The sequence below is a fragment of the Sphingobium sp. TomTYG72 genome (assembly GCF_055394715.1).
Genome location: NZ_AP027337.1, coordinates 752,222 through 867,564, shown reverse-complemented (window position 1 = coordinate 867,564; position 115,343 = coordinate 752,222). Strand labels below are relative to the sequence as shown.

The 115,343-nt window shown below is 60.8% G+C and carries 102 protein-coding genes and 1 riboswitch (2 of these 103 running past the window's edge); of the genes, 50 read left to right on the top strand and 52 right to left on the bottom strand.

The genetic code is table 11. From position 1 onward, the window contains the following. From ACZ5U1_RS17275 to ACZ5U1_RS17245, 7 genes are all read right to left on the bottom strand, one after another. Window positions 1-552, bottom strand: partial view of an ATP-binding cassette domain-containing protein gene (locus ACZ5U1_RS17275; protein WP_464780365.1) — the 5' portion only. Its footprint begins 84 nt before the window's first position; 552 of the gene's 636 nt are visible here — the first part of the coding sequence; the start codon lies at window positions 550-552; the stop codon falls past the left edge of the window. Further along, window positions 542-1,177 carry a molybdate ABC transporter permease subunit gene (gene modB, locus ACZ5U1_RS17270; RefSeq protein ID WP_464780832.1) on the bottom strand — a complete coding sequence of 212 codons (636 nt, stop codon included), beginning with the start codon at window positions 1,175-1,177 and terminating at the stop codon, window positions 542-544. The genes ACZ5U1_RS17275 and modB overlap by 11 nt, the downstream gene beginning before the upstream one ends. A 68-nt stretch (window positions 1,178-1,245) precedes the next feature. Next, window positions 1,246-2,010, bottom strand: a complete 765-nt coding sequence (gene modA / locus ACZ5U1_RS17265; RefSeq protein WP_464780364.1) for a molybdate ABC transporter substrate-binding protein — start codon at window positions 2,008-2,010, stop codon at window positions 1,246-1,248. Between the two features lie 66 nt (window positions 2,011-2,076). Continuing rightward, window positions 2,077-2,619: a septal ring lytic transglycosylase RlpA family protein gene (locus tag ACZ5U1_RS17260; RefSeq protein WP_464780831.1), complete on the bottom strand. Its 543-nt coding sequence runs from the start codon at window positions 2,617-2,619 to the stop codon at window positions 2,077-2,079. 335 nt (window positions 2,620-2,954) lie between these two features. Beyond that, window positions 2,955-3,128: a hypothetical protein gene (locus tag ACZ5U1_RS17255; RefSeq protein ID WP_464780363.1), complete on the bottom strand. Its 174-nt coding sequence runs from the start codon at window positions 3,126-3,128 to the stop codon at window positions 2,955-2,957. A 102-nt stretch (window positions 3,129-3,230) separates the two neighbouring features. Next, window positions 3,231-3,458 (bottom strand): hypothetical protein, encoded by a 228-nt coding sequence (locus ACZ5U1_RS17250; protein ID WP_464780362.1) that lies wholly within the window; start codon window positions 3,456-3,458, stop codon window positions 3,231-3,233. Next, a complete protein-coding gene (locus ACZ5U1_RS17245) occupies window positions 3,448-3,651 on the bottom strand; it encodes a hypothetical protein (RefSeq protein WP_464780361.1) in 204 nt (67 codons plus the stop codon). The genes ACZ5U1_RS17250 and ACZ5U1_RS17245 overlap by 11 nt, the downstream gene beginning before the upstream one ends. 140 nt (window positions 3,652-3,791) lie before the next feature. On the opposite strand from ACZ5U1_RS17245, the gene ACZ5U1_RS17240 reads away from it, so the two are divergent. After that, window positions 3,792-4,607, top strand: coding sequence for an NmrA family NAD(P)-binding protein (locus ACZ5U1_RS17240; protein WP_464780360.1), 816 nt, complete (start codon window positions 3,792-3,794; stop codon window positions 4,605-4,607). 46 nt (window positions 4,608-4,653) lie between these two features. On the opposite strand, the gene ACZ5U1_RS17235 is transcribed toward ACZ5U1_RS17240, so the two are convergent. The 6 genes from ACZ5U1_RS17235 to ACZ5U1_RS17210 form a co-directional block, all read right to left on the bottom strand. Beyond that, on the bottom strand, window positions 4,654-5,574 hold the full coding sequence (locus ACZ5U1_RS17235; protein ID WP_464780359.1) for an alpha/beta hydrolase: 921 nt from the start codon (window positions 5,572-5,574) through the stop codon (window positions 4,654-4,656). A 92-nt stretch (window positions 5,575-5,666) separates the two neighbouring features. Beyond that, complete coding sequence (locus tag ACZ5U1_RS17230) at window positions 5,667-6,749, bottom strand: enoyl-CoA hydratase/isomerase family protein (RefSeq protein WP_464780358.1); 1,083 nt, start codon at window positions 6,747-6,749, stop codon at window positions 5,667-5,669. A 218-nt stretch (window positions 6,750-6,967) separates the two neighbouring features. Then, window positions 6,968-7,045, top strand: a riboswitch (cyclic di-GMP riboswitch). Window positions 7,046-7,319: 274 nt separating this feature from the next. Next, window positions 7,320-8,807, bottom strand: a complete 1,488-nt coding sequence (gene glpD / locus ACZ5U1_RS17225) for a glycerol-3-phosphate dehydrogenase (RefSeq protein WP_464780830.1) — start codon at window positions 8,805-8,807, stop codon at window positions 7,320-7,322. 30 nt (window positions 8,808-8,837) lie between these two features. Continuing rightward, window positions 8,838-10,373, bottom strand: a complete 1,536-nt coding sequence (locus ACZ5U1_RS17220; protein WP_464780357.1) for a right-handed parallel beta-helix repeat-containing protein — start codon at window positions 10,371-10,373, stop codon at window positions 8,838-8,840. Window positions 10,374-10,523: 150 nt separating this feature from the next. Further along, entirely contained in the window at window positions 10,524-13,067 is a 2,544-nt protein-coding gene (locus ACZ5U1_RS17215) for a TonB-dependent receptor (protein ID WP_464780356.1), read from the bottom strand. 112 nt (window positions 13,068-13,179) lie between these two features. Then, window positions 13,180-13,953 carry an SDR family NAD(P)-dependent oxidoreductase gene (locus tag ACZ5U1_RS17210; RefSeq protein WP_464780355.1) on the bottom strand — a complete coding sequence of 258 codons (774 nt, stop codon included), beginning with the start codon at window positions 13,951-13,953 and terminating at the stop codon, window positions 13,180-13,182. Between the two features lie 436 nt (window positions 13,954-14,389). Between ACZ5U1_RS17210 and ACZ5U1_RS17205 the strand changes: the two genes are divergently transcribed. From ACZ5U1_RS17205 to ACZ5U1_RS17145, 13 genes are all read left to right on the top strand, one after another. After that, window positions 14,390-16,039, top strand: a complete 1,650-nt coding sequence (locus ACZ5U1_RS17205; protein WP_464780354.1) for a class I adenylate-forming enzyme family protein — start codon at window positions 14,390-14,392, stop codon at window positions 16,037-16,039. A gap of 14 nt (window positions 16,040-16,053) precedes the next feature. After that, window positions 16,054-16,920, top strand: a complete 867-nt coding sequence (locus tag ACZ5U1_RS17200; RefSeq protein ID WP_464780353.1) for an amidohydrolase family protein — start codon at window positions 16,054-16,056, stop codon at window positions 16,918-16,920. A gap of 22 nt (window positions 16,921-16,942) precedes the next feature. Beyond that, complete coding sequence (locus ACZ5U1_RS17195; protein ID WP_464780352.1) at window positions 16,943-18,046, top strand: Rieske 2Fe-2S domain-containing protein; 1,104 nt, start codon at window positions 16,943-16,945, stop codon at window positions 18,044-18,046. A 193-nt stretch (window positions 18,047-18,239) separates the two neighbouring features. After that, window positions 18,240-19,745: an amidase gene (locus ACZ5U1_RS17190; protein WP_464780351.1), complete on the top strand. Its 1,506-nt coding sequence runs from the start codon at window positions 18,240-18,242 to the stop codon at window positions 19,743-19,745. A gap of 13 nt (window positions 19,746-19,758) precedes the next feature. Then, entirely contained in the window at window positions 19,759-20,520 is a 762-nt protein-coding gene (locus ACZ5U1_RS17185) for an SDR family NAD(P)-dependent oxidoreductase (protein ID WP_464780350.1), read from the top strand. A gap of 127 nt (window positions 20,521-20,647) precedes the next feature. Continuing rightward, on the top strand, window positions 20,648-21,127 hold the full coding sequence (locus tag ACZ5U1_RS17180) for an Lrp/AsnC family transcriptional regulator (RefSeq protein ID WP_464780349.1): 480 nt from the start codon (window positions 20,648-20,650) through the stop codon (window positions 21,125-21,127). Then, a complete protein-coding gene (locus tag ACZ5U1_RS17175) occupies window positions 21,124-21,606 on the top strand; it encodes an Lrp/AsnC family transcriptional regulator (RefSeq protein WP_464780348.1) in 483 nt (160 codons plus the stop codon). The genes ACZ5U1_RS17180 and ACZ5U1_RS17175 overlap by 4 nt, the downstream gene beginning before the upstream one ends. Window positions 21,607-21,833: 227 nt before the next feature. After that, a complete protein-coding gene (locus ACZ5U1_RS17170) occupies window positions 21,834-22,892 on the top strand; it encodes an acyl-CoA dehydrogenase family protein (RefSeq protein WP_464780347.1) in 1,059 nt (352 codons plus the stop codon). Further along, window positions 22,889-24,067, top strand: coding sequence for an acyl-CoA dehydrogenase family protein (locus ACZ5U1_RS17165; protein ID WP_464780346.1), 1,179 nt, complete (start codon window positions 22,889-22,891; stop codon window positions 24,065-24,067). Before ACZ5U1_RS17170 ends, ACZ5U1_RS17165 begins: the two co-directional genes overlap by 4 nt. A 3-nt stretch (window positions 24,068-24,070) precedes the next feature. Then, window positions 24,071-24,496 carry a PaaI family thioesterase gene (locus tag ACZ5U1_RS17160; RefSeq protein ID WP_464780345.1) on the top strand — a complete coding sequence of 142 codons (426 nt, stop codon included), beginning with the start codon at window positions 24,071-24,073 and terminating at the stop codon, window positions 24,494-24,496. Further along, a complete protein-coding gene (locus ACZ5U1_RS17155; RefSeq protein WP_464780344.1) occupies window positions 24,493-24,864 on the top strand; it encodes a PaaI family thioesterase in 372 nt (123 codons plus the stop codon). Before ACZ5U1_RS17160 ends, ACZ5U1_RS17155 begins: the two co-directional genes overlap by 4 nt. Before the next feature lie 19 nt (window positions 24,865-24,883). Then, entirely contained in the window at window positions 24,884-25,714 is an 831-nt protein-coding gene (locus tag ACZ5U1_RS17150) for an SDR family NAD(P)-dependent oxidoreductase (RefSeq protein WP_464780343.1), read from the top strand. 225 nt (window positions 25,715-25,939) lie between these two features. Beyond that, window positions 25,940-26,272, top strand: a complete 333-nt coding sequence (locus ACZ5U1_RS17145; RefSeq protein ID WP_464780342.1) for an SWIB/MDM2 domain-containing protein — start codon at window positions 25,940-25,942, stop codon at window positions 26,270-26,272. 97 nt (window positions 26,273-26,369) lie between these two features. Here ACZ5U1_RS17145 and ACZ5U1_RS17140 read toward each other — a convergent pair whose 3' ends face one another. The 5 genes from ACZ5U1_RS17140 to ACZ5U1_RS17120 are packed head-to-tail and all read right to left on the bottom strand — an operon-like array spanning window position 26,370 to window position 31,813. Next, the gene (locus ACZ5U1_RS17140; protein WP_464780341.1) at window positions 26,370-27,062 is read right to left on the bottom strand and encodes a cytochrome b/b6 domain-containing protein; all 693 of its coding nucleotides are present in this window, start codon (window positions 27,060-27,062) and stop codon (window positions 26,370-26,372) included. Next, complete coding sequence (locus tag ACZ5U1_RS17135) at window positions 27,062-27,523, bottom strand: c-type cytochrome (protein ID WP_464780340.1); 462 nt, start codon at window positions 27,521-27,523, stop codon at window positions 27,062-27,064. The genes ACZ5U1_RS17140 and ACZ5U1_RS17135 overlap by 1 nt, the downstream gene beginning before the upstream one ends. Before the next feature lie 26 nt (window positions 27,524-27,549). Then, entirely contained in the window at window positions 27,550-28,905 is a 1,356-nt protein-coding gene (locus ACZ5U1_RS17130; RefSeq protein WP_464780339.1) for a DUF1552 domain-containing protein, read from the bottom strand. Further along, entirely contained in the window at window positions 28,905-30,560 is a 1,656-nt protein-coding gene (locus tag ACZ5U1_RS17125; protein ID WP_464780338.1) for a DUF1592 domain-containing protein, read from the bottom strand. The genes ACZ5U1_RS17130 and ACZ5U1_RS17125 overlap by 1 nt, the downstream gene beginning before the upstream one ends. Further along, window positions 30,557-31,813 (bottom strand): hypothetical protein, encoded by a 1,257-nt coding sequence (locus ACZ5U1_RS17120; RefSeq protein ID WP_464780337.1) that lies wholly within the window; start codon window positions 31,811-31,813, stop codon window positions 30,557-30,559. Before ACZ5U1_RS17120 ends, ACZ5U1_RS17125 begins: the two co-directional genes overlap by 4 nt. Window positions 31,814-32,004: 191 nt before the next feature. On the opposite strand from ACZ5U1_RS17120, the gene ACZ5U1_RS17115 reads away from it, so the two are divergent. After that, a complete protein-coding gene (locus ACZ5U1_RS17115; RefSeq protein ID WP_464780336.1) occupies window positions 32,005-33,102 on the top strand; it encodes an AraC family transcriptional regulator in 1,098 nt (365 codons plus the stop codon). Window positions 33,103-33,333: 231 nt separating this feature from the next. On the opposite strand, the gene ACZ5U1_RS17110 is transcribed toward ACZ5U1_RS17115, so the two are convergent. Together ACZ5U1_RS17110 and ACZ5U1_RS17105 are read right to left on the bottom strand one after the other, a co-directional pair. Then, on the bottom strand, window positions 33,334-35,733 hold the full coding sequence (locus ACZ5U1_RS17110; protein ID WP_464780335.1) for a TonB-dependent receptor: 2,400 nt from the start codon (window positions 35,731-35,733) through the stop codon (window positions 33,334-33,336). A 188-nt stretch (window positions 35,734-35,921) separates the two neighbouring features. After that, window positions 35,922-36,707 carry a TetR/AcrR family transcriptional regulator gene (locus ACZ5U1_RS17105; RefSeq protein ID WP_464780334.1) on the bottom strand — a complete coding sequence of 262 codons (786 nt, stop codon included), beginning with the start codon at window positions 36,705-36,707 and terminating at the stop codon, window positions 35,922-35,924. On the opposite strand from ACZ5U1_RS17105, the gene ACZ5U1_RS17100 reads away from it, so the two are divergent. Genes ACZ5U1_RS17100 through ACZ5U1_RS17090 form a run of 3 tightly spaced genes read left to right on the top strand, consistent with a single transcriptional unit; the run spans window position 36,629 to window position 42,296 of the window. After that, the gene (locus tag ACZ5U1_RS17100; protein ID WP_464780333.1) at window positions 36,629-38,137 is read left to right on the top strand and encodes an efflux transporter outer membrane subunit; all 1,509 of its coding nucleotides are present in this window, start codon (window positions 36,629-36,631) and stop codon (window positions 38,135-38,137) included. The genes ACZ5U1_RS17105 and ACZ5U1_RS17100 overlap by 79 nt on opposite strands. Continuing rightward, the gene (locus tag ACZ5U1_RS17095; RefSeq protein WP_464780332.1) at window positions 38,134-39,213 is read left to right on the top strand and encodes an efflux RND transporter periplasmic adaptor subunit; all 1,080 of its coding nucleotides are present in this window, start codon (window positions 38,134-38,136) and stop codon (window positions 39,211-39,213) included. Before ACZ5U1_RS17100 ends, ACZ5U1_RS17095 begins: the two co-directional genes overlap by 4 nt. 2 nt (window positions 39,214-39,215) lie before the next feature. Further along, window positions 39,216-42,296, top strand: a complete 3,081-nt coding sequence (locus ACZ5U1_RS17090; protein ID WP_464780331.1) for an efflux RND transporter permease subunit — start codon at window positions 39,216-39,218, stop codon at window positions 42,294-42,296. Window positions 42,297-42,497: 201 nt separating this feature from the next. Here ACZ5U1_RS17090 and ACZ5U1_RS17085 read toward each other — a convergent pair whose 3' ends face one another. Together ACZ5U1_RS17085 and ACZ5U1_RS17080 are read right to left on the bottom strand one after the other, a co-directional pair. Then, window positions 42,498-42,785 (bottom strand): hypothetical protein, encoded by a 288-nt coding sequence (locus tag ACZ5U1_RS17085; RefSeq protein WP_464780330.1) that lies wholly within the window; start codon window positions 42,783-42,785, stop codon window positions 42,498-42,500. Window positions 42,786-42,845: 60 nt separating this feature from the next. Continuing rightward, the gene (locus tag ACZ5U1_RS17080) at window positions 42,846-43,496 is read right to left on the bottom strand and encodes a TetR/AcrR family transcriptional regulator (protein WP_464780329.1); all 651 of its coding nucleotides are present in this window, start codon (window positions 43,494-43,496) and stop codon (window positions 42,846-42,848) included. A gap of 155 nt (window positions 43,497-43,651) precedes the next feature. On the opposite strand from ACZ5U1_RS17080, the gene ACZ5U1_RS17075 reads away from it, so the two are divergent. Genes ACZ5U1_RS17075 through ACZ5U1_RS17060 form a run of 4 tightly spaced genes read left to right on the top strand, consistent with a single transcriptional unit; the run spans window position 43,652 to window position 52,190 of the window. Beyond that, window positions 43,652-45,871, top strand: coding sequence for a glycoside hydrolase family 3 C-terminal domain-containing protein (locus tag ACZ5U1_RS17075; protein WP_464780328.1), 2,220 nt, complete (start codon window positions 43,652-43,654; stop codon window positions 45,869-45,871). 3 nt (window positions 45,872-45,874) lie between these two features. Beyond that, window positions 45,875-48,745: a glycosyl hydrolase gene (locus ACZ5U1_RS17070; protein ID WP_464780327.1), complete on the top strand. Its 2,871-nt coding sequence runs from the start codon at window positions 45,875-45,877 to the stop codon at window positions 48,743-48,745. Further along, a complete protein-coding gene (locus ACZ5U1_RS17065; protein ID WP_464780326.1) occupies window positions 48,742-49,749 on the top strand; it encodes an alpha/beta hydrolase in 1,008 nt (335 codons plus the stop codon). Before ACZ5U1_RS17070 ends, ACZ5U1_RS17065 begins: the two co-directional genes overlap by 4 nt. Then, complete coding sequence (locus tag ACZ5U1_RS17060) at window positions 49,746-52,190, top strand: alpha-L-rhamnosidase-related protein (protein WP_464780325.1); 2,445 nt, start codon at window positions 49,746-49,748, stop codon at window positions 52,188-52,190. Before ACZ5U1_RS17065 ends, ACZ5U1_RS17060 begins: the two co-directional genes overlap by 4 nt. Window positions 52,191-52,205: 15 nt before the next feature. On the opposite strand, the gene ACZ5U1_RS17055 is transcribed toward ACZ5U1_RS17060, so the two are convergent. Next, complete coding sequence (locus ACZ5U1_RS17055; RefSeq protein WP_464780324.1) at window positions 52,206-53,114, bottom strand: alpha/beta hydrolase; 909 nt, start codon at window positions 53,112-53,114, stop codon at window positions 52,206-52,208. Window positions 53,115-53,141: 27 nt separating this feature from the next. Next, complete coding sequence (locus tag ACZ5U1_RS17050) at window positions 53,142-54,563, bottom strand: NAD-dependent epimerase/dehydratase family protein (RefSeq protein WP_464780323.1); 1,422 nt, start codon at window positions 54,561-54,563, stop codon at window positions 53,142-53,144. Window positions 54,564-54,882: 319 nt separating this feature from the next. Between ACZ5U1_RS17050 and ACZ5U1_RS17045 the strand changes: the two genes are divergently transcribed. The 4 genes from ACZ5U1_RS17045 (at window position 54,883) to trxC (ending at window position 60,466) form a co-directional block, all read left to right on the top strand. Next, window positions 54,883-57,255, top strand: a complete 2,373-nt coding sequence (locus ACZ5U1_RS17045) for a TonB-dependent receptor (protein ID WP_464780322.1) — start codon at window positions 54,883-54,885, stop codon at window positions 57,253-57,255. An 88-nt stretch (window positions 57,256-57,343) separates the two neighbouring features. Beyond that, window positions 57,344-57,736, top strand: coding sequence for a VOC family protein (locus ACZ5U1_RS17040; RefSeq protein WP_464780321.1), 393 nt, complete (start codon window positions 57,344-57,346; stop codon window positions 57,734-57,736). A 238-nt stretch (window positions 57,737-57,974) separates the two neighbouring features. Beyond that, window positions 57,975-60,011 (top strand): M3 family metallopeptidase, encoded by a 2,037-nt coding sequence (locus ACZ5U1_RS17035; RefSeq protein ID WP_464780320.1) that lies wholly within the window; start codon window positions 57,975-57,977, stop codon window positions 60,009-60,011. Between the two features lie 17 nt (window positions 60,012-60,028). After that, window positions 60,029-60,466 (top strand): thioredoxin TrxC, encoded by a 438-nt coding sequence (gene trxC / locus ACZ5U1_RS17030; protein WP_464780319.1) that lies wholly within the window; start codon window positions 60,029-60,031, stop codon window positions 60,464-60,466. Here trxC and ACZ5U1_RS17025 read toward each other — a convergent pair whose 3' ends face one another. Beyond that, window positions 60,467-62,491 carry an elongation factor G gene (locus ACZ5U1_RS17025; RefSeq protein ID WP_464780318.1) on the bottom strand — a complete coding sequence of 675 codons (2,025 nt, stop codon included), beginning with the start codon at window positions 62,489-62,491 and terminating at the stop codon, window positions 60,467-60,469. It abuts the gene before it with no gap. A 232-nt stretch (window positions 62,492-62,723) separates the two neighbouring features. Between ACZ5U1_RS17025 and ACZ5U1_RS17020 the strand changes: the two genes are divergently transcribed. The 4 genes from ACZ5U1_RS17020 to ACZ5U1_RS17005 all read left to right on the top strand — a co-directional run bounded on the left by ACZ5U1_RS17020 (window position 62,724) and on the right by ACZ5U1_RS17005 (window position 64,756). Continuing rightward, on the top strand, window positions 62,724-62,936 hold the full coding sequence (locus ACZ5U1_RS17020; RefSeq protein ID WP_464780317.1) for a hypothetical protein: 213 nt from the start codon (window positions 62,724-62,726) through the stop codon (window positions 62,934-62,936). A gap of 61 nt (window positions 62,937-62,997) precedes the next feature. Beyond that, a complete protein-coding gene (locus ACZ5U1_RS17015; RefSeq protein ID WP_464780316.1) occupies window positions 62,998-63,198 on the top strand; it encodes a hypothetical protein in 201 nt (66 codons plus the stop codon). 5 nt (window positions 63,199-63,203) lie between these two features. Next, a complete protein-coding gene (locus tag ACZ5U1_RS17010; RefSeq protein WP_464780315.1) occupies window positions 63,204-64,040 on the top strand; it encodes an SAM-dependent methyltransferase in 837 nt (278 codons plus the stop codon). After that, entirely contained in the window at window positions 64,040-64,756 is a 717-nt protein-coding gene (locus tag ACZ5U1_RS17005; protein WP_464780314.1) for a methyltransferase domain-containing protein, read from the top strand. The genes ACZ5U1_RS17010 and ACZ5U1_RS17005 overlap by 1 nt, the downstream gene beginning before the upstream one ends. Here ACZ5U1_RS17005 and ACZ5U1_RS17000 read toward each other — a convergent pair. From ACZ5U1_RS17000 to ACZ5U1_RS16975, 6 genes are all read right to left on the bottom strand, one after another. Then, window positions 64,743-65,840 (bottom strand): NAD(P)/FAD-dependent oxidoreductase, encoded by a 1,098-nt coding sequence (locus ACZ5U1_RS17000; RefSeq protein WP_464780313.1) that lies wholly within the window; start codon window positions 65,838-65,840, stop codon window positions 64,743-64,745. The genes ACZ5U1_RS17005 and ACZ5U1_RS17000 overlap by 14 nt on opposite strands. Beyond that, a complete protein-coding gene (locus ACZ5U1_RS16995; RefSeq protein WP_464780312.1) occupies window positions 65,837-66,907 on the bottom strand; it encodes a type III polyketide synthase in 1,071 nt (356 codons plus the stop codon). Before ACZ5U1_RS16995 ends, ACZ5U1_RS17000 begins: the two co-directional genes overlap by 4 nt. Window positions 66,908-67,025: 118 nt before the next feature. After that, window positions 67,026-67,460, bottom strand: a complete 435-nt coding sequence (locus ACZ5U1_RS16990; RefSeq protein ID WP_464780311.1) for a nuclear transport factor 2 family protein — start codon at window positions 67,458-67,460, stop codon at window positions 67,026-67,028. Then, the gene (locus ACZ5U1_RS16985; RefSeq protein WP_464780829.1) at window positions 67,457-68,269 is read right to left on the bottom strand and encodes an SDR family NAD(P)-dependent oxidoreductase; all 813 of its coding nucleotides are present in this window, start codon (window positions 68,267-68,269) and stop codon (window positions 67,457-67,459) included. The genes ACZ5U1_RS16990 and ACZ5U1_RS16985 overlap by 4 nt, the downstream gene beginning before the upstream one ends. Before the next feature lie 30 nt (window positions 68,270-68,299). Beyond that, a complete protein-coding gene (locus ACZ5U1_RS16980) occupies window positions 68,300-69,079 on the bottom strand; it encodes an SDR family NAD(P)-dependent oxidoreductase (RefSeq protein ID WP_464780310.1) in 780 nt (259 codons plus the stop codon). 2 nt (window positions 69,080-69,081) lie between these two features. Beyond that, on the bottom strand, window positions 69,082-69,990 hold the full coding sequence (locus ACZ5U1_RS16975) for an NAD-dependent epimerase/dehydratase family protein (RefSeq protein ID WP_464780309.1): 909 nt from the start codon (window positions 69,988-69,990) through the stop codon (window positions 69,082-69,084). A 102-nt stretch (window positions 69,991-70,092) separates the two neighbouring features. Here ACZ5U1_RS16975 and ACZ5U1_RS16970 point away from each other — a divergent pair, with 102 nt between their 5' ends. Continuing rightward, window positions 70,093-70,473, top strand: a complete 381-nt coding sequence (locus ACZ5U1_RS16970) for a winged helix-turn-helix transcriptional regulator (protein ID WP_464780308.1) — start codon at window positions 70,093-70,095, stop codon at window positions 70,471-70,473. A 27-nt stretch (window positions 70,474-70,500) separates the two neighbouring features. Here ACZ5U1_RS16970 and ACZ5U1_RS16965 read toward each other — a convergent pair whose 3' ends face one another. The 3 genes from ACZ5U1_RS16965 to ACZ5U1_RS16955 are packed head-to-tail and all read right to left on the bottom strand — an operon-like array spanning window position 70,501 to window position 73,081. Beyond that, complete coding sequence (locus ACZ5U1_RS16965) at window positions 70,501-71,025, bottom strand: nuclear transport factor 2 family protein (RefSeq protein WP_464780307.1); 525 nt, start codon at window positions 71,023-71,025, stop codon at window positions 70,501-70,503. A 58-nt stretch (window positions 71,026-71,083) separates the two neighbouring features. Beyond that, complete coding sequence (locus ACZ5U1_RS16960; RefSeq protein WP_464780306.1) at window positions 71,084-72,682, bottom strand: GMC family oxidoreductase; 1,599 nt, start codon at window positions 72,680-72,682, stop codon at window positions 71,084-71,086. A 21-nt stretch (window positions 72,683-72,703) separates the two neighbouring features. Further along, complete coding sequence (locus ACZ5U1_RS16955; RefSeq protein WP_464780305.1) at window positions 72,704-73,081, bottom strand: RidA family protein; 378 nt, start codon at window positions 73,079-73,081, stop codon at window positions 72,704-72,706. A 153-nt stretch (window positions 73,082-73,234) separates the two neighbouring features. On the opposite strand from ACZ5U1_RS16955, the gene ACZ5U1_RS16950 reads away from it, so the two are divergent. Next, window positions 73,235-75,571, top strand: coding sequence for a TonB-dependent receptor (locus tag ACZ5U1_RS16950; protein WP_464780304.1), 2,337 nt, complete (start codon window positions 73,235-73,237; stop codon window positions 75,569-75,571). Between the two features lie 49 nt (window positions 75,572-75,620). On the opposite strand, the gene ACZ5U1_RS16945 is transcribed toward ACZ5U1_RS16950, so the two are convergent. Beyond that, window positions 75,621-76,205 (bottom strand): TetR/AcrR family transcriptional regulator, encoded by a 585-nt coding sequence (locus ACZ5U1_RS16945; RefSeq protein ID WP_464780303.1) that lies wholly within the window; start codon window positions 76,203-76,205, stop codon window positions 75,621-75,623. Window positions 76,206-76,268: 63 nt separating this feature from the next. On the opposite strand from ACZ5U1_RS16945, the gene ACZ5U1_RS16940 reads away from it, so the two are divergent. Continuing rightward, on the top strand, window positions 76,269-77,516 hold the full coding sequence (locus ACZ5U1_RS16940) for an MFS transporter (protein WP_464780302.1): 1,248 nt from the start codon (window positions 76,269-76,271) through the stop codon (window positions 77,514-77,516). A gap of 2 nt (window positions 77,517-77,518) precedes the next feature. Then, complete coding sequence (locus ACZ5U1_RS16935) at window positions 77,519-78,835, top strand: NAD(P)/FAD-dependent oxidoreductase (RefSeq protein WP_464780301.1); 1,317 nt, start codon at window positions 77,519-77,521, stop codon at window positions 78,833-78,835. Between the two features lie 2 nt (window positions 78,836-78,837). Here the strand turns inward: ACZ5U1_RS16935 and ACZ5U1_RS16930 are convergent, their stop codons facing one another. From ACZ5U1_RS16930 to ACZ5U1_RS16920, 3 genes are all read right to left on the bottom strand, one after another. Continuing rightward, window positions 78,838-78,972: a helix-turn-helix domain-containing protein gene (locus ACZ5U1_RS16930; RefSeq protein WP_464780300.1), complete on the bottom strand. Its 135-nt coding sequence runs from the start codon at window positions 78,970-78,972 to the stop codon at window positions 78,838-78,840. Window positions 78,973-79,137: 165 nt separating this feature from the next. Continuing rightward, window positions 79,138-80,745, bottom strand: coding sequence for a DUF5597 domain-containing protein (locus ACZ5U1_RS16925; RefSeq protein WP_464780299.1), 1,608 nt, complete (start codon window positions 80,743-80,745; stop codon window positions 79,138-79,140). A 380-nt stretch (window positions 80,746-81,125) separates the two neighbouring features. Next, window positions 81,126-81,902, bottom strand: a complete 777-nt coding sequence (locus ACZ5U1_RS16920) for an SDR family NAD(P)-dependent oxidoreductase (RefSeq protein ID WP_464780298.1) — start codon at window positions 81,900-81,902, stop codon at window positions 81,126-81,128. 552 nt (window positions 81,903-82,454) lie between these two features. On the opposite strand from ACZ5U1_RS16920, the gene ACZ5U1_RS16915 reads away from it, so the two are divergent. From ACZ5U1_RS16915 to ACZ5U1_RS16905, 3 genes are read left to right on the top strand one after another with little or no spacing between them, the layout of a single operon-like run. Continuing rightward, on the top strand, window positions 82,455-84,437 hold the full coding sequence (locus ACZ5U1_RS16915; protein WP_464780131.1) for a flavin-containing monooxygenase: 1,983 nt from the start codon (window positions 82,455-82,457) through the stop codon (window positions 84,435-84,437). A gap of 54 nt (window positions 84,438-84,491) precedes the next feature. Beyond that, a complete protein-coding gene (locus ACZ5U1_RS16910; protein WP_464780297.1) occupies window positions 84,492-85,562 on the top strand; it encodes a hypothetical protein in 1,071 nt (356 codons plus the stop codon). Continuing rightward, window positions 85,540-86,058, top strand: a complete 519-nt coding sequence (locus tag ACZ5U1_RS16905; protein WP_464780296.1) for a VOC family protein — start codon at window positions 85,540-85,542, stop codon at window positions 86,056-86,058. The genes ACZ5U1_RS16910 and ACZ5U1_RS16905 overlap by 23 nt, the downstream gene beginning before the upstream one ends. Before the next feature lie 138 nt (window positions 86,059-86,196). Here the strand turns inward: ACZ5U1_RS16905 and ACZ5U1_RS16900 are convergent, their stop codons facing one another. The 3 genes from ACZ5U1_RS16900 to ACZ5U1_RS16890 form a co-directional block, all read right to left on the bottom strand. After that, window positions 86,197-87,048, bottom strand: coding sequence for a DDE-type integrase/transposase/recombinase (locus ACZ5U1_RS16900; protein ID WP_464780295.1), 852 nt, complete (start codon window positions 87,046-87,048; stop codon window positions 86,197-86,199). Window positions 87,049-87,689: 641 nt separating this feature from the next. After that, window positions 87,690-89,171, bottom strand: a complete 1,482-nt coding sequence (locus ACZ5U1_RS16895; protein WP_464780294.1) for a hypothetical protein — start codon at window positions 89,169-89,171, stop codon at window positions 87,690-87,692. A 361-nt stretch (window positions 89,172-89,532) separates the two neighbouring features. Further along, complete coding sequence (locus ACZ5U1_RS16890) at window positions 89,533-91,182, bottom strand: family 43 glycosylhydrolase (RefSeq protein ID WP_464780293.1); 1,650 nt, start codon at window positions 91,180-91,182, stop codon at window positions 89,533-89,535. A gap of 333 nt (window positions 91,183-91,515) precedes the next feature. Between ACZ5U1_RS16890 and ACZ5U1_RS16885 the strand changes: the two genes are divergently transcribed. Further along, window positions 91,516-91,713, top strand: a complete 198-nt coding sequence (locus ACZ5U1_RS16885; RefSeq protein ID WP_464780292.1) for a hypothetical protein — start codon at window positions 91,516-91,518, stop codon at window positions 91,711-91,713. Between the two features lie 132 nt (window positions 91,714-91,845). Beyond that, window positions 91,846-92,424, top strand: coding sequence for a fibronectin type III-like domain-contianing protein (locus tag ACZ5U1_RS16880; RefSeq protein ID WP_464780828.1), 579 nt, complete (start codon window positions 91,846-91,848; stop codon window positions 92,422-92,424). 137 nt (window positions 92,425-92,561) lie between these two features. Here ACZ5U1_RS16880 and ACZ5U1_RS16875 read toward each other — a convergent pair whose 3' ends face one another. Then, on the bottom strand, window positions 92,562-93,452 hold the full coding sequence (locus tag ACZ5U1_RS16875; RefSeq protein ID WP_464780291.1) for a LysR family transcriptional regulator: 891 nt from the start codon (window positions 93,450-93,452) through the stop codon (window positions 92,562-92,564). A gap of 445 nt (window positions 93,453-93,897) precedes the next feature. Here ACZ5U1_RS16875 and ACZ5U1_RS16870 point away from each other — a divergent pair, with 445 nt between their 5' ends. Together ACZ5U1_RS16870 and araD1 are read left to right on the top strand one after the other, a co-directional pair. After that, window positions 93,898-95,466, top strand: coding sequence for an aldehyde dehydrogenase (NADP(+)) (locus tag ACZ5U1_RS16870; protein WP_464780290.1), 1,569 nt, complete (start codon window positions 93,898-93,900; stop codon window positions 95,464-95,466). Beyond that, on the top strand, window positions 95,463-96,440 hold the full coding sequence (gene araD1, locus ACZ5U1_RS16865) for an AraD1 family protein (RefSeq protein ID WP_464780289.1): 978 nt from the start codon (window positions 95,463-95,465) through the stop codon (window positions 96,438-96,440). Before ACZ5U1_RS16870 ends, araD1 begins: the two co-directional genes overlap by 4 nt. Window positions 96,441-96,497: 57 nt before the next feature. On the opposite strand, the gene ACZ5U1_RS16860 is transcribed toward araD1, so the two are convergent. The 9 genes from ACZ5U1_RS16860 to ACZ5U1_RS16820 all read right to left on the bottom strand — a co-directional run bounded on the left by ACZ5U1_RS16860 (window position 96,498) and on the right by ACZ5U1_RS16820 (window position 105,783). Next, the gene (locus ACZ5U1_RS16860) at window positions 96,498-97,562 is read right to left on the bottom strand and encodes a phosphotransferase (protein ID WP_464780288.1); all 1,065 of its coding nucleotides are present in this window, start codon (window positions 97,560-97,562) and stop codon (window positions 96,498-96,500) included. Further along, window positions 97,559-98,743 (bottom strand): acyl-CoA dehydrogenase family protein, encoded by a 1,185-nt coding sequence (locus tag ACZ5U1_RS16855; RefSeq protein WP_464780287.1) that lies wholly within the window; start codon window positions 98,741-98,743, stop codon window positions 97,559-97,561. The genes ACZ5U1_RS16860 and ACZ5U1_RS16855 overlap by 4 nt, the downstream gene beginning before the upstream one ends. Before the next feature lie 57 nt (window positions 98,744-98,800). Continuing rightward, window positions 98,801-99,970: a dihydrolipoamide acetyltransferase family protein gene (locus ACZ5U1_RS16850; protein ID WP_464780286.1), complete on the bottom strand. Its 1,170-nt coding sequence runs from the start codon at window positions 99,968-99,970 to the stop codon at window positions 98,801-98,803. 10 nt (window positions 99,971-99,980) lie between these two features. After that, window positions 99,981-100,964: an alpha-ketoacid dehydrogenase subunit beta gene (locus ACZ5U1_RS16845; protein ID WP_464780285.1), complete on the bottom strand. Its 984-nt coding sequence runs from the start codon at window positions 100,962-100,964 to the stop codon at window positions 99,981-99,983. Further along, window positions 100,954-101,901, bottom strand: coding sequence for a thiamine pyrophosphate-dependent dehydrogenase E1 component subunit alpha (locus tag ACZ5U1_RS16840; protein ID WP_464780284.1), 948 nt, complete (start codon window positions 101,899-101,901; stop codon window positions 100,954-100,956). Before ACZ5U1_RS16840 ends, ACZ5U1_RS16845 begins: the two co-directional genes overlap by 11 nt. Window positions 101,902-101,945: 44 nt before the next feature. Then, window positions 101,946-102,695, bottom strand: coding sequence for an SDR family NAD(P)-dependent oxidoreductase (locus ACZ5U1_RS16835; protein WP_464780283.1), 750 nt, complete (start codon window positions 102,693-102,695; stop codon window positions 101,946-101,948). 15 nt (window positions 102,696-102,710) lie between these two features. Continuing rightward, entirely contained in the window at window positions 102,711-103,175 is a 465-nt protein-coding gene (locus tag ACZ5U1_RS16830) for a nuclear transport factor 2 family protein (protein ID WP_464780282.1), read from the bottom strand. A gap of 111 nt (window positions 103,176-103,286) precedes the next feature. Next, complete coding sequence (locus ACZ5U1_RS16825; protein ID WP_464780281.1) at window positions 103,287-104,765, bottom strand: flavin-containing monooxygenase; 1,479 nt, start codon at window positions 104,763-104,765, stop codon at window positions 103,287-103,289. 49 nt (window positions 104,766-104,814) lie between these two features. Next, the gene (locus ACZ5U1_RS16820) at window positions 104,815-105,783 is read right to left on the bottom strand and encodes an SDR family oxidoreductase (protein ID WP_464780280.1); all 969 of its coding nucleotides are present in this window, start codon (window positions 105,781-105,783) and stop codon (window positions 104,815-104,817) included. A gap of 206 nt (window positions 105,784-105,989) precedes the next feature. On the opposite strand from ACZ5U1_RS16820, the gene ACZ5U1_RS16815 reads away from it, so the two are divergent. From ACZ5U1_RS16815 to ACZ5U1_RS16790, 6 genes are all read left to right on the top strand, one after another. After that, window positions 105,990-106,760: an SDR family NAD(P)-dependent oxidoreductase gene (locus tag ACZ5U1_RS16815; protein WP_464780279.1), complete on the top strand. Its 771-nt coding sequence runs from the start codon at window positions 105,990-105,992 to the stop codon at window positions 106,758-106,760. Between the two features lie 14 nt (window positions 106,761-106,774). Next, on the top strand, window positions 106,775-107,287 hold the full coding sequence (locus tag ACZ5U1_RS16810; RefSeq protein WP_464780278.1) for an SRPBCC domain-containing protein: 513 nt from the start codon (window positions 106,775-106,777) through the stop codon (window positions 107,285-107,287). A gap of 98 nt (window positions 107,288-107,385) precedes the next feature. Next, on the top strand, window positions 107,386-108,570 hold the full coding sequence (locus tag ACZ5U1_RS16805; protein ID WP_464780277.1) for an MFS transporter: 1,185 nt from the start codon (window positions 107,386-107,388) through the stop codon (window positions 108,568-108,570). 26 nt (window positions 108,571-108,596) lie between these two features. After that, entirely contained in the window at window positions 108,597-109,385 is a 789-nt protein-coding gene (locus ACZ5U1_RS16800; protein ID WP_464773017.1) for an SDR family NAD(P)-dependent oxidoreductase, read from the top strand. A gap of 14 nt (window positions 109,386-109,399) precedes the next feature. Further along, window positions 109,400-110,452, top strand: coding sequence for a zinc-dependent alcohol dehydrogenase (locus ACZ5U1_RS16795; protein WP_464780276.1), 1,053 nt, complete (start codon window positions 109,400-109,402; stop codon window positions 110,450-110,452). After that, window positions 110,449-112,125 carry an FAD-dependent oxidoreductase gene (locus tag ACZ5U1_RS16790; protein ID WP_464780275.1) on the top strand — a complete coding sequence of 559 codons (1,677 nt, stop codon included), beginning with the start codon at window positions 110,449-110,451 and terminating at the stop codon, window positions 112,123-112,125. Before ACZ5U1_RS16795 ends, ACZ5U1_RS16790 begins: the two co-directional genes overlap by 4 nt. A 6-nt stretch (window positions 112,126-112,131) precedes the next feature. Here the strand turns inward: ACZ5U1_RS16790 and ACZ5U1_RS16785 are convergent, their stop codons facing one another. Then, a complete protein-coding gene (locus tag ACZ5U1_RS16785; RefSeq protein WP_464780274.1) occupies window positions 112,132-112,989 on the bottom strand; it encodes an SDR family NAD(P)-dependent oxidoreductase in 858 nt (285 codons plus the stop codon). Window positions 112,990-113,103: 114 nt separating this feature from the next. Between ACZ5U1_RS16785 and ACZ5U1_RS16780 the strand changes: the two genes are divergently transcribed. From ACZ5U1_RS16780 to ACZ5U1_RS16770, 3 genes are all read left to right on the top strand, one after another. Beyond that, window positions 113,104-113,550 (top strand): nuclear transport factor 2 family protein, encoded by a 447-nt coding sequence (locus tag ACZ5U1_RS16780; protein WP_464780273.1) that lies wholly within the window; start codon window positions 113,104-113,106, stop codon window positions 113,548-113,550. Between the two features lie 71 nt (window positions 113,551-113,621). After that, a complete protein-coding gene (locus ACZ5U1_RS16775; protein WP_464780272.1) occupies window positions 113,622-114,689 on the top strand; it encodes a Rieske 2Fe-2S domain-containing protein in 1,068 nt (355 codons plus the stop codon). A gap of 21 nt (window positions 114,690-114,710) precedes the next feature. Beyond that, window positions 114,711-115,343, top strand: partial view of an SDR family NAD(P)-dependent oxidoreductase gene (locus ACZ5U1_RS16770; RefSeq protein WP_464780271.1) — the 5' portion only. 141 nt of this gene lie beyond the right edge of the window; 633 of the gene's 774 nt are visible here — the first part of the coding sequence; it begins with the start codon at window positions 114,711-114,713; its stop codon lies beyond the right edge, outside the window.

The following is a 115,343-nucleotide window of genomic DNA, read 5'->3' as shown; positions in this document are numbered from 1 at the left end:
GAGCCGAATCTCGTCCCGTATGCGCAGGACAACATCCATGATGTCTTCCCGGCGGGCGGGGTCAATGGAGGCGAGAGGTTCGTCCATGAGCAAGGCTCGCGCGCCAGACAGGAGCGCGCGGCCAATGGCAACGCGCTGTGCTTCGCCGCCCGACAGTGTGCGTGGCCAGCGGCTGAGGAGATGCTCAATCCCGAGAAAATCGACGACCGCTTGTAGAGACATCCACCTGTCCTGCGGCGTCGCAAGCCGACGGCCATAAAGCAGGTTCGCCCGCACCCGAAGATGCGGGAAAAGGCGGCCATCCTGGAAAACATATCCGATGCGACGACGATAGGAGGGCAAATCGATGGCGGCATCGGCATCGAACAATATTTCTTCATCGACGCTGATATGGCCCTGATCCGGGCGCAGCAGACCAGCGATCATGTTGAGGATAGAGGTCTTCCCTACGCCGGAAGGTCCCCAGAGTAGGGTGATGCCATCTGATGCTGCAAAGCGCGCCGTAACGAGGGTGGGGCCGAGAAGCTTGCGGACGTCGATGTCAAAGGACATGGCTGGACCTATCGGCCGATACCCGGCGGCTGAGCGCTTCTGAAAGCAAAAGTGCGCCTAGCGACAGGCAGATCGAAATCACGGCGAGCCGCCATACGACGGCGTCGGCGCCGGGGACCTGGAGGGCGCTGTAGATGGCGAGCGACAGGGTGCGGGTTTCTCCCGGAATGTTTGAGACAAAGCTGATGGTGGCGCCGAATTCGCCGAGTGATCGGGCAAAACCAAGAATGAATGCTGCAGCTAATCCGGGTAGAGATAGGGGGAGGAGGATCGTCAGGAAACACCAGGCGGGGCTGGCGCCGAGGGTTTGGGCGGCTTCTTCCAAGCGGTGATCTACGGCTTCGATCGATAGGCGGATCGCGCGCACCATCAGGGGGAGGGCCATGATGCCCGCGGCGATGGCGGCGCCGGTCCAGCGGAACATGACGGTCACACCGAACCACCGTTCCATTATGCTTCCTACAGGTCCGGCAGGTCCGAGAGTCAGGAGCAGCAGCCAACCGATCACCACCGGTGGCAGGACAAGCGGGAGGTGGACCGCCGCGTCGAGCAGCAGCTTGCCCGGAAAGCGCCACCGCGCGAGAACCCAGGCTAGGGCGAAGGCCAAGGGCAGAGTAAAGAGCATGGCCGCAAAGCTGACCTTCAGGGACAGCTGGACGATCTCCCATTCTTCCGGGCTCAAGACGGTGACCGTCACCGCGTTCCGAAACCGTAGCGGTGGAAGATCGCCTTGCCGCGTGGAGACAGGAGAAAGCGGTGGAATGCTGCCGCCTCGGGATGGGTGGAGCGGCTTAACAGCGCTAATGGATAGGTGATTTTCGGGTGACTGGCCGCCGGAAAGACGCCCACGATACGGACGGCGTTCGTAGCCCGTGCATCGGTTTCGTAGACGATGCCAAAGGGCGCCTGCTGCCGCTCCACCATCGCCAGGGCCGCCCGGACGTTTTCCGCCGCCGCCACTTTACCGGATAGTGCTGGCCAGACGCCGAGTGCCACAAGCGCCGCCTTGCCATATTTTCCGGCCGGGACGCTGTTCGGGTCCGCCATTGCGAGGCGGCCAGTGCCGATCGCACGGGCGAGGGGGAATCCACGGCGGATAGCCATTTTCGTACCGCTGCCCACCGGAGCGATCAGGACGAGGCGGTTGGTAAGCAGCGGAACACGGGTCCCCCGGCGGACGAGCCCTTTCGCGGCGATGGCATCCATCCAGGGTTCATCCGCCGACAAGAACAGGTCGGCAGGCGCCCCAGCCTCTATTTGCCGGGCGAGGGCGGAAGAAGCGGCGAAGGAAAGGACTGGCCGGTCATGCCCCTGCGCCGTCCAGGCATCGGCGGCGGCGGTCAGCGATTCCTGGAGGCTGGCGGCGGCCAATATCAAAGGCCCGCGTTCCCGCGCCTCAGCGGGTTCAAACGCAAAGCCGGTAAAGAGCAGAAGGAGCAGAACAAGGAACCGATGCATGCGACGCCTGACGCCTGAGATATATATGCCGCTATACAGCGGTTGGCCGTCAAGGCGAGGCTAAATTCAGCGCGGTGCAAGAAGGCGGCGGCGTTGCGCGGTAAGGGCTTCGCCGGTGAGCGGCGGCCGTTCGCTCGCTTCCTTGCCTTTGCGCAGGCGCTGGCGATCCTTCTCGCGGGGTTCGGCAAGCCTGACGCGCACGGCGCTTTGCCCCTGACTGCGTATCCCCAGCGCTTCCGCCGCCCCTCGGGAGAGGTCGATGATCCGCCCGCGCGTGAAGGGACCCCGATCGTTGACTCGAACCAACACGGTTCGGCCGCTGCCCAGCTCCGTCACCTCTACATAGGATGGCAGCGGCAAGGTGGGGTGAGCGGCGCTGATCCAGCCCGGCCGGAACTTCTCTCCGCGCGCTGTACGGTTGCCTGATTCATTCCCATACCAGCTGGCATAGCCGACCTCATCATAGCCCGGTTGTTGCGCGGGAACATAGGTGACGCCACGCACCGTATAGGGCGACCCAACGCGAACCGGCGTGTCCGATACGGGCTGGTACGAAGCGCATCCAGCGATGAACAAGGCAAGCAGGAGCGGCAAAAGGGAGGATCGCATGGTTGCGTCATAACGGCACAGCGGTGGCCTGCTCAAGCCCGCTGTTATCGGGATAGCCAGTTGCGATTCCATGGGGATAGCGTGGCTTTCCGTCAACTCTCCTAAAGGAGATTTGGCTTCCTCCCAAATCGCCGGACTGGCAGCATTAAGCGTCAGTGTTTGCAGAGGCGCGTCATTGTAGAATGCTGCTCAGCCGCCGGTGCTCGGGGAGCCTGCGGCTTCCGCGAGGTTCCCCCGATCTCGCGGAACCGGGTCCGGTTGCCCCGACCATGATAAGGTCGAAGATTTACAGCCGGACCCGACTTTACTTTAGCCGTAGTCCAATAGGCAGCGGATCATGGTTTTGGACGGCGGTCCTTTTCGCGGTCGGCTTCATCGATCGCCTTAATCAGATCGTCGAAGGCGCCGTCGCGCGGGAGCGGGAAGAGCCGGGAAAAACTTTCGCCAAGCCGATGAATATCGTTCTGCGTCAGCAGCCCTATCGCAACAATGTCTTCACGGGTGTCCATTCAAGACCCCTCCTGAATGACGATAACGACGCAAAGTCGATCTGGTGCCAAGCTATTGGCGGAAAGCGGCAAAAATCCTTATCTTTTTGGTGGGCTGGCGCTTCAGCCGCTGATCACTGGATAACGCATTCTAAGGTCATCCATCAGCCCTTCGATCACCGAAACTTCATGGAAGGTGCCGGTTGGTGTGATCGTCCAGTTGCAATGCGGATGGGTGGCGCGGCTGTAGAGGCGAACGGCGCCGAGTAGCTTGCGCCAGTGATGCTTGCTGCGGCCGTGGTCGCGAACAAGGCGGGCGACGAGGAGATCGGTGATCTTGTCAGACGTCATCTTCGGTTTTCTCTCCGCCGATCCAGCGGCCGGGCAATTCTATATAGGCTTCCAGTTCGCGCCAGTGGCGGTCCCAACCGGGGCCACGACGATCCTCCGGCACATAAGCTTCGACCATACGGCGGGCGCGGGCCACGACATTGTCGGGCGGCGTACGCAGGCGATCGAGAATGTGGCGGATATCCTCGCTCATGACGGGCTGATAGCCTGTCCTTGGCTAACGCGCCAGTCGCCGGGAGAGCTGCCGGTATAGGAACTCTTCATGGACAAAGCGGGCGCCAGGTTACATTCATCGTTGTAATTGATATGCTGATGGCAGCCGAGGGGATAGAAATGAGCCAGAAATCGACCATTCTCATCGTCGGCGGCACGGGGAAGACGGGTCGTCGTCTGGCCGATCGTCTGACGGCTCTTGGTCACATTGTCCGCATTGGTTCGCGTAGCGCGGCGCAGCCGTTTGCGTGGGAGGATGAGGCCAGCTGGAAACCTCTGCTGGAGGGCGCGGATGGCCTTTATATCGCGCATCATGACAATACGCATCCCGATGCTGGCGCACAGATTGGGCGGCTTGCACAGCTTGCGCTCGATTGCGGGGTTAAGCGGCAGGTGCTGCTTTCCGGGCGAGCCGATGAGGGCTTTCTGGATGCGGTTGAAGGCGGATTCAGGGCGAGCGCGGCGGACTGGACAGTCCTTCGTCCGGCATGGTTCATGCAGAATTTCTCGGAAATGTTCTTCCTCGACGCGGTGCTGGCGGGTGAGATCGTGCTGCCGGTCGGTGACGCGACCGAGCCGTTTATCGATATCGAAGATGTCGCTGCTGTCGCGGCAGAGGCGTTATTGGACGGTCGGCATAGTGGACAGATTTATGAGCTGACCGGGCCGGAATCGATAGGCTTTGAAGCAGCCGCCTATGCGTTGACGAAGGCGGCGGGACGGAAGATCAGTTTCACCCCCATCAGTTTCGACGCATTTCGGGAGTCGATCCTGTCGAACGGGTTGCCCGAGGAATATGCCTATACCTATTCTGGTATCGCTGACGGCAAGCTGGCCTATGTTACGGACGATGTTGAGCGGGTTTTGGGCCGCAAGCCGAGACGCTTTTCCGAATATGCGCGGGATGCGGCGGCTAGCGGCGTTTGGGATGTGTGACTGATTGGCGGGGCATAAAGCGGAATCCGGATCAAGGCCCGTTCGCTCATTGTGGAACCTGCTGTTTCAAAATTCCGCGCATGCGCAACCAAGCGACGAATTGTGGCAGGACGCCAGTGGAAGTGGTGTTTGGGCGACCGATGCCGAAGCCATGGTCGCCGCGTTCGTAGGCGTGAAGTTCGACCGGGCGGCGCGCATTGCGCCATGCTTCGACAATGCCGAATCCCTGCTTTTTGAAAAGGTTGTCGTCGAGAGCGATGGCATTGAACATGGGTGGCGCGTCGGCGGGTACGGTGACGGCAGTCATGGGGCCATAGATATAGCCGATGAAAGCCGGGCGTGCTTCGCCTTGTCCTTCCAGCGCGGCATTGAGAGCGGTCATGGCGCCTGCGGAAAAGCCGATCATGCCGACACGAGTCGGATCGATGCGGAATTCCTTTGCTCGGTTGCGGACCATGGCCAAGCCCGCAAGAGCATCCTGGGTGGCGCGTGGTTCCTTGATTTCCATGTTGGGGGTGCCGCGGGCGGCCTGCGCCATGCGTTGACCTATCGCGGCCATGAAGGCTTTGCTGTCCCGCGGCGTTTCGTTGAGGCGGTATTTGAGAACGAAGGCGGCGATGCCCTGCTCGGCGAGCGAGCGGGCGATGACTTCACCCTCACTGGACATTGACAGCGTCATGAAGGCGCCGCCGGGCGCGACGAGTACCGCCGCTCCAGTGGCCTTGGCAGGATCAGGCAGATAGGGCGTTATGGTGGGACGCGTGACGTTGCGGACGGTGTCATTTTCGATGACCAGTGGGCCATATCGAGCACTGGCATGCTCCCATTGCTCATTATCGGGGGTCTTGTCGTTGGGGTAGAGCGGCAACTCTCCCTTGGTGAGTGGGGCGATCGGCTTGATCTGCATTTGCGCAGCGGCGGGGGTAGCAATCGCCAGGGCCAGAGTGGTTAGGGCCAGGTGCCTCATCAAGTCGTCTCCCTTTCAAGAATACCGATTATCTGTCCGGATTTCATATTGCCATGTGCCATCGCAGTATAGGGGGAATGGGCGCCAGATATTCACTCTCCGAGTTCGGGAAGCGGCGTCCATTCCCTGTCCGGTGAGAGTGGTGCGAAGATGCTGTCGATGAGCGCATTCGTGACCTCTTCGGGGGTGGCAGGGTTCCATCTCGGCGCATTGTCTTTGTCGAAGATGACGGCACGCACGCCTTCGATGAAGTCGGGGCGGCGGATGACGTGGCAGGCGATGCGATATTCGTTGCGCATGTTGGCCGCGAAGTCCGTGAAGGCCGCGCCCTCTGCCATTTGCCGCAGGGCGACCTTGATCGTCTGGGGTGATTTGGTGGCGAGAACCGCTAGTTGCGCTTGTGCCCATTTCGATCCGTCGGTGCGCAGGGCAGCAAGGATGTCTTCGTAGCGGTTGGAGGCAAACAGCCGGTCTATGTCGGCCCGCTGTGCTTCCCAGAGGGAGGGGGGTGACGGGTCGCTCATCTCGTCGAGGATTTCGCTGATGCCATCGGGGTCTGCGATGATCCGGGCCTTGACGGCGTCGAGCTTTTCCGAGGCCATATAATGGGTGGCGATGCCGATCGCCGCGCAGTCCGCTCCATTGATGCGGGCTCCGGTGGTGGCGAGCCATGTGCCGGTGCGGCCCGGCATACGCGGGAGGAACCAGCCGCCGCCGACATCGGGGAACAGGCCGATGCCTGTTTCGGGCATGGCGTAGACGGTGCGCTCGGTCGCGATGCGGAAGCGCGCCGGATCGGAAATGCCGACGCCACCGCCCATGACTATGCCGTCGATGAAGGCGATGACCGGCTTTTCATATATGAACAGCAGATGGTTCAGCCGGTATTCGGTGTGGAAGAAGCGTTCCGCTTCCGAAAAGTCGTTCTTTGCGCTGTTGGCGATCATGGCGATGTCGCCGCCCGCGCAGAAGCCGCGCGACAATTTGGGGTCGCCATCGGGGGAGGGGGCGTGGTCGAGCATGACGGCTGACACGTCATCATCGTGACGCCAGGCGAGCAGGGCATCGATCATGGCGGCGCACATTTCGGTGGTCAGCGCATGTATTGCTCTTGGCCGGTTCAGGCGGATGCGGCCGACGCCATTTTGCACGAAGATGATCAGTTGATCCGTCATTCTTATCTCACCTGTTTCGCTGGCGTCGCATGATGCTGTTATCGGTTCAAATCATTCCGGGGAAGGGGCTGCGGCTTGTTGGGAAGAGATGAACAACTACAGATGGATCGGCAGCAAAGTTGTCAGACCGCCTCTTTTTTTAGCCACAAATATTTGACTTGAGGCGATAATTCGGTTAAATAATCCCCAAGGCAGAGAAGCGCGCTGCGGCGAGTGATCTGACGAAAAGGCAAACTGCTGGTGACGGCAGGACGCAAAGCTTCCGATCTCTTGATTGAGACAGCGGGGTTACCGAAGCAGGACATGACGCGATGAAACCGCTTATCCTTTTTTCTCCATTGCTGAAATTTGGGCCGCCTGGCCACGCGATTTGCCGTCGGGGCTGAATTAGTCATCCGTTCGGGCGGGCGCAGGATATCGATCGAGCCTGCGCGGTCCCTGTTACAGACATACCGCGATCATGTGCGGGATCGTCCTGCCATGTCGCGCTGCCTCAACTCCCTCGGGTCGCACTGTGGGAGAGAAGCACAGCGTCCCAAAGACCCATCTCCCCACCTGGGGCGCTGTGCTTCATTCATTCCGGACAGATCGGCATGAAACAGGATGGTCGAGATAGCGGACAAGCGCCTCGCTTGCCTCCGGCGTCAGGTGCAGGCCGAGCTTGCTGCGGCGGTAGAGAATGTCTTCGGCAGTCTGTGCCCATTCTTCCCTGACAAGATAATCGACTTCGGCACGGCTGAGGTCGCCGCCGAACATTTCCCCCAGATCGTCCAGCGTTTCAGCCGCGCCCAGCAGTTTCAGGGCGCATGTGCCATAAGCGCGGGCCAGGCGGTGGAGGAGCGAATGGGGCAGGGCGGGATATTGGCGTTCCAATTCTTGCAAGAAGGCACCGAAGTTCCCGTCGGGCATATCCCCACCTGGGAGCGCCGTGTTCGCGGTCCAGGCGCCCCGCGTCTCGATTCCCTGGGGCGCAAGGAGGTCGAGCGCCTGCTCGGCCAGTTTCCGGTAGGTGGTGATCTTACCGCCGAAGATGCTGAGAAGGGGAGCGCCTTCGCTGTCGAGGTCGAGGACATAGTCGCGGGTGACGGCGGAGGCATTGCCCGCTTGATCGTCATAGAGCGGGCGGATGCCTGAATAGGACCAGATTATGTCTTCGCGCGCGATTTTCCGGGCGAAGTAGCTGTTTGCGACGCCGAGCAAATAGTCGATCTCGGTCTCACTGATTTGTGGCTTGCCCGGTGGATCGTGCCACTCTTGTTCGGTGGTGCCGATCAGCGTGAAGCGATGCTCGTAGGGAATGGCGAAGATGATGCGACCGTCAATATGCTGGAGCGTGAGGGCATGGTCCCCTTCGTGGAGGCGCGGCACGACGATATGACTGCCCTTTACGAGACGGACTTTCCGGCGGCTGTCGAGGCCGGAGCGGGCGATGATGTCCGCGACCCATGGACCTGCGGCATTGACCAATATGCGTGCGCGCACATCTTTCGCGCCATGCGCATCCTCGATGGTAGCCGACCAGACTGACCCGTCCCGGCGAGCGTGGAGCAGGCGGGTGCGGGTTTCGATATGCGCGCCTTGCTTGGCCGCGTCCATCGCGTTCAGCACCACAAGGCGGCTGTCCTCGACCCAGCAATCCGAATAGAGGAAGCCGCGTCCCTTGCGGTTCGCCAGGCTGTTTCCCAGGGGCGATCGATCGAGCGCAATTGTGCGTGTGCCGGGCAATTTCTGCTGACCGCCCAGATGGTCATAGATAAAGAGGCCGAGGCGCACCAACCATGCCGGGCGCGTCGAGAGGTTTTGCGGCATCAGGAAGGCAAGCGGCCGGATGATGTGAGGCGCCATGCGCCAAAGCCGTTCCCGTTCGATCAGGGATTCACGGACCAGCCGAAACTCGCCATATTCCAGGTAACGCAGGCCGCCGTGGATCAACTTGGTCGACGCGGACGAGGTTTGGCTGGCAAGATCGTCCTGTTCCACCAGAAGGAGCCGGTAGCCGCGTCCAGCCGCATCGCGCGCGATGCCGACGCCGTTTATCCCTCCGCCGACGATCAGCATGTCATAGAGAGGTGGCGTGGCCAAGATGCTCTACCTCCGCACTTCTGAAACATGAAGGCGGCGGGGCTGCTTCAGTTTCACGAAAGTTCCGAGTTCGCGGCCCAGCATTCCCAGCATCCAGAGCCGATGGCTTGCGATATATTCGGGAAAGCCGTCCGGTTTGGCGGGGTCGAAGACGGGCACCTGCCAGTCCGCAGGCTGTTCTTCATAGCTGGTTTCGATCTGGGCGCCGCCGTCATCGGGGGCATCGACATGACTGCCCAAATAGCTGTTGCCCTTGAACCGGAAAGACTCCGCTGGATCAAAGCCCGCCTTGATCAGATAGTCAGGGCCGTTGCGCCCGATCTCGCTGCCATAGCGGGCGGTCCCCGCAACCTTGAACACATTGCTGCGAAAGCGGACGCCGCGCGCCCATCCGTCCCATTGGGTCGCGACGACCATCTGCACGTCCATCGCCTTGCCAACATGGACGACATTTTTCTCGATCAGCGCGTCCGACACATTGCCCGCGATCTGGAATATGCGCGTGCCGTCATTGCGGCTGACGTTGAAGCGGGCGACTGTCCCGTGGTTGCCGATATTGGCGCTGTCGTCCTGGCCGGGCGAACAGATGAGCAGAAAGCCGCCTGCATTGTCATGGCTGTAATTGTAGAGGAACGTCGTGCGGCGGGAGTTGAAATCGGAATCGAAGCCCTGACCATCATAGCGGGTTCGGGTATAGGCGGCCTCATTCAATTGTATCAGGCTATTGTCCGTGCTCCATTGCCAGATGCCTGCATTATAGCCGGGCGCGCGGCTGCCCGCATAACGCACGATATTATGTTCGATAAGCGCGCCATTGGTGCCGCGCGGCACGATGCCGTCGCCGCCAACATCCTCCACATAATTGTCGCGGATGACGACCTTTTCGCTGGGAAACCAGTTGGAGGATGTCACCTGATCGCTGATCCCGGCTATGCCGGATCGATCGACGCGCCAGACTATGTTGCGTTCGATGATAAGGTCGTCGAAGCGGGTAGGCAGCTTTTGCCCGGTGGCGCGGAAGACTATCCCGCCATTATCCTTTCGGTCGTTGGTCCCGCGTACATCGTGAATATACATGTCGCGAACACGAATACCGCGCGTGATGCCGCGATCCTCGGCCGATATGAGAAGGCCGGTGCGGTGGGCGGGAAGGGGGCTGTCGTTCGTGATTTCGAGGCCGCTGACCGTCACATAATCTGCATTGATGATGCCGACGGCATGGGGAGACACGCCGCCTGCATCAATACGCGCGCGCGGGCCTGTTCCGTCTGAGGTGACAGTGATAGGCGCCTTTTCACTGCCCGACCGGGTGAGGGTGAGAGGCTCTCGCCATACCGATCCCGCCATCAGCTTGACCTGATCGCCGGGTTGCAGCGGGAAAGTCGATAGGCGGGAGAGAGAGCGCCACGGCTGCGTTGGTGAGGTGCCGTTGAAGCTGTCGTCGCCCTGCGTGGAACTGACATAATAGGTTTCGGCATTGGCTGTCGCAATGAAGCCTGAAGACAGGGCAAGAAGGGATGCGGCGGCCAATGATTTCAGCAAGTTCGGCGTATCCCTTCGCGCTAGGTCGGTTTCTTGTTTTAGCGCAATGAGCCTGAATGCGAAGTGAAATGATCGCCAAGGCCAGGCAGAAAAAGGCCCCGCCTCCGGGAGGAGACGGGGCATGGAAGGGCGGGATGGCCCCGGAGAGGGTTAGAATTTGGCGCCGACGGTGATGCCGTAAGTTCGCGGCTCGGCATAATATCCGCCCGCATAGCCGAGTTGGCCGAAGTCGATGCCGCGAGCGAAATCCTTCGCATTGGTGAGGTTCTTCACCCACAGGCGGACTTCGCCTTCGCCCGTCCCCAGAGGAATGCCGTCAACACCGATCTGTGCGTCGATCAGGTCGATATTATCGCCCTTGATCTGTTCGTTGAACGGTGAACCGAGGCTGCTGCTGAAATTATATTTGCCGTCTTCATGCGTATAGCCGATCCGACCACGCAGGGTTGCATTGCCCCAGTTCAGCGGGAATTGCGCGTTCAGTGCCACATTGGCGGTCAGCGGTGATGTATAGCCGGGCGTTGCGATCGACGCGATGTTGACCGGAGGTTCCCCGGCCACGGGCGACTGTCCGGCCAGGAACTCCCTATATTTTATGTCGATATAGCCAATGCTGCCATCGATCGAGAAGTTGTCTGACAGGACTGCCTGCGCTTCCGCTTCCACGCCATTATAGATGACCTTGCCCGCGTTGATAATGCGGGTAGCAAATGTGCCTGCTGGAGCGTCGGTGACGGGGCCGATAACGGCCAGATTGTCGTAGATGTTGTGATAGGCCGCGACGTTCAGGCGCAGGCGGCGGTTGAACAATTCCGTCTTTGCGCCGATTTCGTAGGAGGTCACCTTCTCCGGTTCAAAGCTGCCCAGCTGGTTGGTGCCGGTGAGCGCGGGGTCCTGAGAATTGAAGCCACCCGAACGATAGCCCGTGGCGGCGCGCGCATAGACGTTGATGCCATCGGCGACATCATAGCCCGCCATGAGATTCCAGGTGAACTTGCTGAACTTGGCAGCACCATATTCCGGGACGGGCGGCGGGGCTGCGCCGTTCTGGAGACGGATCATCTTCTTTTCGTCCCAGGTGTAACGGCCGCCCGCAGTCAAGCGGATGCCACTGTCACGGCCACCCGGATAGAAGGTGAACTGGCCGTAGAGCGCGGTGCTCTCGCTCGACGTTGTGTAGTTCAGTCGGGCAAGCGTCTGGACGAGCCGGTAACGGGCTGGATTGTTGGCGGCGAAGTCCGGTCCAAGAGGGCCGAAGTTGGCTAGGAAGACCGAATTGGTGTCCAGGATGAAGCCGCTATTTTGACGGCCGTTTTCGGACCCCTTCTCCCAGAAGTAAAAGCCGCCGACGACCCAATCCAGCGAACTGCTGTCACCGGAAATTTCAACTTCCTGGCTGAATTGCTTGTGACGCCGCTTATTGTCGACGAAGAACAAATCCTGGCTGACTGTCGGCACTGGGGCCGCCGAGATGAACGGTATGGCGGCGGCCGGTATGGTAGGAATTTGCTGAAGCAGGAATGCAGGCATTCCATTGAACAGTGTTGCGTTGGAGAAGGCCGGGCCGCTGAACGCGCCAATCCCGTCCAGATCGGTAACGCCGTCGCTGTTCCAGAAGCGATAGCCGGTGGTCGTCTTGACCTTGAAGCCGCCAAAGTCATTCTGAACTTGCAGATTATGACCCCAGGTCTTGTCGGTGGCGCTGCTGAGGATGTTGTTGCAGACCTTATGCCGATAGGTGCGTGAGGGCGCAGCCAATGCAGCGCATTCCGGGTCCGCGAAGGTCGCCCCCGCCAGATATTGGGCTACCGGCGCCTGCTGCGTCACCAGCGCCTGTCGGCCATCGACAGTGATGGGGGCGTTGGGCGTACCATCGGCGACATGGGTCAGGATGAAGGGCAGCGGCGTGCCCTTGATACGGTTCCAGTCGAAAACATACTGGATGCTGCCGGTCCCGCCTAAGTCGATTTTGGCGCCAGCGCGAAACGCATCTGACTTTCGAGCGCCCGGATCGCGGGAGTCGCGGGGTTGCAAAATGTTGTCGATGACCCCGTCCCGTTCGCTGTGGCTGTAGGAGAAGGTGGTTGAGATACCTGCGATCTCGCCGGGATCGAGGGAAATTTTGCCGTTCCAGGCGTTGAAATTGCCGTAGCCAGCCTCCGCCTTCAGCCGGAAGGTGGATGAGGGCGCGCGGGAAATGAAGTGGATCGCGCCGCCCGTTGTATTGCGGCCGAACAGGGTGCCCTGCGGCCCGCGCAGAACCTCTACCCGTTCGATATCCATGACGCTGAGGCCCATTGCGCCGCCGCGCGCGATATATACGCCGTCCACGTAAAGGCCGTTGGCTGCATCGATGCCGAAGCTTTCGCTGCCGCCGTTTGAGATGCCGCGCATGGAAAAGACCGCCGCGCTGTTGCTTGTGGTGCCCTGCGTCACGACGACGTTTGGAGCAAGGCCGCTCAGGTCGCGGCTGTCGCGAATGCCGAGCTGTTCCACCTTTTCGGAGCTGATCGCGCTGATGGCGATGGGGACATCCTGAAGATTTTGGGCCCGCTTCTGGGCAGTGACGACGATTTCGTCGAGGCCCGGCTCCGAAGGTGTCGCGGTGGTCTGTGCCATTGATTGGCTGGCAAGAGCCAGACCGCTGACCCCGATGATCAGCTGTAGCGCTGCACATGTATATGTCTTGGCCATCAATATCTCTCCCATAGATATTATAAGGTTCGTAGTTGTGACGAATGCGCCCGCGCCGAAGTCTATTTGCGTGTGCCGGACTATTCAGTTCTGGATGTTGCTGGTTTGGGCCTCAGGTCGGCATGTAAAGTTGAGCTGCCTTCCCGCCATCGACGGGTAGAGCTGTTCCCGTGATGTAACTTGCAGCGTCGGACAGCATGAAGACGATGGCATGGGCCAGTTCTTCGGGCTGGCCCCCACGCTGCATCGGTATGGCTGCGGTGGTGCGAGCGGCAGTGTCCGCTGCGCGTGCCGAGAACAGTTCGGTTGGTGCGGTTTGCACCTGGCCGGGAATGATCGCGTTTATCCTGATGCCCAGTGGCGCAGCCTCCATCGCGGCGGCGGCCGTGAAGTGCATCAGCGCGGCCTTTGAGGCGGAATAGCTTGCCATGTTCACGGTCGCGCGGATGCCGCAGGTCGAGGCGATGTTGACGATCGATCCCTTGCCCGCCTGAGCCATTACTTTCAGGGCGGCCTTGGTGCTGACGAAGGCGGCGTCGCTGTTGACGGCGAAATCCTTGCGCCAATGTTCCAGCGTCAGTTTGCTGATCGGCGCATAATGGGTCGACATGGCGTTGTTTACCAGCATGTCGAGGCGCCCATATTTTTGCGCGGTGCCTTCGACCATCGCCGCAAGGGCATCGGTGTCAGTGACGTCGAGTTGGATTGCTTCGATCCGGCCGCCTTGTGCAGAGATGCTGTCGCGCGCGCTGTCGAGCAGCGCCTGCCTGCGGCCGCAGATGACGACCTGAGCGCCGCGCTGCGCCAACAAGGTGGCGGTCGCGAGGCCGATGCCATCGCTGCCGCCCGTGATGATGGCGACGCGGCCTTGAAAATCCTCGCTCATTCGACGTCCAGAACCTCACCTAACAGAATCGCACTCTTGCCGAGACCGGTGCGATGCGACTCAGGATCATTCAGAATTCGTAATTTGTAAATCTATAAATTCCGAATGTGGATGTTTTGGGACGTCGTAACGGATATATGACGGCATCGGAATGAGGTTGTGATCCGCTATTTCTCAGGTTGAGATTGTGCGAAAATCTTTTCGATTTCAGGGTATTTCAGCCACTTCCCCGCTTGCGGAGGCAGTATCAACGGCAGCCTGGAACGTGCGGAAAAATAATATTGTTGAATTACGCGAATGACGGAATAAAGTCGGTCTCAACAAAAGCAGGCGACGAGTCGAGGATAGAGGATGTCGGGAACGCGCGCGGGCTGCGGCTCCGGCGCAACCTCCCGTCGAGAAATTCCACGGCGGTAGAGTGATCCCCAAGGATAGCATGAGCAAGATCGACCCAATTTTCGCTACAGTCACCGCGCCAGGAACGCCTTTTGAGATTGGCGAGCAGGATGGGCTGCGCTTCTTCGTGAACGCGCCGTCGGACCTCAATCAATTGATAGAAGGCGCGCGCCGCTTCGGAGAGCAGGTCTGTATCGTTGATTTTGACGGGCCGGAGGGTGAGCGACGGCTGAGCTTTGCGGATATGTTTGCCTGGCGGGATGAGCTGGCCGCCCGGTTGGGCGTCGAGCGGGGGCAGCGGGTCGCGATCTGCATGCGCAACCGCGCGGAGTGGGTGGTGGCGTTTCTGGCGGTTGTGAAGCAGGGCGGCGTTGCGGCATTGCTCAATAGCCGCGGGTCGCCCGCCGAGCTTCACGCGATGGTCGAGGAGGTTACGCCGGACCTCGTTTTGGCGGACACCGAAAGGGCGGCTTTGCTGCGCGACGGAGGCTATGCGGGGCGTCTGATCGACGTGACGCAGCCGTGGGGTGGTGACACGTCACCGATTGCGAACAATACAGCTGCGGGACCGGGCGATCCCTGTGCCATATTGTTCACATCGGGAACGACCGGACGGGTAAAGGGCGCGGTGCTTTCCCACCGCAGCCTGATTACCGGATTGCTGGGCACGCAGCTGACCGGAATGATGGTGCTGCACAACATGGCGCTCGAATATGGGGTTCCGGTGGAAGCCATCGCAGCGCAGGTGCCGCCTCAGGCAATTCTGCTGGTTTATCCTCTCTTTCACATTTCGGGGCTGGGTGCTGGTTTCCTTGCGCCCTTCCTGTCGGGCGGCAAGATCGTCGTCATGCGCCGCTGGGAAGCGGAAGAGGCTGTCCGGCTGATCGAGCGGGAGCGGGTGACGCAGCTTTCGACCGTGCCCACGATGCTGTGGGACATGGTGCACCGCGCACGCACGAAGGATGTGGACCTGAGTTCCGTGCGGAATATCGGATCGGGCGGGCAGGCATTGCCGCTCAACCTGCTGGAAGAGGTGCGTAAGCTGTGCCCCCATGCGATGATCGGGACCGGCTATGGCATGACCGAGACATCGGGCGCGATCGCTCAGGCGGTAGGCGCGGACTTTCTGGCTCGGCGCGCGTCGGCGGGGCGGGTGCTGCCGCTGGTGGATTTGCGGATCGAGCGCGAGGACGGCGCGGTCTGTGGCCCCAATGAGACCGGCGAGATCATCGTGCGCAGCGCCATGATCATGAACGGTTATTGGAACAGGCCAGAGGATACGGCGAAGAGCCTTACGACCGATGGCTGGCTGCGCACTGGCGACATCGGGTATCAGGATGAGGACGGCTATATCTTCATCGTCGATCGCGCCAAGGACATGGTGATTTCAGGCGGCGAAAATATCTATTGCGCCGAAGTCGAGCGCGTCCTGAGCGAAATGCCGCAGATCACTGAATGCGCGACGTTCGGGATCGCGGACGAGCGACTAGGCGAGGCGCTGGTCGCGGTGGTTCAGGCGGAGGGCCTGGATGAGCGTAGCGTCATCGATTGGGTCGCGGGCAGGCTTGCGCCCTACAAGGCGCCGGTGCGTGTCGCTTTTTCGGCCAAGCCGCTGCCGCGCAACCAATCGCAGAAGATCAACAAGATCGCGCTTCGTGCGCTGTGGCCCGAGTTGGCCGAAAACAACTGAACAGGAGAGTTCCCATGGGCATGCCCAAGGACATAAAGATAATCGACTGCATGCTGGGGATTCCGGAGGCGGAAGATCGTTCCGCCTGGTTCGATCCGTTCCGTCCGCTGATCAAGGATCAGCAGACGCTCCAGCAGTTCGCGATGCCCGCGCAATATATGTTCAAGGACATTCCCCAGACCGGCAAGGTCGATGATTTCGTGTCCTGGACTGTCGAGCAGATGGACCAATTTGGCATCGACAAGGCACTGGTCGGGTGGAATGACAATGCGACGTCCTACCGTGCGAAGGAAATGTACGGCGACCGCTTCTTCTTCGACCTGCCCTGTGATCCGAACAAGGGCATGGAGGAAGTAAGGCGGATCAAGCGTATCCATGCCGAAGTCGGGCTGTCGGCGATCAGCGTCTTCCCGGCGGGCACGCTGCCGCAGGTGGCGATCAACCACAAATATATGTTCCCGCTCTATACGGTTGCCGCCGAACTCGGCCTGCCTGTGCTGCTGAATGCCGGTATTCCGGGTCCGCGTATTCCGATGGAAACGCAAAAGGTTGAGCATCTGGACGAGGTATGCTGGTTCTTCCCGGAGTTGAAGGTCGTGATGCGTCACGGCGCGGAGCCTTGGGAGGCTCTCGCCGTCAAGCTGATGCTGAAATGGCCTAACCTCTATTATTCGACCAGCGCCTTTGCGCCCAAGCACTACCCCAAGGCGATCATCGACTACGCCAATACGCGCGGCGCGGACAAGATCATCTACGCGGGCTATTTCCCGATGGGCCTCAGCCTGGAGCGGATATTCAGTGACATGCAGAATGTCCCTTTCAAGGACGAAGTCTGGCCGAAATTCCTGCGCGAGAACGCCATCAAGGTCTTTGGTCTTTAAAATAATCTGACGGAGCTTTCCCATGTCCAACGCCCAAACCAGCGCTGCCACTGATGCGCGTACCCCGCCTGTTGCCGTCTGGCAGATATTGGAAAAGCTGAAAGGGCAGGACCTGCTCGACTGGCGGCTCGCCGAGGTGAAGGATCGCGCGTCGATCGAGGAGCGTAACCTCAATATCGGCATTCCCTTTGGCTGGTATCCGATCCTGCTCTCTTCGGAATTGCAGGTCGGCGAGGTGAAGCCGCTGCGTTACTTCTCCAAGGATTTGGCGATCTGGCGCGGCGAGGATGGCAAGGTCCGCATGCTGGACGCCTATTGCAAGCATCTGGGCGCGCATATGGGCCATGGCGGCAAGGTGCATGGCAATTTGCTGGAGTGCCCTTTCCATGCCTGGCGCTATGATGGCGATGAGGCGGTGGTGAAGGAGGTTCCCTATGCCCGCAATATCCCGCCGCAGGTGAAGCGGAAGTGCACGCGCAACTGGCACATCACTGAGGAAAACCGCTTTATCTGGGCCTGGTATCACCCGCAGGACGTCGCGCCACTGTTCGAAGTCGCGGTGCTGCCAGAGGCGAGCGATCCTGAATGGACCGATTTTGAGGTTCATGAGTGGAATGTGTGGGGTTCGCTTCAGAATATGGCGGAAAATGGCGTGGACGTAGCGCATTTCCGTTTCATCCACGGCACCGCGAACGTGCCGCTGGGCGAACTGCGCTGGGGCGAGTGGGGTAGGGGCGCCGACGTGAAGGCGAAGATGGGCACGCCCTGGGGCGAGGTCGATGGCTGCATCAGCTATGACACGATGGGGCCGGGGCAGAGCTGGACGCGCTTTACCGGGATTTCGGAGACGCTGCTGGTCGCATGTCTGGCCCCGGTCGAACTCGATCATGTGCATGTGCGCTTCTGCTTCACTCAGCCCAAGGCGCAGGCTGAAGGCGAGCGCGCAGGCGTTGCCAAGGCGATCATCCGCGACATCTGCAAGCAGTTCGATCAGGACAAGGTCGTGTGGGACCGGCAGAAATTCGAGCCGAACCCGATCATCTGCGATGGTGATGGCCCGATCCCGCAGTTCCGCAAATATTATGCGCGCTATTATGCGGATCGGGATGCGGCGGCAGAGGTATAGCGCGGCTTACGTCCATTGCACCCACCAGGCCCGTTCGGGCTGTTCGAACGAGCCGCTTGTCTCATTCGAATGTAGAAGCCCTCTTCTTCTTCAAAAAGAGAGTGAGGCCCTTCGACAGGCTCAGGGCGAACGGGGCGGGGGTGGATGATCTCCTATGGCTGTCACGCCAAAGGAACCTCTTGGAGAGATAGAAATGGACATGACACGCCGGGAAACAATGGCAGGCGGTGCGGCGCTTGTGGGGCTGGCGGGCAATGGCAAGGCTGCGACGCCGCGCTCCACTCCGCTCGACGTGCACGACGCGCTTGGGCTGGCCGAACTTGTCGCCAAGAAGCAGGTTTCGCCCGGCGAATTGCTGGAGGCGGCGATCGGCAAGGCGGAGGTGCTGAATCCCCGGTTCAACTTCCTTGCGCAGAAACATTATGATTATGGCCGCGCGGCGATTGCCGAGGGTTTACCGCAAGGGCCGTTTAGCGGCGTTCCTTGGCTACTGAAGGACCTCAACACCTATATTGCGGGTCTACCGACCGAAAATGGCAGTCGCTTCTACAAGGGATACAAACCTGAGGTAACGTCCGAGCTGGTGCGGCGCATCGAGAAGGCTGGCTTCGTCATCTTTGGCAAGACGACGGTGCCGGAACTGGGCCTGACCGGGACGACCGAGAACAAGCTGACTGGCGACACGCGCAACCCTTGGGACGTGAGCCGGATTACGGGCGGATCGTCGGGCGGTGCAGCAGCAGCGGTGGCCGCAGGAGTGCTCCCTGCCGCGCACGCCACCGATGGCGGCGGGTCGATCCGTATTCCGGCGTCCTGTTGCGGGCTGTTCGGATTGAAGCCTAGCCGGGGACGCGTACCTATGGGGCCGCCGCGCACCGAAGGCTGGGGTGGACTGTCGGTGCATCATGGCGTCACTCGCAGTGTGCGGGACTCTGCCGCTATATTGGATGCCACGCAGGGGCCAGAGCCGGGCGGGCGCTATGCAGCGCCGACGCTGGGCGAGACTTTCCTGTCGCAAGTCGGGAAGGCGCCGGGGCGCTTGCGGATAGCGTTGATGCTGAATGCGCCTGCTGGATCGCCGGTCGACCCGGAATGCGTGGAAGCGGCGCGCAAAGCGGCGCGGTTGTGCGAGAGCCTGGGCCATCATGTTGAGGAAGCAGCGCCGAAGCTGGACATCGCGGCGATGGGGGCGGCGAGTTTCGTGCTGATCGGTTCGTCCGTGGCCGCAGACATGATGGATCGCGCCAAGGCGACGGGCATCGCGATCGGGCCGGATGTGCTGGAGCCGATCACGCTGGGCTTTGTGGGCTATGGGCAGAAGGCGACCGGCATGGATTTTGCTCGCGCGAACAACACGCTCCAGGCAGCGGCTATAACCATGGCGCAGTTCATGGGAAAATATGACGTGATCCTTTCGCCCACTTTGGCCGCTCCGCCGCTGAAGTTGGGCCAGATCAGCCTGACCCCTGATGTCGATTTTGCGGCGTGGGGACAGCGCGCGGCGGTCTTCTCGCCCTTTACGCAGGTTGCGAACATGACCGGCCAGCCTGCCATGTCGGTGCCACTGGCCATGTCTTCGGCGGGTCTGCCGATCGGGGTGATGTTTACGGGGCGCTATGGCGACGAGGCGCTGCTGTTTCGCCTGGCCGGGCAGTTGGAAGGTGCTGCGCCGTGGAAGAACAGGCGTCCGGCGATTTGATATATTGGAGAATATGATGCGGGGATTGGAAGGTAAGGCGGGGATCGTCGCGGGCGGTGGACGCGGTATCGGTGCGGCTACGGCGCGGCGGCTGGTGGCCGAAGGGGCATCAGTCGTGATCGGTGACATTGTGGGCGAGTGGGCCGAGGAGACTGCGCGAGCTATCCGCGAGGAAGGCGGACGTGCGATAGGCGTGGTGCTCGACGGTACGAAGGCGGTGTCTCAGGCGGCGATCGTTGAGGCCGCCTTGTCCGAGTTTGGGCGGCTCGACTTTTACCACAGCAATCTGGCGGGTGGCACCGAAGGCGACATTGATGTGCTGAACTGTTCGGAAGAGGTGCTGGATCGGTCTTTCGCGATCAATGCCAAGAGCCATTTCCTGGCGACGCAGGCGGCGCTTCCAGTGCTGTTGGAGCGTGGGGGCGGCGCGATGGTTTATACCTCATCGGGTGCCGCCATTTCGGGCAATCCTATGCAGGTCGCCTATCCGATGACGAAGAATGCGCTGCATGCGCTCGTCCGGCATGTCGCCCGCAAGTTCGGGAAGCAGGGCATCCGCGCCAATGGCATTTGTCCTGGGGTCGTCCTGACCGAAGCGGTTGCCCAGCATCTGACGCAGGATTATGTGGACAATATGCTGGAGAATTTGCCGCACCGCCGCCTCGGCAAGCCCGACGATATTGCGGGTGCGGTCGCTTTCCTGGCGTCCGACGATGGGGAATGGGTTAACGGGCAGCTATGGCATGTGAATGGCGGCTCGCTCTTGCGAGACTGATGGCATGCCCCCTGCTTCCAATCCTTGGATGGTGCTGGCGATGCTGCTGGCCGGAGGATGTGCTTTCGATTCGACCTTTTTGCCCTTTGCTGGCAAGAGCAGCGGTTGAAAGAGGTTGAGTGGGTATATGAGCGAGACGTTTGCGTTCGACGAGACGGACCGGAAGATTGTCGAACAGCTGCGGCAAAATGGTCGGGCCACCAATCAGCAGATCGCGGAATCCCTCAACCTGATTGCTTCCACCGTTTCGACGCGCATCCGGCGGATGGAGGATGCGGGCATGCTGCGCGTTGTGGCCGTGTCCGACTTTGCGGTGCACGGCTATCATGTGCTTATCCACCTGGCGGTTCAGGTGAGTGGCCGGTCGGCACTGGATGTAGCGGAAGAACTGGCTGTATTTCCTGAAGTCTTCGCTGCGCATCTGGTGACGGGTAATTATGAGATTAGCCTGCTCTTGACGCTCCGTGACATTGATGAGCTTCCCTCGCTGATAACGGATCGGTTGTCGAGGGTGCCGGGAATAAGATCGATGACACCCGCGATTGGGCTCGATATCGTCCGCTATGGCCTGGACACCGCTCCAATTGATCGCAGGAGGCTTGCATGAGGAGGCCAGACCTCGATGAGCTGGACCACCAGCTGATCGACATATTGGCGCAGGATGCGCGCGTGTCCAACCGCAAGATCGCGGCCGATCTGGGCGTGAATGAGGGCACGGTCAGAGGACGGATCAAGCGGTTGCAGCAGGAAAAGCTGATTGCCTTCACCGCTCTGACGGGATTGAAGCTTGAGAAGGCGACTAATGTGGCCTTCATCGCGGTGCAGGCTGACGTCAGTCATGTGCGACAGATCGCGCGCGACATCGCGCATATACCGCTGATCAAGGCCGTGATGATCACATTGGGGCCGTGCAACATCATGGCGACATGCCTTTATGATGACCTTGACGACCTTCACAAGATGGCGTCGGGGCAGATTCTGTCGATGGAGGGGGTAAATCATGTCGAAACCTCCCTGGCTGTCAGAACTGTGAAGTTCAGTAACCGCGTAGTGCGGATCACGGACGCGCAAACGGTTGGCAGCTAAAGTCGAGCCGAACAGTGAAATTCGGAATTTAAATATTTCATAATTCCGCATATGAGCGCTTGAAAAGGAAAATAAGCTCATATAGCAGGATGTGAACGGCGTTTGGCGGGACATGACTGCCGACCGTCATTGGCAGGAGAGAGCGGCCGGGCAACTGGACGGCTGATGTCTGGCCCCGTCGGGTGCCGGGGCAAGGATCTCCGCCAACATATTTAAGGGCGGCCGAGATGGAATTCGCATTTACCGACGAACAACAGATGATCGCGGAGACGGCGCGCAGCTTCTTCGCGGAGAATGCCACCAGCGAGCGCACGCGTAAGGCGATGGCGGGCGACGGCATCGACCGGGCGCTTTGGCAGGCTTTCTGCCAGGAGCTAGGGTTATCGGGCATCGGACTTCCGGAAGGCGCTGGCGGCGCAGGTCTGGGCATGGTCGAGCTGGCGATCATCTCTGAGGCCGCAGGTGCTCAGGTGGCGGCATTGCCCATGCTGAGCAGTCTCGTGCAAGCGGCTCAGGCCATCGCAGCTGGCGGTGACTCGGAGCAGCAGAATGAGTGGCTGCCGCGCCTGATCTCTGCCGAGGTGATCGGCGGTTATTTCTATGGTGCGGATATCCGGTCGGATGGCGACCGGCTGACGGGGGGATCGCGTTTCGTCGCCCATGGCGCCGCTGCCGACATGTTCGTAGTGACCGACATGCGGCAGGTCTGGATTGTCCGCGCGGATGCGCCGGGCGTCAGCGTGGCGAGCCAGACGAGCATGGACCAGACCCGGCCCTTCGCTCATGTGCAGCTGGACAATGTGGCGGGCGAGCGGCTTGCCGATCCGGAAGCGGCGCTGACCGCTGTACACCGCGCTGGGTTCATCGCCGCGGCGGCGGAGGCGCTGGGCGGCGCGCAGGCTTGTCTCGACCGGACCGTCGACTATTCCAAGGAGCGTATCCAGTTCGGTCGGCCGATCGGGTCGTTCCAAGCCTATAAGCACAGGCTGGCGGACATGATGGTGGAGATCGAGCAGGCCCGGTCGGCGGTATATTGGGCTGCCTGCGCCGTGGATGAGGGCGCCGAGGAGGCGGAGATGGCCATTCATGCCGCCAAATCCTTTGCCACCGACACATATTTCCGCTGCGCCGGTGACATGATTCAGTTGCACGGCGGCATCGGCTTTACCTGGGAGCATGACGCGCATCTGTTTTTCAAGCGGGCGCGCTCGCTGCAGACGATGCTTGGCAGCAATGTTTGGCATCGCGAGAAGATCGCCACGATGATCCTGGGAGATGCGGTGTGAAACTCGGATTTTCCCCGGAAGAAGAACTGTTCCGGCAGGAGTGCGCCGACTGGCTGAATGGCCAGATGGCGGGCGAATTTCGCGACATCAAGGGCGTCACCAAACTGACCGGCAGCCCGGAACGGCGCAAGGAGTGGGAGCAGCAGCTTGCCGCGCACCGCTGGTCCTGCATCGGTTGGCCATCGCAATGGGGCGGGCGCGACGCGACATTGGCGCAGCAGGTGATCTTTGCCGAGGAATATGCCCGAGCGGGCGTTCCGGGTCGCGTCAACCATATCGGCATCGAGCTTGCCGGTCCCACAATCCTGACATTCGGCACCGAGGAGCAGAAGCAGCGCTTTCTGCCGGGCATTGCGGGCGGCAAGACCATTTTCTGTCAAGGCTTTTCCGAGCCCAATGCCGGTTCGGACCTGGCGAGCGTGCGGACGAAGGCGCGGCTTGAAGACGGCGAATGGGTCGTGAACGGCCAGAAAATCTGGACGAGCCTTGCCCATATTTCCGACTGGATCTTCGTCGTGACGCGTACGGAAGAGGGGTCGCAGGGGCCGAAGGGCCTCACCTTCCTGATGATGCCCATCGATCAGCCGGGTATCGAAATTCGGGGTATCCGCCAGATCAACGGTGATGCGGAGTTCAACGAAACCTTCTTCACCGACGCGCGGTGTCCGGCTGACAGCCTGATCGGCGCGGTGGGCGACGGGTGGCGGATCGCGATGGGCCTGCTGGCCTTCGAGCGGGGTGTGTCGACGCTGGGTCAGCAAATGGGATTCCGCAATGAACTTGACGAGATCATCGCTGCGGCCAAGGCCAATGGCGCGGCGAATGATCCGCTGATCCGCCAGCGCCTCGCCAAAGCGGAAGTGGGCTTGCGGCTGATGCGGTACGGGGCCTTGCGCATGCTGTCGCAAACCGATCATTCCAAAATCGACGGCGCGGCGCTGACCTACAAGATTCAGTGGGCCAGTTGGCGCCGCGACCTTGGGGAACTCGCCATGGACGTGTTGGGCCAGGGCGGCGAGATCAGCGATCATGCTGAATATGAATGGGATACGCTGCCGAATCTGTTCCTCTTCTCTCGCGCCGACACCATTTACGGTGGCACCAACCAGATCCAGCGCAACCTGATCGCGGAGCGGGGGCTCGGCCTGCCGCGTGAACCGCGCGGGAACGCCTGAACGGTGGAAGAAGAAGATGCCTTCGAGCGATTGAAGAACCTGCCGCCGCGGGGGCATCATGCGTTGCTGGGCATCTATACTGTCGATCATGGACCGGACTGGGCGGAACTGGCTTGCCCTTTCGCTCCCGGATTTCTGATGGATGCCGATGCGGGCCTGGTATCGTCCGGACCCATCATATCGCTGGTCGATGCGGCGGCGGGTTCCGCCATCATAGCGCGCACGCGGCAGTGGCGGGGGATGGCTACGCTCGACCTGCATATTGATTATCTGCGGCCAGCAAGGGCGGGGCACAGCCTCCATGCGCGCGCTCATTGTCATCATATAACGCGCAAAGTCGCTTTCACCCGTTGCGATGTGCATGATGGCGACCCGCAGGCGCCGATCGCCACGGCAACCGCCAGCTTCTTCTTCACGGACGAGTCATGATCGTTCGCACGCCCTACGCGCAGATGCTGGGCATCCGGAGCGTTGCGCTGGATGGCGAATCCGCCGTCCTGATGATGCCCGCTGCTCCTTCGCTCGAAGGGCGATCGGGGTTTCTGTATGGCGGCGTCATTGCCAGTCTGCTGGAACTCGCATGTCTTGAGGCCGTCGCGCAGGATCGGAGGGAGCCCTGGCCCAAACCGATCAACATGTCTTTCGATTTCCTGCGCGGTGGGCTGATGGTGGACAGCTATGCGCAGGCCCGGCTTGTTCGCGTCGGGCGCCGGGTTGTGAACGCCGATGCCGTTTGCTGGCAGGCGGACAAGGGCAAGCCCATCGCGACAGGACGAATGCATCTGCTGTTGGATTAAGGGTCGAAGGGAGAAGATCATGGCGCTGTTGAGCGGGCGGGTCGCGATCATCACCGGTGCCAGCCGGGGCATTGGCGCTGCCATTGCGCGCCGCTTTGCCGCCGAGGGAGCGAGGGTCGCGATCGTTGCGCGGACATTGGATGCGGGGGATAGCAGCCTTGCTGGGTCACTTGCCGGAACAGCGGCGGCGATCCGCGCGGGAGGAGGGGAGTGTTTCTCCATCAAGGCCAATCTTGCCGACGCACAGGATCGGCCCCGTATCGTCGCTGAAGCGGTCGCCCATTTCGGCAGGCTGGACATTCTGGTGAACAATGCCGCCTGGTCGCGCTTTGTGCCTATCTGGGAAGCGCAGCCTAAACATTTTCACCTGGCCTTCCAGATGAATGTCCACGCGCCGCAAGAATTGTCGCAACAGGCACTGCCCCATTTCCGCGATCATGGTGAAGGATGGATCCTGAATATATCAAGCGCCACGGCGGACATGCCGCCGCCCGCGCCCTATGACACGGATGATCGCTACGTCCGCTTCAATCGCGATGGCCATGCAACGCTTTACGGCACGACCAAGGCGGCGCTCGATCGACTGACGGCCGGATGGGCGGTGGAGTTGTCACGCGAGAAGATCGCGGTCAATGCGCTGGCGCCGGTCGGAGCCGTGGCGAGTGAAGGTGCGTTGTCGGTTGGTGGATGGGATGAGCGAGACCATCTGGAGCCTGTAGAGGCCATGGCGGAAGCAGCTCTTCATCTTTGCCACCGCCCCGCGAGTGAACTTAGCGGCAATATCGTCCGCAGCCTTCACCTGCTCAAACGTCTCAATGTTCCGGTGCGCGGATTAGATGGCACGGCTTGACCCCCATCGTCATCGTGGGTGCCGAACTGAACGTGAAATTGTGCATCAGATGGCGCGGGACAGCATGATCGTCCGACCAAGCGGCTTGGCGAGTGGGACATATACCTTGTCCATACAGCCGGAGAGGTGCCCCGGTCACCCGATTGTCGCATGACAGGCAACTTTTTCGTCCCTCATGACTTGGCATGATCATCAACCCGCTAGCGACCAGCAAGGGAGAAGTTCATGGCGCAGACTCGTGAGCAGCGTGGCGAAAAGGAAACCAAAGCGGCTGTCGCCAAGGTGAAGAAGACAGGCAAGGCCACAGGTGGCGCGCGAGGAGGGATCACCGCGCCGGTTACGCCCTCTCCTGAGCTGGCCGACATTATTGGCGATAGCAAGATTCCGCGAAGCGAAGTGGTCAAGAAGATTTGGGCCTACATAAAGGCGAATGACCTCCAAAATCCGAAGGACAAGCGAGAGATACTGGCCGATGACAAGCTTGAAAAGATATTTGGAGGCAAGAAAGCCAGCATGTTCGAAATGAACAAGCATTTGGCAAAGCATCTCAAGGCTTGAGATGGATTTTCAGGCGAACTGCCTGAAATGAGTGGAAGGCCCTCTGCGCTGAATGCGAAGAGGGCCTTCCTTATAGCGCATTAGCGCAGGTTGCGTGTCAGGTCCGGCCGAACTGGGCGATCAGCAACCATGTTCCGCCCGCAATCAGCAGAAAGAGAATAAGCGCGCCCCAGGCCGATGCGAACCGCAGCGTTGGCCGATCTCCTGACCATTTCCGCGTTCCGCTGATCATTGGTCCGACAAGATTGTCGCGCCGGTGGAGAAGGTAGAAAAGAACGGCGACGACATGAAGAGCCGTGAGGGCAAGAATGACGTTGAAGATGAAGGCGTGCCATTCCGCAGCGATCCGGCCGGTTTCGAAATCGACCAGATAGGAAAAGGGACCGGACTCCATGCCGTCGATGTCCACGGAAAAGAAGCCGAGCCCCACCTGCACCGCGAGAATGGTGATCATCGCGATCACACTCCAGCCGCCAACGGGATTATGGCCAACGGCTGGTGTGGCGGCCCGGTTGAACATGTGGCTGCGGACATAGCGAAGCAGGGTCGATGGGCCGCCAACGAAGTTAGAGAAACGGGCCGTGCTGCTGCCCGCGAAACCCCAGATCAGACGGAAGAGCAGCAGCGCGAAAATGCTGTAACCGGCGAGCCGATGCCAATCCAGCATCCGCTCTTCAGCAGTCCACCAGGCGAAACCCAGCAATGGCACCAGTGTCCAGTGAAACAGGCGGATCGGCAGATCCCAGATACGCACGCGCATCGGCGCACCGCTCATTTCCGCATCCACCATCAAAGCTCCGCGCGGAAACGGTCGTGGCAGCTTTTGCAGGTGCCGCCCAGGCTGCTGCGCGCCGTGCCAAGGCCAGCGACATTGCCGCTGGCGGCGGCGGCATCCAGGGCCTTCGCAGCCGTGATCATGTCGCCCTGAAGCTTCACGAAGGCGGCGTTATCCTTCCAGATTTCGGCCTTGGCGCGTGTCTTGATGCCCGATTCCGGACCGCTGCCCTTCGGGAAATATTTCGGCAGCAAAGCGGCGCGAGTGGCAATATCACGCGCCAGCGGGCGGACGCTGTTCATGTCGGGTGATCCGGACTTCAGCTCATCATTGATGCTTTTGAAAGCTCCGCCAATCTCCTTGTAGCTGGCTTGGCGCGCCTTGATCGCGTTGGTCACCGCAGGTGTGGCGGCATAGGCCGCGTAGCTCGCGGCCAAGCCGAGGGTTGCCAAAGCCAGGGAGTAGGGAAGCTTCATCTTCTGCCTCATTCTTTCTGTGATCGTCACGCCAATATTTCGCCGATGGGCCGCTTGGTATTCATGGCATCCATGCCCCATGAGTCGACCGAAATTCCCATAACCTGTTGGAGTGTCAAGCCGACACGGCTGATCGACTCTCCATTGCCATGGACGTGGATGCCGGATTTGACCTTTCCGCCTGCGCGCCCGGCCAGCATCACCGGAATGCCCAGAACATCATGGTTCTTGGCATAGGACACGTCCGAATGCGCAAACACCAGCGTGTTGTCGAGCAGGGTGCCGTCGCCTTCCTTGATCGCGGCGAGGGCTGATACGAAATCCGCCCAGGCTTCCATACTGCGGGTGGCGAAGAAATCCACGGTCGGCTGATACCCGATGGCGCGGTCGATCATTTCCTCATGCGTGTTCTGGTGATACCCCGTCGTCTGACCCGCCTGACGCAGATCGGACGCCGCTGTCGAGAAATTCATGTTGAACACGCGGGTCTGGTTGCAGGCCAGTGCCATGGCCAGCATCTGCGCCATCAGCTTGTGATTGATCTTCCGTTGCTGGACATCCGTGATGTCGCCTGACATGGCCGGTGCTTCGGCGGGTACGACGCAGGCTTCGGCGGGGGGGGGCTTCTGCAACTGTAGCGCGAGCTTTCCTTCCATCTCGCGGACGGAGGTGAAATATTGGTCCAGGCGGGCCTTGTCGGTCGCGCCCAGATTGGCTTCCAGTGCGCGGCGTTGTTCGGTAACCCCGGACAATACGCTCCGGCGCACCATGATGCGCGGATCGGGCTTGAAATCGGCCTTGTTGGGATCATTGAAGTCCGGGCCGAAAATCTTGCGGTAAAATTCAACCGGGCTTGGCGTGGCGGCATTCATGCTGCGTCCGTCGCGGAATGAATAGCTGGTGCGCGCATTGCCGTCCGCTGAAAGATCAAGCGAACGGAAGAAGGAGCCGCCGCCGATCGCATCGCCGATAAGGACGTCTAGCGTAGGTGCCCGAATGGCGAGCCAGTCGTCTGCGGGCGCGCCCGTGCGCACGGCGGTGTTGCCAGACAGATGAGGCAGATTGCCCTTGCCATCCAGCATCACGTCGAAGCCGGTCAGGACGCTTACATGCTGCTTCACGGCGGCAATGGGTGCAAGTTGTGGCGGCAGGTCATAATCGGCCCCCATGGATTTTGGCTGCCAGCGATCGGGGATCATCCCGCATCCCCAGAACCATGTGCCGAAGCGCACAGGCAGGCGCCCGCCCCCCAGCGTCGCGGCAAAGGCGGTGCCGTTATTGTCCAGAAACGCGTCCAGCAGGGGCAGCCCCAACGTAACTGCACCGCCGCCCAATATCCCGCGCAGCAGGAAACCGCGCCGTGTCGTTCCATTCATCAACATCAGCCAGTCTCCTTCGATCTGCGAACCGTTGCCACGCGGCTTGCAGGAGCAAGGCGCGGCATAGCGTAAAATGCGGGGTCCAGCGCGATCGCGCGCATCAGGGATGGGAAGCGATAGCCGCCCGCCGAAAAGCCCTGGCTCAGTCGCGCTATCCCGGCTCCGTCTGCTTCCACCGGATTGCGTCCATTGGCGTAGCGCCATGCCGACTGGACGAGGCAACTGCTGACGCGCGGGCTGTCGTGGAACAATTGCCCAAGAGCAGCGGCGCCGTTGTAGGCCTGCTTTTCGAAATCGCCGGTGACGTCGATCACCTCGTCATGTTCGACCTTTCGGAACTGGCCGACGCCGTCAAACTGTTCCAAGCCCAAGCCTATAGGATCGGTGCGGCGGTGGCAGCTGGCGCATTCCTCGTCATCAAGGTGCGCCTGTAGCCGGGCGCGGGTCGTCTTGAGCGTCGGGTTATCGACATTCTGCACCACCGCGAAATTCACGTTGGCGGGCGGGGCGGGGATTTTCTCGCAAAGGAATATCTCGCGCAGCGCTACCCCGCGAAGTGTCGGTGAGGTGCGGCCCGGATGCGAATGCTGCGAAAGCAGGCTGGCGTGGGTGAGCAGCCCGGTTCGCGGATCACCCTGCGGAAATTCATAAATGTACCAGTCGGGCTTAGTCACCGGCACGTCGTAGATCGGGCCGAGCGCGCGGTTCATCGCGATGGACCGCGTCGTGAAAAGATCGCGATAGTCGCCCTTCCGATCCACCAGCAACCAGTTGATGGTGCGCAGCGTCTGGTCTCGCAACGAAGTGCCGACGGCCTGCGAATAGGCGGGATAGATAAGGGTGTCCTTCGCCAGATCGTCCATTCCATCCAGCCGGAGATAGTCGGTAAAGAAGGCGCGAACACCCTCATGGAACCGTGGCGAGGCGATCAGGCGATCGACGGCCTTGGCAAGTCCTGCCTGGGTATCGAGCGCGCCGCTGCGTGCTTCGTCGAGCAATGTCTGGTCTGGTGAACTGTTCCATAACAAGAAGGACAGGCGGCTTGCCTTCGACCATGCATCGACGCTCCGGCGCGAGGGGCCGGGGCGATCTATGCGGAACAGAAATTCGGGGCTGGTCAGCATTCCGCCGAGCGTTGCCGCCAGACCTGCGTGAAAATTCCCAAGCGTAGTTGTCGCCTCTGTCGCTGACCTTGTCAGAGCCGCGACCTCGCCCTCGCTCAAGGGGCGTCGGTAAAGCTGCGAGCCGACACGTTGAATAAACTGGCGGGCGCAAGCAGCGCCGTCCTTGTCCGCCGGAGTAGGCGCGCAACCGATCAGTTTTCCGCGATGCTGTTCGTCCGTCACTTGCGTCGCGATGCTGCGGGCTAACGTCTCATATCGTTCAAGGCCTGCTGCCGTGACGGAGACGGCACTGGTGCCGACCGCCTGAAGTCCGTCGATGCGCAGGTCTGGCTCAAACCGGCCGACAATCTTGATGTCGGGGCCGAAAATATCGGCGATGACGCTGCGATACTGGCTTTCCGTCAAGCGCCGGATCTGGCTGGGAGGTGTGTCCGCGTGCGTTTCATCGGCGCGCGCTCCGTTGAGGGCGATGCTGAGCCCAAGGGTGAGGCAGGCGCCAGCCAGGGCAAGCGAGGGAAGGGCGCGGACCTTCATGGACGCACCTCGCTTTGTGCGACTTGGCTGGGCGGAGCAAGAAAGGCTTTTACGCCGACGAAATCATAGGCCGACGATATGGCAGTGAAGCGACCCGTGCGCGGATCACGATAGCCGTCGGCGAAACGATCGATCGCCTTGCGAATACCGGGGCAGGATACTCGCGTCAGATTGGCACCATTCTGCGTCATCTGTTCGATGGAGTCATAGAAGCTGTCCAGTGTGTAATAGCCAAAGATGCTACCTTCTATCGAGCCATCAGGGCTGAACTTGGCACGCAACCGGGCGCCCCGGATGTGGCGGGGCGCATCCACTATCTGTTCCTTATAGTTCATGGTCAGATCGACCGGATCCGTCGTCAGGACGCCTCCGGTAATGCGGCCTGATACTGTGGCGCGAAGCCGGGAATCAGGGTCGGGCGTAAAGGTGGCGCGGGCGAGCGGGCCGCCACGGCCGTCGCGGGTCAGCGGTTCACTGACAGCAAGAATGGTGACGCTCACTTCAGGGTCATCCTGAAGGCTGTCGACGCCGCGAAGCTCGATTACAGTGGGCGCCCGGGCCGAGATCATGGTCTTACCCGCGACTACTTCCTTGCCGTTTTCGCGGAAGGTGGAAACGCAGCCGACGGCGCGCCAAAGCCGGTTATCGACGCCACTTGCGCCATCCGGCCCTTCGAAATCCAATTTTCCTTTTTTACCGTCCAGGTTGATACCGGCGGCAACCTTGCCCTCATAGGTCTTGAAGTTCTTCGCCAATGCCGGGAAATCTGCGGGGTTGGAGCAGGCGCTGTAAACCACTTCGCGCTTCTGGAACGCGAGCCGCCCGGCGCCTTTGGGTAAACCGTTCAGGGCGCCGATCGCCGCCGCCAGCTCCTGCGTTGGCTCTGCCTTTGGATCATAACCCGGCGGGAAGGTCACGGAAGATGAGCGGTCGCCGCGAAGAAATATTCTGCGGAATTTGAAATATTCGTTCATCCGCTGCTCAAGTTCCTGCCGTTTCTCCTTGCCGGCATATTTGGCCTGCTCGGCAGGCGGCAGCATCGCATAGAATCGATCGAGGTCCCCGCTATCGGGTACGGGGCAGCTATCCTTTTCCCCACCCTGGGCAAGATAGACATTGCTGAGTACGAAGGCATGCACACCGGTCTCACCGCCCGTGGGCGCGTCGGCGCCGATGAGGGATGCCGCGATCAGGGGCAGGGCCACATATGTTCTGGTCGGTCGACCGCCGGTCGATCCCAATCTGCCCTTCATATATTCCTCTCTGATGCCGCTTTAGGCGGGTGCTTCAGATTTCATGACTCTTCCTGCGTTTTGCCACCACCCCAAAATCGATCATGTGGCGCGGCAATTTCGCGCATTCAATCTGCGCCAACACCGGAAACAGAAAGATTTATCCTGGGCGCTGGATCGACTAGGTTGATCGAAAATCAAGGGAAGTATCAATGCGGCCATTACAGACGGAATCCGGCGAATGGCATCTTGCCGAGAGCGTGGCTGAGCGCGTGCTCGCCATTTATGCCGAAGCGTTCGGGTCCACTGAGCCACTTTTTGCCCATGTAGGCCGGTCGGTCGATGGGGGAAGCTCATTGAGAAGCTTGCCGGTTTCCGATCTTGCGCGGATGACCAGCCAGGCGATTAACGAACTGGCGCGCCGGGACGCGGTGATGATAGGACGCCGGGGGCTAGGCCCATGTGATTGGCGCGTCATAATGTACAGCCTGACGAGCGCACGAACCTTGCGTGAAGCCATCATGCGTTGCTGCGACTGTTTTGAAGCCATCGACTGGCGATGTGGCAAGATGGCGCTGCGGACCTATGGAGACAGGGCTGAACTTCAATTGGAAGCGATGCGAACCGGCGGATCGACGTCAGCGGGCTGCTTGATCGACCTTTTCGGTGTGATGGAAATACACGGCCTGTTTGGTTGGCTGATCGATCATGCGATCCCAGCACGCAATGCCTGGTTGAACCATGCTCCGGAAATATTCGAGGTGCTGAGCCTGCCAGCCTTGCCTTTTCCGGTGCGCCTGAACGAAGGCTGGAGCGGCTTTGATTTCAGTGCGTCTCTGCTGGATTATCCCGTGATGCGCAGCTGGGAAGACCATCATCGTCGGCCGCTCAGCAATCTCCTGTTCGTTTCGAGTGCGCGGGACACCGAGCGCATGCCAACTGAGATACGCGTTCGTGGCATTGTTATGGCGGCCCTGAAGAGCGACCGGCGCTTGCCTGCCTTTGGGGAGATAGTGATTACTCTTGGGGGAAGCGAGGCAACGCTGCGCCGTCAATTGGCGCGGGAGGGCACAAGCTACCGTCAGGTACGCGAAAGCTGCCGCCGCGAGCTGGCACTTCATTTGTTACGAAGGACTGGTTTGTCCATCGAGGAAATCGCTGGGCGACTGGATTATTGCGATTCAGACGCCTTCCGCCAAGCCTTTCGTGCATGGACCGGCCATTCTCCGACATCCTATCGTGAGGAAAGACGCGCAAGCGCGAGCCATAGAGAACTCCCTGACCGATATATGGAGAACCAAATGGGTTAAAACCACTCGGTTGCTGAAGTGGGCTGTCATGACCGACGCTCGCGGTTCCCGAACGTTCAGGGGAAGCATCAACGATAGCGGAGAAATCTGTTGATCTCTGCGACCGCTTCTTCAGCAGGGCCGCTGTTCGCCAAAAGAGAACCCTGCCCCCGCAATGCAGGAACAGGGTTCAGACATTGGACAGGTCTGCGCCCCCTTACCCCCGAAAGGAGAGGGAGGCCACAGAGGTTATTACCACTTGAAGCTGAGCGTTGCGCCGAGCTCGCGCGGGTTCATCACGTTCACCCCACGATAGCCCGAATTGAGTGTTAACCCACTACCGTTGCACAGTGCCGGATTTAGATAATATCCGGGCGCACAGTAGGTCGACATGGTGCTGTTGCCCGCTGAGATGTTCGTGATACGTTTCTGATTAAGCACATTGCGTGCGAACAGTTCAACGCCCCAGCCCGCATCATCCGAGCGCACGCCCAAGAACAGATTGAGCAATTCGCGATCCCGGTAATTATAGTTCACGCGTTCTGAATGGAAGCCGGGGCGATAATCCAGCAGGGCACGGATATAGGGTGTAACCGATCCCATGGGGAAACGGATTTCCGTGTTGGCCCTCAGAGTGAAATCCGGAACTTCCGCCATGCGTCCGCTGGTCGTGCAATAGCTCACGTCTCCCGTGCCGACGACGGTTGGGTTGCCGTTCGCGTCGAATGTGTTGCATGGAACAGTGGCATTGTCGAAACGGGCCTTGGCATATGATCCGCTGATATTCAGATCCCAATCCGGAGTCGGACGAGCATTAATCTCGGCCTCCACGCCTTTGACTGTGGCTTTAGTGTTGTAGTTGAAGTCGAAGCTGCCAGTAGCCTGATAGGCTCCGCCGAAGCGCACCACATTATAATGAATGCCAGTAAAGCGATTCAAGAAATTGTCGAGCTTCTGATAGAAGGCTGCGACCGTGAAATCGATCTTGCGATCGAGGGCGGAACCTTTGAGGCCGATTTCAAAGGAATCGGTCTTTTCAGGTGAGGTCTGAACCAGATCGTTGGAAATGAAGGTGGGCGCTGCGACCGCATGGCTGCCCGCGCGGAAAGAATGGCCATAGGAGAAATAGGCATTCAGAGCGGGTGAGAAAGCGTAGTTGACGGTCGCGCCACCAGTGATCGGCTTCTCGTTGCCACGGAATGGTCCGTCCACAATGGGATTTGACGGGATCGACGCGGGCAACGGATCGAAAAAGATGCTGGTGACCTGCGTATTTTTCATGATGGAGTAGCGTAGGCCACCGGTGACCGTCAGCGGACCCGTTTTGTAACGCAGATTGCCGTTGAACGACCAAGTCGATGAATCAACCGGGACCACGATCCTCAAATCCAGAGGGGAGAGGGTAAGCGGTAGCGTTGGGGCGATGATTGTATCCTGCGCCTGATTCACAACCGTGGTGCCCGTCTGCTTCTGATAAAAAGCGCCAACGCCCCAGCCAAGCCCTTCGTCGTTGTTTGACGACAACCGTATTTCGGCCGTATCCACCTTATATGGCGTGACCACATTCGAAGCCGGCGCGTAACCGGGGACGGCATTACCCGTGTCGGTGTCGCGGCTGATGTTCAATTTGGTGAACTGGTGAGCGGCCACGACGGAAAGCGTAGCCGGACCCAAATCCCAATCGGTCACCAGATTGACGATATGAGTTTCGTTGCGGTTACGGAACACCCCTTCTTGCACCGCCTTGTAGTCGGAAGTGCTCAACGGCGGTCCGGACGAAACCGAGGGGTCTGGAGCCACAATGAAGCCGAAACCATAGGAAGGCTGTGCAAAATCGAAGCCATCAAGATAGAAGGGCGTGTTGCCGCTGCCTATGACCTGCTGGAACTGCCGGTTGTCGGCGTACAGATATTGATAGGTCAGATAGGCGGTGAAATCGTCCGTAGGTCTCCAGCCCAGGGTGCCACGCACGCTTTCGGTGCGGCTCCTTGACCGTTCGCCATTCCGATTGACGTTGCGCACGTGATTGAGGCGATTGCCGTCTACCACGCCGGCGAGGCGAATAGCCAGCTTGTCGTTGAAAGGCAAAGAAGCGCCAAACTGCACGTTATAGCCAGCGCGGTCGGTTGCAGTTGCCTGGGCATAACCTTCTGGCGCGTCAAAGTTCGGGCGCCGTGTCGTGATCGTGATGGAGCCCGCAGGTGCAGAGAGGCCCCGCAGCAGACCTTGCGGGCCGCGCAGCACTTCAATTTGCCCGATGTCGTACATGGCGGTGTAAACGGTCTGCGCATCGGCCGGAATTTCGTTAAGATAGACTTGGACCGCTGGAGCGGTACCCTGATCCGGATCGAAGGTGATGCCGCGCAGCGTGGTCGTATTATTCCGCCCGGTCGAGTTGCTCAACTCAAGGCCCGGTGCGAGTTGCGAGACGTCCTTGATGTCGAAGATCTTGAATTTTTCGAGCTGTTCGCCAGTGGCCACGTTTACGGACATCGAAACGTCCTGCAGCTTTTCCGCCCGGCGCGTGGCGGTTACGATGATGTCGCTTGAGCTATTTTCAGCTCCGGCTTGAGCGTACGCCAGCGCGGGTACGGCAAAAGCAGAAACGCCAGCGCACAGAAGCGCTGCGCGTAAGACACGCTTAATTCGCATCGATAATCCTCCCCTGAGGGTGTTGCTGTTAAACGGCTCTCGTTAATTTGGGCCGTTTCCTGCACTATATTCGAGTGGACAACGCTGGCAACGCTTTTCTGAACGTCGACGTACGAAATGAACCGGATGAGCAAAATTGCTTCGCCGGTTCGTTGAGCCGAGCGGGAAGGGTGATGCTAAACCATACTTCAACAGCTCTGCGTTGGCGCCAAGATGCCGCCGCAAAACAAGCCGGTCAAACGGCGCGCATGAGCATTGAGATGGGTCGGATCGATGCTGTTTTCGGCCTCGCCCTGAAAAAAGCGGCGATGAGATTCGGAGAGGATGAGGCTGGTGAGAGACTCGGCCGCGAAAGCCACATCCTGATCGGGGATGGTGCCCTGGTCGATCTGCGATTGTAGAAATGCGATCATGGGATCGAGATAACGGCGCACGACGACCTGTTCGATATGAGGGCGGGCTTCTTCCATGAAGGATGGGTTCAACATCAACAGGCGGCGCATACCGGTGGCATAGGGTTCGCACACTTCGGCAAGGCAGGCCTCAACGAATGCGAGCAGGCTTTCGCGCCAGTCGGGGCGGGGAGGGACGGTCATCGGTTCGAGGCCATAATTCAGCATTTGCCGCACTACTGCGGCGAACAGCGCGGATTTGTTGGGATAATGGGCGTAGACGGTTTTCCGCGACAGACCGGATGCGGCGATGATCGAATTCATCGTGAGGTTCGGCCCATGTTCGACGAGCAGCTGCATCGCGGTGTCGACCAGGCGCTGCTCGACGTCGCCGCTTTCTTCGCGGCGGGGGCGGCCGGGGCGGCGGATGGGGGGAGTGGAAGTCATGAAGGAAAGCATTGGCAAAAAAAGCTTCGGTTGAAAATAAACAATCTTGTTTCTTTTTGTCGCGGCGCTATCCGTGTCGCTGTCGATCAAGGTTGGAGTCATTCCGCTTGCCGCTTTCTGGCCCGCGCCGTTCATCACTTCTGTTCTGTGCGCTGCTGTGTGGTTGCGCACCGTCGATCGAACTCGCGCGCCCCAGGATCGCGTTGCCCGAGCGGTTTGAAGCGGCACCCGCCCCGGCGGCCGAGGAAAGGCTGGACCGGTGGTGGAGCCGCTTCAACGATCCGCAACTTTCCGCATTTGTGGAACAGGCGCTCGCGCAGAACACCGACGCTCGTTCAGCCTATTTCCGGCTGCGCGAGGCTCGCGCGATTCGTGACCAGTCGCTGTCCCAGCGCATGCCGACGGGCGCCGTCAGCGGATCGGCCAAGATACAGGATGGCCGCCAGCTGTCGGGAACCGATCTGTTCGGGTCCACCGCGCGCAGTGACAGCCAGTCGCTGGCCTTCAGCCCCAGCTGGGAACTGGACCTGTTCGGCAGGCTGGGCGCGATCGGACAAGGGGCGCGGGCGACCTATGTGGCGGCTGCCTATGATTATCATGCTGCCCGGTTGAGCCTAGCCGCCGATGTTGCGAGCGCGCTGTTCGAGGCGCGAGGATTGGCAGTGCAACGCGACGACGCGCAGGAGGGGCTGCGCATTGCGAGAGAATTGGAGCGAGCCTCGCAGCTCGGCCGCGATCGCGGGCTGGTAGCGGCTTCGGAAACGGCTCGACTGGAAGGTGATGCGGCGACAGCGCAGGCAGAGCTGACGCGGATCGAGACGGCGCTGCGAAACGCCAAGCGGTCCTTGCTGGTCCTGATCGGAACGCCGGACGCCCCGACCGATAGCCTGCCGATAGAGGCACGGCTCGACACGGCGCCGCCGGTGCCGCCGCTGCTGCCCGCGTCGCTGCTGACGCGGCGGCCGGATATATTGGCTGCCGAGGCGCGGGTCGCGGCAGCGACGAGCGCCGTCAAGGTCGACAGGCTGGCGCTGTTCCCTCGTTTCACGCTTCAAGGCAATGGCAGCATCAACCGCACGTCCGGGGTGGCGGGCGGCGTTTCCAGCCTCTGGTCCATCGCTGCCGGATTGAGCCTGCCGGTCCTGGACCGCACCCGACTGATGGCGCAGCTGCGCGCGACGGAGGCGCAGGGCGAACGCGCCGTGGTGAGCTATGAGGCAGCAGTGCAGGCAGCCTTCCGAGATGCGGACATCGCTCTGGCACTGGTCGCTGCCGATCGGGTGCGGCTCGCCGACCTTAGTCTTGCCGAGGAACGGGCACGCTTTGCGTTTGACGCGGGGCGCAAGGGCTATGGCGCGGGGCTGATCGACCTTACCACGCTGATTCAGTCGGAACAGACATGGCGCGCCGCGCGCCGTGCCCTTACCAATGCGCGGACACAGGCGCTGGGCAATGCCGTTGGCGCCTTCCGTGCTTTAGGCGGCGGATGGAGCCCGGACGATCCCGCGACGGCGCCTGAACAGCCGCCGGTCGCCCTGCCTATTCAATCCAAGGAAATGCCGTGACCTTCAAGCCGCATCCCTTTGCCATGGCGCTTCCCCTCGTCCTGCTGCTTGCTGCCTGCGGTGGGGGCAAGGAAGCGGCGAAGGAGCCACCGCCGCCGACCGTGACGGTGGCCATGGTCGATCATCGGGCGCTGGCAGGAGGCCTTAGCGCCTCGGGCCGACTGATCCCGCGCGAGGAAGTTGCAGTCGCGCCTGAGCTTTCGGGCTATCGCATCGCCCGCGTGCTGGTGGAAGAAGACGCCAGAGTAGGCGCGGGACAGGTATTGGCGGTGCTGGACGATACGCTGCTGCGTTCGCAGATCGATCAGGCGCGCGCGCAGTTGAGCCAGCAACAGGTCGCCTATGAGCGGGCTCGCATGGACGCGGGCCGGGTGGCGGGGCTCGACAATCAGGGCGTGCTGTCGCAGGAGGCGATCGACCAGCGGCGCATCGCCGCACGATCGGCGCAGGCCGCAGTGGGCGTGGCGAAGGCGCAGCTTGACGACCTGCTGACCCGCCAGAGCCGGTTGATCATCCGATCGCCCGTGGCGGGCCGTGTGCTCCAGCGATCCGCGCGGCCGGGCGAGCCGTCCGCATCGGGCACGGTGCTGTTCACCATTGCGCGCGACGATCTGGTCGAATTGGACGCCGAAGTTGCGGAAGCAGCCATGGGAACGCTGTCCATCGGCGATCCCGCTACGGTCACATTGGCGTCGGGCACCAGGCTGTCGGGCAAGATCAGGCTGCTGGGCGCGCGCGTCGATAATCAGACAGGGCTTTCACGCGCGCGCATCGCTTTGCCGGTGAACCCGCAATTGCGGCCCGGCGGATTTGCCAAGGCGGAGTTCGTCAAAGCCAGCGGCACCGTGTTGGCCGCGCCTGAAGCCGCCGTGCATTATGATGCCGACGGCGCCTATATGCTGTTGCTCGACAAGTCCGACCGGGTTCATCGCGCTTCGGTGCGGACAGGGCGGCGCGCGGGTGGCATGGTCGAGATAGTGAGCGGCGCGAAGCCCGGCGTGCGAGCCGTGTTGGGCGGCGGGGCTTTCCTGCTGGAGGGTGACCGGGTGCGGATTGCCGCTGGCAGGGGCAAATAACCATGCGCATTTCCGCCTGGGCCATCCGCAATCCGATTCCGGTTGTTTCGCTGTTCATCCTGCTGACGATCGCGGGGATCGTGGCGTATATCGGCCTGCCCATAAAGCAGTTCCCCAACGTCAATTTCCCTGTCGTCAGCGTGACGGTGACGCAAAATGGGGCGGCGCCCAGCGAAGTCGAAAACCAGATCACCCGGCCGATCGAAAATGCGCTGAGCAGCGTGGCCGGGGTCAAGCATATCAGTTCGACGGCCGTGCTGGGATCGTCCACGACGACGGTCGAGTTCGAACTGCACAGCGACATGCAGAAGGCGACGGACGATGTCCGTACCGCCGTGGAGCGCGCGCGCATCGATTTGCCGCCGGGGATCGACCCGCCGCTGGTGCAGCGTCTGGACATCGATGCCGCACCCATTCTGACCTACGCGGTCAGCGCGCCCGCGATGGGCAACACGGAATTGTCGCGCTTCGTCGACAAGGTGGTCACGCGCGCATTGCAGGCCCAGCAAGGCGTGGCGCAGGTTCACCGCATCGGCGGTGCGGATCGGGAAATCAACGTCGTGCTGGATGCGCAGCGCATGGCGGCACTGGGCGTGACAGCGCCGCAGGTGAACAACGCGCTCGCCGCGTTTCATAGCGACGATCCGGGTGGCCGTGCCGATGTGGGCGCGGTCGAACAGACGATCCGTGTCCTTGGGTCATCCATCACCATCGACAGGTTGCGTGATCTGGCGATCCCGGTTCAGGGGCGTTATGTCCGCTTGGGCGACATTGCCGAGATTGGCGATGGCGCGGCCGAACAGCGGGGTTTTGCGCGGTTGGACGGCAGGCCCGTGACCGCGATCCAGATCAGCAAGACGCGCGAAGCGAGCGACATCAGTGTCGAGGACCGGGCGGTCAAGGCGATAGCCCAGCTTCAGGCCGAGCATCCGGGCGTCACCTTCACCAAGCTGGTGTCCACGGTGGATTCGACGCGGCGGACCTTTGCATCGACCCAGCATGTGTTGATCGAGGGCATCTTTCTGGCGGTAATCGTCGTCTATCTGTTCCTGCGCAACTGGCGTGCGACGATCATCGCGGCGGTGGCCATGCCGCTATCCCTGATCCCCACTTTCGTCCTGATGTCAGCCATGGGGTTCAGCCTCAACAGCATCACGCTGCTGGCGCTGACATTGGTGATCGGCATCCTGGTCGATGACGCGATCGTGGAGGTCGAGAATATCGAGAAGCGTATCGAGACCGGCGAAACACCGTATCGCGCCGCGCTGATCGGCGCGGATGCCATCGGTCTGGCCGTGATCGCAACGACTGCGACGATCATTGCCGTGTTCGCGCCCGTGTCACTGATCCCAGGGCAGGCGGGACAATTTTTCCGCGAGTTCGGTTTGACCGTGGCCGTCGCCGTGCTCTTCTCGCTGGTCGTGGCGCGTTTGCTGACGCCGCTGATGGCGGCCTATTTTCTCGTGCCGCTCAAGGATCGGGTGCATCGGGAAAAGCGGCCGGTGAATCCGATTTACGGCCGCATATTGGATTGGGCCTTGGCCCACCGATGGATGACGATGGCGATCGGTGGCGGGATTTTCCTTCTGTCGCTCCTGCTGGCGAGCCTTACCCCGGTGGGATTTCAGCCGGTCGGCAATCCGGGCTATCTCTATATCGCGGTGCAGGGTCCGCCCGGCGCGACGCGTGACGACATGGCGCGGGCAGTGAACGACGCCACCCGCATGCTTTCGGCAGAGCCCGCAGTGGAACGGGTCTTTGCCCAGGTAGGATCAACGTCCGGCGGCTTCAGCGCGGGCGACGACATGCGCACGGGCACGCTGACCGTGGTATTGAAACATGATCGCGACGTCACGACGGATGAGTTCCGCCAGATCATAAGGCCGAAATTGCGGGATATTCCAGACGTGCGCCTGTCCAATCAGGGCACGTTCGGTTCGGCTGGCGTCAACATCGTGCTGGCCGGGGAGGACGGGCAGGCGCTGGAACGGACGCAAATCGAACTGTTGCGGCAGATGCGCAACGTGCGGTCGATTTCCGACCCCCGCCCGGCGCCGCCGCCCGCAGGCCCGGAGTTGATCGTGACGCCCCGGCCGGAGGAAGCCTCGCGCCTCAACGTCGATAGCCGGACGCTGGCCCAGGTGCTGCGCATCGCGACTATCGGCGACATCGACGCCAGCGTGGCGAAATATTCGGATGGCGACGAGCGCGTGCCGATCCGCGTCCGCCTGCCAGAAGGATCGCGTCAGGATCTGGAGACGATCGCGAACCTTCGCGTGCCGACCATCGATGGGCAGACGACGCCCTTGTCGGCGGTCGCGGATATTCGGTTCAAGGCGGGACCGGGCAAGATCGTGCGTTATGACCGGGAGCGGCGCGTGTCGGTGGAGGCGGATCTGATCGCCGGGCGGACATTGGGTCAGGCTTTGCAGGAAGTGAACGCATTGCCGGTCATGCGTAACCTGCCCAACGGGGTCCAGGAAGCGAAGACGGGCGATTCAGAAGCGATGTCCGAGCTGTTTGGCGGCTTCATGCTGGCGATCGTGGGGGGTATCGGGCTGACCTTTTCGGTGCTGGTGCTGTTGTTCAAGGGCTTCTTCAAACCGGTGGTCATTCTGGCCGCGCTTCCGCTGTCGCTGCTGGGTGCCTTTGCCGCGCTGACGCTGTTCGGCAAGACGCTGGATCTGCCCGCGATGATCGGCCTGCTGATGCTGCTTGGTCTATGCGCGAAGAATTCGATCCTGCTGGTGGAATTCGCGATCGAAGAGGAGCGGGCGGGCACGCCGATGACGGAGGCGCTGCGCAACGCATGCCGTGAACGGGCGCGGCCGATCGTCATGACGACGGTGGCGATGGCGGCGGGCATGCTGCCGACCGCGTTGGGCATTGGCGAAGGCGCGGAATTTCGTCAGCCGATGGCGCTGGCGGTGATCGGCGGCCTCATCACCTCAACGGCGTTGTCGCTGATCTTCGTGCCGGTGATCTATGAGATCGTCGAAAGCATCGAAAGGTGGATCACGCCAAGGGCGGCGCGTCTGGTGACGCCGCGTCAACCGGGAGATGACGATCCGTTTCCCATATGATGGGAGTGTTGACAGGCGCTCGCCGGTCGCTTGACTTATCGAACATGCATGTTCAATTAGATGCGCCTTTCAGGCACTCTCCTACACCTACCTGGGCCGGCCACAAACCGGCCCTTTCTTTTATGAGGCGGTAGGGGTGCCCAACAGAAAAAGGGCGCTTGCGCGCCCCTTTTCCCTCAATAAAGCCTGAGCTTTTTGTCGTTAGGGCAGCTTGGCCAGATCGGCGTCGATCGCCGCCAGACGGGCGTCGGTGACATCATCAGGCGCATATTGCTGAATTGACTTCAGCGTCATGGCGCGGGCCATGTCCACCTGATCATTGCTGGTCATGCCGGGAATGTACTTCTCGATAATCGCCTTGGCAGCGGGGTTGTCGAGCAGGACGCCCAGTTCGGTGTCGGCCGAGGTGTACTTGGCGGTAGCAGCAGTTTCCGCCAGCGCCGGAGTGGCGAGCGACAGGGCAGCGGCAGCAAGAATCAAAAATCGCATGGAACAGGATCCTCCGTTTGTAATATTTTCTATATCGCACGATATCGTGCTAAATTCAAGTCACCAGCTTTTGCGGGCGGCCATCAAAAGATCGACGGTTTTCCGGGCGGCGCCCAACAGTTCGGCTTCGACGATCGGACCCGCGCTGCTTTCCTGCAATTCCCAGCCGGTGATGGCGGCTACAAGCTGTCGAGCGATCGCGGACGGATCGCGGGCAGGAATGCCGTCGCGCGCGGCAGCCTGGCTGATGTCGTCGCTGATAAGGCGCACGATGTAGAGATAGCCTGCTTCATACATGGCGCGGGCGAGTTCGGGGAAGCGTTCACGATTGGCGAGCGTCAGGACCTGGAACGCGTGCACTTCCTGCTGAAGCAGCGATCGCGCGATCACTTGCGCGTGATGGTGGAGGCGTTCGGCAATGTCATCGGTCAGCAGATGATCCTGGCTTGCCGACATAAGCGACCATTGCTTGACGCGATCATGGATGACGGTCGTGAACAACGCTTCCTTCGAGGGATAGCGGGCGTACAGCGTGCCTTTGGAAACGCCGGTGGCCGCAGCGATATTTTCCATCGCCACGCCGTCATAACCCAGTTCCAGGAACATCCGGGTGGCGGTGGCCAGGATAGCACGATCGATCGCGGCGACCTGTTTCGCGTCGGGTCGGCCGCGTTTTGGGGTGAATGCTTTCTCGGTCTTCGTGGCTGGCATGACCGCATCTCTGACTCAAGCCATGGGCGGAAGCAATGGCCTTCTGAAATAAATCGAACGACACCGATCGAATATTGACGTGTGCGCTCCTGGAACGTAAGAATGTAAACTGCCGACAATCGGAAAATGTCCCCCCAGCGGAGAGGCTGCACATCATGAAGAATTCCTCATCCATCCTGTTGCTTGCCGCCGCCGGGACGATGTTGACGCCGGTCGCGGGATATGCCCGCGATACCCAGAAGTCACCTGAGCGCAGGGCGGCTGAGACCCTGTCGAAAATGACGGGTGAAGAGAAGATCCGGCTCATCCACGGACCCATGACTGGCCTCGTCCCTGCGTCGAAGCGGCCGCAGGGAGTACCCGTCAGCGCGGGATATATCGAAGGCGTAGAGCATCTCGGCGTTCCTACGCTGGTGGAAAGCGACGCAAGCCTTGGCGTGTCCAACCTGATGGAAATGCGCAAGGGCGATGTGGCGACGGCATTGCCCTCAGGGCTTTCGCTTGCGTCCACATGGGACCCGGAAATCGCCCATGCGGGCGGTGCAATGATTGGTGCAGAGGCGCGGGCCAAGGGTTTCAACGTGATGCTGGTGGGCGGCGTCAATCTGGTGCGCGACCCGCGCGCTGGCCGCAATTTCGAATATCTGGGCGAAGATCCGCTGCTGGCGGGCGAACTGGTCGGAAGTCAGATCAGCGGTGTGCAGTCCAATGACATCATCGGCACGATCAAGCATTTCGCGCTCAACAATCAGGAAACCGGTCGCAACATCGCATCGGTGAACATGGATGAGCAGGCGATGCGCGAGAGCGATCTGCTGGCTTTCCAGATCGGCATGGAACGCGGCAAGCCGGGGTCCGTGATGTGCGGCTATAACCGCGTCGATGGAAAATACGCCTGCGAGAATCCTTTCCTGCTGAACGACGTGCTGCGGCGCGATTGGGGCTTCAAGGGCTATGTGATGTCGGACTGGGGCGCAGTGCATTCGACCGAAGCCATCATCGCAGGCCTTGATCAGCAATCAGGCGAGCAGATCGACGGCAAGCGCTATTTTTCCGACCTGATGGTGGAAGCGGTCAAGGCGGGGAAGGTGCCGCAGTCGGCGGTCGACAAGGCGGCCGGACGCGTGCTCTACGCCATCTATGCCCATGGCGTTGCCGACAAGCCGCTACAGCCGGGCCAGCCGATAGACTATGACGCCAACGGCGACATCGCGCAGCGTGCGGCGGAGCAGGGCATCGTCCTGCTCCGCAATGAGGGTGGCATCCTGCCGCTGGCCGCTTCGGCGAAGACGATCCTGGTGGTCGGAGGCAATGCCGATGTTGGCGTGCCGAGCGGCGGCGGGTCGAGCCAGGTCAATCCCGTCGGCGGGCTGAAGCGCGTTTCCAAGGGCGCGGAAAGCGGCCCCGCTGCTGGCTTTGCCCGTCGCGGCTATGGCGGCACGGCGCCGCTCGATGCGCTGCGCGCAGAGTTTCCGAATGCGACTGTCAGCTATCTGGACGGCAAGGATGTGCCAGCCGCTGTCCAGGCAGCGAAGTCTGCCGACATCGTTGTCCTTTTCGCGGAGAAATACGCGACCGAGGCGGCCGACCACAAGGACCTGTCGCTGGGCGAGGGGCAGGACGACCTGATCGACGCCGTGGCGAGCGTGAACGGAAAGACCGTCGTCGTACTGGAAACCGGCAACCCCGTCCTGATGCCCTGGCAGGCCAAGGTCCCGGCCATCCTGTCGGCATGGTATGGTGGCCAGCGTGGCGGCGCTGCCATTGCGCGGGTTTTGACCGGAAAGGTCAACCCGTCCGGTCACCTGCCCGTCACTTTTCCGGCCTCCGTCGATCAGTTGCCCAATCCAGTGCTTCCCGGCTCCGACGCGCCGCCAGCAGATAAGGAAACGCGCGCCGTCTATGGTCTTCAGGCGGGTTTGAAGCCGTTCGACATCGTCTATCCGGAAGGATCGGACGCCGGTTATCGCTGGTTCGACAAGAAGGGGCTGAAGCCGCTTTACCCCTTCGGCTACGGTCTTAGCTACACCCAGTTCCGCTATGAAGGGCTGAAGGTCACGGGCGGGAAGGCGCTGTCTGTCCGCTTCACCGTGGTAAATAGCGGCCAGCGGGAGGGTGCGGACGTGCCGCAGGTCTACGTCACCCGGCCGGGCAAAGCCAAGCGGTTGATCGGGTGGACGAAGCCCAATCTCAAGCCCGGCGAAAGCAAGGAAGTCACGGTTACGGCGGACATGCGCGTGCTCGCGGACTTCGATGCAAAGGCGCAGCGTTGGGTGGTGCCGGCGGGTGACGTCAAGGTAGAGGTGGGCACATCCGCCGCTGATCCGGTGCTGACCGGCACGGCGCGGCTGAACCGTATGATCCGGAGGCCCTGAGCCATGACAGCGAAGCGTTTGATGAAGAACTGCCTGCTGGCGGCAACAGCTATGCTTGCACTTGTCGAGGCTCCGGCTTTTGCAGGTCCGCTGGACGATCATTTCCAGAGTCCGCCCGTCGATGCTCGGCCCCGGCTGCGTTGGTGGTGGCCGGGCGATGCGGTGACGGATCAGGAATTGCAGCGTGAGCTGAAGCTGATGGCGGACACCGGATTTGCCGGTGCGGAGATTCAGTCTTTCACGCCCAATTTCGTGACGCTTACGCCGGACGAGAAAGCGCGTGTCGACCAATATGCCGAGCCGTCCTTCTTCGCCCATGTCCGCGCTGCGGGGGAGGCGGCGAAGGCGTTGGGCCTGACGCTGGACTATACGCTGGGTTCGTCCTGGCCGTCCGGCGGCGGCTTTGCCATCACGCCGGAACTGGCGTTCACCGAACTCGCCATGGCCAGCACCCAGGTCAAGGGCGGGGAGGCTGGTCCGATCAAGCTCAATATCCCCAAGCGCACCAAGCGGCTGGGCGCGCTCAGTATGTTCGATGCGCGCGTCAAGGACCCGAAGGTCGCCGACTGGGGCAAGCGGATGGAGGCTCGGGCGCGCACCGTCGCGGTCGTTGCGGTCAAAGGCAATGCGCCCGTGCTTCAGCCTTCCGCGCCCGGCGCGATGGGCATGACATTGACGCCGTGGCGGGATGTGGTGACGGCAGGCACGCTGGACCCGGCAAGTAGCGTGCTCCTGACCAGCAAGTTGCGTGATGATGGCACGCTCGACTGGACCCCACCGCCCGGCGATTGGCAAATCTTCGTGTTCCGCCAATATGCGTCCGACGTCGGTGTGCTGGGCGCGGCCGGGCAGGGGCCGCAGCTGATACTGGATCATATGAACCCGCAAGCCTTTGCTACGCATGCGGCGCGCGTCGGTGATCCGTTGGGGAATGACCCGGTCGGAATCCGATCGACATTCGTGGACAGTCTGGAATTGATGCAGGATATTCAGTGGGGACCTGAATTGCTGCAACAGTTCAGGAAGCGGCGCGGATATGACCTGACGCCCTATCTGCCCTTCGTTGTCCAGCCCGGTTGGATGCAGGCGTGGAGCGAGCATTGGTCGCCGCCCTATTTCGACACGGCGAACAGCGATGTGGCGGAACGGGTTCGCGCCGACTATCGCCGCACGGTTTCAGACATGATGATCGAGGGGTTCATCCAACCCTTCGTCGCGTGGAACCATGCGCATGGCCTGAAGGCCAAGTTCCAGGCGCATGGCGGCGCTTTCGATACGATCCGGGGATATGGTCTGGTCGATATACCGGAGACCGAAGATCTGCCCGGTTCAGGCGATCCTTTTTTCATGCGGATGGCCCGGTCGGGTGCGCATCTCTATGGGCGTCCAATCGTATCGGCGGAAAGCCTGGCATGGGGGAATCGCCCCTATGATGTGACGCCCGACGAAATGCGGCGGCGGGTCGATGCCTTCATGGCGGGTGGCGTCAACTCCATGATCCTGCATGGTTATAATTACCGCTTCCATGCGGACGATTGGCCCGGCTGGCACGCTTTCCAGCCAAGCCCCTTTGCCGGGGGCTTTTCCAGCATGTTGAACGAGACCAATCCGATCTGGCCCGCGATGAAGCCTTTGGCGGGCTATATCGGCCGCTTGCAGGCCGTCATGCAAGCAGGTGAGGCGGTGGTTCCGGTCGCCTATTTCTATGGCCGCTACGGCTATTATGTCGGCATCGAGGATGACGGCGCGGGCAAACAGGCAGCGGAAAAGGCGTTCCTGGCGGGTGGATATGATTTTGACCGGATCAACCCGGATTCGATCGCTCATGCCCGGATCGAAGGGAAACAGCTCGTTTCGCAGGGTGGCCAGCGCTACCCGGTGCTGGTGTTGCCGCCGATCGATGGCATTCAGGCAGAAACAGCCGAGGCGATCGCGCGTTTTGCGAAGGCGGGACTGCCGGTGTTCTTCACCGATCGGGCGCCGAGCCGGGATGAAGGGCTGGCCCAGGCTCGCCAGCGCGATGCGAGGGTGAAGAAGGCAGTGACCGCCGCGCTGAAATCCGGAGCGAAGATCGTTCCCGCCGCTGGCATGACCGATGCTCTGCGGGCAGCGGCGATTCCGGCCAATCTGCGCTTTTCCGGCGATGCTGCCGATCTTTATTTCGTTCAGCGGAAGATCGAGGGCCGTATCGCGACCTTTGTGTACAACAGAGGAGAGGCCGCACGGCAGGTGACGCTGACGCTGCCCGAAGTGGGCGGCGTGACGCGGTGGAATGCGATGGACGGCACGGTTGCGCCTGTGTCGGCGCGCGTCGCTGGGCAGGGGACGGACGTGCCGATCAGCCTCGCGGCGGGCGAAAGCACGCTGCTGATGCTTGATCCGCAGACGCAGGCTGTGACCGTTCCTGCATCCGCTAGCATGGCCAGCATGACGCTGCCCATGGATGGGTGGCGGCTTCAGGCGATCGGTCATGTCCAGCGCAAGCCCTATAGCCAGGATTTCGCCTCTATCAGTCTGAAGGACTGGCAGCAGGTGCCTGAACTGGCGCGCTTTGCAGGGACGGGAACCTACAGGCGCGCGATCAATGTCGATGCGGGCTGGTTGACCAAGGGAACAAGCGTGATGCTGGATCTGGGCGAAGTGCATGATGTTGCCACGGTGACGGTCAACGGACAAAGCTTGCCCACGCTGTTCAGCGCACCGTTCCGCGTCGATGTGACGAAGCTTGTTCGCGCGGGCAAGAATGACATCAGCGTTGCTGTCGCCAACGTACCCCAGAATGCGATGATCGACCCCAAGGACAAGATCTACAAAAAGCTGAAGCCGGTTCCGGCCGGATGGGTGGGGCCAGCGAAACTGGAGGCGCAACGGTGAGAGGGCGGCGTTTCGCAGCCGCGATCGCATCCTGCCTGCTGATTGCAGCGGCGCCGGTCGTACCTTCTCCGGAAGCAGGATTGAGGTCGGTCAATCCGGAGTTGCGGCCGGTCGCGCGCGGCATCATGCAGGCACAGCGGAGCGGGGCGATATACAAGCCTGCCAAGCTCGGCCCACTGCCCGCAGGGGTCGAGGAGCGTCAGGCACCCGGATCGCGCGGGCATCCGTCGGTGCCGGTCTATGTCGTGAACGCTGGTGCCGAGCAGGGGGCGCCGCGCGGCGCCATCTTCTTTGTTCATGGCGGCGGTTTCATCGGCGGCGATGCGCGAGACAATCTGCCCGCGCTCAAGAGCCTGGCCGAGCGGCTGAACTGCGTGATCGTGTCGGTGCAATATCGGTTGGCGCCGGAGACGCGTTTTCCCGGGCCTCTGGAAGATGCCTATGCGGGTTTGAAATGGCTGCACGGCAATGCCGCCGCGCTGGGCGTCGATCCGGGGCGGATTGTCGTCATGGGTGAAAGCGCGGGTGGCGGCTTGGCTGCCATGCTGACGATTGCGGCGCGTGACAGGGGCGAGGTGCCGGTCGCGTTTCAGGCGCTTATCTACCCTATGCTGGACGATCGGACGGGTTCTTCGCGTCCGGTGCCGCCGCATATCGGCCAGCGGATCTGGACGGCGGAGTGGAACCGGAAGGGCTGGCAGGCACTGCTTGGGCGGCGGCCTGGCGCTGCCACTCAGCCTGAAGGTGCGGTGCCTGCGCGGGTGAAGAACCTCAAGGGGCTTCCGCCGACCTTTATCGGAGTCGGGTCCATCGACCTGTTCGTGAACGAGGATGTGGAGTTTGCCCGCCGCCTGATCGATGCGGATGTCCCTACCGAATTGCTGGTGATACCGGGCGCTTTCCATGGGTTCCAGCTGATCGTGCCGCGCGCGGCCATATCCCAGCAATTCAATGCCGCGCTCGATGCAGCGTTGGCCCGCGCCCTTTCGCCGGAGAAGAAATGATGAGGATGGGCGCATTGCTGGCTGCTTCGCTGATGTTGGGCGCTGCGCCCGCCGCTATCGCTCAGACGGGTGGCGCTGAGGGCTGGATCAGTCATGCGGAGGCGGGGCCAGCGGTGCGCCCGATCGTCCTGCATTTCCGTCGCACGCTCGACCTGCCGGGCAAACCGCGCTCTTATAAGATGCGAGTTACGGCAGATAACCGTTTCATATTATTTGTAAATGGTGTGCGAGTGGCCGCAGGGCCTTCGACGGGCGACATCGCCCATTGGCGCGAGGAGAGCATCGACCTTGCGCCCTATATGAAGCGAGGCGTCAACGTCATCGCGGCGACGGTGTGGAACGGGGTGCAGCCGCTGAAGCTGCCCGCCAATGCCACGCCTGCGCAGGTTTCGGCGGCTCAGGGCAATTCGCTGTTCACCAACACTGCGCCGCTGTTCCAGCAGAGCGTCGCGACCGGGTTTCGCCTGATCGGCGAAGGCGAGGCAGCGGAGCTTTCGACTGACCGGCGGGGGTGGCGGGTGAAGCGGGACCAGGGTCGTGGCTTCGCCAATGGCTGGGGGCAGGTGAAGCGATGGTATTATGTCGCGGGCAACCCTGAGAAGATCGATGCGGCGAAGGCTGATTTCGATGCCGCCGGGCCACAGGAAAAGGGCGAGGGCTGGCAGGACGCTGTTCCCGCTCCCGATGCGGCGAAGCGGACGCTGGTGGCCGACCGGCTGCCCCAACAATCCTATATGTCTGTGGCAGCGGGCAAGGTGGTGCGGACTGACCTGCCTGCCGCCATGGCTTTTCCTGCGCGGGCGGTGACGATTCCGGCCAACAGCAAGGCGACTTTGCTCATTCAGCGCGATGCGATGGTGTCGGCCTATCCTCAGTTGGACGTGTCCGGCGGGAAGGGGGCGGCGATCAAGCTGCTGTGGACCGAGGCGCTATACGATGCGCAGGGCCGCAAGGGCGACCGCAACCTGATCGAGGATCGCAAGCCGATCGGCATATGGGACAGCTTTATCGCTGATGGAGAGAAGCGCAGTTTTGCCCCGCTATGGTGGCGGACATGGCGCTATGCCGAGATCACGGTCGAGACCAAGGATCAGCCGTTGGTGCTGGAGGGGCTGCGCGCGTACGAGACTGGCTATCCGTTCCAACAGGTCGGCAAGTTCGAAAGCGATGATCCTGAACTTGCACGGATTTTCGATATAGGATGGCGCACGGCGCGGGTCGATGCGCATGAAACCTATATGGACACGGCCTATTGGGAACAGTTGCAATATGCGGGCGACACGCGCCTTCAGATGCTGATTTCCTATGCCGTATCGGGGGACCCTCGTCTGGCCGAGCAGGCGATCGATGCCTTCGCTGCATCCGATGTCGATGGCGGGCTTATGGAAGGCGCCTGGCCGACGCGTGGCAATAATGTGATCGCGCCCTTCGCGCTGATGTGGGTCGGCATGCTGGATGACTGGCGATTGCGCCAGCCTGACCCCGCGCCCATCGTCCGCAACATCCGGCGCATGCGCCGGGTTCTGGACTGGTTCGAGACTTACCGGCGCCCCAGCGGCCTGTTGGGTAAAAATCCGCAATGGAACTTCATCGACTGGGTCGGCCAGTCCGCCACCGACCGGACCATCTTTCCTTCCTATGGTAAGACGGACGAAAGCTGCCTGATGAGCGTTAGCTGGCTCGGCGCTCTCCAGCAGGGAGCGGCGATCGAGGCAGCCTTTGGCGACGCCAGGCAGGCGCAGCGTTATGCCGCGCGTGCCGAGACGGTGAAGGCGGCGATCCGCAACCGGTGCTGGGTTCCGGCGCGCGGTCTTTATGCGGATAATCCTGACGGCGACCGATTCAGCCAGCATATGAATGCGCTGGCTGTCCTTTATGATGTTGCGAGCCGCGACGAGGCCGGGGCGATCATTGATCGGATAATGGTGCCGGGCAAAGGCATAGACGCACCGGAAGGGATCACGAGCGTCAGCTATTATTTCTCCTGGTATCTGGCGCAGGCGCTGGTCCATGCGGGCAAGAGCGACCGTTATCTCGACATGCTCAAGACGTGGCGTGATCTGCTGGCGATGCACTATACGACCTGGCCGGAAGAGCGAGACGACGCGGGGCAGGGGGGCAAGGGCCAATCGACACGATCGGACAGCCATGCATGGAGTGCGCACCCGAGCGCCGACCTGCTGGGTATCGTGGCCGGGATTGGGCCTGATGCGCCGGGCTATGCGCGGTTGAAGGTTGAGCCCGCGCTGGGATCGCTCAAGAGCCTGTCCGCAACCGCTGCCACGCCTCAGGGGCCAGTCAGCGTCCGCTACCGAATTTTGGGAAGCACCTTAAATGCCGAGATCACCCGGCCGACAGGGTTGCCGGGGGATTTCTTGTGGAATGGCAAGCGCTATCCGCTGACCCGCGCCACCACCAAGTTGAAGGTGCCGGTGCGCTAGGACGGGGCATCCAACTCAGCGCTTCGGGGCTTCTTTTGCCCCGAAGCCGTTGAGGTCGATCCAGCGGAACAACGCTTCCGTCCAACCTTGTGTGGCCGTGCCCTTGTCACCCAGGCCGAAACCATGACCGCCACGTTGATAGGCGTGGAACTCGATTGGGCGGCGAGCAGCGATCCAGCTTTCGATGAGCGCATAGCCCGCGCGTCCTGACAGCGGATCGTCGGTCGCCATCGCCACGAAGGCGGGTGGCGCGTCGGCCGGTACGTCCACCTTTTCCATCGGCGGATAGAGCATGACGGAGAAGGCGGGACGGTCGGCGAGCGGCGCGTCGATGGTCACACGGATCGTCGTTCGCGCTCCGGCAGAAAAGCCGATCATGCCGACCTTGGTCGGATCGACATGCCATTGCGCCGCACGCGCGCGGACGAGCTTCAGCGCAGCGATCCCATCGGCGATCGCATAAGGGGGCGTGACGATGCGCAGACCTTCACCGGGCTTGCCGACCCAGTTGGTCATTCTGCCCTGCATCATCTTTCCGAACGTTGGCCAGTCGCGCGGGGTCGGATCCAGCCGGTATTTGAGCACGAAGGCGGCGATGCCCTGATCGGCCAGCAGGCGAGCGACCTCCATCCCCTCATGATCCCAGGAAAGCGTCATGAAGCCCCCGCCCGGCGCAATGACCATGGCGGTGCCGGTCGCTTTTGCCGGGTCGGGGAGGACGGGCAGTAAGGCGGCTTCGCTGGTATTGCGAACGCTCATGTTGCCGGACTTGCCGAACCAGATTTCCGATCCGTTGCCACCGGGCACGGGGCCGGTGCCAAGAGGGATCGCCTGCTGCAATTCCGACGGGGCGGGCAGTTGCGCGGCCGCCGCCGTGATCCCTAGAATCCATGCGGCAGCCAGGCAAACGAGCGTCGTTTTCATTCCACCTCTCCCTATATCTTCTCCGGCTTAACCGGCGGCGTCGCCCCATACCTGCGCGAAGAAGGGATTGCGCGCGGCTTCCGCTTCATAGGCGGTGGTATCGAGCATGGTGACGGGGCACCAATGACCGCCCTGGAGGTATAGACGCGGCGTCATCGTGAAGCGATGGCCGACAGCGGACTGCCATTCCACGGGTGCGTCAGGGCCATCGAAAGAGTTGCCAAGATATTTGCCGCCGCGATATTCTGCTGCTGCCTTCAGATCATCGATCCGCCAGTCTTCCGGCGAACGGCTTTCGTCATAGCCATGATCGAGCAAGGTGGGTTCCCGCGAAGGCTGGGCGAAGTGGAAGTCGGCCCAATTGCGGGGAATGGCTTCCCATGCCGCGCGCGATCCGAAATAGGCGCGGATCTTGGCTTCATTATTTGTGGCGAACCAGTTGAGGCTGCCGTCCGGCCCGTTGGCCAGTTTCTCGATCTGTTTTGATATGACACCCGGCATCAGCTTGGGCACCATCCGGGCGATCCACGGCATATGCCGTGGGGCTTCGCGAAAATACTCATCGAGCGATTGTTCGCGAAACGGCACCAACGCTTCGAGCCGGTCGGAGTCAGCATACCATTGGCCGTGGAAGTTGCGGGTGGCAAACCAGTGCGGTTTCAGCACCTTGCGGTAGTTGGGCATGGATTTCTCCATGAACTCATGATTCACGACGCGCGATGAGGCGCCGCCGCCCAGATTGTAGAAATTGCGCCAAAATGCATCCGGCACGTCGTCGCCGCACAGTGCCGCCATCAAGCGGCCGCTGTCATTGGCGGTAGACCATTCGAACACGCCATTGAGCGGATTGTGGAACATGATCGGATCGAAAATCTTCCACATTTCGAAATGCGCCATGCCGCTTTGGCGCACCGATGCCCAATGGTTGATGCCGCTTTGTGCGACGATCGCTTCAGCCTGTGTCTTTGTGACCGCATAATGATCATAGGCGCTGATCTTGATCGGATCGCCCGTCCGCCCCCAATGCACAGGTGCATTGCGGCTGCCGGTTTCGGCGATGGTGCCGATATAGATGAGCCGTGTCTGCTTGGGGTCGCCCACCGCGTGGATCGCATCGACGATATTCTGCGCGCCGCCGACGTTGACGCGGGTCACAAGCTCGGCCGGAAGGCGATCCGCAAGCGGTGACACCAGAGCGCCGACATGAAGCACGACATCGGCGCCCTCAACCCCCTTACGGATCGAGGCGGGGTCGGTGAGGTCGCCCCATATAACTTCGGCCAGACCACGGCGCTGGACGTCCTTGACGACCGGGTGCGACTTTTCCTCTGGCCTTACCAATATTCGCAGGCGCAGCGTGTCCGCCTTTTCGGCAATGCGCTTCACCGTTTCGCGGCCCATATTACCGGTGGCCCCGGTCAGGAAAATTGTCTTGCGGCTGTCGGTCATGATGCGTCCCCAAATTATGCGACATTAATCGTACTTTGGCGTGCCAATAACAAGAATGTAGTTTGAGCGGAACAATGGGGACATCGATATCGATTCCCCATCGATCAACGAAAAATACGATCAGATGAATATTCATTCATATATATGCGGATGTCACGATCGCATTCTCTACGAATGAATTGGGCATGTGTTGCTCATAAAACACGGTTGCGTGCGAAAATCGGCAAGGTGATGAGTCTCCGGATTGCGATGAAGTCCTATGGCCGTTAGCGGGCTCCACATCGCTCGGGCCAAGTCCGGGCTTCTCGGAAAGGATGTCATGAAGAAGGTTAACGGAATTTCTGCATTGTTGTGCGGTGCGGCACTGATTGTCCCTGTTGCTGCTTGGGCGCAGGAAGGCGTCAGCAACGATGACGGCGCCACCAACGAAATCGTCGTAACAGCGACTCGTGAATCGCGTTCGCTTCAGTCGGTGCCGATGGCCGTGAACGTTGCGACCGGTGAACAGCTCCAGAAGTTCAACATTTTCGACGCGAAGGACGTGCAGCAGCTTGCACCTGGTCTTGAGCTGACCAACACCTCGGGCCGCAACAACACGACCACCCTGCGTGGCGTGACCTTCGATCCCGATCAGGGCACCAGCCCGGCGGTTCAGGTCTATTATAACGAAATTCCGACGGATGCGCAGACCGTTTATACGGCGCTCTATGACATCCAGCAGATTGAAGTGCTGCGTGGTCCGCAGGGCCTGCTGCGCGGTCTGTCTTCACCGGCCGGTTCCATCACCATCGCGACCCGTCGCCCGAACTTCGATGAAATCGAGGGCTATGCGCAGGCGACCGCTACCTCGCGCGATGGCTACAACGTGCAGGCTGGCGTTTCCCTGCCTTTCAACGACACGCTTGCGATCCGCGTCGCTGGCCTGGTCGATGGCAACCGCCTGAACAACGTCCGCAACATCACGACGGGCGAGCGCTCACGCAGCCGCACTGAAAGCGCGCGCGTCACGCTGGGCTGGCGTCCGAGCAGCGACTTCACTGCCTATCTGAGCTACCAGTATCTGTTTGCGGATAACAGCCAGCTTCAGCAGGTTGTCGGTGCTGGCAATGTGCCGGACGGCTTTAACCCGTCGGGGCCAGCTCTCTCTGAGTCGGATTATACCGCGGTGTCGGACGGCCGGTTCCGTAACCAGAATGAGAGCCACATCGTCAATCTGGCCTTCGATTATGATCTTGGTCCGGCCACCTTGTCCTTCGCAGGTGCTCACCAATACAGCAGGCTGAAGGCGGAACGCGACCTCGACACGGGCAACGCGATCCCCAACTATGTGCAAGCGTCTACCATTGACACGCCCTACAAGGTGGACTCGGCGGAACTGCGCCTGGCGTCCAACAACAAGGAAGGTTTCGGCTGGGGTGTAGGTGCGTTCTACACGAAGCAGACTGGCACCGTTGTGACCAATCAACGATCAGACCAGTTCTTTGCTCCGCTTCCTGTCGCGTTTGGCGTGTATCTGCCGATCGATACAGAGGTGTTCACTCCGGTGAATGCGCAGACATGGTCGTTCAACGGCAATTTGCGTTACCGTTCCAATGGCTTCTCGATCGAAGGCGGTCTGCGCTATTCCATTATCAAGAATGTTCAGACGACGGACATCTTCCTGACCTCTCCGGGTTATGCTGGTTTCGGCATTCCTGCTTTTGAACGATTTGAGGAAGGCGTTCCGGCCGATCTGCAGCGTTTCACGAACAAGCCTCTGACGGGCGGCCTGACGGTTTCCTATGAGTTCAATCCGCGCCTCAACGTGTATCTGGCCTATGGCCACTCCTATCGGGCCGGTAGCACGGGGGTCGCTGTTCCCGCCGGGGTGAGCCGGGACCTGATCCGTACACAACCCGAAAAGACCGATTCTTTCGAAGCCGGTCTGAAGGGCAAGCTGTTCGACAACCGGGTGAATTTCACAGTATCGGCGTTTTACCAGACGCTGGAAAATTATCTGAGCCGGTTCACGGGCATCCAGTATAACTGCCCTGAATTGAACGGGGCCTGCAGTGTCAATGGAACGGCGATCGCCCCTGGAGAACCGACCAACGGCGGCTTCGATTTCAACTATAATGGCGATGCCAAGATCAAGGGCGTGGAAGCTTCCATCGATGGTCGCATCAACGATAATTGGAACTTGGGCATTAGCGCATCCTATGTTCGTGCCCGTTTCAAAGATGCTCGCGTACCTTGCAATGACTACGCAGGTACGGGCGTCCCCAATCAGGACGGCTCCCCCGTTATAACTGGCCCGGGCAATGTGAGCTACTGCGTGACCAATGGTCGCCTGTCCCAGACTCCGGACTTCACCCTCACGGCGAATACGGAAATCCGTTTCCCGATGGGTGAGTTTACGCCGTTTGTACGGGCGCTCGTGAACTATCGTCCGGGCTTCTATGCCGACCAGGTCGATTATGACTACCGTTCGCGCACCCTGCTAAACGTTTTTGCGGGCTTCCGCACGGAAGACGATCGTTTCGAGCTTACGGCTTTCGTAAAGAACCTGCTTAACCAGAAGCGGATTACCAACACCAACCTGGGCACCGCCCAGATCAATACGGCCGCAGGAGTCCCTTATGATTCCGGCTATCGCACGGTGAATGTCACCAATCCGCGCGAATTCGGCCTGACCGGAATGTTCCGGTTCTAATCTTGATCCTGTCGTTCGTTTAGGATCACAGAGGGCCAGTGGAGACCATCCACTGGCCCTTTCTTGTATCTTTCGTGGAGTAGGATGAATGACTTCGCATTTTGGTTTTACCAAGCTTGTGGTGCAAGATCTGGAGGGCACCGCCGCCTTCTACAAGGATGTTGTGGGCCTGGTTGAAATGGCGCGGATTCAGGATACGGTTGGCGATCGGCAGATCGATGAAATCCTGTTTAATGCTACGGGCGAAGGCGGCGCTACCTTCGTTTTGTTCAAGTTTCTGGATCGGTATACCGCTGCACAGGATGAGGTGATCCTGGGATTTCAGACGAGCGACCTTGAGGCATTTGTCGGGCGGGTTCAAAAGGCTGGCGGCAACGTTGTGCAGCCGATTGAAGTCAGGGAAGCTCATGGTGTGATGGTCGCCTTCGTGACCGATACCGAGGGGCATCTGATCGAGGTTGTGGAATTGCTGGCCAGGTAAAAAAGGCGGCGCGAGGTGTTCACGCCGCCCACCAACCATTCTCCGCTCTACGTGCAAGTGGCGGATCCGTATCCGCAGTGGGACGACGGCTCTTGTTATGTCGGTCCTGGCGATCAACGGGGTGGACGCGCGCTAAGATTGTGCGGGGGAGGTAGCGACAGGAGCTTGAAGAGCGGGGTGTCATGGCCCAATTAAGGAGCTCCCCAGCCCGTTTTGGCTGCCTCAACCAAGAGTAATCATGACTTCTCTTAACCCCCTCCTTGCCGATACCGACCTGCCCGATTTCGCCGCCATCGAGGCAGCACATGTGGTTCCCGCCATAGAGGCTGCGATTGACCAGCATCGCGCGGCGATCGAGCAGATTACGGCTGGGCAATCTGATGACTTCGGCAACGTCATATTGGCGGCGGAGCGGGCGGACTTTCTCCTGTCGCGCACATGGTCGCCCATCGGCCATCTTGCAGGGGTAGCCGACACGCCGGAATTGCGGGAAGCACACGCTTCGGCACAGGCCTTGATGACGGCTTATCTGATGGAGGCGGGGCAGAACCGGGCGCATCATGATGCGGTCGCGCGCGTGGCCGACCGGCCCGATTTTACTGATTTTCCTCCTGCGCAGAAGCGGGCCGTCGAATTGGCGTTGCGGGCGTTCCGTCTGGCGGGCGTGGCTTTGGAGGGCGAGGCCCGCCAGCGTTTCCTCGACATTGGCGTGGCGCTGAGCGACCTTGGCACCCGCTTTGGAAATGCCGTGCTGGACGCGACGGAAGCGTGGAGCGAGCATGTCACCGACGAGGCGGCGCTCGCCGGAGTGCCGGAAAGCGACAAGGCCATTCTTGCCGCCTATGCGCAGGAAAAGGGCCTGCCGGGCTGGCTCATCACCTTGCGCCAACCGAGTGTGCTGGCGATCCTGCTTCACGCCGACGATCGGGCATTGCGGGAACGGGTTTATCGCGCCCACAATACGCGCGCGTCCGATCAGTCGGATGACCGCAGCCATGACAATAGCGAGCGGATCGACCAGATCATGGCGCTGAGGCATGAAGCAGCGCAGATATTAGGCTTCAACGATTCCGCCGCGCACTCGCTCGAAACCAAGATGGCGGCGGATGCGGACGAGGCGCTGGCCTTTCTGGCTGACCTCGCCAAGCGCGCTCGCCCGGTTGGCGAGAAGGAACTGGAAGAGGCGCGGACCTTTGCCGCTGAGCATTTTGGTTTGAACGAACTTTATCCGTGGGACCTGTCCTACGTCGCCGAAGCGATGCGGCGGACGTTGCATGGGGTTGATCAGGAAGCACTGAAAGCCTATTTCCCCTTGCCGCGTGTGCTGGCGGGTACGCAGAAGCTGATTGAGCGGCTTTTCGATGTGCGTCTGATCGAACGGGAAGCTGTTTCGTCCTGGCGTTCCGATGTTCTGTTCTATGATGTGCTGGATGCGAGCGGCGAGATTGTTGCGGGGGTCTATCTCGACCTGTTCGCGCGGGCTGGTAAGCGGGGTGGGGCGTGGATGGATGTGTGCCGGGCGCGGTTCCGGGATGCCGATGCTTTCCACAGGCCAATTGCCTATCTCACCACCAACTTCGCGCCGCCTGCGGGTGATCGTCCCTCGTTGGTCACGCATAATGACGTGGTGACGCTGTTCCATGAATTTGGCCATGTGCTGCACCATCTGCTGACGGAGGTCGATCTGCCGTCGGTCGGCGGCATTTCGGGCGTCGAATGGGATGCGGTCGAGCTGCCCAGCCAGTTCATGGAGAATTTCGCCTGGGAAAAGGACACGTTGATCGGCTTGTCCGGGCATGTGGACACGGGCGAGCCGTTGCCTGAGCCTCTGTTTGACCGGCTGCTTGCCGCACGGCAGTTTCAGGCGGGACTGGCATTGTTGCGCCAGATCGAGTTCGCGACCTTCGACCTGCTGCTGCATCGCGACTATGATCCGGCGCAGGGGGCGCGTGTGATGCAGACGCTGGAACAGGTGCGGGCGGCGGTGGCTGTTGTCCATCCGCCTGAATGGAACCGCTTTGCCCATGCGTTCAGCCATATTTTCGCGGGCGGATATGCGGCGGGCTATTATTCCTATCTGTGGGCTGAACTTCTGTCCGCCGACGCCTTTGAAATATTCTCTCATGCCGATCTGCCGGGGGGAGGCGCTACCGCCTTCCGCCGCGAGATATTGGCGGCGGGCGCCAGCCGTTCCGCAGCCGACAACTTCCGGGCTTTCGCCGGACGCGCGCCAGAAGTCGATGCCTTGCTTCGCTCGCGCGGGCTGGCGGCCTAACGAAAGGCCCGTGTAGTATGGATGGTCCCCTTGTGATCAGTTGCCCAGCATGCGCCACGTTGAACCGTGTGCCGAAGGAACGGTTGGGCGCGGGGCGTTGCGGGCGGTGCAAGCAGGCATTGTTTCAGGGTCGGCCGGTGACGCTGACCAGCGCCAATTTTTCGCAGCATGCGGTGAGCAGCGACGTTCCACTCATCATCGATTTCTGGGCGAGTTGGTGCGGTCCCTGTCGCCAGATGGCGCCAGCCTTCGAAGCCGCCGCCGCGCAGCTGGAACCACATGCCCGGCTGGGGAAGATTGATACGGAAGCGGAAGCCGATATTGCCGCCCGCTATGCGATCCGCAGCATTCCCTCGCTGGTGATCCTGCACAAGGGGCGGGAAATTGCGCGCAATGCGGGCGCCATGCCGATGGCTGCGATCGTCAGTTGGGCGCGGCAGCACCTGCCTGCTTGATCAGGCGGGCTCCTTGATTCGTTGGACGATGCTGTTGGCGAGTTTCGGGGCAACCTCCGCCAGATGATCGAAATGCGCTTCGAAATGAGCCATGCCCTGGCTCATCGAGCGGATTTCAGCCTCCAGCCCTTGCAGCCCTGCTTCTGGTAGCAGGACTTCTATCACATCCCAGGTCGGCCAGCCTTCGCGGCTCGTCATCCGCAGCATCTGGCCACGGCGGCTCGCCACGGCGGAGGTGATGCGGGATGAGGCTGTGCCGGGCGTCATGATCGTCACATGCGCGACCGGCTCCAGCAGATAGGGGGACGCAGCGGCCAGTGCGTCGTTCATCGCTATCCGTCCAGCGGTGCGGAAAGCGAGTTCGGAGCTGTCCACGCTATGAAAGGAGCCGTCGACCAAAGTCGCCGCAACATCGACCACGGGAAAGCCGAGGGGACCTTTTGCCTGGGCATCGTGCACGCCCTTTTCGACCGCCGGAATCCACTGCTTGGGTATCGCGCCGCCCGTGATCCGTTCCTCGAAGCGGAGGCCCTCTCCCCGTTCCAGAGGACGCACTTCCAGCACGACATCGCCGAACTGCCCATGCCCGCCGGACTGCTTCTTGTGCCGCCCGCGTTGCGTAACCGCTTTTCGGATCGATTCCCTGTAGGCGATCGTCGGCGGCTGCACCGATACGGCCACGCCATAGCGGCGCTTCAGACGGGCCAGCGCGACGTTCAGATGTTCGTCACTCACGCCGTGAAGCAAGGTCTCTCGGGATGCTTCGTCCTGGCTCCAGTGAAGGGCGTGGTCTTCTTCCGCCAGCCGATTGAGAGCGGTGGACAGGCGCACCTCGTCCTTATGATCCTTCGCGGCGATCGCCACCGCGCAATTGGTCGCCGGTCGGTCAGCGGGCAGCCCTGTGCCGCCGGGTTTGGCCGCGATGCCGATCAGATCCCCTGCCTTTATCGTGTCGATCTTGGCAATGCCGACGATCGCGCCCGGTTCGGCGGTGGCGATCTTGGTGGTGGCAAGACCCTGGAGGGCAAATATCCCGCCCGCGCGCAGGGATTGTCCGCTATTGTCCTGGAGATCGGCGCCGTCCTGCAAACTGCCGCCGAACAGCCGCGCGATCGCCAAGCGGCCTACTGTCGCCGCATGAGAAATCTTCAGCACCTGTGCCGCTGCTCCGGTGACGCCTAGCCGCTCCGCCGTCTTCGCGGGGGCAGGGGTGTCATGCCGCAGCATCTTGAGCAGGCGGCGGATACCAAAGCCATTGGCCGCGGAACCGAACAGCACCGGCACGATGAGGCCGCTGGCGGTTTCCTGTGCCAGGTCGGCGAAGATGGTTTGAAGGCTTGGCTGTTCGTCCGACAGAAGCTGTTCAAGTAGGACGTCGTCATGATCGGCCAGTTGTTCCAGCATATGGAAGCGCGCATGGCTTTCATCAGCCTTCAGCTCTTCGGCGAGCGCGATCTGCTGCGACTGCTTGCCTGTTTCATAATGATAGGCCCGTTCCAGCGCGAGGTCGACGAAGCCATCGACCCGATCGCCCGACCGGATCGGGATTTGCCGGGCGACGAGCGCGGCGGCGCTCATGGGGGCGAGGGCCGTAAGCAGATCCTGGATGCTGCCCCGCGCCTGCTCGATCTTGTTGACGAACAGGGCGTGCGGAACGCCCGCGCGTTCGAGCTTGCGCAGTGTGGGCTCTGCCAGAGGGGCGCGGGCGGGGTCCGGATCGATGACGACGATGGCCAGATCGACCGCATTGAGAGCGATGGCCGCGTCATCGGCAAAGCTGGGAGAGCCCGGAATATCGACGAGGGAGAAATGATCCCCCATCCATTCGAACTGCATGAGGTTGAGTTCAGTGGAGCTTCCTCGTTCTCGCGCTTCCGGACTTGCATCGCCGACGCTGGTGCCAGCTTCGACCGATCCCTGTCGCGAAACAGCCCCGCTGATGTGCATTATTGCTTCCGCGAGGCTGGTTTTACCCGCTCCGGCGGGGCCGATCAGCGCAATGGAGCGCGATTGCGTGCCGCTCATCCTTGCTCTCCTCATCCCGTCTTTCGTGGCGAAGACGGTCTTCTTGTGGAAGCAATGTTCTGCCTATCGCGAAGGGAACGCAAGGGGGCTTCGACCGGATCGCGCCACCGCCTGCCTGAGCGCACATACAATTGCGAGATGTGCATTGCGGTCATTCATAATATCCATCCTTATCTGCCGGAACCGGTTTAACCGCCGTTCGATTAGGTAAAGCGCAGAGAGAGGCTGGCTAATGCCCAGGGATGACGAGCGGAGGCAGCGGCGAAATGCCAAGCGATGGCTGTGGGCGATCGTTGCTGCGGGTCTGGCTCTGGCGGCGCTCATAGCTTATACCAGCCTGCGTGCGCCCGATCCGGCATCGCGAACGTCCGATGTGGCGGTCCCAGCCTCTGCAACCGCAGCACCAGTTGAGGACGAGAAGCGGAACGAATCGCCGCATCGGTGATTGCAATCTTCGCGATCCCTCCACGAGGGACCGATCTTCCTCATTTTCAGGAGTTTGATCGATGTCGCTAACCGGACTTACTGCCATCATCATCCTGATCGCTGCGGCCCTGCTCGGCCTGGTGCTTTATGCGCGCAATCGGGGGCGGTTGAGTAGCGGAGCCGCATTGATCGCGGCCCTCGTCATCATCGCTGCGGCTTCCGTCACGATGATCTATCCGTCTTTCCTGACCGCGACGCACGCGGATCGGCCGGTGCCCTGAGCCGCATGATTGTTCCCGATCAAGCGCCGGATTCCCGAAGCGTCGCGCTTCACTATGATGAGCTTGACCTCGCCTATCGTCGCATCTGGGGCGATCATGTTCACCACGGATATTGGCGCACAGGGACCGAAACGCCTGAGCGGGCCGCTGCCGAGTTGGTGGCTGCGGTGGAGCAAAGGCTTGGCATAGAGGCTGGGCACCGTATTTGCGACATTGGTTGCGGATATGGGGCGACAGCGGCCGATATCCTGACACGCCATGACGTGTCGATCGTCGGCCTGACGCTATCGGCGGCCCAGCACGCAATTGCGCAAGAGCGTTCGCCGCGCTTTACCTGTCTGGTGCGGGATTGGTTGGACAACGGCCTGGAAACGGCGTCGTTCGACCGCGCTTATGCGATCGAAAGTTCCGAGCATATGACGGATAAGCCGCGCTTCTTCACCGAGGCAAGACGCATATTGCGGCCGGGCGGCCGCTTGGTCGTGTGCGCCTGGCTGGAGGGGGAGGGGGCGTCTGCTTGGGAGGTGCGGCATTTGCTGCTGCCGATATGCAAGGAGGGCAGGTTGCCCAGCATGGGAAGCCGGGAAGATTATCTGACATTGGCCTCTGACGCTGGATTTCGCCTGATGGATCATCGGGACATCAGCCGGGAGGTGCGCCGGACCTGGTCGATATGCCTTGGTCGTTTGGCGAAGAGCGTGTTGAGCGACCGGGACATCCGTCGGCTTGCGATTGGCCGCGCCACGATGAGCCGCGATTTCATATTGAGCCTTCCGCGCCTCATCCTTGCGCTACGCACAGGGGCGATGCGTTACGGGATATTCCAGTGGGAAGCGCTTTGATGGCCAAGCTCATCACCAGATCCCGTCAGGAAGAGCAGATGGACGCGCCCGATCTCGATCCGGCGGTATATGAGCGGGTTTTGCACGATCTGGCGCGGGTCAATCGTTGGACGTTCACAGCCTGGCCCACCATCGCCTTTCTCCAACGCGCTGTGGGACAGGCAAGGCATTTCCGCCTGCTGGATGTCGGATTTGGCGACGGCGACGTCCTGCGCGCGATTGCCCGATGGGCGCGCCGCCGGGGTATCGATGCCGAACTGATAGGCGTGGACCTGAATGAAAAGAGCTTGCAGGCGGCCCGGCATGCGACCCCGTCCGACCTGTCGATCGATTATCGGGCTGGCGATTATCTCGATCAGCCGGAACAGTTCGACTTCATCATTTCAAGCCAGGTCACGCATCATATGACCGACGCGCAGCTGATGACTTTCCTGCATCATATGGAAGCGAATGCGAGGATGGGCTGGTTGATCTGCGACCTGCACCGCGATGGTTTCGCGCATTGGGGTTTTCCCATTTTGGCGCGACTGCTGCGCGTCCACAGGATCGTGCGGGAAGACGGTCAGTTATCGATCGCCCGATCGTTCCGGCGTCGAGAGTGGATCGATCTGCTGGCGCAGGCTGGCATATCCGAGGATCAGGTGCGGATAGTGCGCCGTTTCGCTTTTCGCCTGTGCGTGGAGCGTGTGCGGGAGACGCCACTTATCCTTTCCTGATCCGGGTGAGAGATGCTGCGCCGGTTCCCAGTCCGGGTGCGAACCGTAGCAGCGACATGAGGACGCTGCGGGTGAGGGGTGCTGCGGCGCCATGGCGCAAGGCTTCGGCAATGCCGACAGGCCGCGCGCATTGCCGCCCCCATTTGTTCTGCCATGCCGGTGAGGCTTCAGGTCCTTCGGCCAGCATTGCTCCGGCTGCGCTCGCTCCGCTGGCCAGGGCGATGGCGATGCCGTCGCCTGCGAGTGAGGCTATGACGGCGCTCTGGTCGCCGATGCGAAAGACGCCTTTGTGGCTTTGCGGCGCGCGCCAGCCGTAGGGAACACCCGCGACAGCATCGAAATGGGCGGGTACGCCTTGAAGCCGTTTGCTGAGCAGTGGCGCCTCCTGTTGCAACTCGTCCAGCAGCGCAGGAACGCTCCCCGCTGTAGTGAGCCGATCCTTGCTTACCGACAGGCAGAGATTGACCGATCCGTCCTCCTGCAACAGCAGTCCCGCATAGCCCTGGTTAAACAGGTGCAGTTCAACGACGCCCGACAGCGCGCCATGCAATGCGGAGGACGCAGGGAGTGAGGTGCGTAGCCCGACCGATGAGCTTGAGAAATCCCGGACCACGCCGCGCAGCTCATGCTTGCCAACGCCTATGAACAGGGCGTCTGCGGTAAGGGTCTCGCCATTGTCGAAGCGCACGGCGCGGTTATCTGGATCGGCTGTGCGGGCTGTTCGGCCTCGGCTGACAATAGCACCGGCGTCGGCCGCTGCCTCGATAAGGGCATTGTCCAGGACGTGGCGGGAAATGCCCCCGGCCGTGGCGGGCAGGGCGGCTTCGACGCAGCGTGTTCCTGTGGCCAGCCTGAAGCGGTTTATGGGCCGCGCCCCAAGCTTCCAGGGGTCCACTCCCAATTCCATAAGGCCAGCGATCGCGTCCCAGCCGAGAAAGCCGCCGCATACGCCAGCAGGGGCAGCGGCCTGACGCTCAATCAGATGTGGCCTCATTCCGGCGCGGGCGAGGGTGATGGCGGTGGCAGAGCCAGCCGGGCCGCCGCCTATGATGAGCGCCTCTAGCTTGGCCGCTCCCGTCATCATCCGGCTCGCGAAAAGCGGAATCCTTCCGCAGCGACGCCCGGTCCGAAGGCGAGCGCGACGCCGGGGCCGGGGCTCCCTTCATCGAGCAGGTCGCTGAGGATAAACATCAGCGTTGCGGACGACATGTTGCCATGGCGCGCGAGGATGCCGCGAGACACGGCCAGAGCATCGGGTTGCAGGTCCATGCCGTTTTCGACCGCGTCCAATATGGACCGGCCCCCGGCATGAACCGCCCAATTCGCGACCGATGCGGGATCAGTCGAACCGCAAATCCGGTCCCTGACGCCATTCTCTCGCAGAGCGGTCTGTATGCGGCTGGGGACTTCACCGGACAGGTGCATGACGAAACCGGTGTCGCCTATCTCCCACCGGATGAGATCGGCAGACCCTTCCAAATTTATCGCGAAGGGCGCATCCATCGCGAAACCGCGATCCTGCGCGCTGACCAGTGCCGCCGCTGCGCCATCGCCGAATTGCAGCATCATCAGCAATCTTTCGACCTGCTGTTCCCGCTGAAGATGGAGCGACGACAATTCGACGGTGACCACCAGTACGCGCGCATCGGGTTCCGACCTCACGATGTGCCGCGCAGTCCGAAGCGCCGCGACCGCTGCGTAACAGCCCATAAAACCTACAAGTGTTCGCTCCACGCCTACCAGACCCAGCGCGTCGGCGATGATCTGATCCACTCCGGGAGCGACGAAGCCGGTGCAACTGGCGACGACCAGATGGGTAACGCCATCGAGAACCATTTTCGCGCGCAAGGCGTCGATGGCTCGCAGGGCCAATTCAGGGGCGTAGCGATGATAGAGTTGCATGCGTTGCGACGTCGAAGGCATGGCGTCCGCATAGAAGCCGCCGGGATCGACAGGTGAGGCTTCCGCGTCCACTTGGGGAAGGACCGACCAGCGATGATTGATGCCGCTGCGCTCTGCCATGCGGACGAACAGGCTGCGCGCCCGTTCATCCACTACTTGCTGACTGGCCCATCGAATGAAAGGGGAATGCACATCCTGGTCAGGAACGGCGCAACCTATCGCGTTTATGCAGGCACGTCTTTCGTTCATCGCATCCCACTTTGTTGCCCGGATCTACAACGCCGACGGTGCGGTATATGATCCGGGCTGGACAGGTCCAACATGTGTAGCGCGATTTTGATTGCTTCCCAATGAATTGGGATTTGCGTTAGCCGTGACGAACCGTCACGGGCACCATTTCCTCCCACAACAGTTCGAGCTTGCGCCGGGTAAAGCGCCACGCGTCACCATCACGACGCCATTCATCGAGATAACGGATCGTCCAGCGCAAAATCTGGTCTGCGTCGTTGAGCAGATGATCGGCGGTGCAATAGGTCTCGCCGCTGGCTCTGTCACCGTCGATCATAACTATCTGGTTATGGACGCGGTGGAAGGTCGAACGGAACATCTGCGCAAGTCCGTCGATCGACATCAATGTCGCCTCCAGCCCTTCTGTGACGAAGCCCGGCCCTTCGATCCGGCAGTCGTCTGCCAGCACGGATCGCCATAGTTGCTTGTCCCTGCGATCCGCACCCTGAGCGTAAATTTCCGCTGAGCGCCGGAGCGCCGCTTCGTCGATCAGCTTGTTCATCGCGCCGCTCACAGGTTCATTCCGTTGCCAGTCACGATCGGCATGTTGGTCCAGGTCCCGTTGATATCGCGGATCCATCCCGCCGCCGCCAGCGAACCGCCATCGACATTGATGGCCGTTCCCGTGACCCAGGACGCCATTGGGCTGGCAAGGTAAAGCGCCGCGCCCGCGCAGTCGTCCGGATGGCCAAAGCGGCCGAGCGGCACCCATCTTTGCACATGTTCGCGATTTTCCGGCGGCACCATATAATCGATCGGGGTCTGGGGTGTGTCCGTGGTTTCCGGCGCGATGTCATTCACCCTGATGCCGAGGGGCGCGAGTTCAAGCGCGAGGCTCTTGGTGAAGCCCGTTATCCCCCATTTGGCGGCGGCATAGACGGAGCAGTTGGGAATGCCGCGATAGGCCTCGATCGACGTGATGTTTATGATGGAACTGCCGGGTGCTGATGCCTTCAGTAGCGGAAGCAGGCGGTTCGTCACGTGCATGAGACTGATCAGGTTGAGGCCGACAATCTCCTGCATCTCATCACGTGAAAGATCAGAAAATGCTTTAGCATGAAGGAAATGGCCGACATTGTTCACAAGAATATCGAGCTTACCGCCTGTTTCCTGTTTCAGTCGGTCGGCCAGCGCATCAACTTGTTGCGGATCGTTGACGTCGCATTGAATCGCTTTGCCAACGGTGAAATCGGCACAGCGTTTCGGATCAATCTCCGCAACGAAGACCTGCGCGCCTTGCCGTGAAAAAGCATCGGCGCAGGCGCGCCCGATCCCCGCGCCGCCACCGGTCACCAAAACCGTCTTGCCCGTGAAGTCCAGCATCATCCTGTCCTCGCTTATTCTGTCCGTTGATCAGGCGCTGCCCAGCAGGTCTGGATTGCGCCGCAGTTCTTGTCCGCCATCGACCGCGAAGGATTGTCCTGTGACCCAGGACGCAGCGGGGCTGGCAAGATAGGCCACCGCCGCCGCGATATCTTCCGGCTCTCCCGTCCGTTTGAGCGGCGTTTGCTCCAGAAAGCGATCGATGACCGTCGGGCTGGCGAACATATCCGCCGTCGCGTCGCTGCGAGTGAGGCCGGGGCGAACCGCGTTCACGCGAATGCCGAGCGCGCCCAGTTCGTCGGCCACGGTTCGGATCAATGCTTCTAGCCCGGCTTTGCTGGCGCAATAGGTGGCGAGCGCGGGGAAGGGGAGGATCGCGGCCGTGGACGATATGCACACGATTGACCCGCCTTCGCGCATCAACCTGGCTCCGGCCTGCATCGCGATGAAAGCGCTGGTAATGTTGAGGTCAAGATCCCGGCGCAAATCCTCTACACTGGTCGAGAGGAAGGGGCCGAAGCCGCCGCCTCCGACCGCAGGCACCAGAATGTCGAGGCGATCTGCCATGGAATATGCCTGAGCCAGCGCGTTGCCAACGTCCTTTTCGGACGTCGCATCACCGGCAAAGGTGGCGACCTGCGCTTCCGGAAAATCACCGATTATCCGGGCGCGCGCTGCGTTGAGCGCCTCCTGCCTGCGTCCCGTGATGAGCACGCGCGCGCCATCGGCAACCAGCGCCCGTGCGCAAGCCGTGCCGATACCGCCGCTGCCCCCCGTAACGACCGCCGTTTGGCCGACCAGAGAAGCCATATTCATTGTACCGACCGGAACTGATCGACGACTTCCTTTACGGCACGAGCAACATCGTTGCGGCGGTAGCGAAGGTCGGCCATCGTCTGCGCGTCGGGCTCGTAGCGCACCATGTTTCCGCGCCCGGTGAAGATGGCGGCGTCGGGCAGCATGGGGTGCTCCTGGTCGAGCGAAGGCACATCCAGGTCATTTCCGGCGGCCTGGAAGAACAGCTTGAAATAGTCTGCGAAGCTCAGATTTTCGTCGCCGATCAGATAGGCTTTGCCATTTTCACCCCGTTCCAGAGCGGCCTGGATGGCTTCCGACAAGGACTGGGTGGAAATGAAGTTAGTGCCGCCAGCAGGGCCGAAAGGCGGGATGCCAAGCTGTCCTTCGGCATAGCGGGTGTAGGCTTCGAACATCGGCAAGCTCATGCCCGGAACGGTGCCGACGACGAACGGCGCATCCAGGCTGACGACATGGAAGCTGTCGTCCGCCAGCGCGGCAATACCGTCGGTCGCTAGCTTGCGGGCGCGGATATAGACATTTGTCTCCAGCAGTTCTGGTGCAATATGCGGATAGAAGCTGCCGATATGGATGAAGTGCCGGACGCCTGCCTGCTTGGCGAGCGCGGCGAACTGCGGCACGGCTTCGGCGTTGGCCCGGAAGACGTGAGCGTCATAACCGGCCCCTTGCGGAACATGGCGGATGTCGTTGCCCGCCGCGAAGACGATGGCATCAAAGCCGGTCAAGTCCTGAGTCGTGAAGCTGCCCTCGACATAATCGCCCTGCAAAAAAGGCAGGCGCGACAATTCGGTGCTTTGTTGCGCGGGCTTGCGGCCCGAGACAGTGACATCATGCCCCTGCGAAGCAAGATGAAGGGCTGCATGGCCGCCGATCATGCCGGTACCGCCAATAACAAGAATTTTCATGATAGTTTCCTCTCCACAGGCGTGTTGCGCCTCTTGATGAAATAGGGCTACCGATTCTAGTTTCTATTTGCAACAAGGCACCTATTAGGTATTAGGTATCTTATGGATACCAAAGTAGACCAGCAAACCGCCTTGGAGATTCTTGAACTGGTCGGGAACAAGTGGACAATGCTCGTCACCTACAGACTGGGTGGTGGCGAGATGCGCTTTTCCGATCTCAAGCGCTGCGCAGCGCCCATCAGCTCCAAAATGCTGACGCAGACGCTGCGCGAACTTGAGCGTTTCGGGATGGTATCGAGGGAAGTCCTGCCAACCATGCCGCCAAGCGTGGAATATCGGCTGACGGATCTGGGCAGGGGGTTCCTGGGGACCGTCAGCCAGATTTGCGACTGGATCGGCGACAATCATGAAGCGCTGGAACAGGCGCGCGAGCGCGAGGCTGCAAGGTCGCTGGACGGTTGTGTGGCGATCATCGGCGTTTGACCAGCCGTCTGGATCAACGGGTCATATTCAAGATTTCCTGAAAACGTCGCGGCTCATGCCAGCGATCACCGGGTCAAAGGCTTCTACGATGCTTCCGCTGATCTGCGTTTCGACGCGCCGTTCGATACGCCAGCCGATTTCGAGCCGACGGTAGGTCACCTGATAGTAGCCAGCCGCGTGGCGTTGGCCGCTATGCGTTGCCCCAGGCCGGAAGATGCCGATCCACTGGAAGTGGACCTGGCCCCAAGCCATGTCTCCGTCAATGCGAAGGCGGGGCGCGGTGTTAAAATGGAGTCCCTGATAATATTCACCGACTTCCGCGCAAAACCCCGCAAGTTCTTTTGTTCCTGTGACCAGCCGGGTTGGCTGGTCGCCGGATTTGGCAATCTCGAACACTCCGTCTGGGGTAAAGACATTCGCCCAACCATCTGTGTCTCCGCTATCCCAGGCGCGGGAATATTCTGCTTCCAGATCGATAATCTCTAACCGGTCTTCTGCGGCCGTGAGACGTCGTTCGAATGTGGCAAATGCGTTTTCCATGATCTGATCCACAAAAGAGGTGAGCGCGATTGCGCCCTCAATTTGATGTCTTCATGCGAGCTGCAACTTTTCACCCATTCAGCATCATATCCGCTGCCTTTTCCGCGATCATGATGATCGTCGCATTGGGATCGCCTGTAGTAATTCGCGGCATGACGGAACCATCGACGATCCGCAGTCCCTCGATGCCATGCACACGCAACTGATCATCGACTACCGCCATGTCGTCATGACCCATGCGGCAGGTGCCGACCGCTTCGTAATTGACGTGGCAGTCACGGCGGAAAAAGGCATCAAGCTCCGCATCGGTGGAACAATCAGCGCCCGGGTGATATTCTTCGCCGCGATATTTGGCGTAGGCGGGCTGTTTGAAGATTTCCCGCGCTATCCGAACGCCGCGCCGCAGGGCATCGCGGTCGCGTTCCTCGGCCAGATAGTTGGCGTCGATGATCGGCTGCGCGAACGGATCGGACGATCGCAACTTCAACTCCCCGCGGCTTTCCGGGCGGGTCAGGATGACGAGATTGGTAAAGCCATGTTGGCGAACGATCTGCGCGCCGTCACCCGACAGGATCGGCAGGAAATAATATTTGAGGTCAAGCTCGTCATGCCCTGGCGCACCTGATCGCAGATAGGCGATGACGTCCGTGCTGAAGCCTGCAAGCGGCCCGGTGTGCGTCGTCATGTAGCGCAAAGCTGCCGCTGCGATCCGCAAGGGGTTCGAGATGAACTTATAATCCGACACCGGTTCGGGGCTGATTATCTGAACCTGGGAGCCGATATGGTCGTGCAGGTTCTGACCGACACCCTTGAGGTCTGCAACCGCTCTGATCCCGACCGACCGGAGATGATCGCCATCGCCGATGCCCGACAGCATAAGCAGTTGGGCTGACTGGAAAGTACCGCCGCTGCTGGTGACCTCGCGAACGGCGCGGACCTGTGCGATGCGGCCTTTCTGGCGATATTCGACCCCGACGGCGCGATGGCCTTCCATGATGATACGGGTGACGTGGGCTTTCGTACGGACCGTCAGGTTCTGCCGCTTGTTTGCGGGCCGAAGATAGGTGACCGCCGTGCTCATTCGGCGGCCTTTGCGGATCGTATATTCGCATGGACCGAAACCCTCCGGCGCGGCGCCATTATGATCGTCGCTATAGGGGAAGCCTGCCTGCTGGGCGGCTTCAAGCCATGCCTTGTGGCCCAGGTTGGTCACCTTGGCGTGCGTCACCGGCAGAGGGCCGCTGCCGCCGTGAAATTCATTCTCCCCGCGCCAGCTGCATTCCGCCCGCTTGAAATAAGGCAGGACATCCGAATAGGACCAGCCGCTGTTGCCGAGATCGGCCCACAGGTCGAAGATTTCGGGGCTGCCCCGGCTATAGCACATGCCATTGATCGAACTGCTGCCGCCCAGAACCTTGCCGCGCGCATCATTGAGGACGCGGTTGTCCAGATGCTTTTGAGGCGCGGTCTGATACTTCCAACTTACCATTCCGGCCTGGAGCATCGGGAAGAAACCCGCAGGCATGTGGATCAGCGGATTGACGTCCCGTCCACCCGCTTCGAGCAAAAGGACCTTGACCGACGGGTCGGCGGAAAGCCGGTTGGCCAGGACGCATCCGGCCGAACCAGCGCCGACCACGATATAATCGAACTCTTCAGCGGTCTTCACGAACTTCCTCCCTCGTCATTTTCAGCGTGCAGGATTGGGCAGGCTCGCGACGGCCTTGATCTCGACGAGCGAGCCAGGATAGCCCAGCGCCGCGACGCCCACCGCCGTCCAGCAGCAAATGGCGCCGTTCATGAAACTGGCCTTGGCGGCCATGAAAGCGTCCATATGGTCGGGGAATTCGACATGGAACGTCGTGAGGTCAACGATGTCGCTCGCCTTGCTTCCGTGACGCGCGAGGACATCGGCTAGCGCGTCGAAGGCGAGCGCAAACTGGCGGGAAGGATCAGCAGGCACGGTTCCGTCGGCCTCCACACCGATCTGGCCGGAGCAAAACAGAAGTCCGCCCGCCACCTTCGCTTCGCACAATCCATAGCTTTCAGAGCCTTCAATATCAGACATGTCTTTCTCCTCCGATCGGCGATCCGCCGCCACGAATGCGCTTTGTCATAAACGATACAAAATGTCTTGTTAAATAAAAAACGCTGTGCCAATTGCCGTCTCCAAGAACAGGAATGGGCTCGGACGAGTCCAGAAAATTAGGGGAGTATTGGCATGAGAGTTGGACTCTGTTCGCGCTACGCGTTGCTGGCGGGGATAGCGTGGAGCGTGACCCCGGCATGGGCGACCGCACCACAAGAGCAAGCCACGACACCGGTTGCGGAAGGCGAGGGCTCCCGTCTGGAAACCATAGTGGTGACGGCGCGTCGGACGCGCGAAAACCTCCAGAACACGCCAGTCGCCGTGACCGCGATGTCGGGTGAATTGCTGGACAGGCTTAACATCCGCGACGTGGTCGCTACGGCTCAATTCACGCCCAATCTAGGCATCAGCCAACAGCCCGCGTCGATCACCGCCGCATCGGTGTTCATCCGGGGTATCGGCAATGCATCGCCCAGCGCGGTGTCCGAGCAGGGGGTCGGCATTTATCTGGACGGCGTCTACATCGCCCGATCGGCCGGTGCGGTTTTCGATCTGGTCGATCTGGAACGGATCGAAGTGCTGCGCGGTCCACAGGGGACGTTGTTCGGTCGTAACAGTGTGGGCGGTGCCGTCCAACTGATCAGCCGCAAGCCTGCCGATCATGCAGGCTTCGAAGGCAAGGCGGGCTATGGCAGCTTCGCCGACTGGTACGCTCGGGCGCGCTTCGATACGGGATATATCGCTGGAACGCCGATCAAAGCGTCCGTTTCCTATATGCACCGGCAGCGCGACGGCTATTTCGACAATGTCCTGGCGCCGTCCAACCAGGACCCTGGCGCGCTCAACAGTGAAGCCGTCACGGCTGCGGTGCAGGGAGACTTTGGTGACCTGACTGTCAACTATGGTTTCGACTACAACACGCGCACCGGCATTCCGGCCTTCTTCCAGGTCGTCAATGCCACCGACGATGTGCGCAACTATTTCGGTGCGTCGCCGCTGTTCGGTGGCTCATCTTTCCAGATTGGCGCGGACGGACTGCGCAAGGGCGAACAGCAGCCCGCGCTCGACCTGGATGGCAATCCGACCTTCGGGGTGAAGGCGAGAGTCTATGGTCATGCGCTGACACTGAACTATCAGTTGATCCCGGAACTCGCGATCAAGTCGATCACCGCCTATCGCTCCTACCGCCAGGACGGCGCGAACGGCCTATCGGGTAATGGCACGCTGCGCGGCTTTACGCTCAGCCCGATCCTGTTCGTCGATGGCACTGTCGTGCCGACGGGGGTGCAGCCCGTTACGCCCTATGATGGCTACACGACGCAACGCCAGCATCAGTTTTCGCAGGAAGTCCAATTGCTGGGTGAAGCCGGTGAATTCAAATATGTCGGCGGCGCCTTCTATTTCAGCGAGAAGTCTTCCGAAGCCAATTATCAGCAGCTGACCTTTGTGCTGCCGGGCGGCGATGCGGGTGTCAACCTCTCCCCCTTGCAGGCATTTTCGGGCAAGGCGCGTTCCTATGCGCTGTTCGGCCAGATCAGCTACACGCCGGAAGGCAGCGGCCTCGAACTCACAGGTGGCGTTCGCTACACGCGAGACAAGAAATGGCTGACGCTGGCGGGCGATGTGCAGCCCAATCTGGATGGGCAGGTTTCCTATCGCAATCTTTCATGGCTCGCGTCGGCGAATTACCGACTTCGGCAGGATTTGATGGGCTATGTTCGTGTATCCAGCGGTTTCCGGGCTGGCGGCATCAATCCTTCCGCGTCAGAGATCAATGTTTTCGCGCCGGAAAAGGTGGTCGCCTATGAGGCAGGGCTGAAGGGTGAGTGGTTCGACCATATGCTGCGGACCAATTTGTCCGCTTTCTATGTCGATTACCGCGACCTTCAAATCTCGCAATTTCTAGCTGACACTGGCGGCGCGACTTCGGCGATCGTCAATGCGGGGCGCGTGGCCTATCGGGGTGTCGAGGCCGAAATCACCGCCATTCCGGTGCGGGGACTGACGATAGATGCGTCGTTGGGCTACACCTCGCCCAAATATAAAAGCTATCTTTATCGCGATCCTGCGACCAACGAGCTGGTCAATGTCGCGTCCGAAGCACGCCTGTCGCAAGCGGCGAAGCTTAACACGCATATCGGCGTTCAATATGATTACAGTCTGCCCGTCGGAAAGCTGTCGCTACGCGCCGACTATTCCTATCGCAGCACGGTTTACTGGTTCACGATCGATCGATTGAACCTGTTCAATCGCGATATCCGGTCTCGCCCGGATCATAATCTGCGTGCTCGCATCTCGCTGGCGGACATTTCCGCAGGCGGAGGCAAGCTGGATGTCGGCGTGTGGGGCGACAACCTCACCAATCAGCGCAATATCGATTTCGGCATCGACTTCGGCAGTCTTGGCTACGGCAGTGCCTCGTTCAAGAAAAAGCGCACGTTCGGGGTGGATGCAAAGTTCACTTATTGAGCGATCGGCGGCCGGGGAAGGGCGAACCTTTTCCCTGGCCGTCGGCAAGTCAGCCTTTCGCCCCGGGGATTTCGCATCCCCTGATCAGCAGGTTCGTCAGTTGCTCCAGATGATCGTCATCCGGCCGGTCCTTCGCGATCACGATCAGGCCCGCTATCGACGTGAACAATGTCGCGATCACCATCGTGATGTCTACATCAGGGCGGATCAATCCCGTGCGCTGCGCCTCACGAAGCGGCTCCCCCATGTCATGCGAGATGGACAGCCATTGGCGCCTCGTTTCCTCGTTGAGGAAGCCTGGTCCCAGGCTGGCGATCAGGCCATTGATGGCGATTTCATCAGGCTCCGAGGAAAAGTCGCGAAATGCCGTGGCAATCGCGCGCAGATGATCGCGCCAGTCGGACCTGGGTTCGACCTGGAATGTCGAATTATGCGTCGTCAACGCCTCTGCGATCAGCGCATCTCTGCTGGGCCATCGCGCATAAATGGTCGACCGCGCAATGCCGGACTGTTCCGCGACGTCCAGCATCGAAAACTCGGTCGCTCCGCTTTTTATGAGGTGAAGGACGGTCGCGGCAACGGTCTGCCGAACCCTTTCCGTGCGCCCCCCGGGGCGGATGTTGCCGCGCGTCATGCGCTTTCCTTATCGGGCCGCGACTGCCCGGTTCAAGCGTCATTTCATTGGATATGAGAATATATGCAGACGACCGCACAGGATAGGCTGTCGAAAGGAGAGGCGGTATTCCCGGATGAGCCATGGGAACTGCTGTTCATCCTCGCGACGATAGGCTTTTTATTGATCGGGGGCATGCTGACCTCGCTCAGCGTCTATGTCTCGGTGATGCAAGCGCATTTTGGCTGGAGCGAAGCGGCCATGGGTGGCGGGCCGGTGATGATGCTGCTTGGCATGAGTATCGGCAATTTGAGCGTCGGCGTGCTCATGCGGCGTTTAGGGGTGAGGGGACTGTTTTTCGTCGGCGTAAGCATTGCCCTGTGCGGCTGGGTCGCGGCCGGGTTCGTCCGGTCTCTGGCGGAATTCATGGCGGCCATGGCACTGACGGGCATCGGCACGGGCGTCGCGACGATCGTGCCGGGCATTGCCGTGATTTCGCAATGCTTTCACCGGCGAAGGGGATTTGCGGTGGCGCTGTTCATTGGGGCCAGTGCTCTTGCCAGTTCGACCATGCCAATCGCCAGCCGTTGGCTGATCGACGCTGCGGGATGGCGGCAGGCTTTCTGGATTTTCGGATCAGTCGTTGCCCTGATCGGGCTGCCTCTCTTGTGCCGCTTGCCCCGCAACATCAACGGCGGCCAACGTCATGAGCATCAGGCGTCGGGCCTCACGGTAGAACGGGGCCTGAGACTGCCCGCCTTCTGGATATTGACTCTGGTCCTGACAATCAGCCAGTTCGGAATGAACGCCATATTGTTTAACCTCATCGCCTACTTGCGCAAAACCGGCTTTTCGGGCGCCGACGCGGTCACCCTTTTCGGCGTTGCCAATTTCATGAGCCTGCCCGGCCTGATGATAGGCGGTTACTTGTCCGACCGGGTGAGCGGGCGCATTCTCCTGCCGCTGATCCTGCTAATTCAAAGCGCGGGCACATTGGCGCTGCTTGGCGTCGGGCACGGCTATGCTGCTATTTTGCTGTTCATCCTGTGCTGGGGCGGTGTTGCAGGATTGCCCGCGCAGGCCGGTTCGTTACTGTTGAGTGAGATTATCGGGCAGCGGGCTTATGCCACGATGCTGGGGATCGTCTTCACGGTGAATGGCTTTCTCGCCGCGCTGGCACCGGCGGTCATGGGCTGGGCCTATGAAGCGACCGGCGGGTATTCCCGGCCGATACTCGTCATCGCGGCCCTTTGCCTGCTCGCCGCATGCGCCTCGACTTTCTGCCGTGCAAGACCTGCGCGCGATGAATCCACCCTCTGTCTGGAAATATGATCATGTCGAACAACGAAGCCTATGAACGGGGGGAAGTGCCCGTATCGAGCAGCGGCTGGACCAAGCCACAAGGGCTGGCGCAAGCGTGGCCAGCCTTGATGAAGGATGTTTCGACCGATGTCGTGGTGATCGGCGCCGGGCTAGCGGGTGCGTCTCTGGCGCTTCATCTGGCGGAGGCGGGGATCGGCGTGACCGTGCTGGAAGCGCGACAGCCCGGCTGGGGTGCCTCCGGGCGTAATGCGGGCCATGTGTTGCCGATCCTGCGCGACATAAAACTGTTCGAACGTTTTCCGGACGGGGGGAAGCACTTCCTGGAACTGTTTCGCGAGCATCACACCATCCCCTTCGATCTTTCCGCTCGATATGGGATCGACTGCGACGCGGTTCGGTCGGGCTATATCAATGGCATGAAGACACGGAGATCCTTTGACGCCTTCGTCCGGACCTTCTCCTATCTGGAGACGAGCGGGCTTCAGCGGCTGACGGTTGCGTCCGGCGCGGAAATGAAGGCGCAAACCGGATCAGATGCCTATCCCTTTGGCGTGATCTTTGAAGATGGCGGGCGAGTGAACCCCTATCTCTTCACCAACGGCATGATCGCGACGGCGGCCCGGCTCGGCGCACAAATTCATGGGGACAGCGAAGCTCTGTCACTTGAACCGGCGCAAGGCCGGTGGCGGGTGCGAACCCGGAGTGGCAGCGTGCTGGCCGATCGTGTAATTTTCTGCACCGCAGCCTATCCGGCCGCCATTGAACCGGCGTTTCGTAAAGCCTTCTATCCCCTGACCGCCTATGCATTGACGACAAAGCCTCTGCCGTCCGAAGCACTGGATAACATCCTGCCCGGGGGAGGCACCTTCGCGCAGGCGCCGGTCGATCTCAATCCGATGGTACGCGACCGACACAACCGGTTGATCCTTTCGTCCATTCCCCGTGTTGGTCGTGCCCATGATGCGGCATGGCATTTCCGCTCTCAATTGCGATGGTTGCACCGGGTCTGGCCGGAAGCTCGCGGCATGCGAATTGAGATGGAGGATTATTGGACCGGCCGTGTCGCGATGCGAAAGGCGCAATTTCCGGGCGCGTTTGAACTGGCGAACAATGTCTTTGGCCTCATGTATTTCAATGCTTGGGGCAATGTCATGGCGCCGCTGATGGGCAAGATCATGGCGGACGCGCTGGCCCGCGATGCCATGCACGCCATGCCTTTCCCATTGGAAAAGCCGGAGCCTGTCTCGTTCAACCGGAAATATGAGGTGCTGATCCGCCATCTTATGCTGCCAGCTGCCCGGGTGGGACAACGCTGGGGCGTTCTGTAGCGTCAGTCCGCTGCCGCCACGCCGCGTAACCCATCAGCGTCGGTCAGTTCGATACGGCCATAGCCCAGCCGGATCAGCCCTGCCCGTTCGAACGCGGCGAGATGCAGGTTAATCGTCTTGCGCGTGACGCCGATCATCTCCCCCAATGCCTGCTGGCTGAGCCGGACGACGGGTCCGTCATCTGACGGGACTGCGGAAGCGTCAATGCAGTGGCAATGAAATCACGGGATTATCGACCAGCAGCCCGTTCCGCCTGGCGGCCAGCGTTGAGGGGGCGGACGGGCCGCCCCCAAACTTGAACCTCAATAGGTGGATAATTTTATGCGAAGGAGCGCGGGCTCTTCGTTGAAATTGAAGCCGTAGGAAATCTGGTCGCCGTTCCAGCGGCGCCGTGCTTCCCACTGGCCGTTCACGAACGTCCCTTCTTCCGCGCTGAGGATCTGCCCGTTGACAGCCAAATCCGTCGGCGTGAACTGGAATCGGCTATATTGTCCCGCGACCAAAAATTCGTTGGGAGCCAACTGAGCAACGACCCCTCCGCCGACCGGTTCCTTGGCCCAGGGCGGCGGTTCCATGCCTGGCCAGGCGGGCACGTCGAAGTTGTTGTGACCATAGGTCACCGAAATCTTCCAGCTGCCCATAGTGGTGGAGTCTTCGCCCGCGCTATTCTTCGCAGTGCCCCAAGTGGCGCTTTTGCTGGCGATCGCCGCCCAGTCGCTCGCGATTGGACGGAACAGGCGATAGGGCGCGGCAAAGGCTTCGATCGTGGCTGCGTCCAGCTTCCGTGCACCCAGCGGATAGTTTGAATAGCTGGTCGCATCCATGCCGAACGGCGCGTAGCCAATAGCTCCACGACCTAGTGCCGACCAGAAGTAGCGCGCTGCCCAAGTCGCGTTGCTCGTTTCCGGAACGAATAGTGCGTTGTCAGGGCGGGTATAACGATCCAGCAGGCCTAGATAGGTCTTTTCCAAGGGTAGATAGAGATCAGGACCTATAAGGTCTAGCGCGGGCGCAACGGTTTTCCATATGGGCAACACATTCCAATTGGGGCCTCCGCTCGCAACCTGAGCCGCCATGGCCGTCCCCGTGGCATCGAACACTGCTGCGTTCGTGTAGAGGGGAAGGTTCTTCTCGGCCTTGCCCGCGACGGCAACCTGCTGGACGAAGCGCGCATAGGTCCATGCCGCAAATGCCTGATCCGCCTCCTTGCCGAAGGCTTCGGCCCAAGTACCTGCGGGCTTGCCGGACGCGACGCGGACATCTTCGGGCACTGGCTGCGCGAACAGTTGCTCTGCTGCGGCCGAATAATCACGGGCGACCCCATGGCTGCCGATCTCATTTTCGACCTGGACCATGATCACCGTGTGCTTTGCGTCCGCCTCACGCAAGTGCCGCATCAGTGCCGTGAAGGCCTTGCGATCCGCCTTGAGCGTCTCTTCGCCCAACGGCGACAAGGTCATTGTCGGGCGGCCATCGCGGCGCATCAGGCGGGGAAAGCGCTTGGTATCGCTCTTCACCCATTCCGGCGTGTAGGTCGATTCTCCATTCTTCCAGCTGCCAAACCATAGCAGCACGACGCGCATGTCGTTCTGGCGGGCTTGGGTCAGCAGCGTATCGACCCAGCTATAATCGAATTTGCCTTCGGTCGGTTCGAACTGTTCCCATGCGACCGGAATCTCGATCGTGTTTGCGCTCAACGCCTGCATCACCGGCCAGACCTGCGGCAGTACCGAAGGATAATTGCTGGAATTATGAACTTGCGCGCCCAGCATCAGATAGGGCTTGCCGTCAACCATCAGCGCATGGCGGCCATTTTCCGTGCGAAGGCGCGGTATTTCACCAGCGGTAGTCTGTCCAGCGAGCGTAACGCCGCAAAGCATGAGCGTCAGATAACGGAAGGGGTGGCGCACGTGATCTCCTCGTCGACTTTCATTAGGCCCGTTTCAGGCAAGACCATTCGTAGGCCTTGCTACTTACCACGAGGCCAGGCGTGACAGGCCTTGTCCGGTCGTCGGCATGGCGAGCGCAGCCCTGTAAGCTACATCATTAAGGGCGGTTTTAGTGTGCGAGGTCGACAATGTAAACAACTACGTTTCATTTATGAACGCGGGTCAAATGTTCTCGTTCTGGCTACCCGATAGAATGATCATCCCTCTCCCGGCCTGATCGCCGTTGCAGAGGGCTATGACGTGCGGGGCATATGCAGCAGGGTCTGGGCAATGGGTGGGGAAGGGACGTGGCATTCGGGAAGAATGCACCGCGATCGGGAAGGAAGCCGCGGTCCTTATGCTCATCCCCTTTGGGAGGAGATGTTGCCCCCATCGACGACAATTTCCGACGCGGTGATATAGCTTGCCTCATCGGACAAAAGAAAGCGTATAACCCGCGCCACTTCCTCTGGATCGCCAAGGCGATTGAGCAGGATACGCTTTTCGAAATGACCATGGGGCAGAGCTTCGACTGCGGGACTCATCATGGGCGTCATGATCTGGCCCGGTGATACCGAATTGATGCGGACGCCATCCTGGGCCAGCCGATCGGCCAGTGATCTTACTAGCGACAATATTCCGCCTTTCGCCGCGCTATAGATCGGGTTCATGGCATTGCCGAGCGTTGCGTTGATCGAAGCGATCGCTACGATTGCGGAGCCGGGCTGCGCGGCCAGATCCTGATGGAGCGCCTGAACGATGAAAGCGAGGGAGCGGAGATGAATCGCTATCCCGCTGTCCCAGCTTTCCGCCGTCAGCCCGTCCAGCGATGCTGTATCAACAACGCCAGCAGCATGGACCAGTCCGCCTGGTCTGCCGATCGCTTTCCGCGTCGCCGCCAGGGCAGCTTCGATGCCACCAAGTTCACGCAGATCAATCGCAATGCCCATGGACGCTGTGCCATGTTCCGTCACGATGGCGCGGGCCGCTGCCGATGCCTTGTCGCCGTCGATGTCCCACAGAGCAACAGGGCGGCCAATGACGGCCAGCGCATGAGCGGACGCAAGACCTATGCCCGATGCGCCACCGGTGATGATGACCGGAGAGGAAGGGGAGGCAATGGCGGGGGCGAGTGACATGCGAGAGAATTCCTTTAACCGAACGATGAACCCTATTTGTCTAAAAAGCTGAGGAGGCGGACGTTGCTAATTCGCAGCGGGCCGTCCGACGGCGAATGGTTCCATATGCCGGTGAGTCCGTAACGAGATGGTGGATAGTTGTTCGCCATTAACGTTGCCGACAAGCTCCATCGGAAACATCGCCAATGTCGAAAATTTGTCACAGATTGAATTGGCATTTCATGGACAGCGCCTGCATGTCTAATGTGAAGTGACCATATGGGCTCACCAATTGATCCGACACGGAAAATGGGGATGGGGCTTTTGCTGCCACCAGCTTGGATGCGGCATCGCTATTTTTGGGGCAACGCCCCCAATGAATGGTGACGAAGCCTTCGGTGAGTTTTGGCAGCGGATGATCCTGGGGCGATCGCCGTTGACATGGAGCAGGCCAGTAGGGCGGCGCGGCATCACATTTGGCTGCTGTCGGCGAATGCCGCTTGATCAATTACACACTAATGTGTAATATATTCTCATCGAGTCCGAAAGCGGGCACATAAGAGGAGAAACAGGATGCACGAACGGGTGCTGGACATGAATGCCAGGGTCGATGCCGCGATCGATGTGCTGGACCCCACCATGGCGCTGATGGCGTTGATCCAGATGACCGGCAATCGGACGCTGCTGAACCACTATTGGGATGCGATCGACGGCCGCCAGGAAGATCTGGTGGAGACGTTCGTCGATATCCATGCGCATGAAGAACGGCCGTCCATCGATCCGGCCGTGGTCGCCGAGATCCGCGATCGCCTGCGCGTGGCGGTAAAGTCCGGGAAGCCTCCGGTCATGCCACAGCTGGACCGGCCGATGTTCAAGCGGATGAGCCGCTTGCTGCTGGGCCAGGACCTTCCCGAAATGTCGGTGGATGTCGCGTTCCAGCATGCCGGGTTCACCACCGACACGCGCATTCGCAAGGCGGCCGATGTCCCGCCCGCCGATTTCAAGGTGCTGGTCGTGGGCGCGGGCATGATGGGCATCAACGCGGCCATCAAATTGCAGCAGGCCGGTTTTGACTTCACCGTGCTGGAGGCGCTGGACACGGTGGGCGGCAACTGGCTGACCAACACCTATCCGGGCGCGGCGGTTGATACGCCGAGCCGCGTCTATTCCTTCTCCTTCGAGCCCAATGCTTCCTGGACACAATTCTACCCGCGTGGCCCGGAATTCCTGTCCTATCTGGATCGCGTCACCGACAAATATGGCCTTCGCGACCGGATCCGGTTCGGCACCTGGGTCGAGGGTGCGGAATGGGATGAGAAGCGTAAGATCTGGACGGTGAAGGCGGTCCGCAACGGCAAGCCGGAAAGCCATGAGTGCAACGTCCTCATCATGGCGGTGGGACCCAACAACAATCCCAATTATCCCAAGGTGAAGAATCTCGACAGCTTCAAGGGACCGGTCATTCATTCGGCCGCCTGGGACCATAATGTCGATCTGACGGGCAAGAAGGTCGTCCTGGTCGGCACGGGCTGTTCAGGCGTGCAGGTGGCGACGGCCATTGCCGACAAGGTTGGCGAACTGGTGATCGTGCAGCGCCAGCCGGAACATATCATCCCCAATCCGCAGGCGCATGCGCCGGTGGCCGAAATCGAGCGCTGGGCGATGGAATATGTGCCCTTCGTCGCGCAGTGGAAGCGGCTGCAAAGCCTGCACAGCCAGATGCGCGACATGCATGGCATGATCATGAAGGATGAGGACTATGCCGCGAAGACGGGCGGCTTTGGCCCGATCAACGACGGCATGCGCATGATGTGCGAAGGCTATCTGAAGAGTCATTTCCCGGACGATCCGGAAATGGTGGAATTGCTGACACCCAACTTCCCGGTGTTCGCCAAGCGGCCGATCCTGGATTGCGGTTTTTACGACACGCTCAAAAAGCCCAATGTGTCGATCGTGCGCGGCGAATTGGCCGAGGCCGAGCAGGACGCGGTGATCCTGGCCGATGGCACGCGGATCGAATGCGACGTGCTGCTGCTGTCGACCGGCTATAATCTGCATTTCGGGCGGCAGTTCGACATTCGCGGCGCCGGCGGCGAAACTTTGACGGACGCGTTCGACCCGCATCCCTTCTCCTATGAAGGCATGCTGATCACCGGCTTCCCCAACTTCGTCTTCATGGGCGCGCCTTACAGCTATCTGGTCGCCAACCATGCGGTGGTGAGCGAGCAGCAGGTCCATTATATCATCGAACTGCTGCAATGGATGGTGGACGATCATCTGTCGTCCTTCGATGTGTCGCCAGAGGCGACGCAGGCGTTCATCGACGATGTCGATGCGAACCTGGCCAAGACCGCCTGGGTGCAGTGCGGCAGCGCCCATGGCTATTATCGCGACAAGGGCGCCGACGGGCAGAAGAAGGTCATCCTCGCCATCCCGCGCCACAACTCGCGCATCTGGCATGTCCTGCGCTCGCCCCGCGAAGAAGACTTCAACGTCACCCGCGCCGACGATGCCGTCAAGACCGCACCGCCCGAAATGGAAATGCTGACCATCTGATCAGCTTCCGTAAAACAGGAAACGGATGAAAACCGAATGATATTGGGAGACTAGATGATGCTTCGTGATCTCGCTGAGCAGTTCCGCCCTGTCGCACCTCCGCAGTTGATCGATAAAGCTTATACGGACGATCAGCATGCGCGTTTGTTGAGTGTTGCTCGTAACAACGGTCCTTGGCCGTTGATGTTGGCAGAAAACTTCAAAACGCCAGAGGAGGTTATCGCCACGACTTCAGGCGCAGGCAAGCAATTGCCGGAAGGCGTCAAGCTGACCTGGGACATGATTGGCATCTATCCCGGATTTCGAGGATATTTGGCGCGTGGGGGCACCTGCTTCTACCCGGAGATCGAGGATTGCTATTACAACTCCCGCTTTCTCGAACTGGTGCGCAATTATTACGACTGCCAATATGCGGAACCCGAAACCTTCCTCTTCAATATCCAGGGGCCGACGCCGCTCGGCGGGCCGCCCCATCTGGACGGCACCGTCTTTCGTGGTTTGACGATGGAAAACACGCCGCTCTGGCTGCTGCTGACCATGGCGAAGTCCTGCCTGTTCAATCGTTGGCGCTCGAAGAAGGGCCAGGTGATCGCCTGGTATTATAAGGGCAAGATCGGCGGTGGCTTCAACTGCTGGCCTGATGGGCCGAGCGGTGAGGCCATGCAGATCAACGCCCCCATGTGGGGCCGCGCGGTGGTCGTCGAAAACGAGATGACGTTCCACCATGGACAGGCTGCGGGTCCGGTCGCCATGCGCAGGCCGCAAGGACTCGACATCAGTTCGACCTTTGGTCCTGATACGCAGGATCCGACCGGCTGGCAGATCGAGACTTTTGGTAAGGTCACCCAGAAGGTGCCGGAAGAGGAAATGCGCTTCCTCGTCCATTGGGGCGCTCGCCTGTTCAAGGACATGGACGATTTCAAGCTGACCTACGATCACCGCGACGACATCACCCATGAGCAGGCGATCAACATGCTGATCGACGACATGAAGAAGCGTGGTGTCCAGTTCGAAGTGCCGACCGATCCCATGAACGACAATGCGTTTGTTGGTCTTCTGGCCAAGGTCTATGATATTGGCGGTCCTACAAACATCCCGCCCGATGCAATGGATGAAGCCGCCTAAAGGCGGCTTCGTCCACCGCTTCACGCAGTTCGGCGAACAGTCGATTGCTGTGCGAGAATGTCAGAATAGGAGACAAAACGTGGCTATACCCTTTGGCAAGAACGGCGACACCGATTTCATGTTCACCAAACTCCAGGTCAAGGACCTGGACAAGGCGGTGTCCTTCTATTCCTCGGCCATTGGTCTGGTCGAGATGAACCGCGTTGAGACGGAAATCAATGAGCGGAAGGTCAGCGAAGTCGTGTTTATGCCGACCTACGAGGGTGGGCCGCTGTTCATTCTTGCTCAGTTCCACGACACCCAGACGCCTGCCGCAAACGAGTTGATCCTGGGCCTGGCAACGAAGGATATTGCCGATCTGATCGCCCGGGTGGAAAAAGCCGGTGGACGTGTTCTGGAGCCAGCGCGGGAGGTTCCCGGCATGGGCGGCATGCAGGTTGCCTTTGTTGCCGATCCAGAGGGCCACATGCTTCAGCTGAGCCAGAACGGCGGTTGATTTTGCAGGAAACAGGCTCGCGAGGAGCGATGGCGCTTTTCGCGAGCCATGTGCCGGTCTGAGCAGTCGCAGCGCTTTGGGCTGAAGCCAGGACTGGGGCCTGCGGGCTTATGGTATATCGGTACTGTTCGCCGGGCTCTAGATGTTTGGTCCCGGGATTTGATGGTGCGGGTTTGAAGTGAAGCGGTGGGGCTCTTTTGTCCAGCATTTGCATATGAACTCGTAGGGCGTGAGGCCTTGGAGGGTCTTCAGACGCTTGGCGAAGTTGTAGGCGGCAACGAAGGTGGCGAGGTGGTCGCGCAGCTGGTCATGGGTCTCGTAGTAGAACCGCTTGACGGTCGCATCCTTGATCAGCGGCACGGCCGAGCCACCCCCACCCGGCGTGGTGAAGTGGATGCCGTTGTCGGTCAGCACGGTATGGACCTTGTAGGGAACGGCCGCGATCAGCCGGTGCAGGAAATCGCGTGCAGTCGCGGTCTTAGCCTTCTCATGCAACTCGACTAAGGCGAACTTGCTGGTGCGGTCGATTGCCACGAACATGTACGGTCTGCCCTGCTCGGTGCGGACCTCAGCGATGTCGATGTGGAAGAAGCCGATTGGGTAGCTCTTGAACTTGCTCCGCTTGGGCTTGTCGCCTTCGACATCGGGCAGGCGCGAGATGTCGTGACGCTGCAAGCAACGGTGCAACGATGATCGCGTCAGCTGCGGGATCGTTGCCTGCAGGGCATACAGGCAGTCGTCCAATGGCAGCAGCGTGTGTCGGCGAAAGGCGACGACGATCGCCTCTTCCTCAATCGACAGCACGGTCGACCTCGGCTCCTTTGGTCCCGTCTTCCGGTCGTTGGGAGATCTCCGCGCCCGCCACTTTGCGACGGTCTTCGGGTTGATCCCATGGCGCTTTGCGAGAACCCTCAGGCTCTCTTGACTATCTTGTATTGCTCGACGGATTGCCGCCGTCGTGCGGGGGCTCCCGTGGATAACCTGGCCCATAGTGCATCCTTCCACTGCTGGCCGAATAATGCACCATCAAATCCCGGGACCAAACACTTAGACCGACATTACGGTACTTGCCGCTCACCCTTGCCCACATCGGCCTTCATACCATCCCGGACGCCTCCGTCTCCGGTCAGCCCCCTCTCACGACTGCCTGTTCCTCGACAAGGACCGGGACAGGAGCCACTAACCCCTTAGCGTCTGCCATGACAGCGAGTGCGCTCAATCCGCCTTCAATGAGGTCGCGCACCGCGCCATGACGCACGACCAACCCCGCGCGACCTCACAGAAACCTCTGGATTCCCAAGCGGACCGATCGCTGATTCATAGGGCACCGTGTTTTAGCAAGGTCTTCATCCCGCATGACACCGAACTCTACAAGCAAAGAAACCGGATCGAGCGATGGCTTCGGCCGCGTCAAGCATTTTCGCCGTTTCGCTATGCGTTACGATCGGCGAACCATCCACTTTGCCGGTTTCATTCATCTCGCCGCCGCCATGATCTGGCTACGTTGAATGTCGACCCCGCCTAATTATATTATCGAGTTCTTTTGAACACGTAGAAAAAGCCTGGCCCGGGCGGCCTTTTAAGCCTGTCGCGTTTGGCGACGCCAACCCCGGCAGGATCCGAAGCTGCAATCAATCAGCCGCAACGACTTTGCCCAATCTGACAATAGTGGCCGATGACCGCACGATGTCGACAGTAGCAGCAGGGACGCTGCGGGAGGCGAGGTCCAGGCGGGCCTCGCGGCTGTCGAGGGATGGACCGCTCAACGTGGCGACGCTCTGGTGGCGGGGCAGCGGCAGGCGGACGTCGGTGCCGACTTCCTTGTTAAGGATAGCGAGCAGCGTGCCCTGAGCCGTGTCGGCTGCATAGGCGACGACGTTAAGTCCCTGCGCGTCCAACTGGACGGTCCGCATGCGTGCGCCGCTGAACAGCCCGGCGAACTTCATACCCCAATAGACCGGCTGCGGCTGCACTTGTCCGTCCATATTGCCGATCGGCGTGTAGAAGGGGCGCGGGCGGGGCTGCGCGTCGGGCAGCATCTTTTCGCCCGCAAGCCCGCCGACCGAGTTGGCAACCGCAGGGCCAGCGCCGCCGTGCAGGTTCACGCTGGAATAGCCCAACGACATGAGCTGGAGCATATAATCAGCGGCCCATAGCGCGGCGACATAGCTATCCGACACGCCCGGCTTGCCACCGTGGTAGGCGGTGTTGCCTTCCGTCATGCGGTAGGCAACACCCATCTTGCGCGCGGCGTCGCTGGTCAGCTTGCCTTCCCGGGCCTCCCGGGTCGAGCGCAGGAGGAGGCGGTCGGGCTTGATCCGCGGATCATTGGGACCGCCCTTGTAGAAATGATGCGACAGTGCCTCGATCCGTGGCGGATTCTTGATCGAGGCCCAGCGGTCGGCGACGGCGGGCAGCCAGTCGAGCTTGTAAGCAACGTCGGGCAGGATGAAGCGGGCATCCGGGCTGACCGCCGTGATCGCATGGGCAGCGGCAAGCCACTCGGCAAGATAGGCGTCGGGACCCCAGGTCTTGGGATCGCGCAGGTGCGAGCTGAACACGTCAACTTCATTGCCGATGACGAATGCGACCAGCCGCTTGCCAAGCCGCCGTTGGACATAGGCTGCCTCGCGCGCCATGTCATGCGGCAGGCCATTGCCGAGGTTAAGGCCGTAAATGCACCGCCATCCGGTCGCATCCAGGAATCCCTTGAGCGCGTCTATGGCTGCTGGCGTGACGGCGTAGCTCAGGTCAGGGCGCGGCTGGCCCGGCTTGATCGGCCGTTCGATGCGCGGCGGCTGCTTGTCGCCGGGGCGCTCCTTCCACCAGGAAAACTCGCTGGTGTTGCCACCGATGCGCAGGATGCCAGCGGGCGTCAGGTCACGGAAAGCGCGGACCAGCGGGCGGTTACGCGCGTTGAAGAAATCGGGCGTTTCAAGCTGCTGCGTCTCGTAGGACAGGCCGACGAAGTCGCGGGGCACCAGCGGCCCTTGCGCCGATCCATTGAGCGAGAGCGACAGGGTCGCCGGGGTTTCCGCAGCGCGCGCTGGGACGATCAGCGCTCCGACCGCCGTCAATATTCCCGCGTTCAGAAAATTACGGCGGTCTATCATTGCTTGAACCTCTTAAGTGATAATTGCCGGTGATAGTCATTTTTGCAGACTTTAAAGAAGCCAACGACCACCGGGCGGAGACGATGAAGGTGACTTACACTGGTAATGCGGAAGTTGATCGGCGGCGGCACACCGGACTGCTAAGTTGCCTACGCTACGTTGAATTGAACGGCTAAAATGAGGGCATACCACTGTCGGCCTGCTCAACGAGACAGGAATGACGGCTTAAGTTGGTCGACAGGAGCCTGGCGGAATGCAGAGTGCCGTTTGTAGACACAATCTCAATACCCGCGTCGGGCTCGTGCCTTTCTGATTACCTCCCGCACTACGATGCCGCGACTCCCACATTCGCGCAATAAAGTCAGTCGAAGCAGCGGACATTCTTTGATCGAGCGATGCCATTTTCGTTGACCGCGTCGATGGCGACACAATACCTCTTTCTAAGGTTCAGACTACCGATCTCCAGTGATGTTACTCCGTCATAAACCTGGAAGTTCTGGTTCATCAAATCCGGGCGGCGACCGAGGCGAACGATATGGAACTCGGCACCCGGAGCGGCTTGCCAGTTGATGGTCACGCGACGCGGATCCTTGACACTGCGAATAGCCTGCACCGGGCCAACCCGTCCGGGACGCCGCCCCGCGCCCTTGCCAAATACCCGCAGATCATAGAGGGAGAAGTTACCGCCGTCGGGCGCGTGCACATTGCGCAGGCGCACGAAACGGGCGCGCTGCGCCCGGGGCAGCACCTGATAGTCATGCGGCGCGTCACGCCCATCGTGGGCGTGATCGATAGCGGTGCGCCAGCGTTGGCCATCATCCGACAGCTCCAGCACATAGCGGTAGCTATCCCGGCTGATCCCGCGGCCCTGGCTGCCCTGATCGGCAAAGTTGATCTGAATCGCGTCGATGCGTTTTTTCGCCCCCAAGTCGATCTGGAACCATTCGTCGCCGCCCGATCGTGCCGACCATGATGTCCGCGACTCCTCATCGACGGCGTTTTCGACCGGAAAGCCGTCCAGTGTGGAGGACGCGGTGGCAGTCCTGCCGCGCGAAAGAAGCATCCATCCCGTCAGGTCACGATTGCCGCTGAAGTAACGCGGATAATCCCCCAGGTAGGTGTCCGACAGAACTTCGCCCGTCCGTGTGAAACGAGCCGGGAACAGTCCCAGCCGCCGTTCGAAAATATGGCGCTGCGAGATAGTCATGGTGCCTGCGTGCCACCACCGTCCCGCCTCATCCTTGAAGGTATTGCCATGCCCCGCGCCGGTAATGAAGCCGGTGGGCTTTACAGCGAAGGGGCTGTAATCCTGATAGACGAATGGCCCCATCGGATTGTCCGCAACGAGGACGCCGTTAGCATAGGTCTTGAACTCGGTGCCTGGCGCGGAATATTCCAGATAATAGCGACCGTCGTGCTTGGTCATCCACGATCCTTCGACGAAGGAGGGAGCATCGGGCTTATCATTGGTGTCGCCCGGCACCTCCCACCCGCGACCATCCTTGTCACGGGACTGCGATATCTGCGCGGTTCTGATCACGCGGAAGGTGGTGGTATCGAGCTCGTCCACGCGGAGCGGACCTTTCGATGCCAGACCGCTGTACATGTACAGGCGGCCATCGTCGTCGAGGAACATGTCCGGGTCCTCATAACGCTGTTCGATGACAGCGGCTTCATACCAGCGCCCGGACTTTGGATCGTCGGTCGTCCAGATGCGGCGCGTACTTTCGCTTGTGGCCAAATACATCCGGCCCCGGATCACGACGACGGTCGGAGCGAACTTGTCCACGGCGTAGCCGCTCGCTTCCACGAAAGTCCAGTGCTGGAGGTCTGGCGAATGCCAATAGCCCTTCGAATGGGATGCGAAGAGGTAGTACAGGCCTTTATATGTGATGATCGTGGGATCGGCCGCTTCCCGATAGGCTTCGCCGAGCTTGAGCTGGATTTGCGGGATTTTGACGGGCACCTGGTAACGATAGGGTAGATCAACAGGATTTGCATAGGTCGCCATGCGCGACCTGCCTGCTGCCTCTGCCGGGACGAACGGGACCAACGCCATGACGGACAGGCTCGCCGTTACCCAGTGTAGAGCCTTACATACCGCCCCGTTTCGTACCGAACTTCCCACAAGACTACCCCACTGATGCGTCAGATGCCCCGTGACATAGGCCAGGCTGGCAAATAAGTATACAGATACGTTGCATTAATCCGGCGGTGGAGTATGGCCTGCTTCTGGAAATATCTGGCGAGGCAGCGCAGTAATGCGAGCGTGCGGGGCTAGACCCCCACGGTCAGCGCCAGCGGTGGCAACTTCACCGCGCAGATGTTGAGCGACGGCGATGTCGTGAAAAGCACGGAGTTGACCCCCGGCCCCGATGGCGATGCCTGGCTGCGATTTGACTATGGTCGCGCCGTCACCGTCCGCGCGGTCACGACCGCAACCGGCAGCTACGCCCATTTCGGAGGTCGCGGCGGTGCGGGCCTTGGGTCGGGCGGCTGGAAGCAAGCAATGACGGCCGCAGCTGGAATCAGGTCGGGATGATCGAAACGGCAGCCCCCCCCAAAAAAAACAGGCGCTGGCAGAAGCCGTTGCCGCCGTCGGCAAACCCATGATCGTGACCCTGCGCAACGGGCGCGCGCTGGCGCTGGAAGGCGCTGTGCTGAATGCCCCGCAATCCTTGTTACCTGGTTCCTGGGATCGGAATCCGGCAACGCGACGGCCGATATCCTGTTCGGCGCGACTGGCCCGTCCGGCCGCCTGCCGGTCAGCTTCCCCATCTCGGCGGGGCAGGTGCCTTATTATTATGCGCACCGGCGGCCGGGCCGTCCCGACAACACGCGCTATATCACGTCGAAATATGAGGCGCGCTTTCCATTCGGCCATGGCCTGACCTATGGAAAGATTAGCTATTCCGATCTCGTCCTTTCCTCCAAGAAGATCGGGATGGACGGCCAGTTGCGCGTCACGGTGACGGTCAGCAACCATGGGCAATATGCCGCCCGGGAATTGGTGCAGCTCTACGTTCAGGATGTCGTCGCATCCGTCACCCAGCCGATCCGTGAGCTGAAGGCCTATCGCCATGTCGAACTGGCGCCGGGCCAATCGCAACAGGTGACGCTGGATTTACGGGCCGCAGACCTTGCCTTCATCGGCGTCGATCTGAAGCCATTGATCGAGGCTGGCCGGTTCAAATTGTGGATCGCGCAGTCCGCTGAAGCGGCAGGGCTGGCGGAAGAGTTTGAGGTTGCTTGACCTGGCGGCGCGCCTAGGGTGTGTTCGAAGCAGATGGAAACGCCAGTTTGGCGAAGCCAATCATTTTCCGTCTCGGAAGACACGGAAAACAAAAGATAGATAGAGCATGATCCGATTCAATGTGATCGGATCATGTTCTAACGCGCATTGCCAAGAATATGGTCGATGAAGACCCTCAATTTTGGCAGTGCCTGCGTCCGGCTCGGGTAATATAGGAACACCCCTGACGAAGTTATCCCATAATCGTCCAGGACCGTGATCAGTTTGCCGCCAGCAATGTGATCATCCACCATGCTTTGGGGGATGTACAGCAGCCCCAATCCCTGCAGCGCTGCTGAAATTCCCAAGCCGAAGTCGTTCACAATCAATCGACCGGCGACGGCCACATCCGTTGCCCGCCCGTTATCCAAAAAGTGCCAGTTGGCAATTCCTTCAGGCCCGCTCCGCATCCGGATGCAGTTATGGCGGCGCAGGTCGGTTGGACTGCTGGGCCTTTCGTGCTTGGCAAAATATTCCGGCGCACCCACGACTGCGAAGCGAACGGGTGGCGTCACTCGCAGTGCGATCACGTCAGGGTCGAGCAGTTCACCCAATCGAACGCCAGCGTCAAATCCGCCCTCAACCAGATCGGTCGGACGATCTTCGGCCCAAATGTCCAAGTCGATCTGAGGATAGGCTTCGCAGAACCCCTTCATTATCGGTTCGATGAGCAGGGCGATCATACCGCGCGGCATATGTATGCGGAGCAAGCCCGATGGCGTGCTGAGGTTCCGCGCTTCATCATAAGCGGTGGCGAGATCGGCGAAAGCAGGCGCTGCGCGCGCGAGCAATATCTCGCCCGCCTGCGTCAGCCCGACGCTGCGGGTTGTCCGCATGAGCAGCGCAACGCCCGCCTTGGCCTCAAGCGTCTTGATCTTCTGGCTGAGCGCCGAAGGGGAAAGATGCAATTCATCAGCCGCCGCACGAAAGCTGCGGCGCTCCGCCACGCGAACAAAAGCCTCGATGGCGTCGAGAAGGCTGCGATCCATTATGTTGTCCAGCTACATGACCCATCAACTTTATAGCGGATTATCACCTAATGAGCCAAGCGGTAGATTGACGTTCAGGCAATGAAAGGAAGTTCAATGACCCATTCAATCTTCGTTACCCCGCTGGCCCTCCTGTCGTCTTACCTGATGCTGGCTGCCGTTCTTGGTCCTTCCCTCTCGCTCATTGGGTGAGCCACGCGCGACAAGAAGAAGCTGTTCCACAAAAGGCCGCGCAGCCCCACTTGGCGTGAACTGCGGGACATGCAGTTCAATGGATCGGCCAGGCCCGTCCCCTCGTTGATATTTAATTAGTATGAGTATATACCATCACTAACGGCGTCAGTCCCGCCTTGGCAGAGCTTCGGCGCGGCAAGGGCGGTTTTCTTATCCGGCCTCTCAGACTCCGGGTCTGCCCCCGCGACAATCAGTGATGGAGAATGCACAAGTGATCGACGGCAGCGTTCTGGTGGGCGGCGACGCACGCCAGCAGAAAGAGCGGTTCAAGGGTATCGATCCGACGACGGACCTGCCACTTGCCCAAAGCTATTCACAAGCCTCGCCAGAGGATGTCGCGGAGGCATGCGCCCTGGCGGCTGATGCGGCGCCGTCCTTTGCCGGGCTGACGCCCGACGCGAGAGCGCGCTTTCTCGAAGCCGTGGCCGAGCGGATCGGTGCGATCGGCGATTTGCTTATCGAAACAGCTATGGCGGAAACGGGCTTGCCCCGCATGCGTCTGGAAGGTGAGCGCGGGCGCACAACCGGGCAGCTCCGCCTGTTCGCCTCTGAATTGCGGGCCGGCTACTGGCTGGGCGTGACGATCGATCGCGCCTTGCCGGATCGCGCCCCGCCGCGTCCCGACCTTCGCCGTATGAATGTGCCGCTCGGGCCGGTGGCGGTGTTCGGCGCGTCCAATTTCCCGCTCGCTTTTTCCGTAGCTGGCGGCGATACCGCGTCGGCGCTCGCTGCGGGATGTCCGGTGGTGGCCAAGGGGCATCCGGGTCACCCCGGAACCGGAGAGCTCATCGCTCGCGCCGTGACCCAAGCTGTGACGGACTGCGGTCTTCATCCGGGCGTTTTTTCCTATCTGCCCGGCACTGGCAATGCGCTTGGCGCTGCCGTTGTGGCCGATCCTCGCATCCGCGCGGTCGGCTTTACAGGATCGCGGGCAGGCGGACTGGCGCTCGCCGAGATAGCGGCCCGGCGTCCTGAACCTATCCCCGTCTATGCCGAAATGAGCGCGGTCAATCCCGTCATATTGATGCCGGGCGCTCTCAAAACCCGCGCCGAGACGCTTGGGACGGCATTTGTGGGCTCTCTGACGCAGGGGGCAGGACAGTTTTGCACGAATCCCGGACTGGTCATCGCGATCGACGGACCGGACCTCGACCGCTTCCTCGCTTCGGCCACTTCGGCCGTCAGCGAGGCGTCGCCGCAGGTGATGCTGACGCCCGCCATTCGGGCCGCCTTCACCAATGGCGTGGCCAAGCTGGAGACCATGCCGGGCGCCAGGTTGATCGCGCGGGGCCAAGCTATCGAAGGGCGTGCCGGGGCTGCACTGTTCGAAAGCCAGGCTGAGCAAATCGCGCTTGAACCAGCCCTTGTCGAAGAAGTGTTCGGCGCGTCGTCCGTGGTGATCCGTTGCAAGGATGTCGATGCGCTGACGCAGGTCATCTCTGGACTGGAGGGGCAGTTGACCGCAACGATCCACATGGAGGATTCCGATGCTGCCGACGCGGCCGCCATACTCCCGCTTCTTGCGCAAAAGGCGGGCAGGGTCCTGGCGAACGGCTGGCCGACGGGTGTCGAAGTGACCTGGGCGATGGTTCATGGTGGTCCGTTCCCCGCCACCACCGACGGACGGTCCACCTCGGTCGGCACCCTCGCCATGTCGCGCTTTCTGCGACCGGTTTGCTTTCAGGATATCGGCGCGAAGCTGATCCCGCCGCCATTGCAGGATGGTAATCCCTGGCGCTTGCCGCGCCGCCTTGATGGCAAGATGGAGATTGCCCAATGATCCGATCCCTCGTTCAATATGAACAGGATGGCCGACGTGGCGTCGCCGCTCTGGACGAGAGCGGATCAGCCCGGATCGTGCGTGATACGGCGTCCGTACGGATGCTGGCTGGCGATGCGCTGGCGTCGTCTACCACGCTTGCCGCTCTTGCCGAGGAGCGGGCAGGGGCCTCGATCGATTTGGCCGCTGTTACCTTGCTGCCGCCGATCGATCATGAAGATCCCGCCCATCTGCTGGTCAGCGGCACCGGCCTCACGCATCTGGGCTCCGCCGAAGGCCGCGACAAGATGCACAAGGCCGCCGCCGCCGGTCAGGCCACCGACTCCATGCGTATGTTCCTGATGGGCGAGGAGGGTGGAAAGCCAGCTGCCGGAATTGAGGGTGTGCAGCCCGAATGGTTCTACAAGGGCGATGGATCGATCCTGGTGCCACCGGGCGCGCCTTTCCGTAAACCTGCTTTTGCGGGAGATGGGGGCGAGGAACCGGAAATCGCCGGCATCTACCTCAACGCGCCGGATGGAACGCCGGTTCGCCTGGGCTTCTCAATCGGCAATGAGTTTTCGGACCACGTAACCGAACGGGTCAATTATCTCTGGCTCGCCCATTCCAAGCTGCGTCAGGCGTCGCTCGGCGCGGAATTGTTGCTGGGCGACCTGCCCGCCGATGTTCGCGGCGCCAGCAGGATTATCCGCGACGGTGAGATATTGTGGGAAAGTAGATTTTTTTCTGGTGAGGCGAACATGTCTCACAGCATCGAGAATCTTGAGCATCATCATTTCAAATATGACTTGTTCCGGCGTCCCGGCGACGTGCATGTGCATTTCTTCGGCACGGCGACCCTCTCTTTCACCGATCAGGTGGCAACGCGGGCGGGCGATATATTCGAAATAGAGGCGGACGCCTTCACCATGCGGCTTCGCAATCCTCTCGTGGCGGCAGCCGACGAAGGACTGGCCAAAGTGAGGGTTCTATGATCCCCACAGGCCTTAGGTTGCAGAGCCGCAATCGCCATAGTCCGGTGTAGATGTAGCCTAGCGAAACTCTTGTATTTGCTGCCACGCTATTCGTGCAAGCTCCGGAAATGCTTCGGCCCGCTCCGCTGCTTGCACGGATGAAGCCGTGCCACGGATGACGCGGCCTTTGATGCCGTGAAAGATGGCCGCCAACCGAAAGAAATTGAACGCAATATAGAAATGGTAATTGGGAATAGAGGCTCTGCCTGTCCGCTTACAATAAGCCGCGATATATTCGTCCTCGGTTGGAATATTGAATGCGGCAAGGTCGACGCCGCCCAACCCCGCCACAATGTGGGGCGGCATACGGTACATCATCGCGTTATAGGCGAAGTCCGCGAGCGGATTACCGAGCGTCGACAGTTCCCAATCGAGAACGGCCACAACCCGCGGTTCCGTTAGGTGGAAGATCATATTGTCAACGCGGAAGTCGCCATGCACGATCGATGACTCGTCGTCGGGCGGAATATTAGCGGGCAGCCATTCGATCAGTCGATCCATGTTCGGATCGCGTCCGGCCTCGACATCTCCAAGGTACTGCCGCGACCAGCGGTCGATCTGGCGTGCGAAGTAATTGCCAGGTCGGCCATATTCACCCAGCCCTACGGCGTGGTAATCAACTCCGTGAAGCTGGGCCATAGCAGCGTTCATCGCATCGAAATAGGCCGGGCGGTCGGCAACATTAACCTCTGGCAGCGTAGCATCCCAGAAGATGCGCCCTTCGACCAATTCCATGACATAGAACCATCGGCCGATCACGCTATCGTCAGTGCACAGCCCATAGACGTGCGCCACCGGGAAGCCGGCTTTTTCGAGGCCGGTCAATACCTGCGCCTCGCGTTCGATCGCGTGCGCCCCGGCCAGTAACTGCCCCATAGGCTTACAGCGCAGAACATAAGCCCGGCCAGGCGTCATAAGCCGGTAAGTCGGGTTGGATTGCCCACCCTTGAACTGGTCAACACTCAACGGACCGGTGAAACCCGCGACATTCGACTTCATCCAGCGGGCCATCGCCTGCTCATCGAAGCCCTGACCCGCGCGTACCGGGGTCGTGCCCACATTGGACTGCGTATCGGTGCTCATTCGATATTCGCAATCGCGAAGGTGCGCTTGATTTTTTTGGCCAGCGACCATTTATGAACTTCTGTCGGACCGTCATAAATGCGAAAAGCCCGGATTTCTCGAAAGACCTGCTCAACGACCGTATCGCGCGATACCCCCGTGCCGCCCAATATCTGTACGCAACGGTCAGCGACGCGGTAGAGCGCCTCCGACACCGCAACCTTTGTCATAGAGCTTTCAGTCACAGCTTTGTCTCCGCGGTCGAGTGCATCGGCGCACCAGTCGATGATCAATTCACTCTGCTTGAGGTCGATCAAATTTTCCGCAAGCATGAAGCCGACGCCTTCGTGATCGATCAGCAACTGGCCGAAGGCCTTGCGTTTGAGCGCATAGGCTGTCGCAATTTCGTTGGCACGCATAGCGCTCCCCAACCAGCGCATACAATGTGTCAGCCGGGCCGGGCTGAGGCGTATCTGTGCGTAGGCGAACCCTTCGTGCGGCGCACCGAGGATGGCGCTGGTCGGCAGGCGTAAATCGTTGATCGTGACGACCGCATGGCCACCCGGCATCGAACTGTCGATGGTGTCGATCAGCCGATCCTGCCTGATCGCGGGATGCGGAAGATCGACCAGAAACATGGTCGCGGTATCCTTGCCGTCGCGCACCGTCTTTGCCATCAGGATCGCGAACGCCGCGCCTTCGAAGCCCGTGGCGAACGCCTTGCGCCCGTTCACGATCCAGTAGCCGTCGTCCTGCCGCGCCATCGTCATCATCATCGAAGGATCGGAACCGGCGCCGCCCTCTTCCGCTGGTTCCGTCATCAGGAAGCAGGAGCGGCTGTGCCCCGCGATCAGCGGGTCAAGGAAACGCGCTTTCTGCTCTGTCGTTGCGACGTGGCCCAGAAGGTAGATATTGCCCTCATCCGGCGCGGCTGTGTTCAAAGCGACGGGTCCGAGCGGTGACAGGCCCGACGCGCGCAGGATCAGTGCGGTTCCGCGGTGTGTGAAGTGAGACCCATCTGGTCGAACATGCGGTGTCAGCAGCCCCGAAGCGATGGCCTTGGCCCGCATCTTCTGGACCAACGCATCGGATGGCCCATGACCTCCCTGGTGATAATCCGCCTCAAAAGGGATGACGACATTCCTGACGAAAGCTTCCACCTTGCCAGCGATGATTTGCGCTTCGCCGAGATCATTTTCCATCAACATGTGTTCCTGCACATGGCTGGACGGAGGGACTGCCTATTGTCCTGTTGGACCTCACAGCGCCTCGATCCCGGCTTTCAGTGCATTGAGGAAAGCGATGACGGGGCCTCCGTCGATCGCGCGGTGGTCGAAGGTCAGTGAAAAACAGACCATCGGCTTCACCGCCACAGTCCATTCACCGTCTACCATCGCTGCGCGAGGCGAGTGAACGATGCCGCCCACGCCCAGCAGCGCAACTTGCGGAACATTCAGCAAGGCTTCGGCGCGCATGACAGGTCCGACAGAGCCGGGATTGGAGATCGTAAACGTTCCACCTTCGAGATCCGCTTGCCTGACCGATCCGGTACGGACGCTCTCCGCCAATGCGGCGATTGCCTGAGTGAGCGCCATCGGGTCTTGCTGTTCCGCGTTACGGATCACCGGCACTATCAGGCCGTCTTCCGCATCGACCGCGATCCCCAGATTGACCGTTGGCCAAAGCGACAGTCCCTGCTCGCCCCAAGTCGCATTTAACTTTGGATGTTTGAGAATGGTTGTCGCAGTGACATGGGCGATATAGCCCAGAATGGAAGGCGTGGGTTGCCCCGCCTCTTTCAGGGCGGCGCGCCTTGCGAATAGCGCCGAAAGATCGATCTGCATATCCGCCGTCAACGAAGGCACTGCCGCCGCTTTCGTCAGCGTTTGGGCAATGGCCTTTCGCCGCATCGAGTGCGGCGCGAGCGTCGGCCGATCGCCGCCGCCTGCGGCAAGAACGTCGTCCTGCGTGACTTTGCCGCCGGGCCCGGTTCCGGTCACGGCCGACAGGTCAACGCCATGATCCTTTGCAAGTTTGCGAACCAGCGGGCTTATCCGTCCCGCAATGCCTTTCATGTCAGTCGGGTCGGCCGTTGCGGTCGTGGGCGCAACGGCCTGTTCCGCAACTGTGGCCGGGCCAGCCTCATCAATTGCCGCCAGCGCCTCCGCGATCGCGGTCGGTGACGTGCCGGGCGGAACCCAGAGGCCGACCTTGTCGCCAATCTTCATCTCGTCGTCTGTCCGACCGATCTGTCGGGCGAGTATCCCTGCCTCGACCGCTTCGACTTCCGTTGCGGTCTTGTCCGTCTCCACCTCGTAGAGGATATCGCCTTCTTTGAAACTGTCGCCTTCCGAAATTCGCCATTCAAGGATCTTGGCATTCTCTACCGAGCCCATTTGCGGAATGTTGAGGGTGTGTAGAATGGACATTGGCATTTCCTCAAAGGCTCATCAGGTCCCGTGCCATCTGTGCGATGGCATCGATGGACGGGATCGAAAGGGCTTCCAGATCACTGTGCTGGGGCAACGGAAAATCCTTCGCGCCAAGGCGCAGGATTGGTGCTTCCAGATCGAAAAATGCGGTTTCCTGTATCTGCGCCGCGATTTCCGCGCCGGGGCCAGCGGTCTTGGCCGCTTCATGGACGACCATTGCACGATGCGTCTTGCGCACCGATCCGAGCACGCAGTCCCAGTCCAGTGGCACAAGGCTGCGAAGATCGATCACCTCGACATCGATGCCGTCGGCGGCGAGCTGATCGGCCGCAGCAAGTGAGCGAGATACCATCGACCCATAGGTTATCAGCGTCATGCTGTCGCCTTGGCGGCGGATCGCGGCCTTGCCGATCGGAACGATGAATTCAGGGTCGAGCGGGACAGATCCCTTGCTCCACCCCAGACTCTGGACACTGTGAAACAATACGGGGTTGGGTTCGCGCAGCGCCGCTTTCATAAGCCCCTTTGCATCTTCCGGCGTCGAGGGAACGACCACCTTCAATCCCGGAAAATGCATCCCCAAGACTTCGGTGCAGCTTGAGTGTTCCGGCCCCGCGCCGCCCATCGCTCCGATCGGGAAAATGATGACGGCAGTCATCGGCACATTCAGGCCGTGCATATAGCGCCATTTAGCGAGCTTATGATAAATCTCATCGCCAGCGATCAGGGCGAAATCGCCAAAGCCCATATTGATGACGGGCTTCATCCCCGCAATCGCCGCCCCGGTGGCGAGGCCCGCCTCGAACGCTTCGGAAATATTGCTATCCACAACGCGGTCGACGCCGAACTCGTCAATCAGTCCCTTTTCCGTGCCGAACCATCCGCCCGTGGCGACACCTTGCCCCAGTACGAATATGCTGTCGTCGGCGCGCATTTCCTCAACCAGGGCAAGGCCCATCGCCGCATTATAGCCCATCGTTTCAGTCGACATAATAAAGATCCCGTTCGATAACCGACATGTCGGGGTCAGGTGCGGCCTTTGCCTCCCGATAGGCTGCATCCACGATGCCTTCCGCCTCCTCGATCAACCGAGCGGCGGTGTTCCCCGAAAGCCGCGCGGCCAGAACATCCAGCGGATCGCGATAATCGTCGAATTCGTTGTCGCTGCGATAATTTTGGGGATCGCCCGCATAATGCCCGCGACGGCGCGTGACCTTGGCTTCGATCAGCGTCGGCCCGTCCCCCCGGCGCGCGCGATCGACCGCTTCACAGGTCGCCTCATAGACGGCGATGGCATCCTGACCATCGACGATGACACCGGGAATATGATAGCCCGCCGCGTAGTCAGCGATGTCCGTCGTCGGGTTGACCGATCCCAGACGCGTACCAACCAACAGGCCATTATTCTCGCAGAAATAGATCAGCGGCAATTTCCATGCCGCAGCATGGACCATGGTTTCGTGAAACGTGCCCCTTGCGGACGTGCCGTCGCCGAAATTGGCCAGCGAGACCCGCCCGTCCTTTCGGATCTTGGACGCAAGCGCTGACCCGCCAGCCAAAGGATAGACGCTGCCCAGCGTCGCGCCTTCGCCCATTACGCCGATGGAATAGTCGGCCCAATGAGGAACACCGCCACCTTTGCCGCGTGTCGCGCCCGACATCTTGCCGAGCAGGTCGCCAAGGATGGGACCGGCCGCCATCCCCTTGCCAATCGCCCAGGCAGCACCGCGTCCCTGATACCAAAGATAATCCGATGTCGCGAGAGCGGCGGACGCGCCGATGGGCGCAGCCTCCTGTCCTTCGCCCGGATGCCACCAGCCGGAGAATTTATGATCGCGCGTGTGGCGCAGCATTAACCGTTCGATCGCGCGCGATACCGCCATGCGCGAGAACATCGTCTCGACAAGTTCTGAATTTGGCTCCGACATTGGCCCTCTTCCTATTTGATTATTTGCGGCAAGACGCGCGTGCATTATCCCGCCGTCTGCGCTCCATCGACGGGCATGGCGATACCGCTGACGCTCCGCGCGTCGTCCGATCCCAGAAAGGCGATCGCAGCGGCGACTTCTTCGGCATCGATCATGTCGCCCATCTTCGATGCATTGCGCGTCAGCAGGCTGACATCGACATCATCTGGCCAGACGAGTTCCCCGGTCATCGCCGTTTTCACGCCGGTCGGACAGATGGCATTGACGCGAACGCCAGCGCTTGCGAATTCGACTGCCAACGACTTGGTGACGCCGATCACGCCATGCTTGGTGGCGCAGTAGGCCGTGGTGTAGGCGATGCCGACGAGGCCCGCCGCCGAACTGATGTTGACGATATTACCCTTCGTGGCGATCAGGTGCGGCATCGCCGCCTGGCAGAGGTAAAATACGCTGCTCAGATTGACGCGTACCATCCGCTCCCAGCGGCTGTCGTCGAAACGGGCGAGCGGTGCCCAGTCCATGATGCCCGCGATGTTGCACAGCATGTCAATGCGGCCCGCCGCCTTTGCTGCGTCAGCGATGAACGCGCGGCAGGAATCGGGATCGCCAGCATCGAACCCGATCACCACCGGCGTGGTCAGGGTATCGAGCGTGTCAGCCACGGCCTTTGCACCCGCTTCGTTGAGATCGCCAAGCACAAGTATCGCGCCTTCTGATGCCATCCGCTGGGCGGTGGCACGGCCGATGCCCGATGCGGCACCGGTTACGATGACGACCTTGTCTTTGTATCGCATGAGATCCGCTCCTGTTCAGTTCGCTCGCGTGGGCGTTATCGCGCGCAGATCGCGTCCATGATCGGTCAGCGTGCCGATGAGATCATTGCCCATATGGCGTTCGATGAAGCGCCACTGGCCATCGACCTTTGCCACGGTGTCGCGGTAATCTCCGCCAATGACCGGCTGGAGCGGCAGCGTGTCGGTTTGCTGGAAGACCATCACATAGGATGAGACGACGGCTGTGCCTTCGTCCTTCGGCCGAATGATGACATTGCTTATGAAATGGCGCGTCCGTGGCGTTCCGTCCGAATAGGTAATGACCCAGTCGCGGAACGAGGCTGCCAGCGCGGCGGGATCGCGGTCGGCCATCAGCATCCCCGCGCTGTAAACGACAGCATGTTCAAAAAGGCGCCCGACCGCGTCGAAATCGCCCCCGTCGAGCAGCGTGGGGTAGGTGAAAATGAGATTCTGTATCTCGAAATAATCCTCGCCGGTCATTTTAATTCCTTTTGCGGTCTTTTTGCCGCGTCATCGAGATTACTGGTGGCTCTGGCGCTCATCCACCTTCATTTGTGGTAAGCCGCCCAAACTGGCGGGCTGCGCGAGCGATTACGCCAGTTCGAAATCCTCCATCCGTGGCGCGGCCATCGATTGGGCAAAATGGTCGTAGCTCCATGGCCATGTCTGGGGGACGCCCTGCGCGTCGAGATACCAGCTCGTGCATCCAGAGCCGAATATGGTCCGTTTCGCGGCCGCGATACGGCGCTCCTCATAATCAGCCATGGCTTCGGGCTTTGCAGCGATCGCGGAACAGGTTCCGTCGCGCAAAAGATCGAGGAGTTGGTCGATATAGTCCCATTGCCGCTCAGCGATGTCGATCAGCGAAAAATTGCCCACTGGTGCGGTGGGGCCGTTAAGCAGGAACAGGTTGGGGAAATCGGGCACGGTGATTGCGTAATAAGCGGTCGGGCGCAGCGCCCAGGCATCATCGAGGTTATTACCGCCTCGTCCGATTACCTTAATGGGGCGCACGAAACGGTCGGTCTTGAAGCCTGTTGCCAATACCAACACGTCCAGTTCGTGGAGCGTGCCGTCTTTCATGCGGACGCCCGTGGCCTCGACCTGTTCGATTGCTCCCGTCTCAACGATCACACCGGGACGTTGCACCGCCTCATAATAGTCGGGCGAATAGATCAGCCGCTTGCAGGCAGCGCGATAATCGGGCCGGAGTTTTTCGCGGAGGACCGGGTCCTGAACATTGTCCTCCAGATTACGCAGGACGATGCCTTCTATCTCCGCCATTTCGGGCGAATCCACCTCAATGATCGCCTTGTTGAACCGCCGGATCCCGGCCCAATATTCATCGCCGAAGCGGATCGCGTCGATCCTGGACACATCCGAACGAAAGGCGTGGCGATCGGTTTCCGAATAGATGAAGTTCTGGACCGGCATGATCCATTGTGGCGACCGCTGGAAATGGACAAGCGTGCTGGCGCGGGTCGACAGTGCCGAAACGATCTGGACGCCGGTCGAACCATTGCCAATCACGCCGATGCGTCGGCCGTCGAGCGCTACGCTGTCGTCCCAACGTGCGCTGTGAAAGCTATCGCCCCCGAAGTCCTCCAGGCCGGGAATGGCCGGGATATTGGGGTGATGCAACACGCCGGTCGCGGCGATGATGACATCGACAATGTCTTTGCAGCCATCGGATGTCTCGATATGCCAGCGGCCATCGACGTAGCGGCAGTCCGTCACTTCCGAATTGAAGCGGATGCGGTCGCGGAGCCGATAATCGTCCGCGATCCGTTCGAAATAATGCTGAATCTCCGGGCCGGGTGAGAAAAACTGCGTCCATTCCGGGTTGGGCGCGAAACTATAGGTATAGGCATGGGCGGGAACGTCGCAGGTCAGGCCCGGATAACGGTTTTCTCGCCACGTGCCGCCGACGGTGTCCCCTTTTTCATAGATGACGAAATCTGCATCACCCTTCTGGTCCAGCCGAATCCCGGCGAGCAGTCCGGCCATACCCGCGCCAATTATCGCAAACCGTAATCTGCGGTGGCCGGTTTCCATTTCCTGTTTAGCCATGAGTCGGTATGCTTTCGATCTGGTCGTGGTGGTTCTGTGGCATGGGCGTTCAGGCGATCCATTCAGGCGGACTGTTCAACTCGGACAGCCGTCGTTCCTTGAGCGCACTAAGGTATAGCGCGATCGCATCGCCGGTATTTTCGATAAGATCGATATGGTCGGTCGCAACGGCTTCATCGAAGTGGTCGCGCACCTCTTCGATGGTCAGGTCGCCACCGGCATAACCTTTTGAAAAGCCGGTCACGATTTTGGCGAAACGGCCAGAGGATGCAGCAATTGACTGGCCGGTGCATGTTGCATCGCGATGGACCAGCCAGGCGACCACTGACGCCACGCGTTCGGGTGTGGCGGCCTTTTCCATCCAGTCGCGAATGTCGCTGTCGGGAAGATGCATGGCGACCAGCCGGGTAAAGGCGGCTGGCGAGATCGCGTTGCACTTAATACCGTGTGGCGCGCCCTCCATCGCCAACGCCCGTACGAACCCCATCATCGCCATCTTTGCCACCGGGTAGCCGATTCCGGCGCTTCCACCCATCCCGAACATCGAATCCGACAATGTGCAGACGATGCGCCCATACTGTTGGCGCAGCATCGCTGGCCATGCGGCGTGCACCAGATGGAAGGGGGCATAGGCGTGGATCTGCATCTGATGGTCGAACTGCGCCAACTCCATCTCAGCGAAGGATTGTGTCACGTCCGGCGCAATGCTGCCCGCGTTGTTGATGACGATATCGACCCGGCCCCAACGATCGAGTGCAAGCGCGACAAGGCGTTGCGCGGTCGAGGGGTCCGTCACGTCGCCAGCATCGGCGATTGCCTCACCGCCCAGCGCCATGATGTCGCCGACCACGGCCTCGGCCAGGTCCGACGATTTTCCACCACCTGTAGTCGATCCGCCCAGATCGTTGACGATGACCTTTGCGCCACGCGCAGCCAGTATCCGGGCATAGCTTCTGCCCAAACCCCGCCCCGCACCGGTGACGATGGCGACCTGGCCGTCATAGCGTAGCTGTTCCAAACATCTTCTCCTTGAGCGGATGTCGTGCGGCGCATCCGATGTCCATTGGCTGATCCAAAAGGCGGCGTCGCTCCACCCCCAAATCGATTAGACCCTGATTTTCAGCGCCTCCTCTGTTTGGATGAGGCACCGGCTTTTCCAACGGAGCATGTTGCCGGAACAGAACTGGCGATACGACCAGCATAGGATGAGGATCGGGCGGTTTCATGATGTTCAAAAACAGGTCTGCGTTGATCACGGGCGGCGGTTCGGGAATCGGCGCCGCTGCGGCAATGCGTCTTGCCGAGGAAGGTTGCCGCGTTGCGATCGTCGATATCCGGGCAGGCGAAGCGCAGCGGATCGTCGACCTGATCGCGAGGCGCGGCGGCCATGCTATCGCCATCGCGGGCGATGTGTCGTCGCAAGCTGATACCATCCGCTTTTTCGATGAAGCCGAAGCGGCGTTCGACGGGCTGGACATGGCCTTTCTCAATGCCGGGGCGTTGCAGGACTATGGCCCGTTCGACACGATCACGGTCGAACAGTTCGACCGGATGATTGCGATCAACCTGCGCGGGCCTTTCCTGGGGCTGCGAGAGGCGCAAAGGCGACTGCGCCCCGGTGGCGCGGCAGTGGTGACGGCGTCCGCCGCCGCGTTACTCGGCTTTTCCGATGCCGTGGGTTACACCGCCGCCAAGCACGGCGTCGTTGGTCTCGTCCGCGCCGCAGCACGCGAATTTGCCGCGCGCGGCCTGCGGGTCAACGCAATTTGTCCCGGCCCCGTACAGACGCCAATGGTGGGCGCGCCTCCGCAGGATGAGCTTCTGCCGCCGGAAAAGATCACGCCGCCGACCTATCGTGGTGAACTGACGCCGCAGATGGTGGCGGAAGTCGCGCTGTTCCTGATGGGACCGGCATCGGCGGCAATCAATGGGCAGGCGCAGCTTGTCGACGCAGCGCTGCTGTCCGCCTTTCCGACCGCCCCAGACGCCAACTGAACAAAGGACCAACCATGCTCGACACCGCCTTCGATCAGAAAACCGGCTTCGATCCGGCCAATGTCGTGAGTTCCGACAAGGTCACGATCGAGGCACCTGCCGGAATAGTGTGGGAGATTCTGGTCGATCTGGACCGTTATGGGGAATGGAACCCTTTTTGCGTGAAGGCGGCATCCACGCTCGAAATCGGCGCGCCGGTCCATATGAGCCTTGTCAACTATCCCAATCCCGGCGCTCTGCTGGTGAATTGCGAATATGTCTGCGCGTTTGAGCCGGAGCGGCGACTGGCGTGGGAGGCGCCGTGGCACGAGGCATGGCCATACGCCGCGCGCCGCGACCAGATAATCGAACCCGTTGCAGAAGGTCTTTGCCATTATTGGTCGACTGACGCGTTTCTGGGTGAAAGCGGCGTCCATGTGATGCGCTTTTGCGGTCCGTGGGTGAAGCGGGCGTTCGACGATACAGCGCGGGCACTCAAGGCTCGTGCCGAGGCTTTCCATGCCGAGCGGCAAGCTGGCTCACAATGACCGCGAGCACGGGTCAGGCGATGCAACCGCAGCGATTTGATAGTGAAGCAGCTTTCTTGCCGGCAGCGGACAGGCCATCCCGCTTTCTGGGGTGGCGCATGGTGTGGATCGCCGCGTTGACGCAGAATGTGGCGGTCGGGCTTACTTTCGGGTCGTTCGGCACGCTTGTTCTTGCCATCGAGCAGCGTTTCGCGACGACCAGAACGCTTTCGACGCTGGCCATTTCGCTGACCATTTTGGTCCTATCGCTCGGTGCGCCGATGATTGGCATGCTCCTTATGCGTATGTCGATCCGCCGCATGATGACGATCGGCGCATTGCTTGCCGCTAGCGGCTATGTGCTGCTGCCCTTCTCTACGGGCATCGGTATGTTCCTTGCGTTGTTCGGTCTGCTCGTGTCGCCCGGTGTCTTGTTGTTGGGCGTGATGCCGTCCAACATCCTGGCAAGCAACTGGTTCATTCGTGGACAGGGCCGTGCACTGGGCTTCGTCACCATGCCGGTGTTCGTGATGATCGTGCCAATGATCAGTTCATGGGCACTCCAGCGGTTCGGACTTGATGCCGTGCTCATCGGGCTTGGGCTTGCCCATCTCATCGTCCTGCCCGTCATGCCGTTGGTGATCGATCGGCCCGAACAGGTTGGCCAGGTTCCGCTCGGTTATCACGAAGCCAACAATCCGGTCGAGGCGCGGTCATTGCTATCCGCGCGGGATATGCTGTCCCGACCGGTGACCTGGTTCGTCACCGCCGCCATCGGGATCGCCGTGGGGGGTGGCATTCTGAAAGCCGCTCATCTGGTGCCACTCGTCATGGGGCAGGGTTGGCCGCTGGAAGAAGCATCCTTCCTGTTCGCCATCTCCGGCGGTACAGGCATATTGGGCGCGATTGTGTTCGGTTGGCTTGCCGACAGGCTCGGGCCGGGGCAGGCTCTGGCGCTCAACTGCCTTGTCCAGGGCCTCGTCTGGTTCATCTTCCTCCAGCCGGTCGGCTATTCGCTGCTGGTGCTGGATGCGATTATAGTGGGTGCGTGCGGCGGCGGGATCGCGGCAGCGCAGGGCGTGCTGCTGACCCGGCTGTTCGGCATCCGTAATTTTGCCCGCGCAATGGGTCTTGTGACACTGTTCACCGTCCCGTTCACCTTCGGTATTTCACCGCTGGCGAGCGCGCTGTTCGACGCCACCGGCAGTTACTGGACGCCGATCGTGCTGCAAATCGCCGGCTTCGGCCTGGCCGCCTGTATTTTCCTGTTGGTCGAGCGTCGCGCGCGCCGCGCTGCTGACTGATTGCTTCAAGACATCTGGAGATGAACATGATTCTTAAGGACAAGGTAGTGATCGTTTCGGGCATTGGCCCGGGGCTGGGACAGGAACTGTCCTCGCTGGTGGCGGCCGAAGGCGGCCATGTCGTGATGGCCGCGCGCACTTCTGCAAAGCTGGACGCAGCCGAAGCGCTGATCCGAGAGGCGGGGCATGATGTCGAGGTACTGAAGGTTCCAACCGACATTTCCCGGCGCGAGGATGTCGCACGGCTGGTCGCCGCTACCAAAGAGCGTTTCGGACGTATCGATGGCCTGATCAACAGCGCCTATATTCCCGGCGCCTTCACCGATGTCGTCGATGCTGATTTCGACGAGTGGCGGCGCACCTTCGACGTCAACCTGTTCGGAACACTGGACCTTTGCCAGTCAGTCATACGGGAGATGCGCGAGACAGGCGGCGGATCGATAGTCAATGTAAACACACAGGTGACGCGCAAGCCTTGGGTGCAGCAGGCCGCCTATGCCACGTCCAAAGCCGCAATGGCGATGGCGACGATGCAAATGGCGACCGAAGTCGGGCAGTGGAACATCCGGGTCAATTCGACCTTCATGGGGTGGATGTGGGGTCATTCGGTCGAGCAGGCGTTCGACCATATGGCGAAGGAAAGCGGCCAGTCGGTCGCGGAACTAAAGGCAGCGCAGGAAGCGAACATCGCGCTGCGCCGCATGCCGACCGATCGCGAGTGCGCGCGGCCCATCATCATGCTGCTGTCGGATTATTGTTCGGTAGTTACAGGCGCGAGCCTGGACATCAATGGTGGCGAGTTCATGCCAGGGTGAGGAACAGGACTGTTATGCATTCATCTGCCGAAACACGCGTGATGCGCGCCGCCGATTTCGTGGAGCCGGGCACGGTCGATGCACGGCACGATGCATCGATCCCTGCGCCTGCCGCTGGCGAGGTCATAGTAGCAGTCGCGGCCTGCGGAATCTGCGGGTCCGACCTGCACATGTTCCGTAACGGCGCCTATCGCGATCAACTCGTCCGTTCGACGCCGGAAGGATATCATGTCCCCGGCCATGAGTTTGCGGGCACCATCGCCGCCCTGGGCGAAGGTGTGGCGGGCTGGTCGATTGGCGACCGGGTCGTCGGCGTTACCGGCATGGGCGGCGGCATGGCCGACTTTGTCGCGGTGCCGGTCAATCCATACCAGCTGGTGCGCGTGCCGGACGCGGTTGGCTTCATTGAAGCGGCAACCACGGAGCCAATGGCAGATGCGCTCCAGATGGTGCGCAAGGCGGCAATTCGAAGCCGAGAGAATGTCGTCATATTCGGCGTTGGCATCATTGGGCTGGGCGTCATCCAGGCGATCCGCGCCAGGGGAATAGAGACCGGCTCGCTGATCGCGGTGGATGTGCACGCCGCGCGGCTTGAAGCGGCGCTGGCAGTCGGCGCGACTGCGGCGATCAACGCGCGCGATGGTGATGTGTTCGATCAGATTGCCGCTCTCACTGGTATTGAGGAGGGCTATAACGGCATCTCGGCCCGGATCGGCGTGGTGTTCGATTGCGCCGGATACATCAAGCATATGCCTGGCCCACCGCCACTGGAAACGGCGCTGAGGTTGATCGCCCTGGATGGGGGGCGGATCGTATGTTTCGGCGGCTATGAGGATCGCATGACGATCGACTTCGGTCCGGTGATCCAGAAGCAGCCCACGATCATGGGATCGAACGGGTATGCGCCGGAAGAACTGGTCGAGGCGCTGGAGATGATGGCCGAGGGACGAGTCGATCGGGTGGGGTTGGTCTCCCATCAATTTCCGATCGGCCAGGCGGCAGCGGCATTTGCCGCACAATGCGCGCCGGAAGCCCTGAAAGTGATGCTGACGATGGAGAAGTCATGAGCGCGATGAACGGATTTGATGAAGAGGTCGATATCCTGATCGTGGGATCGGGGGCCGGTGCGCTGACGGCTGCGATCGTGGCTGCGGATAACCATGCGACGGTGGCCATCGTTGAAAAAAGCGACCAGTTCGGTGGTACATCCGCCACATCGGGCGGCGTGATCTGGATTCCTGCGAGCCACCTGGCCAAAGCCGCCGGCGCGGACGATAGCCCCGAAGAAGCCGCGCGCTACATCACGGCGCTCGCCGGTGATGACGTCGATGCGGATCAGATCACGGCCTTTGTCAACAATGCCCCGGCGATGCTGGCCTACCTCGAACGCGAGACGCAGGTGCGCTACGCTTCGATCCCCTACACCGATTATCACGCCGAGCTTCCAGGTGGCAAAATGGGGTGGCGCAGCCATGATCCACAACCGATCGATGGTCGGGCGCTGGGCGATGATCTTGATCGCTTGCGGCCGACGCATCCCGCTGGGATGTTGTTCGGCCGGATAAGCTGGACCGCCGCCGAGGCCGCGCCGCTGATCACGCGGATGCCCGGTTGGCAAAAGATGCTGACGAAAGCCTTGTGGCGCCATTATACCGATTTCGGCCAGCGCCTGCGATCGAAGCGGAGCCGCTTCCTGACCTCTGGCAACGCGCTGCTCGCCCGGCTGAAATTGTCGCTCGACACGCGCAAGGTGGATATTCGCTATCGCCATGCACTCCTGTCCCTGATCCAGCGCGATGGCCGCGTCGAGGGCGCGGTGGTGCAAACGGACGCGGGCGAGCGGCGTATCCGCGCGCGCAAGGGCGTGATCCTGGCCGCCGGTGGGTTCGAACGTGATGCACAAATGCGGGCACGCTATCTCACCGGCTCGCCCAACCCCGACTGGTCGGGCAGCCAGAGCGGTAATACCGGCGACGCGATCCGCGCGGCGGAGGCCGTTGGCGCGGTCACGACACGAATGGATTCGGCGTGGTGGGCGCCCACGATCAAGGTTCCGGGCGAAGATCGCGCCCGGCCGCTCTTCTTCGAACGCTCCCTGCCTGGATCAATGATCGTCGACAGTTCCGGCAAGCGATTCCTCAACGAAGCCGCCTCCTATCACAAGGCTGGCGAAGCGATGCGCGCTGCAGGCGGGGGGCAGGCCTGGATCCTGCTCGATGCGCGGTTCCGCTGGCGCTATCCGATGGGCCCGTTGATGCCGATGATACCGGACTGGATGCATTCATCCGCTGTCCGCGCACTCATGCGCAAGGCGGACAGCATCGCGGAACTGGCAAGGAAGATCGGTGTCGATCCGACCGTGCTGGAAACGACCGTCATCCGCTACAACGAAAATGCGCGGGTTGGGCAGGACCCTGATTTCGGCCGTGGGCAGCAGCCCTATGACCGCTATTATGGCGATCAGAAGGTGAAGCCCAATCCCAATCTGCTGCCGCTCGAAAAAGCGCCTTTCTACGCGCTGCCAATCAATGCAGGCGATATCGGCACCAGCGGCGGCCTTGCCACCGATGCCAGCGCGCGCGTGCTTGATGCAGCGGGCCAGCCCGTTGCCGGACTCTATGCGGTCGGTAACAGCGCCGCTTCGGTGATGGGCCGATCCTATCCCGGTGCGGGATCGACGATCGGCCCGGCGATGACCTTCGCCTACATCGCCGCCCGCGATGCAACGGGCGCAAATTGAGAAGCGCTATTCGATAACGGCCGGATGGAAGGGGCGCGGCTCGCCAAGCATCGCTGCGAAGGAGGCGGGTTCACGGCCATCGATATCGGTAAGGCCATAACGCATGGCGAGATCCGCAGTGTAAAAGGCCTTGCCCGATAGCGCCATCCGGTCCCGATCACGCGCAACCGCATCGATCACCAGCCCTTGCAATTGGGGCGTTTCGGCGGCGTCATACATCTGGCCATAGACTTCGGGCCGTTCTTTTCGCCCCAGTTCCAGCCGTTCGGTCCGCATCGGCCCCGGCCAGATCGACAAAGTGGCGACGCCGAACGGGCGGAAGTCGTGCGCCATGTCGAACATCATCTTGTCGAGGCCCGCCTTTTGCGCGCCATAGCCCGGACCGTGCATGTAGCAATGCGCGCCCGGTGACGAGACCGCGACGACCAGCCCGGCCTGCGCCTTTAGCAGCAACGGAGCGGCCGCGCGTGTCGCGATATAGGCGGAACGCAGTCCGACATCTAGAATATCGGCCAGATCGCCGGACTTCTCCCAGAAAGGTCCCGGCTTCACCAGATCGTCGGAAAGCGCGGTGGCGCTGTGGACGAGAATATCGATATGGCCCGCCTCATCCGCGACCCGCGAAAAAAAGGCTTCCACCGCCGCATCATCACGATGATCGAGTGCGACCGCGACACCCTGTCCGCCCGCTTCATCTACGGCGCGCGCGGTGGCGCCGATCGTGCCGGGGAGCGGCAGCCCCTCATCGCTCAGCGAACGACCGGTAACATAGACCTTAGCGCCCGTGCCCCCCAGTGCGATCGCGATCCCTTTGCCCGCGCCTCGGCTCGCGCCTGTGACGACCACGATTTTCTTACTGGTCATTGTCTCTCTCCTATCTCGCCCGTCATTATCCTGCGCCGCGTCTCGTTCCTCCCCCCAAATCAAGTAATCGCGACTTTCGAAAATCGGTTAGCGCCAGGCAAAAGGAGAGGATCGATGACCAGTACCGCCAACCGTGATTTGTTCGTTCGGATGCTGACGGCGCTTGGTATCAAGGATTTCGATACGTTCGAATCCTGCCTTGCCGACGACATACAGCTCGAATGGCCCTTTCCCGTTATGGAGGGCTTTCCGCTCGAACACCGTGGTGCGCGCTGGTTTCGCGATGCGTTGGAAGCGAGTTGGCGCGATTTTGATCCTTACGCCTATCGCATTGAGGTCATCCACGATCTGGCCGCCGAGGATCGGCTGATTGCCGAATATAGCTCGCACAGCCGCTATATTCCGACGGGCGAACCCTATTCCAACCGATATGTCAGCATTCTTGATTTCGCCGAAGGCCGGATCACGCGCTGGCGCGAATATGTGAACCCTCAGGTCGTGTCGAAGGTGCTCGGTGAGAATGCCGGGTGGAGCGAAACGGGCGGCGCACGCACGGCCTAGTCTATTTCGAGGTATCGGCGGCCGGATCGAAGGTCTCAAATAGCGGTCAAAAGTCGGATTGGAGAGCGAAGATGGCACAAACCGCAGACTATGGGTTGGGCGAATATACATTCCCTCGCGGCTGGTTCATGGTCGCCGAAGGGAGTGAAGTTTCGGCAACCCCAAGCACGATCCACTATTTCGGCCGGGACTTCGTCCTGTATCGCGGCAAAAGTGGTACGGCGCACATGGTCGATGCCTATTGTCCTCATCTTGGCGCGCACCTGGCCAAGAACACGACCTCTTACATCGTGCGCGATGGACAGCAGGTGGAGGGCGAATCGATCCGCTGCCCTTATCATGGATGGCGTTTTGGCCCGGATGGTGCGTGCGACGACATCCCCTATTCAAAGTTTATCCCCAAAGCTGCCTGCCTGCCGACCCACCGGATCATCGAGCGCGCGGGCATCATCTGGTACTGGCACGACCCCGAAGGCCAGGAGCCGGATATCGAATTGCCCCCCTTTGCGGAATGGGACGATCCAAGCTGGGTGCGCTGGCAGGTCGATCATCTGGGCATCATCCCCTGCCATCCGCAGGAGATACTCGACAATATGGCGGACGCCGCGCACATGGTTCCGGTCCACGGATCGACCGACTGCGCCTATTTCGAAAACGCCTTTAGCGGGCAGATCCTTCACCAGACGTTCGGCGCGGGCCATCGTACGCTGGTCAGCAGCGACGCAGTGCTGGAAACCGACACATGGTATACCGGGCCTGCAATCCTTCAGGCGCGACTGACCGGGGCGTATCCCTCGCTGATGCTGATCTGCCATACGCCGGTCGAGGATGGCGTGGTCATGGTGTGGCATGCACTGATGTCGAAGGCTGCTAACACGCCGCCAACGCAGGATGACATCGCAATCGCATATGGTTATGCCGAGGCGGGACGGCTGGCGCTCGCGCAGGATTTTGAAATCTGGGCCAACAAGCGTCCCTGTTTTAACCCACTCCAAATTCCGGCGGACGGGCCGTTTGGCAAGGTGCGCATCTGGTATCGACAATTTTACAACCCGCGCGCCCGCGCCAGTGAATTTCAGGATCGGGTGGACGGCAAGATCACGACATATGACACGCGCGGCAGCAGCGCGGCGGCCTAAAAAAATATCGAGAGGATGACGATGGACAAGGTACAATTTTCCGCAGGAGCAGCTTTGGTGTTCGGCGGCAGCGGCGGGATCGGTCGCAGTGTGGCGCAATGTTTCGCAGAAGCCGGAACGGACGTGGCGATCGGCTATCATTCGAAGGCCGATGCCGCCGCAACGCTGGCCAGCGCGATCGAGAGCGAGGGGCAGAAGGCATCAACCCATCGTGCCGATGTGCGCGATCGTGAACAGGTCGAGGCGGCATTCGCAGCGGCGGTCGCAGCGCACGGACGCATCCACACCGTGGTCTGGGGCGCCGGGCCGCTGGTCGATCAGGTCATGCTGGGCGATACCACCCACGAACAATGGCGTCGCGCGATCGACATAGAGGTCCATGGCTTCTTCAATGCCGTGCAGGCTGCCTTGCCGCATTTTCGCGAACAGGGCGGCGGATCGTTCGTCACGCTGGGATCGGCGGGGCAGATGCGCTGGCCGGAAAAAGACGGTTTGTCTGTCGCGCCCAAGGCGAGCAATGAATCGCTCGTCCGCGGCATTGCGCGGGAAGAAGGACGGCACGGCATCCGTGCGAACAGCGTGCTCGTCGGCGTGATTGAGGCTGGTATGTTCCTGGAACTGACGGAACAGGGCGTGTTCGGTCCCGAATGGGTG

Coding starts and splice junctions, on each gene's coding strand:
- ACZ5U1_RS17040 (WP_464780321.1), top strand. CDS start 57,344: ATGACTTCGCATTTTGGTTTTACCAAGCTTGTGGTGCAAGATCTGGAG.
- ACZ5U1_RS17155 (WP_464780344.1), top strand. CDS start 24,493: ATGATCGTTCGCACGCCCTACGCGCAGATGCTGGGCATCCGGAGCGTT.
- ACZ5U1_RS16910 (WP_464780297.1), top strand. CDS start 84,492: ATGATGCTTCGTGATCTCGCTGAGCAGTTCCGCCCTGTCGCACCTCCG.
- modA (WP_464780364.1), bottom strand. CDS start 2,010: ATGCATCGGTTCCTTGTTCTGCTCCTTCTGCTCTTTACCGGCTTTGCG.
- ACZ5U1_RS17135 (WP_464780340.1), bottom strand. CDS start 27,523: ATGAAGCTTCCCTACTCCCTGGCTTTGGCAACCCTCGGCTTGGCCGCG.
- ACZ5U1_RS16985 (WP_464780829.1), bottom strand. CDS start 68,269: ATGCTGGACTTCACGGGCAAGACGGTTTTGGTGACCGGTGGCGGCGCG.
- ACZ5U1_RS17205 (WP_464780354.1), top strand. CDS start 14,390: ATGAGCAAGATCGACCCAATTTTCGCTACAGTCACCGCGCCAGGAACG.
- ACZ5U1_RS17180 (WP_464780349.1), top strand. CDS start 20,648: ATGAGCGAGACGTTTGCGTTCGACGAGACGGACCGGAAGATTGTCGAA.
- ACZ5U1_RS17250 (WP_464780362.1), bottom strand. CDS start 3,458: ATGACGTCTGACAAGATCACCGATCTCCTCGTCGCCCGCCTTGTTCGC.
- ACZ5U1_RS16940 (WP_464780302.1), top strand. CDS start 76,269: ATGCAGACGACCGCACAGGATAGGCTGTCGAAAGGAGAGGCGGTATTC.
- ACZ5U1_RS17215 (WP_464780356.1), bottom strand. CDS start 13,067: ATGGCCAAGACATATACATGTGCAGCGCTACAGCTGATCATCGGGGTC.
- ACZ5U1_RS16790 (WP_464780275.1), top strand. CDS start 110,449: ATGAGCGCGATGAACGGATTTGATGAAGAGGTCGATATCCTGATCGTG.
- ACZ5U1_RS16995 (WP_464780312.1), bottom strand. CDS start 66,907: ATGAACGAAAGACGTGCCTGCATAAACGCGATAGGTTGCGCCGTTCCT.
- ACZ5U1_RS17090 (WP_464780331.1), top strand. CDS start 39,216: ATGCGCATTTCCGCCTGGGCCATCCGCAATCCGATTCCGGTTGTTTCG.
- ACZ5U1_RS16815 (WP_464780279.1), top strand. CDS start 105,990: ATGATGTTCAAAAACAGGTCTGCGTTGATCACGGGCGGCGGTTCGGGA.
- ACZ5U1_RS17245 (WP_464780361.1), bottom strand. CDS start 3,651: ATGAGCGAGGATATCCGCCACATTCTCGATCGCCTGCGTACGCCGCCC.
- ACZ5U1_RS16890 (WP_464780293.1), bottom strand. CDS start 91,182: ATGGCGACCTATGCAAATCCTGTTGATCTACCCTATCGTTACCAGGTG.
- ACZ5U1_RS16950 (WP_464780304.1), top strand. CDS start 73,235: ATGAGAGTTGGACTCTGTTCGCGCTACGCGTTGCTGGCGGGGATAGCG.
- ACZ5U1_RS17260 (WP_464780831.1), bottom strand. CDS start 2,619: ATGCGATCCTCCCTTTTGCCGCTCCTGCTTGCCTTGTTCATCGCTGGA.
- ACZ5U1_RS17000 (WP_464780313.1), bottom strand. CDS start 65,840: ATGATGACGGGAGCGGCCAAGCTAGAGGCGCTCATCATAGGCGGCGGC.
- ACZ5U1_RS16980 (WP_464780310.1), bottom strand. CDS start 69,079: ATGGCTTCTCTGGTCGGCCAAACGGCGGTCGTTACGGGGGGCAGCGGC.
- modB (WP_464780832.1), bottom strand. CDS start 1,177: ATGCTCTTTACTCTGCCCTTGGCCTTCGCCCTAGCCTGGGTTCTCGCG.
- ACZ5U1_RS17025 (WP_464780318.1), bottom strand. CDS start 62,491: ATGAGCGGCACGCAATCGCGCTCCATTGCGCTGATCGGCCCCGCCGGA.
- ACZ5U1_RS17150 (WP_464780343.1), top strand. CDS start 24,884: ATGGCGCTGTTGAGCGGGCGGGTCGCGATCATCACCGGTGCCAGCCGG.
- ACZ5U1_RS16920 (WP_464780298.1), bottom strand. CDS start 81,902: ATGTCACTCGCCCCCGCCATTGCCTCCCCTTCCTCTCCGGTCATCATC.
- ACZ5U1_RS17190 (WP_464780351.1), top strand. CDS start 18,240: ATGGACATGACACGCCGGGAAACAATGGCAGGCGGTGCGGCGCTTGTG.
- ACZ5U1_RS17125 (WP_464780338.1), bottom strand. CDS start 30,560: ATGAAGGTCCGCGCCCTTCCCTCGCTTGCCCTGGCTGGCGCCTGCCTC.
- ACZ5U1_RS17175 (WP_464780348.1), top strand. CDS start 21,124: ATGAGGAGGCCAGACCTCGATGAGCTGGACCACCAGCTGATCGACATA.
- ACZ5U1_RS17105 (WP_464780334.1), bottom strand. CDS start 36,707: ATGAACGGCGCGGGCCAGAAAGCGGCAAGCGGAATGACTCCAACCTTG.
- ACZ5U1_RS16955 (WP_464780305.1), bottom strand. CDS start 73,081: ATGTCTGATATTGAAGGCTCTGAAAGCTATGGATTGTGCGAAGCGAAG.
- ACZ5U1_RS17015 (WP_464780316.1), top strand. CDS start 62,998: ATGTCGCTAACCGGACTTACTGCCATCATCATCCTGATCGCTGCGGCC.
- ACZ5U1_RS16860 (WP_464780288.1), bottom strand. CDS start 97,562: ATGAGCACCGATACGCAGTCCAATGTGGGCACGACCCCGGTACGCGCG.
- ACZ5U1_RS17055 (WP_464780324.1), bottom strand. CDS start 53,114: ATGAAAACGACGCTCGTTTGCCTGGCTGCCGCATGGATTCTAGGGATC.
- ACZ5U1_RS17010 (WP_464780315.1), top strand. CDS start 63,204: ATGATTGTTCCCGATCAAGCGCCGGATTCCCGAAGCGTCGCGCTTCAC.
- ACZ5U1_RS16840 (WP_464780284.1), bottom strand. CDS start 101,901: ATGTCGGAGCCAAATTCAGAACTTGTCGAGACGATGTTCTCGCGCATG.
- ACZ5U1_RS17230 (WP_464780358.1), bottom strand. CDS start 6,749: ATGACGGATCAACTGATCATCTTCGTGCAAAATGGCGTCGGCCGCATC.
- ACZ5U1_RS16810 (WP_464780278.1), top strand. CDS start 106,775: ATGCTCGACACCGCCTTCGATCAGAAAACCGGCTTCGATCCGGCCAAT.
- ACZ5U1_RS16945 (WP_464780303.1), bottom strand. CDS start 76,205: ATGACGCGCGGCAACATCCGCCCCGGGGGGCGCACGGAAAGGGTTCGG.
- ACZ5U1_RS16905 (WP_464780296.1), top strand. CDS start 85,540: ATGCAATGGATGAAGCCGCCTAAAGGCGGCTTCGTCCACCGCTTCACG.
- ACZ5U1_RS16850 (WP_464780286.1), bottom strand. CDS start 99,970: ATGTCCATTCTACACACCCTCAACATTCCGCAAATGGGCTCGGTAGAG.
- ACZ5U1_RS17200 (WP_464780353.1), top strand. CDS start 16,054: ATGGGCATGCCCAAGGACATAAAGATAATCGACTGCATGCTGGGGATT.
- ACZ5U1_RS17210 (WP_464780355.1), bottom strand. CDS start 13,953: ATGAGCGAGGATTTTCAAGGCCGCGTCGCCATCATCACGGGCGGCAGC.
- ACZ5U1_RS17035 (WP_464780320.1), top strand. CDS start 57,975: ATGACTTCTCTTAACCCCCTCCTTGCCGATACCGACCTGCCCGATTTC.
- ACZ5U1_RS16785 (WP_464780274.1), bottom strand. CDS start 112,989: ATGACCAGTAAGAAAATCGTGGTCGTCACAGGCGCGAGCCGAGGCGCG.
- ACZ5U1_RS16805 (WP_464780277.1), top strand. CDS start 107,386: ATGGTGTGGATCGCCGCGTTGACGCAGAATGTGGCGGTCGGGCTTACT.
- ACZ5U1_RS16975 (WP_464780309.1), bottom strand. CDS start 69,990: ATGAAAATTCTTGTTATTGGCGGTACCGGCATGATCGGCGGCCATGCA.
- ACZ5U1_RS16855 (WP_464780287.1), bottom strand. CDS start 98,743: ATGGAAAATGATCTCGGCGAAGCGCAAATCATCGCTGGCAAGGTGGAA.
- ACZ5U1_RS16900 (WP_464780295.1), bottom strand. CDS start 87,048: ATGGGCCAGGTTATCCACGGGAGCCCCCGCACGACGGCGGCAATCCGT.
- ACZ5U1_RS17080 (WP_464780329.1), bottom strand. CDS start 43,496: ATGCCAGCCACGAAGACCGAGAAAGCATTCACCCCAAAACGCGGCCGA.
- ACZ5U1_RS17020 (WP_464780317.1), top strand. CDS start 62,724: ATGCCCAGGGATGACGAGCGGAGGCAGCGGCGAAATGCCAAGCGATGG.
- ACZ5U1_RS16875 (WP_464780291.1), bottom strand. CDS start 93,452: ATGGATCGCAGCCTTCTCGACGCCATCGAGGCTTTTGTTCGCGTGGCG.
- ACZ5U1_RS17060 (WP_464780325.1), top strand. CDS start 49,746: ATGATGAGGATGGGCGCATTGCTGGCTGCTTCGCTGATGTTGGGCGCT.
- trxC (WP_464780319.1), top strand. CDS start 60,029: ATGGATGGTCCCCTTGTGATCAGTTGCCCAGCATGCGCCACGTTGAAC.
- ACZ5U1_RS17005 (WP_464780314.1), top strand. CDS start 64,040: ATGGCCAAGCTCATCACCAGATCCCGTCAGGAAGAGCAGATGGACGCG.
- ACZ5U1_RS16795 (WP_464780276.1), top strand. CDS start 109,400: ATGCATTCATCTGCCGAAACACGCGTGATGCGCGCCGCCGATTTCGTG.
- ACZ5U1_RS16970 (WP_464780308.1), top strand. CDS start 70,093: ATGGATACCAAAGTAGACCAGCAAACCGCCTTGGAGATTCTTGAACTG.
- ACZ5U1_RS17045 (WP_464780322.1), top strand. CDS start 54,883: ATGAAGAAGGTTAACGGAATTTCTGCATTGTTGTGCGGTGCGGCACTG.
- araD1 (WP_464780289.1), top strand. CDS start 95,463: ATGATCCGATCCCTCGTTCAATATGAACAGGATGGCCGACGTGGCGTC.
- ACZ5U1_RS17235 (WP_464780359.1), bottom strand. CDS start 5,574: ATGAGGCACCTGGCCCTAACCACTCTGGCCCTGGCGATTGCTACCCCC.
- ACZ5U1_RS17170 (WP_464780347.1), top strand. CDS start 21,834: ATGGAATTCGCATTTACCGACGAACAACAGATGATCGCGGAGACGGCG.
- ACZ5U1_RS17075 (WP_464780328.1), top strand. CDS start 43,652: ATGAAGAATTCCTCATCCATCCTGTTGCTTGCCGCCGCCGGGACGATG.
- ACZ5U1_RS17130 (WP_464780339.1), bottom strand. CDS start 28,905: ATGTTGATGAATGGAACGACACGGCGCGGTTTCCTGCTGCGCGGGATA.
- ACZ5U1_RS17115 (WP_464780336.1), top strand. CDS start 32,005: ATGCGGCCATTACAGACGGAATCCGGCGAATGGCATCTTGCCGAGAGC.
- ACZ5U1_RS17140 (WP_464780341.1), bottom strand. CDS start 27,062: ATGGTGGATGCGGAAATGAGCGGTGCGCCGATGCGCGTGCGTATCTGG.
- ACZ5U1_RS16895 (WP_464780294.1), bottom strand. CDS start 89,171: ATGATAGACCGCCGTAATTTTCTGAACGCGGGAATATTGACGGCGGTC.
- ACZ5U1_RS16800 (WP_464773017.1), top strand. CDS start 108,597: ATGATTCTTAAGGACAAGGTAGTGATCGTTTCGGGCATTGGCCCGGGG.
- ACZ5U1_RS16835 (WP_464780283.1), bottom strand. CDS start 102,695: ATGCGATACAAAGACAAGGTCGTCATCGTAACCGGTGCCGCATCGGGC.
- ACZ5U1_RS17120 (WP_464780337.1), bottom strand. CDS start 31,813: ATGAAGGGCAGATTGGGATCGACCGGCGGTCGACCGACCAGAACATAT.
- ACZ5U1_RS17070 (WP_464780327.1), top strand. CDS start 45,875: ATGACAGCGAAGCGTTTGATGAAGAACTGCCTGCTGGCGGCAACAGCT.
- ACZ5U1_RS16775 (WP_464780272.1), top strand. CDS start 113,622: ATGGCACAAACCGCAGACTATGGGTTGGGCGAATATACATTCCCTCGC.
- ACZ5U1_RS16825 (WP_464780281.1), bottom strand. CDS start 104,765: ATGGCTAAACAGGAAATGGAAACCGGCCACCGCAGATTACGGTTTGCG.
- ACZ5U1_RS16915 (WP_464780131.1), top strand. CDS start 82,455: ATGCACGAACGGGTGCTGGACATGAATGCCAGGGTCGATGCCGCGATC.
- ACZ5U1_RS16930 (WP_464780300.1), bottom strand. CDS start 78,972: ATGATCGGCGTCACGCGCAAGACGATTAACCTGCATCTCGCCGCGTTC.
- ACZ5U1_RS16845 (WP_464780285.1), bottom strand. CDS start 100,964: ATGTCGACTGAAACGATGGGCTATAATGCGGCGATGGGCCTTGCCCTG.
- ACZ5U1_RS17110 (WP_464780335.1), bottom strand. CDS start 35,733: ATGCGAATTAAGCGTGTCTTACGCGCAGCGCTTCTGTGCGCTGGCGTT.
- ACZ5U1_RS17085 (WP_464780330.1), bottom strand. CDS start 42,785: ATGCGATTTTTGATTCTTGCTGCCGCTGCCCTGTCGCTCGCCACTCCG.
- ACZ5U1_RS17050 (WP_464780323.1), bottom strand. CDS start 54,563: ATGACCGACAGCCGCAAGACAATTTTCCTGACCGGGGCCACCGGTAAT.
- ACZ5U1_RS17145 (WP_464780342.1), top strand. CDS start 25,940: ATGGCGCAGACTCGTGAGCAGCGTGGCGAAAAGGAAACCAAAGCGGCT.
- ACZ5U1_RS16830 (WP_464780282.1), bottom strand. CDS start 103,175: ATGACCGGCGAGGATTATTTCGAGATACAGAATCTCATTTTCACCTAC.
- ACZ5U1_RS16780 (WP_464780273.1), top strand. CDS start 113,104: ATGACCAGTACCGCCAACCGTGATTTGTTCGTTCGGATGCTGACGGCG.
- ACZ5U1_RS17255 (WP_464780363.1), bottom strand. CDS start 3,128: ATGGACACCCGTGAAGACATTGTTGCGATAGGGCTGCTGACGCAGAAC.
- ACZ5U1_RS17240 (WP_464780360.1), top strand. CDS start 3,792: ATGAGCCAGAAATCGACCATTCTCATCGTCGGCGGCACGGGGAAGACG.
- ACZ5U1_RS17185 (WP_464780350.1), top strand. CDS start 19,759: ATGATGCGGGGATTGGAAGGTAAGGCGGGGATCGTCGCGGGCGGTGGA.
- ACZ5U1_RS17195 (WP_464780352.1), top strand. CDS start 16,943: ATGTCCAACGCCCAAACCAGCGCTGCCACTGATGCGCGTACCCCGCCT.
- glpD (WP_464780830.1), bottom strand. CDS start 8,807: ATGCTGATCGTCGGCGGAGGGATAAACGGCGTCGGCATCGCGCGCGAT.
- ACZ5U1_RS16935 (WP_464780301.1), top strand. CDS start 77,519: ATGTCGAACAACGAAGCCTATGAACGGGGGGAAGTGCCCGTATCGAGC.